114 protein-coding genes and 9 pseudogenes (2 of these 123 cut by a window edge) are annotated in these 110462 nt (G+C 70.1%); 57 read left to right on the top strand and 66 right to left on the bottom strand.

Annotated elements, in window-relative coordinates; translation table 11 throughout:
- The 3 genes from ACZ3ZD_RS28280 to ACZ3ZD_RS28270 all read right to left on the bottom strand — a co-directional run.
- Positions 1-124: the beginning of an MFS transporter gene (locus ACZ3ZD_RS28280; RefSeq protein ID WP_467402996.1), read on the bottom strand. 1238 nt of this gene lie to the left of the window's left edge; the window shows 124 of its 1362 coding nt (coding positions 1-124); the start codon lies at positions 122-124; its stop codon lies beyond the left edge, outside the window.
- A 184-nt stretch (positions 125-308) separates the two neighbouring features.
- Positions 309-995 (bottom strand): GntR family transcriptional regulator, encoded by a 687-nt coding sequence (locus ACZ3ZD_RS28275; RefSeq protein WP_467402993.1) that lies wholly within the window; start codon positions 993-995, stop codon positions 309-311.
- Between the two features lie 217 nt (positions 996-1212).
- The gene (locus ACZ3ZD_RS28270; RefSeq protein WP_467402991.1) at positions 1213-1635 is read right to left on the bottom strand and encodes a hypothetical protein; all 423 of its coding nucleotides are present in this window, start codon (positions 1633-1635) and stop codon (positions 1213-1215) included.
- Positions 1636-2179: 544 nt separating this feature from the next.
- Here ACZ3ZD_RS28270 and ACZ3ZD_RS28265 point away from each other — a divergent pair.
- Positions 2180-2401, top strand: coding sequence for a hypothetical protein (locus tag ACZ3ZD_RS28265; RefSeq protein ID WP_467402989.1), 222 nt, complete (start codon positions 2180-2182; stop codon positions 2399-2401).
- Between the two features lie 22 nt (positions 2402-2423).
- On the opposite strand, the gene ACZ3ZD_RS28260 is transcribed toward ACZ3ZD_RS28265, so the two are convergent.
- Together ACZ3ZD_RS28260 and ACZ3ZD_RS28255 are read right to left on the bottom strand one after the other, a co-directional pair.
- Complete coding sequence (locus tag ACZ3ZD_RS28260; protein WP_467402986.1) at positions 2424-2765, bottom strand: hypothetical protein; 342 nt, start codon at positions 2763-2765, stop codon at positions 2424-2426.
- Positions 2762-3016 carry a hypothetical protein gene (locus ACZ3ZD_RS28255; protein WP_467403158.1) on the bottom strand — a complete coding sequence of 85 codons (255 nt, stop codon included), beginning with the start codon at positions 3014-3016 and terminating at the stop codon, positions 2762-2764. Before ACZ3ZD_RS28255 ends, ACZ3ZD_RS28260 begins: the two co-directional genes overlap by 4 nt.
- Here ACZ3ZD_RS28255 and ACZ3ZD_RS28250 point away from each other — a divergent pair.
- Entirely contained in the window at positions 2920-3327 is a 408-nt protein-coding gene (locus tag ACZ3ZD_RS28250; RefSeq protein WP_467402984.1) for an FCD domain-containing protein, read from the top strand. The genes ACZ3ZD_RS28255 and ACZ3ZD_RS28250 overlap by 97 nt on opposite strands.
- Before the next feature lie 221 nt (positions 3328-3548).
- Here the strand turns inward: ACZ3ZD_RS28250 and ACZ3ZD_RS28245 are convergent, their stop codons facing one another.
- The 6 genes from ACZ3ZD_RS28245 to ACZ3ZD_RS28220 form a co-directional block, all read right to left on the bottom strand.
- Positions 3549-3755, bottom strand: coding sequence for a hypothetical protein (locus tag ACZ3ZD_RS28245; RefSeq protein ID WP_467403156.1), 207 nt, complete (start codon positions 3753-3755; stop codon positions 3549-3551).
- Positions 3661-3984, bottom strand: coding sequence for an NADPH-dependent FMN reductase (locus ACZ3ZD_RS28240; protein WP_467402981.1), 324 nt, complete (start codon positions 3982-3984; stop codon positions 3661-3663). Before ACZ3ZD_RS28240 ends, ACZ3ZD_RS28245 begins: the two co-directional genes overlap by 95 nt.
- 17 nt (positions 3985-4001) lie before the next feature.
- Positions 4002-4214 carry a hypothetical protein gene (locus ACZ3ZD_RS28235; protein WP_467402979.1) on the bottom strand — a complete coding sequence of 71 codons (213 nt, stop codon included), beginning with the start codon at positions 4212-4214 and terminating at the stop codon, positions 4002-4004.
- A gap of 222 nt (positions 4215-4436) precedes the next feature.
- The gene (locus ACZ3ZD_RS28230; protein ID WP_467402976.1) at positions 4437-5153 is read right to left on the bottom strand and encodes an alpha/beta fold hydrolase; all 717 of its coding nucleotides are present in this window, start codon (positions 5151-5153) and stop codon (positions 4437-4439) included.
- Between the two features lie 58 nt (positions 5154-5211).
- Positions 5212-6354 (bottom strand): FAD-dependent oxidoreductase, encoded by a 1143-nt coding sequence (locus ACZ3ZD_RS28225; protein WP_467402974.1) that lies wholly within the window; start codon positions 6352-6354, stop codon positions 5212-5214.
- A gap of 242 nt (positions 6355-6596) precedes the next feature.
- Entirely contained in the window at positions 6597-7292 is a 696-nt protein-coding gene (locus tag ACZ3ZD_RS28220) for a TetR/AcrR family transcriptional regulator (protein ID WP_467402972.1), read from the bottom strand.
- A 429-nt stretch (positions 7293-7721) separates the two neighbouring features.
- Between ACZ3ZD_RS28220 and ACZ3ZD_RS28215 the strand changes: the two genes are divergently transcribed.
- A complete protein-coding gene (locus ACZ3ZD_RS28215; protein WP_467402969.1) occupies positions 7722-8483 on the top strand; it encodes an 8-oxoguanine DNA glycosylase OGG fold protein in 762 nt (253 codons plus the stop codon).
- 159 nt (positions 8484-8642) lie between these two features.
- Entirely contained in the window at positions 8643-8972 is a 330-nt protein-coding gene (gene tpg / locus ACZ3ZD_RS28210; protein WP_467403143.1) for a telomere-protecting terminal protein Tpg, read from the top strand.
- 333 nt (positions 8973-9305) lie between these two features.
- On the opposite strand, the gene ACZ3ZD_RS28205 is transcribed toward tpg (ACZ3ZD_RS28210), so the two are convergent.
- From ACZ3ZD_RS28205 to ACZ3ZD_RS28195, 3 genes are all read right to left on the bottom strand, one after another.
- Positions 9306-10295, bottom strand: coding sequence for an aldo/keto reductase (locus tag ACZ3ZD_RS28205; protein WP_467402966.1), 990 nt, complete (start codon positions 10293-10295; stop codon positions 9306-9308).
- A gap of 156 nt (positions 10296-10451) precedes the next feature.
- The gene (locus ACZ3ZD_RS28200) at positions 10452-10886 is read right to left on the bottom strand and encodes a DUF4267 domain-containing protein (RefSeq protein WP_467402964.1); all 435 of its coding nucleotides are present in this window, start codon (positions 10884-10886) and stop codon (positions 10452-10454) included.
- A gap of 108 nt (positions 10887-10994) precedes the next feature.
- Positions 10995-11441 (bottom strand): anthrone oxygenase family protein, encoded by a 447-nt coding sequence (locus tag ACZ3ZD_RS28195; protein WP_467402961.1) that lies wholly within the window; start codon positions 11439-11441, stop codon positions 10995-10997.
- A gap of 90 nt (positions 11442-11531) precedes the next feature.
- Between ACZ3ZD_RS28195 and ACZ3ZD_RS28190 the strand changes: the two genes are divergently transcribed.
- A complete protein-coding gene (locus ACZ3ZD_RS28190) occupies positions 11532-12110 on the top strand; it encodes a TetR/AcrR family transcriptional regulator (RefSeq protein ID WP_467402958.1) in 579 nt (192 codons plus the stop codon).
- A 125-nt stretch (positions 12111-12235) separates the two neighbouring features.
- Here the strand turns inward: ACZ3ZD_RS28190 and ACZ3ZD_RS28185 are convergent.
- Positions 12236-12827, bottom strand: a pseudogene (locus ACZ3ZD_RS28185) (transposase).
- Positions 12828-12836: 9 nt separating this feature from the next.
- Here ACZ3ZD_RS28185 and ACZ3ZD_RS28180 point away from each other — a divergent pair.
- The gene (locus ACZ3ZD_RS28180; protein WP_467402956.1) at positions 12837-13625 is read left to right on the top strand and encodes a hypothetical protein; all 789 of its coding nucleotides are present in this window, start codon (positions 12837-12839) and stop codon (positions 13623-13625) included.
- Here ACZ3ZD_RS28180 and ACZ3ZD_RS28175 read toward each other — a convergent pair.
- The 3 genes from ACZ3ZD_RS28175 to ACZ3ZD_RS28165 all read right to left on the bottom strand — a co-directional run bounded on the left by ACZ3ZD_RS28175 (position 13576) and on the right by ACZ3ZD_RS28165 (position 15337).
- Complete coding sequence (locus tag ACZ3ZD_RS28175) at positions 13576-14142, bottom strand: hypothetical protein (RefSeq protein WP_467402953.1); 567 nt, start codon at positions 14140-14142, stop codon at positions 13576-13578. The genes ACZ3ZD_RS28180 and ACZ3ZD_RS28175 overlap by 50 nt on opposite strands.
- Complete coding sequence (locus ACZ3ZD_RS28170) at positions 14139-14309, bottom strand: hypothetical protein (protein ID WP_467402949.1); 171 nt, start codon at positions 14307-14309, stop codon at positions 14139-14141. The genes ACZ3ZD_RS28175 and ACZ3ZD_RS28170 overlap by 4 nt, the downstream gene beginning before the upstream one ends.
- A 440-nt stretch (positions 14310-14749) precedes the next feature.
- Positions 14750-15337: an isochorismatase family protein gene (locus ACZ3ZD_RS28165; protein ID WP_467402945.1), complete on the bottom strand. Its 588-nt coding sequence runs from the start codon at positions 15335-15337 to the stop codon at positions 14750-14752.
- 480 nt (positions 15338-15817) lie between these two features.
- Here ACZ3ZD_RS28165 and ureA point away from each other — a divergent pair.
- Positions 15818-16070: pseudogene (ureA, locus tag ACZ3ZD_RS28160) on the top strand (urease subunit gamma).
- Here the strand turns inward: ureA and ACZ3ZD_RS28155 are convergent.
- From ACZ3ZD_RS28155 to ACZ3ZD_RS28125, 7 genes are all read right to left on the bottom strand, one after another.
- Entirely contained in the window at positions 16009-16563 is a 555-nt protein-coding gene (locus ACZ3ZD_RS28155; RefSeq protein ID WP_467402942.1) for a trypsin-like serine protease, read from the bottom strand. The pseudogene ureA and the gene ACZ3ZD_RS28155 sit on opposite strands and share 62 nt — an antisense overlap.
- 157 nt (positions 16564-16720) lie before the next feature.
- Positions 16721-17305 (bottom strand): SRPBCC family protein, encoded by a 585-nt coding sequence (locus ACZ3ZD_RS28150; protein ID WP_467402938.1) that lies wholly within the window; start codon positions 17303-17305, stop codon positions 16721-16723.
- A gap of 96 nt (positions 17306-17401) precedes the next feature.
- Positions 17402-18763: a carotenoid oxygenase family protein gene (locus tag ACZ3ZD_RS28145; protein WP_467402934.1), complete on the bottom strand. Its 1362-nt coding sequence runs from the start codon at positions 18761-18763 to the stop codon at positions 17402-17404.
- A 45-nt stretch (positions 18764-18808) separates the two neighbouring features.
- A complete protein-coding gene (locus ACZ3ZD_RS28140; protein WP_467402931.1) occupies positions 18809-19249 on the bottom strand; it encodes an SRPBCC family protein in 441 nt (146 codons plus the stop codon).
- Positions 19198-20643 (bottom strand): MFS transporter, encoded by a 1446-nt coding sequence (locus tag ACZ3ZD_RS28135; RefSeq protein WP_467402928.1) that lies wholly within the window; start codon positions 20641-20643, stop codon positions 19198-19200. The genes ACZ3ZD_RS28140 and ACZ3ZD_RS28135 overlap by 52 nt, the downstream gene beginning before the upstream one ends.
- A 17-nt stretch (positions 20644-20660) precedes the next feature.
- A complete protein-coding gene (locus tag ACZ3ZD_RS28130; RefSeq protein WP_467402925.1) occupies positions 20661-21116 on the bottom strand; it encodes an SRPBCC family protein in 456 nt (151 codons plus the stop codon).
- Positions 21117-21178: 62 nt separating this feature from the next.
- Positions 21179-23884 (bottom strand): helix-turn-helix transcriptional regulator, encoded by a 2706-nt coding sequence (locus ACZ3ZD_RS28125; RefSeq protein ID WP_467402923.1) that lies wholly within the window; start codon positions 23882-23884, stop codon positions 21179-21181.
- A gap of 1155 nt (positions 23885-25039) precedes the next feature.
- Between ACZ3ZD_RS28125 and ACZ3ZD_RS28120 the strand changes: the two genes are divergently transcribed.
- Together ACZ3ZD_RS28120 and ACZ3ZD_RS28115 are read left to right on the top strand one after the other, a co-directional pair.
- A complete protein-coding gene (locus ACZ3ZD_RS28120; RefSeq protein WP_467402920.1) occupies positions 25040-26050 on the top strand; it encodes an aldo/keto reductase in 1011 nt (336 codons plus the stop codon).
- A 50-nt stretch (positions 26051-26100) separates the two neighbouring features.
- The gene (locus tag ACZ3ZD_RS28115; RefSeq protein WP_467402916.1) at positions 26101-26520 is read left to right on the top strand and encodes an SRPBCC family protein; all 420 of its coding nucleotides are present in this window, start codon (positions 26101-26103) and stop codon (positions 26518-26520) included.
- Between the two features lie 678 nt (positions 26521-27198).
- Here the strand turns inward: ACZ3ZD_RS28115 and ACZ3ZD_RS28110 are convergent.
- Entirely contained in the window at positions 27199-27534 is a 336-nt protein-coding gene (locus ACZ3ZD_RS28110; protein ID WP_467402913.1) for a hypothetical protein, read from the bottom strand.
- 70 nt (positions 27535-27604) lie between these two features.
- Between ACZ3ZD_RS28110 and ACZ3ZD_RS28105 the strand changes: the two genes are divergently transcribed.
- From ACZ3ZD_RS28105 to ACZ3ZD_RS28095, 3 genes are all read left to right on the top strand, one after another.
- Positions 27605-27976 carry a transposase gene (locus ACZ3ZD_RS28105; RefSeq protein ID WP_467402911.1) on the top strand — a complete coding sequence of 124 codons (372 nt, stop codon included), beginning with the start codon at positions 27605-27607 and terminating at the stop codon, positions 27974-27976.
- A gap of 45 nt (positions 27977-28021) precedes the next feature.
- A complete protein-coding gene (locus tag ACZ3ZD_RS28100) occupies positions 28022-28504 on the top strand; it encodes a DUF6924 domain-containing protein (RefSeq protein WP_467402908.1) in 483 nt (160 codons plus the stop codon).
- Between the two features lie 264 nt (positions 28505-28768).
- Positions 28769-29170 carry a hypothetical protein gene (locus ACZ3ZD_RS28095; RefSeq protein ID WP_467403139.1) on the top strand — a complete coding sequence of 134 codons (402 nt, stop codon included), beginning with the start codon at positions 28769-28771 and terminating at the stop codon, positions 29168-29170.
- A 304-nt stretch (positions 29171-29474) separates the two neighbouring features.
- Here ACZ3ZD_RS28095 and ACZ3ZD_RS28090 read toward each other — a convergent pair whose 3' ends face one another.
- Positions 29475-29873: a transposase gene (locus ACZ3ZD_RS28090; RefSeq protein WP_467402906.1), complete on the bottom strand. Its 399-nt coding sequence runs from the start codon at positions 29871-29873 to the stop codon at positions 29475-29477.
- A 185-nt stretch (positions 29874-30058) separates the two neighbouring features.
- Positions 30059-30493: an Rrf2 family transcriptional regulator gene (locus tag ACZ3ZD_RS28085; RefSeq protein ID WP_467402903.1), complete on the bottom strand. Its 435-nt coding sequence runs from the start codon at positions 30491-30493 to the stop codon at positions 30059-30061.
- 121 nt (positions 30494-30614) lie between these two features.
- Between ACZ3ZD_RS28085 and ACZ3ZD_RS28080 the strand changes: the two genes are divergently transcribed.
- From ACZ3ZD_RS28080 to ACZ3ZD_RS28065, 4 genes and pseudogenes are all read left to right on the top strand, one after another.
- Positions 30615-31364 carry an SDR family NAD(P)-dependent oxidoreductase gene (locus ACZ3ZD_RS28080; protein ID WP_467402900.1) on the top strand — a complete coding sequence of 250 codons (750 nt, stop codon included), beginning with the start codon at positions 30615-30617 and terminating at the stop codon, positions 31362-31364.
- 173 nt (positions 31365-31537) lie between these two features.
- Positions 31538-32411 (top strand): annotated as a pseudogene (locus ACZ3ZD_RS28075) (IS5 family transposase).
- Complete coding sequence (locus ACZ3ZD_RS28070) at positions 32408-32974, top strand: SMI1/KNR4 family protein (protein ID WP_467402897.1); 567 nt, start codon at positions 32408-32410, stop codon at positions 32972-32974. Before ACZ3ZD_RS28075 ends, ACZ3ZD_RS28070 begins: the two are co-directional and overlap by 4 nt.
- A gap of 657 nt (positions 32975-33631) precedes the next feature.
- Positions 33632-33928, top strand: coding sequence for a hypothetical protein (locus ACZ3ZD_RS28065; RefSeq protein WP_467402894.1), 297 nt, complete (start codon positions 33632-33634; stop codon positions 33926-33928).
- On the opposite strand, the gene ACZ3ZD_RS28060 is transcribed toward ACZ3ZD_RS28065, so the two are convergent.
- The gene (locus ACZ3ZD_RS28060) at positions 33893-34777 is read right to left on the bottom strand and encodes a helix-turn-helix transcriptional regulator (RefSeq protein WP_467402892.1); all 885 of its coding nucleotides are present in this window, start codon (positions 34775-34777) and stop codon (positions 33893-33895) included. The two genes, ACZ3ZD_RS28065 and ACZ3ZD_RS28060, sit on opposite strands and share 36 nt — an antisense overlap.
- 218 nt (positions 34778-34995) lie before the next feature.
- On the opposite strand from ACZ3ZD_RS28060, the gene ACZ3ZD_RS28055 reads away from it, so the two are divergent.
- Both ACZ3ZD_RS28055 and ACZ3ZD_RS28050 read left to right on the top strand, forming a co-directional pair.
- Positions 34996-35319, top strand: coding sequence for a carboxymuconolactone decarboxylase family protein (locus tag ACZ3ZD_RS28055; protein WP_467402889.1), 324 nt, complete (start codon positions 34996-34998; stop codon positions 35317-35319).
- Positions 35320-35364: 45 nt separating this feature from the next.
- Positions 35365-35787 (top strand): (R)-mandelonitrile lyase, encoded by a 423-nt coding sequence (locus tag ACZ3ZD_RS28050; RefSeq protein ID WP_467402887.1) that lies wholly within the window; start codon positions 35365-35367, stop codon positions 35785-35787.
- Positions 35788-36256: 469 nt separating this feature from the next.
- Here the strand turns inward: ACZ3ZD_RS28050 and ACZ3ZD_RS28045 are convergent, their stop codons facing one another.
- Positions 36257-37174, bottom strand: coding sequence for a quinone oxidoreductase family protein (locus ACZ3ZD_RS28045; protein WP_467402882.1), 918 nt, complete (start codon positions 37172-37174; stop codon positions 36257-36259).
- Positions 37175-37302: 128 nt separating this feature from the next.
- Between ACZ3ZD_RS28045 and ACZ3ZD_RS28040 the strand changes: the two genes are divergently transcribed.
- Both ACZ3ZD_RS28040 and ACZ3ZD_RS28035 read left to right on the top strand, forming a co-directional pair.
- A complete protein-coding gene (locus tag ACZ3ZD_RS28040; protein WP_467402879.1) occupies positions 37303-37740 on the top strand; it encodes a MarR family winged helix-turn-helix transcriptional regulator in 438 nt (145 codons plus the stop codon).
- 882 nt (positions 37741-38622) lie between these two features.
- On the top strand, positions 38623-38847 hold the full coding sequence (locus tag ACZ3ZD_RS28035; protein ID WP_467402877.1) for a DUF3761 domain-containing protein: 225 nt from the start codon (positions 38623-38625) through the stop codon (positions 38845-38847).
- Between the two features lie 336 nt (positions 38848-39183).
- Here ACZ3ZD_RS28035 and ACZ3ZD_RS28030 read toward each other — a convergent pair whose 3' ends face one another.
- The 4 genes and pseudogenes from ACZ3ZD_RS28030 to ACZ3ZD_RS28015 all read right to left on the bottom strand — a co-directional run bounded on the left by ACZ3ZD_RS28030 (position 39184) and on the right by ACZ3ZD_RS28015 (position 41694).
- Entirely contained in the window at positions 39184-39612 is a 429-nt protein-coding gene (locus tag ACZ3ZD_RS28030; protein WP_467402874.1) for a MarR family winged helix-turn-helix transcriptional regulator, read from the bottom strand.
- On the bottom strand, positions 39612-40028 hold the full coding sequence (locus ACZ3ZD_RS28025) for an SRPBCC family protein (protein WP_467402872.1): 417 nt from the start codon (positions 40026-40028) through the stop codon (positions 39612-39614). Before ACZ3ZD_RS28025 ends, ACZ3ZD_RS28030 begins: the two co-directional genes overlap by 1 nt.
- Positions 40029-40224: 196 nt before the next feature.
- Positions 40225-40545 carry a MafI family immunity protein gene (locus tag ACZ3ZD_RS28020; RefSeq protein ID WP_467402870.1) on the bottom strand — a complete coding sequence of 107 codons (321 nt, stop codon included), beginning with the start codon at positions 40543-40545 and terminating at the stop codon, positions 40225-40227.
- A gap of 31 nt (positions 40546-40576) precedes the next feature.
- Positions 40577-41694: pseudogene (locus ACZ3ZD_RS28015) on the bottom strand (IS630 family transposase).
- A gap of 334 nt (positions 41695-42028) precedes the next feature.
- Here ACZ3ZD_RS28015 and ACZ3ZD_RS28010 point away from each other — a divergent pair.
- A complete protein-coding gene (locus tag ACZ3ZD_RS28010) occupies positions 42029-42685 on the top strand; it encodes a class I SAM-dependent methyltransferase (protein ID WP_467402867.1) in 657 nt (218 codons plus the stop codon).
- A gap of 312 nt (positions 42686-42997) precedes the next feature.
- Here the strand turns inward: ACZ3ZD_RS28010 and ACZ3ZD_RS28005 are convergent.
- Positions 42998-43519 (bottom strand): annotated as a pseudogene (locus ACZ3ZD_RS28005) (xanthine dehydrogenase family protein molybdopterin-binding subunit); the annotation flags it as partial.
- A 36-nt stretch (positions 43520-43555) separates the two neighbouring features.
- Here ACZ3ZD_RS28005 and ACZ3ZD_RS28000 point away from each other — a divergent pair.
- Positions 43556-44205, top strand: a pseudogene (locus ACZ3ZD_RS28000) (transposase).
- A gap of 391 nt (positions 44206-44596) precedes the next feature.
- On the opposite strand, the pseudogene ACZ3ZD_RS27995 reads toward ACZ3ZD_RS28000, so the two are convergent.
- The 6 genes and pseudogenes from ACZ3ZD_RS27995 to ACZ3ZD_RS27970 form a co-directional block, all read right to left on the bottom strand.
- Positions 44597-44762: pseudogene (locus ACZ3ZD_RS27995) on the bottom strand (transposase); the annotation flags it as partial.
- Positions 44763-45120: 358 nt separating this feature from the next.
- Positions 45121-45522, bottom strand: a complete 402-nt coding sequence (locus ACZ3ZD_RS27990) for a hypothetical protein (protein ID WP_467403153.1) — start codon at positions 45520-45522, stop codon at positions 45121-45123.
- A gap of 55 nt (positions 45523-45577) precedes the next feature.
- Positions 45578-45781: pseudogene (locus ACZ3ZD_RS27985) on the bottom strand (hypothetical protein); the annotation flags it as partial.
- 131 nt (positions 45782-45912) lie between these two features.
- A protein-coding gene (locus tag ACZ3ZD_RS27980) for an IS5 family transposase (protein ID WP_467403137.1) occupies positions 45913-46742 on the bottom strand; the annotation gives its coding sequence in 2 pieces (ribosomal slippage) (positions 45913-46401 and positions 46404-46742; 828 coding nt in all).
- Between the two features lie 82 nt (positions 46743-46824).
- Positions 46825-47142 carry a hypothetical protein gene (locus ACZ3ZD_RS27975; RefSeq protein ID WP_467402865.1) on the bottom strand — a complete coding sequence of 106 codons (318 nt, stop codon included), beginning with the start codon at positions 47140-47142 and terminating at the stop codon, positions 46825-46827.
- A gap of 223 nt (positions 47143-47365) precedes the next feature.
- Positions 47366-48592 carry an IS701 family transposase gene (locus ACZ3ZD_RS27970; protein WP_467402863.1) on the bottom strand — a complete coding sequence of 409 codons (1227 nt, stop codon included), beginning with the start codon at positions 48590-48592 and terminating at the stop codon, positions 47366-47368.
- A 195-nt stretch (positions 48593-48787) separates the two neighbouring features.
- Here ACZ3ZD_RS27970 and ACZ3ZD_RS27965 point away from each other — a divergent pair, with 195 nt between their 5' ends.
- Together ACZ3ZD_RS27965 and ACZ3ZD_RS27960 are read left to right on the top strand one after the other, a co-directional pair.
- The gene (locus ACZ3ZD_RS27965) at positions 48788-49570 is read left to right on the top strand and encodes an SAM-dependent methyltransferase (RefSeq protein WP_467402860.1); all 783 of its coding nucleotides are present in this window, start codon (positions 48788-48790) and stop codon (positions 49568-49570) included.
- Between the two features lie 178 nt (positions 49571-49748).
- Entirely contained in the window at positions 49749-50282 is a 534-nt protein-coding gene (locus ACZ3ZD_RS27960; protein WP_467402856.1) for a GNAT family N-acetyltransferase, read from the top strand.
- A gap of 15 nt (positions 50283-50297) precedes the next feature.
- Here ACZ3ZD_RS27960 and ACZ3ZD_RS27955 read toward each other — a convergent pair.
- Together ACZ3ZD_RS27955 and ACZ3ZD_RS27950 are read right to left on the bottom strand one after the other, a co-directional pair.
- A pseudogene (locus ACZ3ZD_RS27955) lies at positions 50298-51157 on the bottom strand (IS5 family transposase).
- 22 nt (positions 51158-51179) lie between these two features.
- The gene (locus tag ACZ3ZD_RS27950; protein WP_467402854.1) at positions 51180-51323 is read right to left on the bottom strand and encodes a hypothetical protein; all 144 of its coding nucleotides are present in this window, start codon (positions 51321-51323) and stop codon (positions 51180-51182) included.
- Between the two features lie 257 nt (positions 51324-51580).
- Here ACZ3ZD_RS27950 and ACZ3ZD_RS27945 point away from each other — a divergent pair, with 257 nt between their 5' ends.
- A complete protein-coding gene (locus tag ACZ3ZD_RS27945; protein ID WP_467402851.1) occupies positions 51581-53812 on the top strand; it encodes an ATP/GTP-binding protein in 2232 nt (743 codons plus the stop codon).
- Positions 53813-54016: 204 nt separating this feature from the next.
- Positions 54017-54409, top strand: a complete 393-nt coding sequence (locus ACZ3ZD_RS27940) for a hypothetical protein (protein WP_467402849.1) — start codon at positions 54017-54019, stop codon at positions 54407-54409.
- A 195-nt stretch (positions 54410-54604) separates the two neighbouring features.
- On the opposite strand, the gene ACZ3ZD_RS27935 is transcribed toward ACZ3ZD_RS27940, so the two are convergent.
- Positions 54605-55390, bottom strand: coding sequence for a GNAT family N-acetyltransferase (locus tag ACZ3ZD_RS27935; protein ID WP_467402845.1), 786 nt, complete (start codon positions 55388-55390; stop codon positions 54605-54607).
- A gap of 1476 nt (positions 55391-56866) precedes the next feature.
- On the opposite strand from ACZ3ZD_RS27935, the gene ACZ3ZD_RS27930 reads away from it, so the two are divergent.
- The 9 genes from ACZ3ZD_RS27930 to ACZ3ZD_RS27890 all read left to right on the top strand — a co-directional run bounded on the left by ACZ3ZD_RS27930 (position 56867) and on the right by ACZ3ZD_RS27890 (position 64128).
- Positions 56867-56992, top strand: coding sequence for a hypothetical protein (locus ACZ3ZD_RS27930; protein WP_467402843.1), 126 nt, complete (start codon positions 56867-56869; stop codon positions 56990-56992).
- 25 nt (positions 56993-57017) lie between these two features.
- On the top strand, positions 57018-57344 hold the full coding sequence (locus ACZ3ZD_RS27925; RefSeq protein WP_467402840.1) for a universal stress protein: 327 nt from the start codon (positions 57018-57020) through the stop codon (positions 57342-57344).
- A 322-nt stretch (positions 57345-57666) separates the two neighbouring features.
- Positions 57667-57945, top strand: coding sequence for a hypothetical protein (locus ACZ3ZD_RS27920; protein ID WP_467402838.1), 279 nt, complete (start codon positions 57667-57669; stop codon positions 57943-57945).
- A 27-nt stretch (positions 57946-57972) separates the two neighbouring features.
- Complete coding sequence (locus ACZ3ZD_RS27915) at positions 57973-58581, top strand: ATP-binding cassette domain-containing protein (protein WP_467403134.1); 609 nt, start codon at positions 57973-57975, stop codon at positions 58579-58581.
- Positions 58578-59459 (top strand): ABC transporter permease, encoded by an 882-nt coding sequence (locus ACZ3ZD_RS27910; RefSeq protein WP_467402836.1) that lies wholly within the window; start codon positions 58578-58580, stop codon positions 59457-59459. The genes ACZ3ZD_RS27915 and ACZ3ZD_RS27910 overlap by 4 nt, the downstream gene beginning before the upstream one ends.
- 124 nt (positions 59460-59583) lie before the next feature.
- Positions 59584-60603, top strand: coding sequence for a terpene synthase family protein (locus tag ACZ3ZD_RS27905; protein WP_467402833.1), 1020 nt, complete (start codon positions 59584-59586; stop codon positions 60601-60603).
- Positions 60604-60976: 373 nt separating this feature from the next.
- Complete coding sequence (locus ACZ3ZD_RS27900; protein WP_467402831.1) at positions 60977-62242, top strand: phthiocerol/phthiodiolone dimycocerosyl transferase family protein; 1266 nt, start codon at positions 60977-60979, stop codon at positions 62240-62242.
- A gap of 63 nt (positions 62243-62305) precedes the next feature.
- The gene (locus ACZ3ZD_RS27895) at positions 62306-63688 is read left to right on the top strand and encodes a cytochrome P450 (protein ID WP_467402828.1); all 1383 of its coding nucleotides are present in this window, start codon (positions 62306-62308) and stop codon (positions 63686-63688) included.
- 263 nt (positions 63689-63951) lie between these two features.
- On the top strand, positions 63952-64128 hold the full coding sequence (locus tag ACZ3ZD_RS27890; RefSeq protein ID WP_467402826.1) for a hypothetical protein: 177 nt from the start codon (positions 63952-63954) through the stop codon (positions 64126-64128).
- 505 nt (positions 64129-64633) lie between these two features.
- On the opposite strand, the gene ACZ3ZD_RS27885 is transcribed toward ACZ3ZD_RS27890, so the two are convergent.
- On the bottom strand, positions 64634-65173 hold the full coding sequence (locus ACZ3ZD_RS27885) for a DUF6882 domain-containing protein (RefSeq protein ID WP_467402823.1): 540 nt from the start codon (positions 65171-65173) through the stop codon (positions 64634-64636).
- A gap of 452 nt (positions 65174-65625) precedes the next feature.
- On the opposite strand from ACZ3ZD_RS27885, the gene ACZ3ZD_RS27880 reads away from it, so the two are divergent.
- Entirely contained in the window at positions 65626-66438 is an 813-nt protein-coding gene (locus tag ACZ3ZD_RS27880; RefSeq protein WP_467402821.1) for a hypothetical protein, read from the top strand.
- 34 nt (positions 66439-66472) lie between these two features.
- Positions 66473-66763, top strand: coding sequence for a hypothetical protein (locus tag ACZ3ZD_RS27875; RefSeq protein ID WP_467402818.1), 291 nt, complete (start codon positions 66473-66475; stop codon positions 66761-66763).
- A gap of 184 nt (positions 66764-66947) precedes the next feature.
- Here ACZ3ZD_RS27875 and ACZ3ZD_RS27870 read toward each other — a convergent pair whose 3' ends face one another.
- The 3 genes from ACZ3ZD_RS27870 to tap all read right to left on the bottom strand — a co-directional run bounded on the left by ACZ3ZD_RS27870 (position 66948) and on the right by tap (position 70701).
- Entirely contained in the window at positions 66948-67538 is a 591-nt protein-coding gene (locus ACZ3ZD_RS27870) for a lytic transglycosylase domain-containing protein (RefSeq protein ID WP_467402816.1), read from the bottom strand.
- Between the two features lie 349 nt (positions 67539-67887).
- The gene (tpg, locus tag ACZ3ZD_RS27865; RefSeq protein ID WP_467402813.1) at positions 67888-68445 is read right to left on the bottom strand and encodes a telomere-protecting terminal protein Tpg; all 558 of its coding nucleotides are present in this window, start codon (positions 68443-68445) and stop codon (positions 67888-67890) included.
- Between the two features lie 12 nt (positions 68446-68457).
- Positions 68458-70701 carry a telomere-associated protein Tap gene (tap, locus tag ACZ3ZD_RS27860; RefSeq protein WP_467402811.1) on the bottom strand — a complete coding sequence of 748 codons (2244 nt, stop codon included), beginning with the start codon at positions 70699-70701 and terminating at the stop codon, positions 68458-68460.
- 396 nt (positions 70702-71097) lie between these two features.
- Between tap and ACZ3ZD_RS27855 the strand changes: the two genes are divergently transcribed.
- Together ACZ3ZD_RS27855 and ACZ3ZD_RS27850 are read left to right on the top strand one after the other, a co-directional pair.
- The gene (locus ACZ3ZD_RS27855) at positions 71098-71298 is read left to right on the top strand and encodes a hypothetical protein (RefSeq protein ID WP_467402809.1); all 201 of its coding nucleotides are present in this window, start codon (positions 71098-71100) and stop codon (positions 71296-71298) included.
- Positions 71299-71558: 260 nt separating this feature from the next.
- Complete coding sequence (locus ACZ3ZD_RS27850; protein WP_467403151.1) at positions 71559-71831, top strand: hypothetical protein; 273 nt, start codon at positions 71559-71561, stop codon at positions 71829-71831.
- Positions 71832-71835: 4 nt separating this feature from the next.
- Here ACZ3ZD_RS27850 and ACZ3ZD_RS27845 read toward each other — a convergent pair whose 3' ends face one another.
- Positions 71836-72831: an Lrp/AsnC family transcriptional regulator gene (locus ACZ3ZD_RS27845; protein ID WP_467402806.1), complete on the bottom strand. Its 996-nt coding sequence runs from the start codon at positions 72829-72831 to the stop codon at positions 71836-71838.
- Positions 72832-72958: 127 nt separating this feature from the next.
- Between ACZ3ZD_RS27845 and ACZ3ZD_RS27840 the strand changes: the two genes are divergently transcribed.
- Positions 72959-74437 carry an MFS transporter gene (locus ACZ3ZD_RS27840; RefSeq protein ID WP_467402802.1) on the top strand — a complete coding sequence of 493 codons (1479 nt, stop codon included), beginning with the start codon at positions 72959-72961 and terminating at the stop codon, positions 74435-74437.
- Between the two features lie 38 nt (positions 74438-74475).
- Here ACZ3ZD_RS27840 and ACZ3ZD_RS27835 read toward each other — a convergent pair whose 3' ends face one another.
- A complete protein-coding gene (locus ACZ3ZD_RS27835) occupies positions 74476-74700 on the bottom strand; it encodes a hypothetical protein (protein ID WP_467402798.1) in 225 nt (74 codons plus the stop codon).
- 414 nt (positions 74701-75114) lie between these two features.
- Between ACZ3ZD_RS27835 and ACZ3ZD_RS27830 the strand changes: the two genes are divergently transcribed.
- From ACZ3ZD_RS27830 to ACZ3ZD_RS27810, 5 genes are all read left to right on the top strand, one after another.
- Positions 75115-75645 (top strand): methanogen output domain 1-containing protein, encoded by a 531-nt coding sequence (locus ACZ3ZD_RS27830; protein ID WP_467402794.1) that lies wholly within the window; start codon positions 75115-75117, stop codon positions 75643-75645.
- Positions 75642-77222 (top strand): SpoIIE family protein phosphatase, encoded by a 1581-nt coding sequence (locus ACZ3ZD_RS27825; RefSeq protein ID WP_467402791.1) that lies wholly within the window; start codon positions 75642-75644, stop codon positions 77220-77222. Before ACZ3ZD_RS27830 ends, ACZ3ZD_RS27825 begins: the two co-directional genes overlap by 4 nt.
- A gap of 250 nt (positions 77223-77472) precedes the next feature.
- Positions 77473-79893, top strand: a complete 2421-nt coding sequence (locus tag ACZ3ZD_RS27820; protein ID WP_467402788.1) for an ATP-binding SpoIIE family protein phosphatase — start codon at positions 77473-77475, stop codon at positions 79891-79893.
- Between the two features lie 81 nt (positions 79894-79974).
- Entirely contained in the window at positions 79975-80397 is a 423-nt protein-coding gene (locus tag ACZ3ZD_RS27815) for an STAS domain-containing protein (RefSeq protein ID WP_467402786.1), read from the top strand.
- A 175-nt stretch (positions 80398-80572) separates the two neighbouring features.
- Positions 80573-81211 carry an HAD-IA family hydrolase gene (locus ACZ3ZD_RS27810; RefSeq protein WP_467402784.1) on the top strand — a complete coding sequence of 213 codons (639 nt, stop codon included), beginning with the start codon at positions 80573-80575 and terminating at the stop codon, positions 81209-81211.
- A gap of 205 nt (positions 81212-81416) precedes the next feature.
- Here the strand turns inward: ACZ3ZD_RS27810 and ACZ3ZD_RS27805 are convergent, their stop codons facing one another.
- Entirely contained in the window at positions 81417-83201 is a 1785-nt protein-coding gene (locus tag ACZ3ZD_RS27805; protein WP_467402780.1) for an FAD-binding dehydrogenase, read from the bottom strand.
- Between the two features lie 317 nt (positions 83202-83518).
- Here ACZ3ZD_RS27805 and ACZ3ZD_RS27800 point away from each other — a divergent pair, with 317 nt between their 5' ends.
- The 3 genes from ACZ3ZD_RS27800 (at position 83519) to ACZ3ZD_RS27790 (ending at position 86115) form a co-directional block, all read left to right on the top strand.
- Positions 83519-83818 (top strand): hypothetical protein, encoded by a 300-nt coding sequence (locus tag ACZ3ZD_RS27800; protein ID WP_467402776.1) that lies wholly within the window; start codon positions 83519-83521, stop codon positions 83816-83818.
- Between the two features lie 587 nt (positions 83819-84405).
- Positions 84406-84807 carry a hypothetical protein gene (locus tag ACZ3ZD_RS27795; protein ID WP_467402774.1) on the top strand — a complete coding sequence of 134 codons (402 nt, stop codon included), beginning with the start codon at positions 84406-84408 and terminating at the stop codon, positions 84805-84807.
- A gap of 330 nt (positions 84808-85137) precedes the next feature.
- A complete protein-coding gene (locus tag ACZ3ZD_RS27790) occupies positions 85138-86115 on the top strand; it encodes an L-threonylcarbamoyladenylate synthase (protein ID WP_467402771.1) in 978 nt (325 codons plus the stop codon).
- A 118-nt stretch (positions 86116-86233) separates the two neighbouring features.
- On the opposite strand, the gene ACZ3ZD_RS27785 is transcribed toward ACZ3ZD_RS27790, so the two are convergent.
- The 3 genes from ACZ3ZD_RS27785 to ACZ3ZD_RS27775 all read right to left on the bottom strand — a co-directional run bounded on the left by ACZ3ZD_RS27785 (position 86234) and on the right by ACZ3ZD_RS27775 (position 89072).
- On the bottom strand, positions 86234-86875 hold the full coding sequence (locus tag ACZ3ZD_RS27785) for a carbonic anhydrase (RefSeq protein ID WP_467402766.1): 642 nt from the start codon (positions 86873-86875) through the stop codon (positions 86234-86236).
- Between the two features lie 362 nt (positions 86876-87237).
- Positions 87238-87720: a DUF3618 domain-containing protein gene (locus ACZ3ZD_RS27780; protein WP_467402763.1), complete on the bottom strand. Its 483-nt coding sequence runs from the start codon at positions 87718-87720 to the stop codon at positions 87238-87240.
- Positions 87721-87998: 278 nt separating this feature from the next.
- Positions 87999-89072 (bottom strand): YihY/virulence factor BrkB family protein, encoded by a 1074-nt coding sequence (locus ACZ3ZD_RS27775; RefSeq protein ID WP_467402762.1) that lies wholly within the window; start codon positions 89070-89072, stop codon positions 87999-88001.
- A gap of 125 nt (positions 89073-89197) precedes the next feature.
- Between ACZ3ZD_RS27775 and ACZ3ZD_RS27770 the strand changes: the two genes are divergently transcribed.
- Together ACZ3ZD_RS27770 and ACZ3ZD_RS27765 are read left to right on the top strand one after the other, a co-directional pair.
- Complete coding sequence (locus tag ACZ3ZD_RS27770) at positions 89198-89677, top strand: ATP-binding protein (RefSeq protein WP_467402760.1); 480 nt, start codon at positions 89198-89200, stop codon at positions 89675-89677.
- Between the two features lie 127 nt (positions 89678-89804).
- Positions 89805-90794, top strand: a complete 990-nt coding sequence (locus tag ACZ3ZD_RS27765; protein WP_467402756.1) for a magnesium and cobalt transport protein CorA — start codon at positions 89805-89807, stop codon at positions 90792-90794.
- An 86-nt stretch (positions 90795-90880) separates the two neighbouring features.
- Here ACZ3ZD_RS27765 and ACZ3ZD_RS27760 read toward each other — a convergent pair whose 3' ends face one another.
- The 3 genes from ACZ3ZD_RS27760 to ACZ3ZD_RS27750 all read right to left on the bottom strand — a co-directional run bounded on the left by ACZ3ZD_RS27760 (position 90881) and on the right by ACZ3ZD_RS27750 (position 93399).
- Positions 90881-91084, bottom strand: a complete 204-nt coding sequence (locus tag ACZ3ZD_RS27760; protein WP_467402751.1) for a cold-shock protein — start codon at positions 91082-91084, stop codon at positions 90881-90883.
- A gap of 188 nt (positions 91085-91272) precedes the next feature.
- Entirely contained in the window at positions 91273-91818 is a 546-nt protein-coding gene (locus ACZ3ZD_RS27755) for a hypothetical protein (protein ID WP_467402749.1), read from the bottom strand.
- Between the two features lie 609 nt (positions 91819-92427).
- A complete protein-coding gene (locus ACZ3ZD_RS27750; RefSeq protein ID WP_467402746.1) occupies positions 92428-93399 on the bottom strand; it encodes a Clp protease N-terminal domain-containing protein in 972 nt (323 codons plus the stop codon).
- A 68-nt stretch (positions 93400-93467) separates the two neighbouring features.
- On the opposite strand from ACZ3ZD_RS27750, the gene ACZ3ZD_RS27745 reads away from it, so the two are divergent.
- From ACZ3ZD_RS27745 to ACZ3ZD_RS27735, 3 genes are all read left to right on the top strand, one after another.
- Positions 93468-93827 (top strand): excisionase, encoded by a 360-nt coding sequence (locus tag ACZ3ZD_RS27745; protein ID WP_467402744.1) that lies wholly within the window; start codon positions 93468-93470, stop codon positions 93825-93827.
- Positions 93828-93915: 88 nt separating this feature from the next.
- On the top strand, positions 93916-94605 hold the full coding sequence (locus tag ACZ3ZD_RS27740) for an SDR family NAD(P)-dependent oxidoreductase (protein WP_467402741.1): 690 nt from the start codon (positions 93916-93918) through the stop codon (positions 94603-94605).
- Positions 94606-94645: 40 nt separating this feature from the next.
- A complete protein-coding gene (locus ACZ3ZD_RS27735) occupies positions 94646-96670 on the top strand; it encodes an alpha/beta fold hydrolase (RefSeq protein ID WP_467402739.1) in 2025 nt (674 codons plus the stop codon).
- A 33-nt stretch (positions 96671-96703) separates the two neighbouring features.
- On the opposite strand, the gene ACZ3ZD_RS27730 is transcribed toward ACZ3ZD_RS27735, so the two are convergent.
- Both ACZ3ZD_RS27730 and ACZ3ZD_RS27725 read right to left on the bottom strand, forming a co-directional pair.
- Positions 96704-97018 (bottom strand): hypothetical protein, encoded by a 315-nt coding sequence (locus ACZ3ZD_RS27730; RefSeq protein WP_467402735.1) that lies wholly within the window; start codon positions 97016-97018, stop codon positions 96704-96706.
- On the bottom strand, positions 97015-97833 hold the full coding sequence (locus ACZ3ZD_RS27725) for a phytanoyl-CoA dioxygenase family protein (RefSeq protein ID WP_467402733.1): 819 nt from the start codon (positions 97831-97833) through the stop codon (positions 97015-97017). The genes ACZ3ZD_RS27730 and ACZ3ZD_RS27725 overlap by 4 nt, the downstream gene beginning before the upstream one ends.
- Before the next feature lie 70 nt (positions 97834-97903).
- Here ACZ3ZD_RS27725 and ACZ3ZD_RS27720 point away from each other — a divergent pair, with 70 nt between their 5' ends.
- Positions 97904-98677, top strand: coding sequence for an AraC family transcriptional regulator (locus tag ACZ3ZD_RS27720; protein WP_467402730.1), 774 nt, complete (start codon positions 97904-97906; stop codon positions 98675-98677).
- A 75-nt stretch (positions 98678-98752) separates the two neighbouring features.
- On the opposite strand, the gene ACZ3ZD_RS27715 is transcribed toward ACZ3ZD_RS27720, so the two are convergent.
- A complete protein-coding gene (locus ACZ3ZD_RS27715; protein WP_467402728.1) occupies positions 98753-100078 on the bottom strand; it encodes a phosphatase PAP2 family protein in 1326 nt (441 codons plus the stop codon).
- Positions 100079-100598: 520 nt separating this feature from the next.
- Here ACZ3ZD_RS27715 and ACZ3ZD_RS27710 point away from each other — a divergent pair.
- A complete protein-coding gene (locus ACZ3ZD_RS27710; RefSeq protein ID WP_467402725.1) occupies positions 100599-101915 on the top strand; it encodes a N,N-dimethylformamidase beta subunit family domain-containing protein in 1317 nt (438 codons plus the stop codon).
- A gap of 266 nt (positions 101916-102181) precedes the next feature.
- Here ACZ3ZD_RS27710 and ACZ3ZD_RS27705 read toward each other — a convergent pair whose 3' ends face one another.
- Together ACZ3ZD_RS27705 and ACZ3ZD_RS27700 are read right to left on the bottom strand one after the other, a co-directional pair.
- Entirely contained in the window at positions 102182-103432 is a 1251-nt protein-coding gene (locus ACZ3ZD_RS27705) for a cytochrome P450 family protein (protein WP_467402722.1), read from the bottom strand.
- 204 nt (positions 103433-103636) lie between these two features.
- The gene (locus tag ACZ3ZD_RS27700; protein WP_467402719.1) at positions 103637-104002 is read right to left on the bottom strand and encodes a peptidase inhibitor family I36 protein; all 366 of its coding nucleotides are present in this window, start codon (positions 104000-104002) and stop codon (positions 103637-103639) included.
- Positions 104003-104218: 216 nt separating this feature from the next.
- Here ACZ3ZD_RS27700 and ACZ3ZD_RS27695 point away from each other — a divergent pair, with 216 nt between their 5' ends.
- Positions 104219-105202, top strand: coding sequence for an AraC family transcriptional regulator (locus ACZ3ZD_RS27695; RefSeq protein ID WP_467402717.1), 984 nt, complete (start codon positions 104219-104221; stop codon positions 105200-105202).
- Positions 105203-105310: 108 nt separating this feature from the next.
- Here the strand turns inward: ACZ3ZD_RS27695 and ACZ3ZD_RS27690 are convergent, their stop codons facing one another.
- The 4 genes from ACZ3ZD_RS27690 to ACZ3ZD_RS27675 are packed head-to-tail and all read right to left on the bottom strand — an operon-like array spanning position 105311 to position 109742.
- Positions 105311-106690, bottom strand: a complete 1380-nt coding sequence (locus tag ACZ3ZD_RS27690) for a GH1 family beta-glucosidase (protein ID WP_467402715.1) — start codon at positions 106688-106690, stop codon at positions 105311-105313.
- A gap of 17 nt (positions 106691-106707) precedes the next feature.
- The gene (locus ACZ3ZD_RS27685) at positions 106708-107541 is read right to left on the bottom strand and encodes a carbohydrate ABC transporter permease (RefSeq protein ID WP_467402712.1); all 834 of its coding nucleotides are present in this window, start codon (positions 107539-107541) and stop codon (positions 106708-106710) included.
- Between the two features lie 6 nt (positions 107542-107547).
- Positions 107548-108492: a carbohydrate ABC transporter permease gene (locus ACZ3ZD_RS27680; protein ID WP_467402710.1), complete on the bottom strand. Its 945-nt coding sequence runs from the start codon at positions 108490-108492 to the stop codon at positions 107548-107550.
- 11 nt (positions 108493-108503) lie between these two features.
- Positions 108504-109742, bottom strand: coding sequence for an ABC transporter substrate-binding protein (locus ACZ3ZD_RS27675; RefSeq protein WP_467402707.1), 1239 nt, complete (start codon positions 109740-109742; stop codon positions 108504-108506).
- 281 nt (positions 109743-110023) lie between these two features.
- Between ACZ3ZD_RS27675 and yicI the strand changes: the two genes are divergently transcribed.
- Positions 110024-110462, top strand: partial view of an alpha-xylosidase gene (yicI, locus tag ACZ3ZD_RS27670; RefSeq protein WP_467402705.1) — the beginning only. Its footprint extends 1832 nt past the window's final position; only the first 439 of its 2271 coding nucleotides appear in the window; the start codon lies at positions 110024-110026; its stop codon lies off the right edge, out of view.

The following is a 110462-nucleotide window of genomic DNA, read 5'->3' as shown; positions in this document are numbered from 1 at the left end:
CGGCCGTTCCGAAGCCGATGAAATCGTACGTCTCGATGGTTGCGCCGACGCCGCAGCCGACGGCGACTCTCAGCCGCTCGGGTGAGCCCTGTACCGACTGCCCGGGAGGCGGGGAAGCAGCCATGCCGATCCTCCTTGATCGCTCGCAAAGCGGTTCGTCCCCGACCGTTACTGTTGGCCGTTGACTGTTAACAGTCGAGAGACGATGCTGAGGACTGCGTGAACGCGTGTCAACCCCCTTCGCTCGAAAGTCCAAAAACAAGTAGGCCCACCGGTCTCCCGGTGGGCCTACGAGAAGGATGGCTGTGTCAGTCGGCTGCTTGGTCACCGCCCCCGACGCCGAGTTGCTCGACGGCCGCAGCCATGTGGATATGCAGGACATTCAGCGCCCCCGCCGCGTCACCCCGCTCGATCGCCTCCACGACCGGCAGATGGGCGGACGCCGCCATGGCCACCTCCCGGCGGTCGGCCGCAGCGCTCATGATGACCACGCGGATGGGCCCTTCGAGTTGCCGCCAGGTCTTGAGCAGGACCGAGTTGCCTGACTGCTCACACAGCAGATGGTGGAAGGCAAGATCGGCCTCTACCTTGACGCTCAGATCGGCGCCCGACGTGACGGTCTCCCCCAACCGCGCCACTGCCTCCCGCAACGCCCGCGCCGCCTCCGGCCCCCGCGCCGACTCGATGATCTGCCGGATCGCAAGTCCCTCCAGGGCCTCGCGCACCTGAAAGAGCTCGCGGACCTCGACCGGCGACAACTGCGAGACCCTCAGCATTCCCCGCGCCCCGGCGGTGACCAGCCCTTCCTGCTGAAGATGGCGCAGAGCCTCCCGCACCGTCCCGCGGCTGACGGACAGCCGCTCCGCGATCTCCACCTCACCCAGATGATCACCGGGGCGGTACTGACCACTGGTGATCGCTGTTCGCAACGCCACGAGCGCCTGCTCCCGCAGGGTCGTCGAGCGGGCGAGACTGGAAAGCGTCGGACCAGTCACGGACCAGGCCTCCTTCAGGCTTCAGAGAAGGTCATCGTAACGGACCGCGTGTCATCTGTTGACAGTCGGCACTTCCTGAGCGCCCACCGCGACCCACCGTCGCCTTCGCACTGAGCACCCGAATCGAGTGGAGTGCGGCAGAAGGCGTTCGAGCGGTCAGGGCCCACGCGGCCGCGGGCAGTGGCTGTGCCGGGCTGTCCACGGCCGGGTTGGTGGTTCAGCGGACGTGGACCGTGGCCACGCCGGAGGCGTGCAGGCGCACCGGGTGCTGGTCGTGCTTGCTGGTCAGGCCGTACAGCACCGCGCGGAACTGCAGGTCGCCGCGGTGCGCAGCCGAGCCGGGTACGGTCAGCCGGGCGTCGTGCTTGGCGGGGGTGCTGCAGTTCTCCTGGTGCCACGGCTGCTCGCCGGTGCGCTCCTCCAGGCAGAGCTGGTGCAGGTAGCCGGCGCTGTCGTCGTCGCCGTGCGCCGTGATGGTGAAAGTCTTGCCTACGTGCGCCGTGCGGGGCGCGGTGATGCCGACGTCGCCCTTGGCGAAGGCCGGCACGGCGGCCAGCGCCACCGAGGCCAGACCCAGCGCACCGATCACGGCCGCACGACCGCCCCGCGCCTTCATCCCGCTCTTCTTCGTCCTGGTCATGGACTTTTCCCTCCCGTGGGTCTCCCCTGCCGGGTGAGACCCACCCCCTTGTGGCGAGGGCGCCCGGTTGGCGCCCTGGCTGCTCATTGAGAGGAACGGTTCTTCCGCCCGGTTGTGCGCCACCCGGCGCCGTTACGGATCCACGACAAAACCCGCCGGCCATACGGGTCCCACCAGCGGCAGCCGAACCGCTCCTCCGCAGTGGGCAGTTCACCGCATGCCCTGCCCGGGAGTGCGAGCGGACACCCGTACCGCGGGAAGGGTGTACCTGATCGGGCGGTAGCCCCCACAGCCGGTCTGCCGGGAGCACTGTCCAAGATCCGTCCGTGGCAGACGTCCCCGATGGATTGATCAAGCTGGACGATCCGCGATCTTCGGTCGCGCTCTGAACGTTGATCGGAACGGTGACTGGGCCAAAGCTGACGGTCCTGACCATATGGTTCGGGGCATCGGTAGACCTCCGTGACTGCCCCGAGCACCCTCAGACTACGGACGTCTCCGCGTCCCGCGTGCGCGTTCCCGGCACACGCCGCAGCCTGGCAGCATGACCGAGATGCCGCAGGTCGTCGTCCACCCACCGGCCGAGGACGGCGGCAGACGCGTCCGCGTCGGCAGCCGGTTCGTAGGCATGGCGTACACGCTGCTCGGCATCGTCGAGTTCCTACGCGGGGCCGGATCCGAAGATGTCGAGCCCGAGGACGTGGCAAGCGCGGCCTGGGTGGAGTGGCAGGGCGTCGGGCCGGACGTCTGGACGCCGCCCGGCTAGCGCCGCCCCATGGCTCTCATCATCACCAGAGCCACGCAGCGGAGTGGCGCACCCGCGACAGGGCGCGCGCATCGCGGCGCGCGGCCGCGTTGCCGATGCGGTTCTGCCCGGACCGGGGCCGGCGCGACTGGCCGGCGACGAAGCGGCGCCGTCCGGCGTCCTGGAGCCGCCGTCGTTGCTTGCGCAGCTCCGCCTTCTTCTCCCGGTCGTTCTTCGGCTTCCGGTGCCGCTTCCAGACCGGCTCCCACGCCAGGGGCTCACCGAGTTCCTGGGGCTCGGCGAGCGCGGCAGCCATCTTCTTGGAGGCGGCGCGGGCGCGGGCGAGAGCGTCCTCAAGACTGGGTTGTTCTTCCGGGGTGCTCACGCGACTCCTCCTGTGGTCCGGCCCGGCGTGTGCTGGGTGCTCGGCTGGTGGGTGTGCGGCGGCGGGGCCGTCGACGGGGCGGGCTGCGGTCGGGGCCCGTGGGCGACAGCGCGCTCCCCGATGCCGTCCTGGAGCTTGGCGGCGGCCTCAAGGGTTGGGCGGGTCTGCTTCACCGTGTCGACGCCGGTCTCCTGCTCCAGGACGCGGACGGCCTTGCGGCCGGTGTGGAACGGCCGCGGGCGCAACCTCAAGGCGGCGGGCACGGCGCTGGCGCGCGGCCGGGTCCGGGAGTTCAGTCCGCACCAGCTGGCAACCGCATGCCAGGATCGCCGGCATCTCCCCGAACACTCTCCTGCGCTCGCTGTACTCGGCCCTTCCGGAATTGGTCGAACAGCACGCACTTGCAATGCAGCCGGAACCCGGCGTCCCCCTTACGAAACACATTCACGACCGCTGGAGACTGCACGCCGCCCTGGTCGACGCCCTCGACAAACGGGACGCGGATGCACTGATGCAACTCGTCGCAGAGCACGACACGGCTGCCATCGACGCTACTGACTGACCGGCCATCAGAAACCCCTAACTGTACGCTTTATGAGTGCACCGTGGCCGCCAGCCACAGGGCGCCGGGCAGGGCTACATGCCCAGAGGCTGATCGTGTGCTGAAGATGCCGCGGCCGGAACGAGCCATGGAGGCAGGCCGAATGGATGCCAATCCGCCGGTCCGGTGGCTGTCCGGGATCACCGGACCGTCGGACGCTCTCACACCGTTCGCGTGGCGGGTTAGGGGACGTGCACCGGCGCAGCAGTGGCGCCCGGGATCTGCTGCCTGCTGATGCCGGGTGCCGTCTCGACCAGCACCAGACCGGATTCGGTTACGGCGAGGACACCAAGATCAGTGATGATCCGGTGGACGCGGCGTTCCCCAGTGAGGGGAAGCCCGCACTCGCGGACGATCTTGGGGGAGCCGTCCTTGGCGGTGTCTTCCATGTCCTTGCTCGCGCGTGAAGCGGGCTGGACACCGGCCGGTGTCCTCCCCGGGGGTGAACGTGGCGCCGAAGCCGGCGAAGTCGGTACGCAGGTTCCCGATGACGGTCGCGGAGACGTCCGCGAGCTGCAGGGCGCCCAGAACCGGGTGCAGGGCTTCGACCGCGCGCACGCCGCCGTCGAAGCCGTAGGAGACGAGGCCGACGGCCTTGTCGTTCCACTCGGCGTACACGCGGTCGAGAGCGTTCTTCAGGACGCCGGGGAAGGAGTGGTTGTACTCGGGGGTGACGAGTCGTAGCCGTCGTAGGCTGCGACGGTCGTGGCCCACTGCCGGGTGCGGGGGTGGGTGTAGCGGCCCACGGCGGGCGGGAACGGTTCGTCGATCTGCGGCAGGTCGACCTCGGCGAGGTCGATCAGGTCGTAGTCGGCTCGCCGCGCTCTCGAGTCTGCTCCAGGACCCACTGGGCGACGCGTTCGCCGGCGCGTCCGGTGCGGGTGCTGCCGAGAATGATCGCGATCTTCGTCATCGTGTCTCCGGTAGGTGGAAGAAGCCGCCTGCTCCCCGCCCCGGGTGCGGATCGGTCCGCGGCCACGCGTGATCAACCGTTTACCGAGGACGACGCCGACGCCGGCCCGCGGACGGGGACCCCTGATGGCAGGGGCTCAGTGGCCGGTGGCCGAGGGTCAGGGGGCCAGGAAGGAGTCGAGGTGGGTGAAGACCGTCTCGGGCTTCTCGCGGAGGGGCAGGTGTCCTGCGCCGGGGATGAGTTCGAATCGCGCGTGGGGGAATCCCGCGGCGTAGGCGCGGCCGAAATCGGGAGTGACGACCGTGTCGTCGGCGCCCCAGATCACCAGTACCGGGCAGGTGACGGTGGAAAGGCGGGGCAGCATGCCGGCGTCTCCCATGGCCGGCCCGGCGTAGGCGCGCATGGCGGCCATCGACTGCGCGGACGGTCCGCCCTGCGGCGCCGGAGCCGGTGGACCGGCGGGCACGGTGACCGGCTGGCCGGGTATGACGGGGCCGATGGCGTCCATGAGGACCAGCTGAGAAATCCGCCCCTCGCGGTCGTCCAGAACAGCCTGGGTGGCGACCCAGCCGCCGAAGGACGTGCCGATCACCGTCACGTCGTGCAGCCCGAGGTGGCCGAGCAGATCCAGGTAGGCAGTGGCGAGTGCGGGCACGGTGTCCAGATCGTCGGGCCGTACGGTGCCGTCCCAGCCCGGATGGGTGGGCGCCACCACCCTGTGGTCCGATGCGAGGTGGCAGGTCAGGGCCGCGATGCTGGACGGGCCGGGGCCGCCGTGCAGGACGAGGACCGGGCTGCTGCCCCTGCCGGCCTCGCGCACCTCGAGGTCCAGGCCGGGCCGTAGCGGGATGGTGCGCCCAGGGGGCATCGTCATAGGTTCCTCCCGGATGGGCTGAGGCGGGTGGGTTCGGTGCTGGCCGTCGGGGCGGCCCTCACCGGGCTGCCGGACCGGAGGTGAAGAACGCGGCCATCTGCGCCAGGCTCCGCTCGCCGAACATCGTGTCCAGGTTGGCGGCGGACTCGGCGGCGGACGCCTCGCTGCGCGGGAAGAGGGCCTCCTCGTACGCAGCCAGAGCGGCTTCGGTGTCGCCGGGATGTGCGGCGACGGCCAGTGCGAGTTCGGCGCCGTCGAACATGGCCAGGTTGGCGCCCTCCCCGGCGAAGGGGGACATCAGGTGGGCGGCGTCACCGAGCAGCGTCACGCCCGCAACACGGTCCCAGCGGTGCCCCACCGGCAGGGCGTGGATACGGCGCGGGATGATCGTCTCCGCGTCGGCGACCAGGCCGCGCAGGCTCTCGTCCCAGCCCTCGAAGTGGGTGAGGACGGCGGCCTTGGCGGCAGCGTGGTCGGTGAAGTCGACCGTGTCCAGCCAGCCCTCGTCGACCTTGAGCGCCGTGTAGACGTGCAGACTGCCGTCGCTCTCCCGGTGCGCGAGGACACCGCGTTCCTCCCCCAGGGCGATGAAGAACCCGCCGCCGATGACCGCGGCGCTGCGCGGGTGGCGGGTGTCGGCGTCGAACAGGTCGGTCTCGACGAAGGAGATGCCCGTGTAGGCGGGCCAGGCGTCCGAGACCAGGGGCCGGATCCGGGACCAGGCGCCGTCCGCGCCGATCAGGAGATCGGTGGTGATGGCCGAGCCGTCGGTGAACGTCACCTCATGACACCCGTCATCCAGCGCCCGGGCCCCGGTGACCTTGCGGCCCCAGTGGACCGTGCCGTCGGGCAGGGAGTTGAGCAGCAGGTCCCGCAGGTCGCCGCGGTCCACCTCCGGCCGGCCGCCGGTGCCGTCGTCCTCCTCGGCCACGTGCACGGTGCCGTCGGGGCCGAGTAGGCGCAGGGCCTGACCACCCTCGTGGACGATCTTGAGGAAGTCGTCGTGGAGGCCGGCGGCGTGCAGGGCGTTCTGCCCGTTGTTCTCGTGGATGTCGAGCATCCCGCCCTGGGTACGGGCCGCCGCCGACGCCTCCCGCTCGAAGATCGCCGACTCGATGCCGTTGACGTGCAGGACACGGGCCGCGGTCAGGCCTCCAAGGCCTGCGCCGATGATCGCGATCGGGAAATGGCTGATGCTCATGGGGCCTCCGCAAGCAGTAGGGGAACACCTCGGTGCGCCGAGTCATCACCGCCGACGCCGCAAGGCTCCTTGCAGGGGCGGCTGCGCGGCGAGGAGGCAAGGGATGCCTCGTTCACTCCCCCACCGTAACGAACATGTTCGCTACGAACAAGTTCGCCCCAGAGCGGGTGAGGAGAACTGCCGTCCCCCGGCCTTGTCCGTCGCGAGGGCGGCCCACCCGCCCGGTGATCAGTGCCCGGTGGTCAGTCCGCTGCGCCCGGGACAGATGTGCGCAGGATGCCGTTGACGAGGACGTCGAAGCTCCAGCGGATCCTGTCCGCCACCGATCCGCCGATCAGGGCGGGCATGTGTGCGGTGATCGCCGGATGCGTGGCTGCGTCCACGGCGTGCAGTGCAAGTACGGTGGCGTTCCAGTCGTCCTCGGAGGCGGGATCGAGCTCACGCGTCGAGTGCTCGGCGGCGGTGGCTGTCGCGTCCTGGAGCAGTTTGTCCACCCCCCAGGCGACCTGCTCGCGGCCGGCCCCGCTTTGCGAGAGGAGATCGAGGATGCGCTCCACCAGGCGCAGGTAGTTCTCGCCGCTCGGGCGGGCGACGAGCGCGGCCCGCGCGAGCTGCGGGTGCTCGAACAGCACCTGGGTGTACGACGTCATGACGGCACGGAGTTGCTCGCGCCAGTCCTCACCGCCGTCCCGCCCGGTCAGGTCGACCTCGCCGAGCAGGGAATCCAGAACGGCTGCGTGCAGCTCGGCGGTGTTGGCGATGTAGACGTACAGTGACGCCGGGCCGGTATCCAGCTCCTGCGCCAGCCGGCGCATCGTGACCTTCCCCAGCCCCTCCGCCCGCATGATCCGCACGGCGGTGTCCACAATCCAGCGCCGGGACAGAGCGGGCTTCGCCGGCCGCTCCCGACGGCTGATCGGCTCTCTTCTCGCAGTCATATCCCGATCGTAACGAACATGTTCGCAGAGCTGGATTGCCCGGTTCGCTCTCGATCTCCCCGGTCGGTGGTTCGCGGCAGGCGTGGTGCTGGCTGGCCGAGGCGGAAGAGATCCGCTCACCGGAGAAGCCCGAACGCAGGCGTTTCCGGATCACCGAACAGGCCATCGGCCCCCGGCCGGCCGCACCGCGTTCCACAGGGACATCGACGTGGCGCAACCGAGTCGGTGCCTTCGAACGCCGAACGCCCGGCGCCGCTTCCGTGGGGATCCGGCACACGGCGTTCAGGTGTTTGGGGCGCGGGGCGGCGAGGGGGCCCGTATCTTCTGGTCCTTGCCCCGCGCGAGCCGGTGCAGGGGGCGCGGGTGGGAGCAGGATCCATGGGACGGGCTGTGAGCAGACAGGATCGAGCGGATGCGGTGGACCGGGAGATGGCCAAGCGCCTGCTGCCCGGTGAGGCTCTGCGGGCGCTGGCCCGGTGGTGGAGCGAGAACACTGCAAGGCTCTCCGACATGACGCCTGGCGCTCACACGGTCCGCTACACGCCCAGCCGGTGGGTGCAGACCACGCCGTGGCCCTCGGCCCTGGTCTCGACTTCGTGCGACGGTGATGCCGTGGTGAGCCGGGCGCAGGTGACATCGATCGTCCAGGACACACTGCGCCGCGAAGCCTTCACAGAGGCCCTGGTGGCCACCTATGTGTGGGGGAAGGGCAAAGGCGGCTCCCCCGCAGGCAGCGGACCGGCCACGCTGCAAACGATCCTGGCCGCCGACGATCTGGAAACGGCACTGGCCGATGCGGTCACCGCACTGAGCGAGCACAGCGCAACAGCCGCCTACGCGGCGCTCCGCGGTCGCGTTCCCTGGCTGGGGCCGTCCTTCTTCAGCAAGTTGCTCTACTTCGCCGGCAAGACAGTCCCGCCGGCGAACGGGCCCGAGCCCCTCGTCCTCGACCGCGTGCTGGCCCGGCGCCTGCGGTCCCTGGCCGTGGCGGTCGGCCGGGAAACGGGCCACGACCCCGACGGCTCGATCGCCGCCTGGGTCTGGAGGGACCAGGACTGGTCACCCCACCGCTACCAGGTATACCTCTCGTTCATGCACGCCGCCGCCCACCAGGCGGCGTCCACCGACGGCTGGCCGTCCAACGCCTCACCCGACCTGCTCGAATACGCACTGTTCAACGCCGCGTGGTGAGCATCCGGGGCCGGCACACCTGCCGCACTGCCGAAACGGCAGAGGCGGAAGAAGCAGCCGCCCGGCACCCGGCGCGCAAGGACCGTACGCCGGCTGCCGACTGCCGGCTGCCGGCCGGCACTCCCCCACCACCGGCCTGAAGGCTGACAGAAGGAGGTTCTGGCTCGGTGGCAGCCTCGTGTACGGGCACGTCGGCGTGCCCAGGCCGAGGTAGAAGGTTTCGTCTTCCATACCAGGGCGCGATCCGGATTCGCCGGGCCGGCAGGGTCCTCGGACGATCCGCGGGTGCAGTGGATCGCTCAGTCCCTGCCGGGTGAGGTAGCCCGGGAGCTGTTTGCCGCTCGGGATGCCGGCGCGGGCGGGCAGCAACAGACGGTGATACTCGCCCGTGCGCTGGGGCACGCCTACCTTCGCGCATGGGGCCGCCGCGTCCACGGCCTGCACATCGCTTTCAGCGACGTCGAGTTCGCCGACTTCACGATCGGCTGAGCCTGCCCTTTCGGGCGAGCACTGCAGGGTGGTCAGCGTCGCGACGGCCTGGCTCAGTCGGTCGGAATTGCTTCGTACCTCTCGGCTTCCTGCCGCTCGCGCCAGTCCCTACTCCACCCGGCCGGCCGGGCCCTTGCGGCGGACCGCGGGCGGATGAGGCGGCCGCAGTCTGGCCGTCTCCGCCACGCGCAGGGGCGCCCCTTGGCACAGCGGCGGGCTGCTAAAAGACGAATGAAGATCTTGCTCCGGCCACCCGTTTCACCCTGGGCCAGCGAATGTCAATCGCTATAAACCGGTGTAAGTCGGGCGTAATTCAAGATCTTCATCGGTCGTCTAGCGGTTCACGGCCCGCATGCCGGCCTCGTCGTACCGCTCGCCGGCGACCTGCGGCAGCTCGGCGTCGATGCGGGCCAGGTCCTCCTTGGTCAGCTCGATGCCGACCGCGCCCGCGTTCTGCTCCAGGTAGCTGCGACGCTTGGTGCCGGGGATCGGGACCAGGTCCTCGCCCTGGGCCAGCACCCAGGCGATAGCCAGCTGGGCGGGGGTGACGTCCTTCTCCGCGGCGATCTCCTTCACCTTGGCCGCCAGCCGGAGGTTCGCCTCCAGGTTGTCGTCGGTGAACCGCGGGTTGTTGCGCCGGAAGTCGTTCTCGTCGAGCTCCTCCGGCGAGGAGAACCGGCCGGCGAGGAAGCCCCGGCCCAGCGGCGAGTACGGCACGAAGCCGATGCCGAGCTCCCGGCAGACGGGCAGCACGTCGGCTTCGGGGTCCCGCGTCCACAGCGAGTACTCGGTCTGTATGGCGGTGATCGGATGCACGGCGTGGGCCCGGCGGATGGTGTCCGCGCTCGCCTCGCTCAGCCCGATGTGCCGTACCTTGCCCTCGGCGACCAGCTCGCTCAGGGCGCCGACGGTCTCCTCGATCGGCACGTTCGGGTCGACCCGGTGCTGGTAGTACAGGTCGATGTAGTCCGTGCCCAGTCGCTGAAGCGAGCCGCGGACCGAGCTGCGCACATGCTGGGCCGAGCCGTCCTGCCGCCCGACGGTGCTCATGTCGCCCGGAACGGCGTCGTCCATGCGGTAGTTGAACTTCGTCGCGATGACGTACTCGTCCCGGTGCCCCCGGACCGCCTCGCCGACGAGCGTCTCGTTGGTGAGCGGTCCGTAGACCTGCGCGGTGTCGAGGAAGTTCACCCCCAGTTCGAGGGCGCGCCGGATGGTCCGGACACCCTCGTCCTGGTCGGCGGAGCCGTAGAAGGCCGACATCCCCATGCACCCGAGGCCGATGGCTGACACCTGGAGGTCTCGTAGCCTGCGCTGTTCCATGTGAGTCGCTGCCTTTCCTCACGGTGGTTTTCGTTCCCTGACAAGGACGCTAGGTGTTGGAGCGCGCTCGAAGTCAAGTACGGCCCGCGGTCCCGGGCCGGCCGCATCCGGGTACCCCGGCTCGGGCCTTGGACCGATGGGATCAGGCCGATGGGATCAGGCGGGCTGCGGGGCGGGCGTCGACGGGGCGGCCGCGACCTCGCGGGTCTCGCGCATGATCAGCAGGCCGGTGACCACCATCAGCGTCGCGGTCAGGCAGTGGACGCCGAGTGCGGTGGCCACGGAGCCGTGGTGGGCCAGCACGGTGGTCATGTCGCCGTACGCGGCGAGGGCCTCCACCAGCAGCACCCAGCCCAGCGCCCGGCGGTGGCCCGTCACCAGCAGGATGCCCAGGACCAGGGCCAGGACGACGTCGCGGATTCCCTTGACGATCAGGAAGCCGCCGCCGTCGCCGGCCGGCCAGGTCGGCAGGCCGAAGCCCGGCGCCGTCGTCTCCGGGCTCAGGATGAACTCGGTCCCGAACCAGAGGATGAAGAGGACCAAGACGGCGGTCAGGACGGTGTTGATCTTCTTCAGCGACTTCAGCGACATCCTTCTTCTCCTTGCGAGTCGTCGTGGGCTCGGTGGAGCCTGGTGAGTCCTGTGGGTCTGTCAGGCGGCGCGGACGCGGCGGACGAACCGGGCGGTGGGTCCGGGGGCTCAGGTGAGGGCGGTGACCAGCAGGGTGAAGGCGGCGATGATGACGGCGACGCGGACGTAGTGGTAGCGCTCCCAGCGGTTCAGCTGCTCTTTCCAGTCCTCGGGCCGGTTGTCGGGGGTCCACGTCTTGCCCCGGTTGTTGATCGGGACGAGCAGCAGCACCGACATGATCACGCTGAGGATCAGCAGTGCGGCGGCGGTGACGACGAGGCCGGTGCCGTGGTGGTGCCACCCGGCGGCCGCCCAGATGCCGACGAGGACGAGCGAGCCGATGTACCAGACCGGCATCACGGCGCCGAGCATCCGGCCCCCGTGGGCGTGGCCGAGTTGGCCGCTGTCCTCCGGAAGGGCGTTGAGTATGCGGTTCATGACGAAGGCGACGGAGAACTCCACCCCCACCATCACACCGACGACCACGGTGGTGACGACCTCGAGTGCGTTGAGCATGATGACCCCCTCGGGATCTAGTGTTGCTAGCCGATGTGGCAACGCTAGTACTGCTGCCGCTCTCATGTCTAGCAGTGCTAGGATTTCATCATGTCGGTACAGGAACGCAAGGAACGCGAGCGGGCGGAGCGCGAGCGCCTCATCGTGGCGACAGCCCGCGAACTCGCCGAGCAGCAGGGCTGGGAAGCGGTCACCACCCGCCGGCTCGCCGAGCGCATCGAATACAGCCAGCCCGTCCTCTACAGCCACTTCCGCGGCAAACGGGAGATCATCGGCGCGGTCGCCCTCCAGGGCGCCACCGAACTGGCTGTGGCGGTGCGGGCCGCGACCTCCGCCGTGAACGGCCGACGCGAGCGGGTGCACGCGCTGGCCCACGCCTACCTCGACTTCGCCGCCCGCAACCCGGCGGTCTACGACGCCATCTTCCAGCTCGACGGCGGCCTCGCCTACGCACAGGAGGACACCCCGGAACCTCTCAAGGACGCTTTCGCCGCCCTGCTGGAAAGCCTCGGCGAGGTCGCCGGGGAAGGCGTCGCCCCGGGGCTGTTCACCGAGGTGTTCTGGGCGGCCCTACACGGGGTGGCGACCCTGACTCGGTCGGGACGGCTGCCGCCGGAGGAAACCGAGCCGAGGGTGGAGCTACTGGTGGACCGCCTCGCCATGGTCTGACACGCATCCCGGCAGGCACGCGGCCCGCAAGCCGCAACGCTCATTGATCACGACCGATACGTGCCCTAAAGGGTGTTGCAGAAGGTCGGGGTCGGGCAGGCCGGAGTTGTGCTTGGCCTGCTGTTTCACCCAGTCAGGGCGAGGTTGTGCATGGTGGCGACGGCTTGGACGGCGTGGTGGAGGCCGTCGCCCCTTTGTCGGCAGTCGCGGAGGATCTTCCAGTTCTTCATGCGGGCGAAGGTGTGCTCGACGCGGGCCCGGACCCGGCGGTGTTCGGCGTTGTCCTCCTCCTGACCGCGTAGGAGGGGGCGTCCTGCTCGTCGGCGGTGCGGGACGATCAGGCCGGTGCCCAGGTAGGCGCCGTCCGCGATAACCGTCGTCCCGGCCGCCGCGACCGGCAGGTCCGACTCCCGCCAGACATGGGCGTCGGCCTTGTTTCCCGGCGCCGGCCGAGCCGAGGCGACGACCAGGCGGGTGTCAGCGTCGATGATGATTTGCACGTTCGCCGAGAAGCGATAGTTGCGGGAGGAGGCGCCGACGTGCCGGTCGCGGACCGGAATGAGGGTGCCGTCCACGATCCACAAGCGCTCGACACCCACCACCGGGCCCGTCCCCGCCCCGCTCCCGTACCACCTTCACCAGCCTCGCGAACCGGTCCATACGCAAGCCCGTGAACGTCTCCACCCACACCGGCTCAGTCCGCAACACCCCACCCATACAGGCAAAATGCCCGCCACCAAGCCTTCTGCAACACCCCTTAGCCGGTTCGCTGCGCAGGTCGTCGGCGTGGGCGACCCACAGCTGGTGGTGCCGCTGCCACAGTGCAGGTTCAGCGGGCCGCTCGTCTACGGCCCGACGGTGAGGCTGGTGGCACGGGCAGGCTCCATCAAGGCATGGGCGAAGCCTCGCCGCGCGGCCCGCGTCGGCACCATTCGGCCGCCCGAGGACCGGGCGCCGCCCAGTTCACGCAGTGCCGCGTTCCGGTCGGCGGCGCCGCCATATGATCGCAGGCGATGGCCAGTCGTCTACAACCCTAGGGGGCGCCTCGTGCCGCAGCTCGTCCGTGAGCAGCATGTTGATGTCTTCGTGGGCTACCACGCGTTCGCGCTGCAGGAATCCGACGACGCCTTCCTCGATCTGGAGTTCCCGGACGAATTCGACTTCGGCGCCTTCCTGAGCACTCATCCCGGACGCCTGGACGTCACGAGTGCCGGCCATACCCACACTGCTTCTCTTACGGTCGAGGTGTGGGACGGGCCGGCGCCTGTGCAGGACGCCGCAGCGTGGGAAGAGCAGGCGGAGGCGGACTTCGAGTCGCTCAGCGGCCAGGCCGCGGTGTGGTCGATGAGCCTGGGCCGACTCGATGACCTGATCAAGCTGGCGGATTCGGGCGGGTCGTGGCGCGGGCGAGTCAGTTCCGCTGGCCGGGCTGAAGTCAAGGCTTTGGCCGAGAGCGAGGAACGCATCAAGGGAGTCGAACGCTACCTCGTACAGTTCTGGCCTGCCGGTTCGTAGCAGCCGCCGTACCGTGTCGGGAGCGGAAGTCCACGCTGAGCGCGTGCAGTTCAGCGCGACGGACGAGCAAGAGTTCTTCCGGCTGCTGCAGGGCGGTGTCCAGGAGCCAGACCCCGCGGCGGAACCGCTGGAAGCCGATGCTCTCCCACAGCGCGGCGATCTTCTTCTTCGCCTGGCGGCGGTATGCCTCGGTGACCTGCTCGCGGTCCTTGGGGTATTCGCCCATGGCCGGATACGCCGCCACCGCACAACAGCCGCCGGACAGCCGGCGGATCACCTCGGCCGCCAAGATCGGTCCTAGCCCGAGACCCCTCCATGCCCTGTCGAGATGAACACGGTCGAGGATCAGCAGATCACCGACGGGATGGGTGACGGCCTTCTCGAACGCGGCACTGTAGCCCGCGCATCCGGACCGACCGAGAACGGCTGAGGCAATGACCTCGAGATCACCGGACTCGGCATCTGCCGCCTCCCACCCACTGTCACCGGTGTCATCACGCAGCCGCCACTGGATCACATGCCCGACCTCGGTCCCGCAGCCGGAGCACGGCTTCCCTCGCCCTCCTCGTCCTCTCGCTCCTCGTCAGCCGCCATCCCATAGGCGACCTTGACGTACCAGGACTCCAGAGTGTCCTCGAAGTCGTACGGCACAGCGGGATGCCCGTGACCGTAGTGCAGACGCAACCGGGCAGGATCGCCCAGGAGTTCACCGACCGGCCGGTCGCTTGGACCTCGCTGACGTCATGTCCACAGCCTAGGAGCGGGCACTGACATCCCACCGGGAAAGCGGTACGACGGGCACCTTGCCAGGTCCTCCTTCTGATCACAGATACGCAGAGAGCAACCTCCTTGCACGCGGCCAGCCAACCAGCTTGTCACCACCGACCACGCCCGCCCCGCGCTCGCGCCCCACCTCCCTCCCCACGCCACCACACCACCCCTGACCAACACAGACACGCTCCGCCTGATCCACCCGGTAACAGAAGTCTTTCAACGATCACTAGATCAGCAGCTCAATGCATCACTCATGCAGTGATCCTTCGTGGATTTGTCACCAGCAGGGCAGGGACCGATCCGGTCCCTCGCCTGTGAACGCACGGGTCGGGGAAACTGAACCGGCCTGTTCAGGCGACAACAGGTTCGCCGCTCAGCGCGACGCCGGCCCGGCGCAGCTCGTCGAGTGCGGTGCGCGTGGTGTCGGCGGCGACGCCGGCGGTGTAGTCGAGCAGGACCCGCACCGTGAAGCCCGCGCGCACTCCGTCCAGTGCGGTGGCCTTCACGCAGTGATCGGTCGCGATGCCGACGACGTCGAGGTCGGTGACATCGCGGGCCTTCAGCCAGGCGGAGAGTGTCGTGCCGTCCTTGGTGAAGCCCTCGAAACCGCTTTTTGAGGCGGAGTGCGCGCCCTTGAAGACGACTTCGTCGACGTGCCCGGCGTCCACGGCGGGGGCGAAGGCCGGATGGAACGCGCCCCCTTCGCTGCCGGCGACGCAGTGGACGGGGAACGAGTTCTGGAAGTCGGGGTTTTCGGAGAAGTGGTCGCCCGGGTCGATGTGGTGGTCACGGGTGGCTACGACGAAGGCGTACTGCCCGTCGGCGTGCTCGACCAGGTCGGCGATGGCGGCGGCCCGGCCCGCGCCGCCCTTCACCGGAATGCTGCCGCCCTCGCAGAAGTCCTTCTGGACATCGACGATGATCAGTGCACGATGCATGGAAAAGCCCCTTCCCTGGGATGAACCACTTCTGGATGGTTGCCCGTCCGCCGGCTGGAGGGCGCGCCGCTCACCGGTCGTTCACCCGAACGTGCGCGGGATCCACGCCAACGAGGTGCAGCGCCCCCTCCCCACGGGGAGCACAGGGTGCCGGCGACGGCCGAGTTCGACCGCCGCCGAGACAGGCGGTCGGTACGGAAGCCGGTGAGGAGGAGGGCTGATCGTCGAAGTCCCGGGCGGTTTCCGACTCGCGGCATTCGTCCACGGCTTCAGGGACGGGCTTCCTGTGCCCGGCGGGGCGGGGTGAAAACGGTGTACTCCACGGATTCACCGGATGGTGCAGGTAAGCCACCTTCCGGGCGTTTCACCGTTCCTCCTCGCTGATGATCGAAGAGCGCCCGATTGCCATCCGGCGAGCGTTGTCCGTGACCTTGGCATGCCCGGCCGTACGCACCATCCGACCGACAGAGGCGAGTCATCGTGCATTCGACTCCGCATGAGCCAGGAGCGCTTGCTCGTCCACGTCGCGGCCGACGTGGCACAGAAGCGCCGCGATAGGGGACTTCGCCTCAACTACCCAGAGGCTGTGGCCCTGTTACGTGCTCACCCCTTCGAGGCGGCGCGTGACGGCAGGGCCGTCAGCGACGTCATGGATTCAGGCCGGCAACTGCTCACCCGGGACGAGGTGATGGCTGGCGTCCCGGGGATGATCGACAGCGTCCAGGTGGAGTGACGTGCGACGACGCCAACGGGCGACGGCTCGACATCCCCGCGGCCACGCCAATGGCTGTGGCTCCCCACCCGGACACGGCGAGATTCGTGTTGCCCGCGGGCCACACACCCTCGCCGTTGATCGGGGTGATCCAGTGGTTGTTCTTCGCGGGCACCGCGAGTTCCATCAGAGCCACATCGGCGAAGGCATAGCCGGTGTATCCCCTCACACGGACGCGCTGACCGCCTGTGGCGCCGCCGAGGTCCCTTGAGCCAAGAACGACGCTGTATTTGCCGGTCGTGGGGTTGCCGTGGTTGGTGATGCAGTGTCTGGCCGTCATGATCCACGTCGGCGCGATCAGGCTGGCCGTGCACGTGTATCCACCACTGAGCTCGAGCTGGGCGGCTCCTCGCAGGGCCCCGGCGATCTGGCCATCGGAGATGGCGTAGGCCGGGGCAGCCGTCAACACCCCGGAAAGGATCACCGCCAGGGCCATCAACAGACCCATCATCATTCGACACGCTGTTGCTCCTCGACGTATTGCGTACCTCTTTCTCCGGTAGCGGGGAATGACCCACGGTCGGATCCTCCGGCGCCGGCCGCAGGACCAGCACCCGGCGCGGCTGCCGCGCCTTCGCCGGCAGGTCCCGAATCGACCGCACGGTGACGGGCTACGACGCGGCCTGGGCCTCGGCCTCGTGTCGGAGGTTGTCGACCCAGTTGTGGAGGGAGTTGTCGAGGGCGGCCTGGAGGACAGCCTGGTTGGCGACGACGGGCTCTCCGGTCCACGACTCCTCGGTGTGGACGAGGACGCCGTCGCGGGTCGGCGTGAACGTCCACACGTGGACGGCGGTGATGCCCTGGGCGGGGCCGCCCCAGGCGAGGCGCTTGCCGGGTCTGACCTGCTTGACGGTGGAGGTGATGTCTAGCCCGTCGGTGCTCCAGCGGAAAACCGAGCCGGGGCGCAGGCGTCCAGGGGTGTCCTTGACGACCCTCTCCACGCCGGGCTGCCAGGCGGGCCACTTCTCGACATCCGTCTGGATTTTCCAGATGGTGCGCAGGGGGGCGTGGATGAGGATGTTCTCCCGCGTGATGACCGGCGCGGTCTGATCGATCTGCACGTCAGCGGTGTGCGTGGCGAGGCTCTCGCCCGAGGCGGTGGGCCTGTCGTCGGTGAGGGCGTGGGCGGTGCCGGAGACGGCGAGGACGAGCACGGTGGAGGCGGCGGTGAACCTCGCCACGGTGAACGTACGCACGATGCTTGGCCTTTCGAGGAGTCTTCGGGGATTTCAGGGAACGGGTGGTGGGTGCGGCCCGGCCGGGAGGAGCGGCCCCCTGGCCGGGGGGCGATTTCAGCGGTCGAGGGCGTCGGTGTCGTTGTCCGGGATCCAGGAGCCGTGGATGCCGCCCGTGACCCGTCGTGGCAGGTGGACGGTGGCGATCCGGTCGAGGCCGGAGGCGTCCAGGACCAGGAGTTGGGAGGCGTCCTGCTTGAGGTCGGAGACGACGGTGAGCAGATAGCCGTCGTCCTCGCGGGTGGCTCCGGCGGCGGGCACGAACACGGCCTCGCTGGGCAGGCGGGCGTCCCCGGCCTGGTGGACGAGGCGGGCGCCGGTGGTGCGGTCGTACTTGACGATGCCGTAGCCGCCGTAGCCGTCCTGGTCGGGGAAGGAGACCGCGTACTGGTAGCGGTTCTCGGCGCCGAGGAAGTCCTCGTTGAGCGTGGGGAACTCGACGGCGAGGTCGTCGGTGATCCGCTCGTCGACGTGGCCGGCTGCCAGGTCGACGACCCAACGGCGGTTGTAGGAGCGCGTGTTGGGCTCCGTGCCGCGGCCGGGGGCGCCGACCCACCAGTTCCAGGAGAGCTGGAAGCCTTCCTTGTCCACCGTCGGGCCCTCCAGCACGATGCGGCCCTGGGCGTCCTCGTAGGCGTTGCCGGCGTGCAGCATGTTGCCCGGCTCGATGGGGAACCAGCGGACCTCTCCGGCGCCCTCCGGGCCGCGGGGCATGACGCCGATCCGGGCGGGCTGGTCGTCGTTCCAGGAGTACGGGATGCCGGAGTGCTCGGTCGGGTCGAAGGTGACCGTGCCTTCGACGAAGACCACGTGGTGACGTGTGAGCGCGAAGTCGTGCTTGAGGGAGGCGGTGGCGCCCGGCACCTCGAAGCTGTGCGTGACCCGGCCCTTGGCGTCGGCGACGTAGTACATCAGGTACGGCGGGAAGGGCGAGGAGCCGAAGAAGTGCAACTCCCCGGTGACCGGGTCGGTCTTGGGGTGCGCGGTCATCGCGCTGCGTAGCTTGCCGTCGAAGTCGTAGGCGCCGACGGTGTCCAGGTCCCGGGTGAGTTCGAAGGGGAGGTTCGCCTCGCACAGGGCGAGGAGGCGCCCGGCGTGTTCCACGACGTGGGTGCCGGCGGTGCTGGCGGTCAGGTCGGGGCCGTGCTCGGTGAGGTAGGGGGCGCCGTCCAGGGCGGGGGTGCGGACCCAGCGGTTGCGGTACCACTCGGCGCGGCCCTCGCGCAGGCGGATGCCGTGGACCATGCCGCTGCCCTTGAACCAGTGGGTGGGGGTGACGCCGGGCTTGGGGTTGTGGCTGTTGCGGATCAGCCGGCCGGTCAGCTCCGGGGGCAGGCTGCCCTCGACGGTCAGACCGGTGGCGGTGATCTCGTCGACGGCCGGGGTGTAGTGGCCGATCAGGTAGGGCTTGGTGGACATGTGTGAACCTCGTCGCTCGGTGGGGTCGGTGATGGTGATGGTCAGTCAGGAGAGGCGTTCGGCTCGGGACTTGAGGGCCACGAGCCAGGACTGGAGGGACTGTTCGAGGGCTTGGCCGAGTTCTTCGACGGCGGCCTCGACGGGGGCACCGGCCCAGGACTCCTCGGTGCGGACGGTCACCTGGCCGCCGTCGGCTTCGAAGGTCCACACATGGACGCCGTCGATGCCGTTCGCGGGGCCGCCCCAGACGATCCGGGCGCCGGGGACGATCTCGTGGAGGGTGGAGGTGATGTCCAGTCCGTGGGTCTTCCAGCGGAAGGAGCTGCCGGGCTGGAGCGGGCCGTCGAGCTTGGCCTCGTCGACGTGCGTGTTCCACTCGGCCCAGGCGTCGATGCCGGTGTGCAGGTTCCACACCGTCTCCAGCGGAGCGTCGATCACGGTCGAGAGCCGGACGACGACGGGAGCGGATTCGTCGATGGTGTGCATGGTGCTTTCCCTGCTTTCGTGGGCGAACGGGTCAGAAGAGAGGCGAGAAGGGCGGTTGCCACAAGGACTGCGGCGGAGATGGCGAACGCGGTGCGGTATCCCTCGGTCAGCGCCTCCAGGTGTGGCCGGTGGGCGGCCGAGGTGACGGTTCCGGCGACGGTGGTCAGCACCGCGAGGCCGATCGCACCGCCGACCTGGCGTGTGGTGTTCACCAGTCCCCCGGCCACCCCGGAGTCGTCCTTGGCCACGCCTTCGATGGAGAGGGCGGTGAGCTGGACGAACGCGACGCTCAGGCCGAGGCCGACCAGGACGCTCGGGCCCAGGACGTCGGTGACGAAGCTTCCGTGCACGCCGATGCGCGAGAGCCACAGCATTCCGGCGGCCTCGGTGAGCAGTGCTCCGATCACCGTGGCCGTGGTGCCGATCCGGCGGGCGATCCGCGGTGCGAGGGTCGCGCCGACCATGTTCGCGGCGGCGAGGGGGAGTTGTCCGAGACCGGTGACCAGCGGGCCGGCACCGAGGACCTGCTGCTGGTAGAGCGGCAGGAAGAAGAACAGCGCGATCCATACCGAACCGAACAGGCCCATCAGGACGTTTCCTGCGGTCACCCGGCCACCGGCGAACAGCCTGGGCGGCACCAGCGGGTGGCGGCTGCCCCGTTCGATCAGGACGAACGCCGCCCCGAGGACGGCCGCCAGCACGAAGGCGCCGAGTACGGGGCCGTCCGTCCACCCGTCGCTGCGGGCGGTGGTCAGCCCCCACACCAGACCGGTCAGCGCGAGGCCGATCGTGGCGGTGCCGGGGAGATCGAACCGAGCCGCCGCCGCTGCCGCGGTCTGTGGGACGAGGACGGCTGAGGCGCCCAGGACCAGGAAGGTTCCGACAGCGACCGCGTGGAAGATCCATGGCCAGCCCCACGCCTGGTTCAGCACGCCGCCGAGGACGACCCCCGCCGCGCCTCCGGCGCCGGACACCGCGCCCCAGATACCCAGCGCCCTGCCCCGCCCCGGGCCCGGCGGGTAGAGGTCCATCACCAGCGCGAGGGCCGCGGGGGCGACGACCGCGGCGCCGGTCCCCTGCACCGCGCGGGCACCGATGAGCACGGCGGGCGACGTCGCCAGTCCCGCTGCCGCCGAGGCCGCCCCGAAGAGCGCGAGGCCCGCGAACAGCACCCGGCGGCGTCCCAGCAGGTCTGCCGCGCGCCCGCCGGCGAGCAGCAGGGCTCCGAACGCCAGGCCGTAGGCGTTGACCACCCAGGTGGTGCCGCCGTCCGACAGACCGACGCCGTCGCGGATCTGGGGCAGCGCGACGTTCACGATCGACGTCGCGAGCATGACGGTGAACTGCGCGGCGGCCAGAGCGGTGAGGGCGGCGCCGCGGGATCGCTCGCGCATGGCGGACTCCACAGCGGTCATCGCGGTTTCTCCGCGGCGGTCTTGAGGTGGCCGAGCCATTGGGCGAGGGAGTCGTCGAGCGCCTGCCGGATGTTGGCGGCGTCGGCCCGCACCGGGGCGCCGTCCCACGATTCCTCGGTCGTGACGAGGGTCGCGGTGGGTCCGGACGAGATGAGCGTCCACTGATGTACGGCGACGATGCCCTGGGCCGGGCCGCCCCAGAGGATGCGGCGGGGCGCCTCCATCGCGTAGACGGTGGAGGCGATGTCGAGGGCCGCGGTGCGCCAGTGGAACGTCGCGCCCGGCGTCAACGGCGTGCGGGCGCGTGCGGAGACGATGTCGGGCTGCCAGGACGGCCAGGCGGGCACGTCGGTCAGTAACCCCCAGACCGCGGCTGCGGGAGCTCTGATCGTCAGTTCGCGGCGGGCGACGACGGGGGCGGCACGGTCGATGCCGGCGGGCGGGTTGTCCATGCGGCCGAGTCTGCTGTGGCGAGACCCGGCCGCTCTTCGGTGAAAGTCGCCTAGACCGTCACCTAGATCGCCTGGGTGACGAGGTCGGTGAGCTGGCGGCGCGAGGTGATGTCGAGCTTCCTGAAGATGTTGCGCAGGTGGGCGTCGATCGTCCGGGGGCTGAGGAAGAGCCGGTCCGCGACCTCGCGGGAGGTGGCGCCGGTCGCGACGAGCCGGGCTATGTTGAGTTCCTGGCCGGTGAGCGCCTCCAGCACCCCTCTCGTCACCGATCTGGCCTGCTCGCCCGCGGCGGCCAGTTCGGCCCGGGCCCGTTCGGCGAATCCCTCCGCGCCCGTCGTGGTGAACAGGTCGTGGGCCGCGCGCAGGGCCTCCAGCGCCTCACGGCGGCGGCCGTCGCGGCGCAGCCACGCCCCTTGGTGCAGCAGGGCCCGACCGTGCCAGATCCGCATGCCGCCGGCGCCCAGCCTGGCCACCGCCTCGGTATGCAGGGCTTCCGGCTGGTCCGACAGCAGGGCGCCGAGAGCCGCGCGCACCCCGAGCGCCCAGTCGGTGCCCGCGGCCCGCGTGTGCTCGTCGAGCCGGGCGAACGCCTCGCGGGCGACGGCGTCCTGGCCGCACCGCACCGCCGCCTCGACCAGTTCGGGCAGTGCCATGCTGCTCGTCGACAGGTCGCCGTCGGTGAGTGCCAGCGTCGCCGATTCGAGCGCCGCACGGTGGTCGGCGACGCCGTTGGCATAGAACGCGGCGGCGCTGTGGGCCATCGCCGTCAGCATCCCCTTGCGACGGGCCCGCGACTCGGCCAGCACCCGGTCGATCAGCGGCCTGGCTTCGGCGGGCCGGCCGCGCACGGCCGCGACCTGCAGGTGGCCGTACCAGTGGACCGGGACCCCGGTCACCTCGGCGATGGCGTCGGCCTCGCCGAGCAGGGCGGAGGCGTCGAGCAGCGCGCCGCGCTGGGCGGCGGCCATGGCCCGCATCCAGAGGCCGACCGGCAGGATCATCAGCGCTCCGCAGCTCCGGGCCGCCGTGACGGCCTGGGTGGCGAATCGTTCCTCCAGGGCGAAGTCCCACAGTTCCACGGCGAGCAGCGCCGCCAGCGACAGGCGTCGTGACCACAGCGGGTCGGTCGTGTCCGACAGCATGCGGGACAGTACGGACACCGTGGCGAGATCACCGTCGAGGTAGGCGACCAGCGTGTCCAGCAGGTCGTCGCCGCCGGTGCGGTGCCCGGGGGGAACGGGTGCCTGCCGGGCCGCCTGAAGGGCGGTACGGCAGGCGGGCGAGGACCGGCCGACGACGAGCCCCGCCTGCAGCGCGTCCAGCAGGTACAGCCGGGCCCGGCCGGGGTCGAGTCCGGCGGCCCGGATCAGATGGCCGACGGCGTCGGCCGCGCCGTCGCGGAAGAACGCCGCCTGTCCGCGGGCGAGTTCGGCCTCGACCCGCCCGGCGTCGTCGATGGGGCCGTGCTCGGCCGCGTCGATCAGGGTGATCGCGGTCTCGAAGGCGCCGGCCTCCAGCGCCGCCCGTGCCGCGGCGAGGCTGCGCTTGGCCCGGAACCGGGGATCGGGAGTGAGGGACGCGGCCTGCTGGAGGAACGCGGCCTCGGCCGCCGCCCCGCCCCGCCGCCGGGCCCGCTCCGCGCTGCGCAGCAGATCGGCCGCGACGTCCTCATCGGGCCGGGGTGCGGCCTGAGACCGGTGCCAGGAGCGCCGGTCGGGATCGGTCTGCGGGTCGGTGACGTCGGCGAGCGCTCCGTGGACGAGCCGCCGGTCGGCCGGTGACGCGGCGGCGTACACGGCCGACCGCACCAGCGGGTGCCGGAACCGGGACCGGCCTCCCAACTCGATCAGCTCCTCCGCCTCGGCCTCGGTTCCGGCCTCCGGTTTCACGTCGAGCAGATCCGCGGCCCGCCACAGCAGTCCCGGGTCGCCGAGCGGCTCGGAGGCCGCGATCAGCAGCAACATCCGGGCTCCGGGGGACAGTCGGGAGACCCGCTCCCGGTAACTCTGCTCGATCCGGTTCGCCGGCGAGGCGGGAGTGGGCAGCCCGAATCCGCCCGCAAGTCCGGCGGGACCGAGCCTGCGCGGCAGTTCCAGCAGCGCGAGCGGATTGCCGCGCGCCTCGGCGAGAATCCGCTCACGCACCCGGTCGTCCAGCGGCACCGGAACCCCGGACGCCAGCAGGTCGCGTGCCGCCTGATCGGACAAGCCCGACAGCTTCAGCTCCGGCAGCCCGTCCAGCTCGCCGACACCGTGCGGATCGCGCAACGCGAACACGAGCGCGATCGGCTCCGCGCCGATCCTGCGCGCCGCGAACGCCAGAACCTGCGCCGACGCCCGGTCGAGCCACTGCGCGTCATCCACGACGCAGACCACGGGCGACTCCCCCGCCGCCTCCGACAGCAGCCCCAACACACCGAGTGCGACCGCGAACTGACTGGGCGCGCTGCCCTCCGCGAGCCCGAACGCCACCGACAGATCGTTCCCCTGCCGGGCCGGCAGCCGCCCGATCCGGTCGTGCAACGGCCGGGTGAGCTGATGCACCGCCGCGTAGGCGAAGTCCGCCTCGAACTCGGCCCCGTTCACCCACAGCACCCGCAACCCGTCCTGCGCGTCCAGGACATGCCGCAGGAGGGTGGTCTTGCCGATGCCCGCCTCACCGCGGACCACCACCGCACCACCACGACCGGACCTGGCCGCCGCGATCAGATCGGTTATGGCAGCGCGCCCACGTGGTGGGAAATAGCTCGAAATCGGAAGCAAATCCACAACGGGATCATGTCACGCGCACCACGGAACGGACAGGGTCGGTCCCCGTCGGCGCCCCTCCCCCTTCCCCGACCGGCGGTGCGGCCGGGACGCTTGATCCGGCCGACGCCGAGCTCGTCCGGCGGTTCATCGACCGAGGCCGGCGCGGGCAGTCGGCGGTACATCGACCGCGGCCGGCGCGGGCAGCCGGCGGTACATCGACCGCGGCCGGCGCGGGCAGGGGGCTCAGCCCGTCGGCGCATGCTCGGGTGCGGACGACGGCGCGCCGGCCCATCGGCGCAGAGAGAGGAGCGCATGCATCCGTTCCACGCGAAGCTTGCCCTGGTCACCGCGGCGGTCGCCGCGCTCCGCCGCTGAAGACGCGGGCTTTCGCGGAGTCGACGACCGTACGAACAACCGCGTGACAGCCCGCCGCACCCTCGGCGCCGGCCCCCAGGCCGCGCACAGTATCCGCGCCGCCCAGGCCGACCTACTCGACGTCCTTCCCGGCATCCGCCTCAACCTGGACGCAATGCCAACCCGGGGAGTTCTCGGCGCCCGCCCCGGCCGCGGCCCCCGCACCGCGGCGCACCCTCGGCGCCGGCGGCCGCGCCGACGACACCCCCTGCGCTAACAGCCTGGCCCGAGGCCCTGCCCTGTGGATACTGGCCCCTGCCAGCGGCTGACCGGCGCAGGTGCATCTGGAATTTAGCGGCTGACCAGCGAAGGCCGATCTGGAAGAAGGCAGCCAGCGTATGGGCGGCCGAGCCGCATGGGGGGTGGGCCAGCAGGCCGTCGCCACGGTGGACGGCGTGCAGTTTGCCCTTGTAGGCGGCGACGGCGGGTGCCCGGACGGTAGCGCAACAGCCATCTCGGAACAGGCCCGCGATGGCGGTTGCGGTTGTTCGGCATCGAGCATCACGGGGCCTTCCCGGGCGCTGCGGCACCACCGCTTGCATTACCCAGCGTCTGCAACTATCGTCGTACACAACAACGCGCGTCTGCAACTATCCTGCGGAGTGCGTCCCGGCCCTGCCGGCGCGGTGAGCACCGAGTGCCACGACTGTGCCCGACAGAGCCGGCAGACCGCCGAGGCATCGGTCCGCCGACGCCTCACCCCGACCGCGCCAAAGTCCCCTCGGCGCGGACATACCGATCGATCGAAAAGGCACCGCCATGTCTCTCAAGAACATCCTTCCCGGCCGGCTCGGCTTCGGCACCGCCCCGCTGGGCAACATGTTCCGCGCGATCCCCGACGAGGAGGCCCGCGCCACCGTCGAGGCCGCCTGGGAGCAGGGCATCCGCTACTACGACACCGCTCCCTTCTACGGCGCGGGCCTGGCCGAGGAACGCCTGGGCCAGGTCATCTCCGCCAAGCCGCGCGATGCCTACGTGCTGTCGAGCAAGGTCGGCCGGGTCGTCCTGGACGAGCCGGAGACCGATGTCCCCGACTTCGGCGAGAAGGGCGGTCTGTTCGAGCACGGCAACCCCCACAGGATCGTGCACGAGTGGACCGCCGAGGCCACCGAGCGCTCCATCGAGGGCAGCCTCAAGCGCCTGGGCGTCGACCGGCTCGACATCGTCTGGGTCCACGACATCGCCCAGGACTTCCACGGTGACGCCTGGCTGCAGAAGTTCGAGGAGGCCCGCACCGGAGCCTTCCGCGTCCTGTCCCGCCTGCGCGACGAGGGCGTCATCAAGGCCTGGGGCCTGGGGGTCAACAGGACCGAGCCCGTCGAGCTGACCCTCGCCCTCGACGAGCCCAGTCCCGACGGCTTCCTCCTCGCCGGCCGCTACACCCTCCTCGACCACACGCACGCCCTGCAGCGGCTGCTGCCCATGGCCCAGGACCAGAATGTCGACATGGTCGTCGGCGGCCCCTACAGCTCCGGCATCCTCGCCGGCGGCAGCCATTTCGAGTACCAGCAGGCCCCGCCGGAGATCGTCGAGCGCGTCGGCAGGCTCAAGGCCCTCGCCAGCGAGCACGGCATCAGCATCAAGGCCGCCGCCCTGCAGTTCTCCCTCGCCCACCCCGTGGCCACCGCCGTCATCCCCGGCGCCACCCGCCCCGGCCGCATCGCCGAGGACATCGCCGCCCTGAACGAGGACATCCCGGCCGCGTTCTGGCACGACCTGCGCGCGAGCGGTCTGGTCAGCCCGGCCGCCCCGCTCCCCTACGGCGCCTGACCCCCACCCCCGACACCCTTCCCCCCGCACCGCGTTCCAGGAGAACGACCATGGCCACCACTTCCGTCAGCCGTATCGTGCCCGCCCCGCCCGACAAGGTCTGGAGCCTCATCGGCGGCTTCGACGCCCTGCCCGACTGGCTGCCCTTCATCCCAGAGAGCACCGCGCTCGAAGGCGGCCGGGTGCGCCGGCTGAAGAACCCCGAGGGCGAGGCCATCATCGAGCGTCTCGTCGACTTCAACGAGGCCGAGCGCCATTACAGTTACGCCATCCTCCAGGCCCCGTTCCCCGTCGACGGCTACGTGTCCACCATCCGGGTCCATGCGATCCCGGGCGAGGAGAACGCGGCCGAGGTCCAGTGGTCCGGCCGCTTCAACCCGAACGGCGCCACCGAGGCGGAGGTCGTCGACCTGTTCACAGGCATCTACCGCGACGGCCTCGACGCCCTCCACAAGACCCTCGCCGCCTGACACCGCGGCCCTCACGGGAGCCGGCCGAGCAGCCCGGACACGCCCGACACGTGCCCGGGTTGCGACGCGCCGGCACAGCGGCCCCGTTCACCGGGCACGTTGCGGCCGTGGATCACACCAGGGGCCGGGGCAAGGCCGTCGCGCCCGATCAAGAGGCCCTGGCTCGGCTGGCCGAGTCGCATCGCGGACTCCGGAGGAGATTGGATGCCGGGGTGACGGACTGGACGCGGGTAGCCGACACCCACGGAGCGGCCGGACGAGTGCCGGTGCTCTCTCGGAGCGGGCCGAGCGCGAGGAAGCGCCCGCAGGCGCCCGGAGCCCGTCATCGCCGTCTCGGCCGACGAGCACGGTGGGGAGCACGCGGGCCGGATGGTGCCGCGCTCCAGGCGCGGTACCGAGATGCTTCCGGCGTTTCCGGAGATCGGGGCTGGACCCGCGCAGACGCCGGACGCGACCGCTCTGGACGGGGTTATGTGACCTGCACGGCTATCTCAGACCCAAGGTGTCTCAGGCGGTGCACCTCCGTAGACGAGACGCGTTCGCTGCCGGTGGAACGGGGAGCCGAGGAAGGCAATCGGGCCGTTGATGAGGATTCGTGAAAATGGCTCTGCCCGCAGTTCCGTGCATCCCCAAATCAGGAGGAGACGGTGACTGAGGCGCCCGAGGGGCCCCGATGTCTTACCGCCCACGGAACCGCCCCGCGCGCAGATCATCAAGCCAACCCGCCACCGCTACGAGGACATCCACCGCCTGCTGTAGAAGCGCTGGACCATCAGCGCGATCGCCCGACGCCTGAACCTCGACCGCAAGACCGTCCGCCGCTTCCGCGACACCGACCTGGACCAGCTGCTCGCCTCCGCCCGCGAACGCCGTCCCAACGGCGTGCTGGAGCCGTTCAAGGCACACCTGAACACCCGCTTCAGCGAAGCGCAGGGCCAGGTCAGCGGCACCCGGCTGTTCCTGGAGATCCAGGCCCGCGGCTACCGGGGCAGCCGCCAGGTCGTCCGCAAACACCTCGCCGCCTTGCGCGCGGGCACCGCCGAACCGGTCCGGGCCGACATCCCAGCCCCCGCAAGATCACCTCTTGGATCATGCGGCCCCGCGAGATCCTCACCGAGAGCCAGAACGAGCGCCTCCTTCAGTCCGGCTCGCCTGCCCGGACATCATCCGGGCCTGCGACCTCGCCCGCGCCTTCGCCGACCTGGTCCGCCGCCAGCGCGGATACCTCCTGCTGGAGTGGATCCGGCAGGCCGAACAGGTCGCGCCCAAGCCCATGAAGAGCTTCGCCGGTTTCCTCCGCCAGGACCTCGACGCCGTCACCGCCGGACTCACCCTCCCCTGGAGCTCCGGCGTCGCCCAAGGACACGTGAATTGGGTCAAAACGCTCAAGAGAGCAATGTACGGCCGAGCCTCGTTCGAACTGCTACGGACCCGCATCCTCGGAAACGGCCCGTGAGACAGTCGGACACGGCTCACTGATCGTCACCGAGGAGAAGGATCCATGAGAGCGTTGCCCGCCGTCACCGACCGTGATGAGTTCGACGTCCTGGTCGTCAGGACCGACTACCACGACGACCAGGCGTGGCAGGACGTGACGGCGGCGCTGATGGAGCCATGGGGGGACAGGCGGTACGAGGCACACGTCCACTTCATAGACGACCCGGCCTGCGCAGGAGCGACCGTTGACGAGGCGCTGAATGCGGTCTGCGCCGACGAGAACCTGGCCGTTGTCTTCCTCGCCGACCGGACAACCATGGAGTCCGAGAGCCACGAATTGCTGGCGGTCACCACGCTGACGCGGGAGGAGTGCGTGGACGACGAGGACTACGAGCAGCTGACCGAGTTCGGCCGTGAGTTCCGCACCGTCGCCGCAAGGGTCCACAACGTCCACGCAAACCTGAGCATCGGAAACCTGGGCTGCACCTGGCCGTCGGCGGGGGCGCCGACTTCCACATCGGCGGCGATCGCCATCACACCCCGGTGAGAGCCGTCCTGTCCTTGGCGCAGTGCAGGTCACGCCCCGGGGTTCCACCGCATGCCAGGCGAACCCGCCACGCCACCCGGTAGATCCACTTCATCGCTCGCGGAGACCAACTGGCGCACAAATTGACCAAGTTGTCCGTCAACATCGTCGCTGTGGGATCCGCATAGGCTGATGCGCGTGGATGTGACGGGGTGTCTTGGGTGTGACCTTCTGACCGGGCGCCGGGAGTTGCCCGGGGGTGTTCTGCACGAGACCGCTGCGTGGGTGGTGAACCACGTCGTCGGTCCGATGAATCTCGGCACCTTGATCGTCGGTCCGCGAGAGCACGTCGTGGCCATCGCCGAACTCGACGACACGGCGGCGGCGGAACTCGGCCCCTTGCTGCGCGATACCGCTCGTGTCGTGGAGACGTTGTGCCAGCCCGAGCAGACCTACGTCTACATGTGGTCACACGGCCGCGACGCGCGCAAGCACTTGCACATCGCGGTCCAGCCGGTGACCGCTCAGGTGCGGGCCCGCTACGGCGGGCTGCGCTCCGAGCAACTCCAGGCCCGGATGCTGGCCGACGGTAACGAGCCGGACATCACGGAGGTCGAGCAGTTCTGCGAGCGGGCTCGCGAGCTGTTCCGGGCGATCACCGACAGCAGCGCCGAACACCGAAGCTGATCACGCGCGCCCTCAACGTGAGGTGGGAAAAGGCTCACTGACCGCCAGGGGACTTTAGCGGCGTTCAGAGCTCGTAACACGATCACGGGTGGGCCTTCTTGAGGCGTCGCCAGCAGATGAGGCTGCAGGCCAACGAGACGAAGGCGTCGTGGAGTTCCAAGGAGCGAGTCGGGGCGGCGGCGTGGCCGGCCGGGCCGTCCGGCCACGGGCGGGATGCCATCGACCAGGACGAGGGTCTGGGTGACGTCGTTGACGTTGGCCGCGGTGGTGATGACCTTGAGCGGGATGCCGCGTCCGTCGCAGATCAGGTGGTGATTGCTGCCCGTCTTGTGGCGGTCGACCGGCGACGGACCGGTGTCGGCGCCCCCTTTTTCGCGCGGATGCGGGAGCCGTCCACGCGCGCGGGCCAGTCGAGTTTGCCGGCCGCGTTCGGCTCGGCGAGCAGGATGCGGTGCAGTTGGTCGAAGACTCCGGCCTGCTGCCAGCGGTCCAGGCGCCGCCACCGGGTCTGTCCCGAGCCGAATCCCAGTTTCAGCGGCAGGAGTTGCCAGGCTATGTCGTTGTAGAGCACGTACAGGATGCCCTGCAGACACAGCCGGTCCGGTACTGGCCGTGGGCCCGGCGACTTCTCTGGCCAGGGCGGCAGCAGCGGCTCGATCAGCGCCCGCAGGTCGTCGTACACGATCCATGGCCGGGTGCTCACATCCGCCCGGACGGCGGAGTCGTCACATCGGTCACGCCGGACCAGGGCACTACAACAAGATCAAGTCACGAGCTCGTAGGACACGGTCTGATACCGCAACGGTCTTCGGCGTGACTGGTTGCCAGGCTGTTCGCCGGCCTGGGCATGGATGGGGGTCTTGGTGATGTCAGGGCGTAACGGGGAGGCTAGCGAGGTGTCGCGAGTACGTCCCGGAGTACGTTCGCGAGCGTGACGCGGGCCAGCTCGTGTCGCAGGGTCTCCTCGATGCCCTCGTAGATCCTCTGCATCGCCGGCTGGATGCCGTGACCCACCACGCATCCCTGGTCCGGGGTGGTGCGGTGCATTGCGAACAGCGGGCCGGGTTCCACTGCCTCGTACACGTCGAGAAGGGTCATCGACTCCAGCTCGCGTGCCAGCGACCAGCCCGCGCCCACGCCCCGCCGGGACTCCACGAGCCCGGCCCTGCGCAGCTCGCCGAGCAGCCGTCTGATCACCACTGGGTTGGTGTTCGCGCTGGTCGCGATCTGCTCGGAGGTGGCTACCTCATGGCCCTGGCGCTGGTAGAGGCCGATCCAGGCCAGCGCGTGGGCGGCGATGGTCAGCCTGCTGTTGGCGCTCATGAACTCCACCTCTCGGTCGCAACGCTTCATGGTACGGCAGTGGTAACAGCGAAGGTTGCAACAGCCTGTCGTAACAATTAATGTTGCGACTGCCGGGAGGGTCAATCAACGAGGTAGAAGAATGAGCAAGCCACTCACGGGCAAAGTCGCCCTGGTCACCGGGGGGTCGCGCGGACTGGGAGCCGCGACCGTACGACTGCTGGCCGAGCAGGGCGCCGACGTCGCCTTCACCTACGTCAGCTCCGAGAAACAGGCGCAGGCCGTCGTCGACGAGGTGCACGGCAAGGGAGCCAAGGCCGTCGCCTTCCAGTCCAACCAGGCGGACACGAGCCGGGCGCCGGCGCTGATCGACGACGTGGTCGCGCACTTCGGCGGCCTGGACATCCTCGTCAACAACGCGGCGATCTCCGTGACCGGCACGGTGGACGACCCGGACGCCGACACCGCCGCACTGGACCGGATGCACGCCACCAACTACCTCGGCGTGATCGCCGTCATCCGGGCCGCCTCCCGAGTGCTGCGCGCGGGCGGCCGCATCATCACAGTGAGTTCCGGACTGGGCTCCCGGGTCGGCGCCCGCGGCCTTGCCGACTACTCGGCGACCAAGTCCGGGATCGAGAGGTACACCATGGGCGTCGCACGCGACCTCGGGCCCCGGAACATCACGGCCAACGTCGTGCAGGCCGGACTGATGGAGGGCGGCATGCAACCGCCGGACCCCGAGACCCTCAAGGCTCTGGTCAGCTCGCTGTCCCTGCAACGCATGGGGCACCCCGACGAAATCGCCGCGGTGATCGCCTTCCTGGCGAGCCCCGCCGCGTCGTACGTCACGGGCGCAGTGCTGGACGCCCACGGCGGCTACAACGCCTGAACCCGCACCCCTGCCGCGCGCCCCGAAGGACATCGCGCCTTCGGGGCGCGCACCGCCAACGACCCGCGTGTGCGTGGACGCCTCAAGAAGCCCGGATCGTGATCGTGTTACGAGCTCTCAGACCGTGTTTGAGATCTGCCGAGTCTCGTGATGGCGGGGCCGTTGAGCCCGGCGTGAGTGGTTCCGGGGGCGGGTATCCGTCGGATTTGACGGGTGATCAGTGGGCGTTGGTGGAGGCGTTGCTGCCGCCGGCGCGGGTGGGTCCCAAGGGCGGCGACGTGAGAAGCACCCGCGTCGGCGGATCGTGGATGCGATCTTCTACGTGGTCCGCACCGGGTGTGCCTGGCGGCAGTTGCCCAAGGACTTCCCGCCATGGCCGACGGTGTACTGGTACTTCACCTGGTGGCACGACGACGGCACCGTCGAGCGGATCCACGACGCCCTGCGCGGCCAGTCCGGGCCGCCGACGGCCGCAGTGTGGAGCCGAGCGCGGGGCTGATCGACTCGCAGTCCGTGCGCACCGCCGACACCGTCCCCGCCGGCACCAGGGGCTTCGACGCGGGCAAGTAGGTGAAGGGCCGCTAGCGGTTCATCGTCACCGACACCCTCGGCCTGCTCCTGGCCGTCCACGTTGTCGCCGCGAACACCCAGAACCGCGACGGCGCGAAGCACCCGCTGCTCTGGACTCGGCTGGACCGTCCGAGGGGTCAGAAGATCTGGGCCTACCAGGGCTTCGCCGGCCGCCTCGTGGACTGGGCCCGGGCGATCCTCGGCCGCGAGCTGGAGATCGTGCGCAAGGCCCCGGACCAGCGCGGATTCCAGGTCCAGCCCAAGCGCTGGGCCGTCGAGCGCACCTTCTCGTGGATCACCGCGCACCGGCGCCTCGGCCTCGACTACGAGCAACACCCCACCCGCTCCGAGACCATGATCCGCTGGGCAATGATCGGCATCATGGTCCGCCGACTCACCCGCGGCCATTCCGCCACACGGCCGGGCCCCAGGCCATTGATCCGGGTGGGGCCGGACGAGGATACGGTTCGGGCGTGACCGCTGATGCTGCCGCCCCGAGCGGGACCTGGAACGGCGCCTCGGTGCGCTCTCGCGTTGCCGCGATGGCACTGGAGGATCCTGAGCGTCGCCGCTTCGGTGCCTCGCACCACGGATACCGGCTTCAACCGCTCCTTTCGGAGGAGGCGATCCGCTCCTTCGAGCAACTGCACGGCGTCACCCTTCCCGCGTCCTACCGGGACTTCCTGGGCACGGTCGCCGGTGGCGGAGCGGGACCTCATTACGGACTGCTGGGCCTGGCAGAGGAAGTGGATGACGAAGAGGCCCTGCACGACCTTCGGACCGAGTGCCTGCGAGCCGGCTTCCTGGCCACCCCGTTCCCGCACATCACGGACCGGCCGGGACCGGGCAGGGGAGCCGACGCCGACTACTCGGTCGCGGGGACTCTGGTCCTCAGCGAGATCGGCTGCGGCACCTTCTCCCGCCTCGTCATCACGGGCACAAACGCCGGACAAGTCTGGCTCGACGACCGCTCCTGGGGCGGCCTGACCCCAGGACCGGACTTCCACGACTGGTACACCGCATGGCTGGCATCTCAGTAGATCTCAAACACGGTCTGAGTCGCCAGTGCAGCGGGCGTCTGCTGCCGGCGGCCCTTCGCATGGCCAGCCTGAGTGAGGGAGGAAACCTCTATGGGGGTGTCAATCCCTGGTCCGGCGCGCTTCAAGACCCGCATCGTTCGCGAGCGTCCGCAGCTTCGCTGGCGGCAGCTGCGAGGCCGCAAGGTTGATCCATAGACTACTGGTGGTCACGAATACGTCTTGTCTTCCTCCTTGACCTGGTCACTAGCGATTTCCTCATATGCGCCTTCACGCGCCTGCCGCGATGTCAGGACAAGCACCGCATGCAAGCCGGTGGAGCCTCGGGGAACCTGCCCGCTCACGAAGCCTCCCTCGGATGCGTCTTCGAGTTCCTTGCTGTTCGACTCCCGGAATCCACGAACCTGCTCGCTTTCGCGTTCGATCTGCTGAGGCCGTCCGGAACCGAGACGACCAGCTGGCGGTACCAGCGGCGCAGGAAGCCGCGCTCGAGTCCGTGTTCGTCGTCCGTCGGCTGTCCGCCCCCTGCCCCTCTACCACCGACCCGGACACCGTGCGCGGTTGGCTGACGTGGGCGTCGGTCGGAATGGAGGGCCTGCTTCCCAAGCGGCTGGACAGTGCGTACGAGCCTGCGGTGCGCGGGGGGGCGGAAGTAACACGGTGTGCGAGACCACCGAGGCGATCGTCGGCGCAGCAACCGGCCCCCTGTCCGCGCCCAGCAGTCTGCTGCTCGGCGGGTACGACGACGCCGGCCACCTTCAGTACGTCGGCCGCACCATTCCCCTCACCCGGACGGCAGATGCTGCGGTCGCCGACCTGCTCGCTGCGGGGCGGCGCGGGCACCCGTGGACGGGCTGGTCGTTCTCCGCAGGGTGGGACAGCCAGGAGAGGGGAACGTCAGGCTGGTGGGTGGCGCCGGGTTCACCGGTCGACGGGGCCGGAACCGCCGGCGGGTGAGGTGTTCTCGGTGGCGGCCCAGCTGACAAGGTGCCGTAGAGCGTCGTGCTCGGGGGTGTCGGGCGTGGCGCTGTAGGCGGTGAGGGTCAGGCCGGGCTGCGCGGGTAGTTCCATCGCGTCGAAGTCGAGGGTGAGGACGCCGACGGCGGGGTGGCGGAAGGACTTGCGGCCGGCGTGGTGCAGGCGCACGTTGTGCTTGGCCCACGCGGCGCGGAACTCCTCGCTGCGGGTGACGAGCTCGCCGACCAGTCCGGTGAGGTCGCTGTCGTGGGGGGTGCGTCCCGCTTCGGTGCGCAGCAGGGAGACGGTGGTGTTCAGGGACTCGTCCCAGTCGGGGAAGAAGTCGGGGCCGCCGGGGTGCAGGAACTGGTAGCGGGCGATGTTGACCGGCCGCGGGGCGTCATCCGCGTACAGGGGCGCGTAGAGGGCGCGGCCGAGCCGGTTGGCGGCCAGAATGTCCAGGCGGCCGTTGCGAATGAAGGCCGGTGAGTCGGTCATGGACTCCAGCACGCGCAGGACGCTGTCCGGGAGGGGTCCGCGGGCGCGCTTGCGGCGGGCGGGGCGTTTGGCGGCGGCGCGGGCCAGGTCGTAGAGGTGGGCGCGCTCGGCGTCATCCAGTTGCAGGGCGTTCGCGACGGCGTCGAGGACTGCCTCCGACGCGCCTGCGATGTGGCCGCGCTCCAGGCGGACGTAGTAGTCGATGCTGACGCCGGCGAGCAGAGCGACCTCTTCGCGGCGCAGGCCCGGCACGCGCCGGTTGCCGCCGTAGGCGGGCAGCCCGGCTTGCTGCGGGGTGATCTTCGCGCGGCGGGAGGCCAGGAACTCGCGGATGTCGCTCTCGGTGCTCACGCATTCCAGGCTAGGCCGGACGATGGGCAGGTGGGGGGCCCTGTCGGTACCTGTAATGGCAGACCCATCTCCACCCCCTTGATCTGCGGTTTCCTCGATATCGGCAGCGGTTGGGGACCCGGGAGCCACCCGGTCCCGGGCTGTGGCGGCCCGGGAGGCCGCCTGCGCCACACAGTGGTTCCTGACCGGGCCACCCGTTTTGATCAAGGAGTCATCACATGCCGAAGCAGTCCGCACCCCAGGAGCTCGCCGGAATCGCTCCGAAGCTCGTCGAGGTCACCAACGAGGTCCTGTTCGCCGACGTCTGGGAGCGCGCCGGGCTGTCCCCGCGCGATCGCAGCCTGGTCACGGTGAGCGTGCTGGCCGCCCTGTACCGCTCCGAGCAGCTCGGCTACCACGTTGGCGTTGCCCTGGACAACGGCCTGAGCGTCGAGGAGCTGTCCGAGGCCATCACCCACCTCGCCTTCTACGCGGGCTGGCCCAACGCCATGACCGCGATCAACCAGCTCAAGAAGATCGCGGACGACCGCGCCGCCGCCTGAACCGCACTGCCACGCCTGTCCCTCTACGGATCAAGGAAAAGAGTCATGGAACACATCACCTCCACCCCGACCATGAAGGCCCCCGCGGAGCGGTTCACGGGCGACGTCTACCTCAACATGATCGAGGCTCCCGCTGAACCCGCCCGCCTGGCGGCCGGACTGGTGCGCTTCACTCCCGGTGCCCGCACCAACTGGCACTCCCATGCGCTCGGCCAGGTTCTCCATGTCACCGACGGCGTTGGCCTGGTCGGCACCCGCGACGGCAGTGTCGTACGCATCAGCGCCGGTGAGACCCTCAAGTGCCCGGCCGGCGAGGAGCACTGGCACGGCGCCACCGACACGACTCTCATGGCGCACATCGCCTTCGTGGTCGGCGACGGGAACGGTGACGGCACGACCTGGCTGGAGCCCGTCACCGACGAGCAGTACCACGCTGCCCTCCCCGCCGATATAGCCGATATAGGCTGACGGCCTCCAGCCCTCTCGCCGCCGTCTTACTACCCCTCCTGCCCTCGTCGTCCTCGGCGGCGCCAGGGTCCCGGAAGGGGCGCGGACCCCGGCCGGGGCCGCCGGCCTTGGTGTTGAACAGGTGGCGGCCCAGGAAGTCGATGTGCCGGTCCTTGAGCGGGGAGAGCCGGGCGGCGTCCTCGCACCGCGCCCGCGGGCACGTGACACGGCGGACCGCCGCCGGCCGGACGAACAAAGAGAGAGGGGCCAGTACCACCTCACTCTCACTGCCGCCACCCAGCACCTCGGGGTCCGGCTGGCCATCCCCTCTCCGAACGCGGGGTTCGGTCATCGCCGAGCGCCGCGCCCACGACCTGCCGGACGCCGGCACCGGCACCGGCGCCGACGGGTCAGCCACTCTCGCGGCCGAGGGACGGCCGGACGACCGCGTCCTTCGGTGACCGGTGCCTCGACGTGACTCGGGGGCTGCTCAGGGGCACAGGACGACCTTGCCGAGGTTCGCCCTCGACTCGATCACCGCGTGCGCCCGCGCCGCCTCCTCCAGGGCGAACCGCGCGTGGACGACGGGCCGTACGGTGCCCTCGTGGAACCACCGCCACAGTTCCCTGCGCCATTGCTCGTACAGCTCGGGCCGGCCGCGGGCGATCAGCGCCATCTGGAAGCCGATCACCGACTTGGCGCCCACCAGCAGGTCGTAGGCCCGGACCGTGCCGCCGCCCGAGCTGTAGGCGACCAGCCGGCCGTGCGGGGCGAGGGCGGCGACGGCGGGGGTGAGCAGGTCACCGCCGACCGCGTCCACCACGCAGTCGACAGGCTCCCCCCAGCTGTCGTCGGAGTACCGTACGCAGTCGTCCGCCCCCAAGGAGCGCACGAACTGTGCCTTCGCGGCGTCCGACACGGCCCCCACCACCCGCGTCGCGCCCAGGGCCCGCGCCAACTGCACCGCCAGGTGCCCCACTCCGCTCGCCGCCGCCGTCACCAGGACCGACTCGCCCGGTGCCGTTCGAGCCGCCGTCAAGGCACCGAGCGCCACCAGACCGCTGCGCACCAGGGCCACCGCCTCCACGGCGTCGGCGCCCTCCGGCACCGGTGAGGCCATGGCCTCCTGGAGCACCGCGTAGTCGGCGTACCCATGACCGAAGCACAGCCCGGTCACCCTGTCCCCGGTCCGGAAGCGGCGCACCCCCGCGCCGGTCGCCACCACTTCGCCCGCCAGCTCGCCGCCCAGCGCAATCGGCTCGGCGGCCTCGCGGACCTTGCGGACGACCGGCAGGGTGACTCCGATCGCCGCGCAGCGCACCAGCAGCTGCCCTGGGCCGGGCTCCGGGACGCCGGTCTCCTCCAGGAACAGCGGGCCACCGCGGGACTCGTACCGGACGCGACGCATCGCCACCCCACTGCCGGGCCGGCCCGGCGGGATCGGTCGTGGGAGACACCCACGAAGTCATTGGGAGTCCCTACGATAAGCGGAGATTCATGGGGAAGCCCAATGATTTTTCGGCTAGGGTGCCTGCTATGGCCGAAGCACCCCTGACCGAGATCCGTTCCCTGCCCAGCTGGCTCCTCGGCCGGGCCGCCGCCCGGGGCCGCGCCCTGGTCGCCGACGCCCTCGCCGCGGAGGGCCTGAAGATGTGGCACCACGTGGCGCTCTCCGCCGTCCGCGACCTCGCGCCCGTCGCCCAGGCCGACCTCGCCCGGGGCATCGCCCTCGACCCCAAGGACCTCGTCGGCATCCTCAACGAGCTCCAGGACGCCGGTCTCGTCGTCCGCGCTCCCGACCCCGGCGACCGCCGCAAGAACGCCGTCTCCCTCACCGACCGGGGCGAGCGGCTGCTGGTGCGCTGCGAACACGCCGCCCGCGCCGCCAACGACGAACTGCTCGCCCCGCTGACCGCCGCCGAACGCGACCGGTTCATGGACCTGTTGACCCGGATCTCCGGCACGGACCGGTGACCGGGTGGGGCCGGTGACCGGGTGGGACCGGTGACCCGGTGGGACCGGTGACCGGGTGGAGCCGGTGGACCGGTTGGGACCGACCGGCCCTCGGGCCGGCGTTCCGCGCCCTGTCCACGACCATCACCGAGCCGGTGCCGTACCGCCGCGCAGCAGGACCGGATACGCCTTCGCCGCATCCGCAGCTCGCCCACCCGCACCGTCGCCGGCGACGCGGCTGAGGCACGGAACCGTGCCTCGCGTTCCACCTCCGGCAGGTCCCTCCGCAACTCGGTCCCACGACGCCCTTACAGCCGCAGCACGCCGGTAACAGCGGAACGTTCGGGCCATTCCGAGGGGCCGAGACGGGCAAAAACCGCGCCGGCTGCAGGCAACGCCCGTAGCCAAACCCTGAAATGGCCATTGCGCTCGGGATGAACGAGCTGGTCGACCCCGCAGTGGACATGCCCGAGCTGTACGAGCCGCGGCTGGCGCTGCTCACCCTCACCGAGGCACACGGCTTGATTGGGTGCTGCAGCACTTCGGCACGACGGACCACGGCTGGGGCGCGCAGGCCCGCCGCTTCGCGGCCGAGCTCGCCGCCCGTGTCCCCTCACGCGACGCATAGCACTTGGAGACCGGACCGAGGGTGTAGGCGGTGAAGTCACCGCGCGGGCGCCGGACTGGTGGATGGCATGGCCGCCATGGCGCCCTGGTGGGCAGCCCTCAGCGGCGGACTCCGCCCCCTGCCGCCCGTCTGAGGCCACCTCGGCAGATCTGGCATCTCGCCACCCAGGTGGTTGAACCCCGTATAGAGTCCCTCTGCTCTTGTTCGATTACAAAAGGGGGGTCCCTTTGCGCTCTCGTCTTGCCGTCTCAGCCCTGACAGTCGCGTTGGCCGGCGTGCTCTTCAGCGCGCAGACCGCGTCCGCTTCGACGCCACTGCCGTCCAAGAACACCGCCCACCACTGCGTCCGGCACACCACCGGAGCGTGCGGCTGGACGCACCACCAAAAGCCCAAGGACATATACGAGACCGCCAAGTGCAAGGACGCCTCGCTGTCCTACTCCCGGCACTCCCAGGGCACCTGCTCACACCACCACGGCGTCCGCTACTGGTTCAAGTAACCCACACACGCCGTAGGTCGCTACCTCCGGATGCGGAGGTAGCGACCTGCCCGACCGCCGGTCGGGCCAACCGTGTGCAGGCCGGTATCCGGGGGAACCGGACGTTGGAGCGGCCGCGGGCTGCCGCGATCACCACCTCGGCCCGGCAGCGGGCTCTTGTGGCCGACAGCCATCTTCCTCAGTTGATGGCACTCGCGGGACCGCAGCGAAACCGGCACGGCGGAGCGGACGGTCACCAGGGAGTCGCCGCTCCTCGGCATCGGGGAGGGCTGTCACGTGGACGCCGCTGGTCGGCGGGTTCGGGGGCTGACAGTGCCTGCTTGGGGGCTTCAGGATTCAGGATTCAGGGTTGGCCAGGCGGTTGAGCAAGGTCACGGCGTCGTCGTGCGCCACCGGTTGGAAGAAGCGTGCGTCGACGTCTTCGACGGCGGCGATCGCGCGCGGGGCCAGCTCGGCACCGACGGTGGTGACACGCAGCCGTTTGGCCCGGGTATCGGCGGGGTCGACCTCGCGCTCGATCAACCCCTTGGCCTCCAAGGCGCGCAGTACCTGTGAGGTCATCTTCACATCGGTGCCGGCCTGGCGGGCCAGAGTCTGCTGGTTGGGGTGTTCGCCCTGCGTGTTCAGCCACCAGGTGCAGGCAAGTAGGACGAACTGGACGTGGGTGAGGCCCAGGGGTCCGAGGGCCGCGGCGATATCGCGCTGCCAGCGCAGCGTGGCATGCCAGAGCAGGAATCCGGGGCTGTCTCCGGGGGTGAGGGCCATCAGTTCTGTGCCAGCTTGACCAGGGCGGCCATGGTCTCGGGCCAGTCCGCGGTGACGGCCGGACCGATCTGCGGGCCGAGCTGATCGGCGCCGGTGCCGGTGATCTCCATCCGGTATGTCACTCGAATGCGGCCCAACTCGCCCTGGTCGAGCCGATGAGTGGTGCGCAGGAGCAGACCGTCGAACCGGGCCTCGTCCACGAACAGTTCGTTGGCTGTCGCCTCAGCGACGATCAGGTGCACCGGGTCCTGGCCGGCCGACGTCATCACGATCTCAGCGTCCGCCGCGAACGGGCCGTTGATCCGGATGCTCGCGATGTCGGCGTTCCAGACTCCCCAGTTCTCCACGTCGGCCCACAGGCGCCAGATCGCCTCGGGTGCGGCGTCGGTCTCGATGCTGTGCTCGTAGGTCCACATGAGCGGCCTCCCGGTCAGAAATATTGTCTGCGGGAAGATTATCTGTGCAGCGAGTATCTGTCTACCCGCCCCTGAACGCCTCTCCTTCAGTCCGAGGGCAGCCCTCACGCAGCGCCGCTTCCACGTCGACGCCCCGATACCGGCACGGAGGCATCCAGCTAGTGCTCTGACCGGGAAGGTTCGCCCGGTTGGCGGGTCACTCCTGCTCGGTTGCGGCGGCGAGGTGACGGCGGCAGAGGTCGGCGGCCGTGAGGTGGGGCTTGTGCAGCGCTTCGCTGTAGAGGCGCATCTCACGAGCCGCCCGGTCCAGGTGCTGCCAGAAGGAGAGCGGCAGGTCGAGGTCGTCTCCGAGATCGATCAGGCAGTCGAAGGCAAGTCCCAGCTCGTTGTGCTGCAGGAACTCCAGCGTCGCTGAGAGGTCGATGCCCGGCAGGCCCGTCAGGTGTTCCCTGGCGGCGTCGAGGTGGCCACGGGTGCGGTTCCAGCTGGTCTGAAGCGCCTCACGATCAACGGTCATGGCGTCAGTGTCGTTGTTGCCGCTCGGAGGGTCACGCGACTTTCGCCAGCCGTCCTCCCCAGCGGATGCCCTTCTCACTGCGGATACGGGCGCGTTCACGTCGATGGGCGTTAAGGACGTCGGGGTGTCGTGCATTCTTGTTGCGCCAGCGTAGGTAGGCGTGAAGGGCCCTGGTCTGGACGGTGTGGTTGCGGTGGTTCGAGTTGGCGACGGTGCACTGTCGCAGTGGTCCGAAGTGGGCCTCGATCGGGTTGGCTCAGGACGCGTAGGTCGGGGTGAAGCACAGCTCCAGGCGGTTCTTCCTGGCCCAGCGCCGGCTTGTCTCGCCTTTGTGCGCGGAGAGGTTGTCCAGGATCACGTAGATCGGGGCGCCGTCCGGGCGGGCCGCGCGGATCGACCTGAGTGCGGCCAGGGTGTTCGCGGCCCCCTTCTTGCGGCGGTTGACGCCCCACAGGGTGTCGTCGCCGATCGAGTAGCGGCCGTGGAAGTACCTCAGCCGTGGGTGCGGTGGTAGGTCGCGGGGTGCCGCTCGGGGTGACCGGCAGGGGCCCAGGACGAGCCGCCAGAGGGGCGGATGCCGAGCGGGCCGAACTCGTCGAACGCGAACACACGGTCCGGGAAGCGCTCCAGGAGGTGCTCGATGCGGTCGAGCTGGGTGTCGCGGTCGGGGTCCGGGGACTCCTTCCAGGTCTTGGTGCGTTGGAAGGTGGTGCCGCGGCGGGCGAGCAGGCAACGTAATGCCTCGCGTCCGATGCGGATGGCGCGGCCGTGGACTTTGCGCAGGTAGGCGGCGAGTTTGCGGATTGACCAGCGGGTGAAGGGCTGGCCGAGCTTGGTCGCTCGTGTGGTGGCCGTCAGCACAACGAAGTCTTCGTCGTCAGGATCGAGTAGGCGGGGGCGGCCTCCCGCCCACTGAGGGTCAAGGCAGGCCAACCCGATGTCGTTGAACCGGTGGATCACGTCACGGACGGTGTCTTCGTCGGCCTGTACCAGCTGGGCGATCACCGGCACCCGGTTCCCGCCGGCCGAGGCCAGCAGCATCATGGCGCGCCGGTAGCGCACCGAACTGGTGCTGCCCCGGCGGACGATCTGCTGCAGCTTCTGCCCCTCCTGGTCGGTCAACCTGCGCACACGGGCAGGCTCTTCCACCGCACCCCCAGCAGTCGGATCAGCGGACGTCACCGCACATCCAACCGCCGGAACAGCTGAGCCGGCGAACCTTCCCGGTCACAGCACTAGCAATGTGCAAGCTGCGTGACACCCGCTGGCGTCGCTGGGTCCCCGCCCGGGGCCCCACACCTGCGCTCGGTGACCGTCACCGGCGCCGGCCCGCCGCTCTCGCAGGAGCGGCGGCCGTGCCGAGGCAGCGGTTCGCAGGTGTTCTTCAACTCGCTTCCTTGGACTGTGTCCGGCAGGCCGGGAGCGAGTAATGTTTGTTCCGGGACAGGGTGTGCATGCCGCAGGTACTTGATGGACTGGGACGATGAAGATCTTGTCGCCTCGTGTCCTGCGGGTGCTTGAACGGTTCAACGCCGCGTATCCCTGGGATCACAACGCCCATTACCATCGCTGGATCCTGCGGCAGTTGCCGAGGCGTTTCGGTCTCGCCCTGGACGTGGGTTCCGGCAGCGGTGATCTTGCAAGACTCTTGGCCGAACGAGCCCACACTGTGCAGGCCGTCGATTCCGACCCGGTGATCGCAGCCCAGGCCCAGAAGCTGACTCCTTCCGGGCTCCCCGTCACTTTCACCGTCGCGGATGCAATAGCCGAGCTTCCTGTCGGCCCTTACGACGTCATCACGTGCGTCGCCACGATCCATCACCTTCCGTTCACCCGGGCGCTCACCCGTTTCCGCCGTCATCTGGCGCCGGGAGGGACCCTGGTGATCGTCGGCCTGTCTCGGGCTCAGACACCTGTGGACCGCTTGCTCGGTGTGGTCGCCATTCCGGCCAACGCTGCCATGGGCTGGTTGAAGAACAAGGGGCGCCCCTCGCAGCGGCCCGTCTCGATGACGGCCCCTACTCGCCCAGCGGATATGACCTTTGGCGAGATCGTCCGCGAAGCCAGAGACGTCCTCCCTGGCGCACGGCTGCGACGACGTTTGTTCTGGCGCTATACGCTTGTATGGAATCAGCCCTGAGTGGCCCGATCACCTCAACGCCGCGGTGGAGCAAGCGGTTCGAGCCGCAGACGCAGGCGGCGGTGGCCAGGGCGAAGGGACGAGCTTCGCGGCAACGGTTCCGCGTCTCCGCGATGTTCAGCATGGGTGGATCTTCTCCGTGTGGGTCGAGGGGATCGGAGAGACGGGCGGCCCGCGGCCGCGCCCGACGAGGCGGGTACGGGACGGCAGCCTCCCGAGGAGGTCCGGCAGCCGGACGGGGGACCGCCTGCCGGACGAGCATGGAGCGCCCGGGCTCCTGGGCCGCTCCTCAGCGGTGAGGGGCGCCGCGGTTCAGAGCAACGCCTCTGCGGTGATGGGTAATTCGCGGATCCGCCCTCCGGTGGCGTTGAAGACCGCGTTGGCGATGGCGGCCGCCACCCCGACCTGGACGATCTCTCCGACTCCCTTCACGCCGAGCGGGTCGGCCTGGATGTCCTCGCCCTCCAGGTAGATCGCCTTGATCTCGGGGATGTCGGCGTTGACCGGGACCAGGTAGCCGGCGAGGTCGGCGTTGACGATGCGGCCGTCACGGTGGTCGGTGACCGTGTGCTCCAGGAGGGCTTGGCCGATGCCGCCGACCGTGCCGCCCAGGGCCTGGCTGTCGGCGAGCTTGGGGCTGACGATGCGACCGCACTCGTACACGCCGAGCATTCGCCGCACCCGCACCAGGCCCAGCTTCGCGTCCACCGCGACCTCGGTGAAGACCGCGCCGTAGGAGTAGTACGAGTGCCGCTCGGGATCCTGTGGCCCGGACCACGAGCCGTCGGCTTCGAGGTGGGTTAGGTGGTTGCGGGCCAGCAGCCGTTGGTAGGTGAGTGATGCGACGCGTTGCTGTGCACGGGCAGGCCGGTGCGGACGCTGGTTGACCTGGCGCTCGCGCCGGAACACCGCCGGGGGCACGGGGCCCTCTATGAAGGCCTCAGCCAGGGGTTGATCGACGTGGCCCGACTGCGTCGCACCCTGGCCTCTCTGCCGTTGCGAAGGCGGCAGACGGTCGGATGGTGCTGGCCGCGGACATCTCGACGTGGCCGCGGCCGGACGCCAACACCTTCCCTGACCGGGCCATCTGCCGTACGGTCGGCCGCGGCGGGGCAATGCACCAGATGGTCCCGGGCTGGCCGTACTCAATCGTGGCTGCTCTGGAGGGCGGCCGCACCTCGTGGACGGCGGCACTGGACGCGGTCCGCCTGGACACCAGAGCCGACGTCGCCGCGGTGACCACGGGCCAACTCCGCGAGGTCGTTGAACGTCTCGTTGCCGCCGGCCAGTGGCAGCCCGGCGACCCAAACGTCCTGGTCGTACAGGACGCCGGCTACGGCGCGTCTCCCATCGCCCACCTGCCGGGCGACCTGCCCGTCGAGGCCCTGGGCCGACCGCGGTCGGACCGGGTGATGCGCCGGCCGACGCCGTCGCTCAAGGAGTACCAGCCGTGCTTCGGCGGTCGTAGGACAGGGCTCGGGTGGAGCCGGTCCCATGCCTGGGCTGTCGCCTTCCCGTAGCGGCGGGTGTCGGTGACGGTCATGGCCTGCTCGGCGCTCCAGGAGACTGACCCGGCGGGCGGCCTGGCTCGACCACGAAGGGCCGCTGCCCATCATCGAGGGCACCGTCATCCGCCTCGCCGTGGAGAAGTTGCCCTGCGGCGGGGTGAACAAGCCGCTCTGGCTGTGATGGGCGGGCACCGCCGCCACCACGGCGGACCTTGACCGCTGCTGGCAGTCCTTCCTGCGCCGCTTCGACATCGAGCACAATGTTTCGCCTGTTCAAGTAGACGCTCGGACGGACCAAGCCCCGGCTGCGCAGCCCCCAGGCGGCAGACCGGTGGACGTGGCTTGTGATCGCCGCCTACACCCAGCTCCGGCTCGCCCGCCCGCTGGCCGTCGATCTGCGGCGTCGCTCGGGCAGATCGCGCCGCGGAGTCCCGATCCGCAGCCGCCGCAGCGCGCCGTTGACCACCTGCCGATGATCACGCCACGGACGGCCACGCCCATCCACCCCGGGGCAACAGGGGCTCTATTCGCTCCCACGCCGCATCCGTCAACTCACCTCGACCTGCCACAAGATCAGTGATCAGACTGCTCGTGCCCGGACTCCCACGCGGTGTCCGTCACGAACCGGCTCAGCCGGAAGGCGGTCGGGAGCGCCAGGCGCCCGCACAGCGTTTCGATCCGGATCATCGACCCGTCGGCTCCTGCCTCCCGAAGCTGGAGCAACTGCCTTCGCATCTCCGCCTGGTTCCGAGTCTCAACGATCACTTCCCACTGTCCCGCGTCCGGCGCGGTGTGAGCAGCGAGCCGCCGCCTCTCGGTCACGTGTCGCCGCCTTCTTTTCCTCTGTCCTGGCACCTGCCCAGAATCACTGGCCAGCGTCGGGACGGCAAGGCGATTGGACCGAGCACGCACATCCCCGCTCGGTGATCATTTTTCAGACAGGACCTGGCTGTGCTGTTCGGACAGGTTGGTGACGCGGCTGGCTGGTGGGTGTCCGTCGATGTCGGTGTGGGATCGGTGGTAGTTGTACCGGTCCAGCCAGTCGGGAAAGGCTGCCTGGCACATCGACGTCAAGAAGCTCGGCCGCATCCCCGACGGCGGCTGGCATCGCACCCAGGGCTTGCCGAAGGCCGACGCAACCGGGCCGTGGATGAGGTCGCCCGGCCGGGCACGCTCGTATCGGCGTACGAGTTCGCCGGTGGCCCGGTCGCAGAGGGCCAGGGCGGCCAGGTCGTGCCGGACGAGGATGCGGAGGGCGGTGGACGCGGCGATGCCCGTGCGGGCCGCCAGCCGCACCGGACCGATCCGGTGTTCGCTCCGCAGCCGCACCACATGCTGTTCGACCGCGGTCGGGATCTGGCGCGGGCTGTGGTGCGGGCGGCTAACGGTCCCGCATGCCGGCCTCGCCCAGCTGTCGGTAGCGGACGGCGGTGGTGTGGCTGACCTGGCCGGCGATGCCCGTGGCGTACACCAGCGGGCTGGCCTGGAAGCGCTCCGCGGCCCGCCGCAGCGGCCATCCGTCCTCCACGACACACCGGGTCAGACGCAGCCTGCCGGTCGGGGTGGGCGGGGCGTTGCGGCGAGACACGGGGGCCTCCTGGCGGTCGGCGGTAGATGTCGCACATCCACACCGAACCCAGAAGGCCCTCACCTGTTCCAGCACCCAGCACGCGTGGCACCAACGTCCCGGGACAGCACACCTAGGTTCTGTCTCTTTGGTCAGCGTCGGGTCCAGATGAGGATGCCGGCGAGGTGGAGTGCAGCCTGGTAGGCGATGGCGAGTTTGTCGGTCCGTGTGGCCAGGCCGCGCCACTGCTTGAGACGGTTGATGCACCGCTCGACGGTGTTCCGCTGTTTGTATGCCTCGCGGTCGAAGCCTGGTGGGCGGCCGCCTCGGCGGCCCCGCCGCAGGCGGTGGCCGATCTGGTCCGACGGCTGCGGGATGACCGCCCGGATGCCCCGGCGTCGTAGGTGCTTGCGGATGGCGCGGGATGAGTAGGCGCGGTCGGCGAGCACGGCGAGGGGACGCGTTCGCGGCCGGCCCGGTCCGTTGCGGGGCACGCGGATGCGGGACATTACCGTCTCGAAGGCGGGTGCGTCACCGGCCTGGCCTGCGGTGACGGTGAAGGCGAGCGGCCGGGCTCCACCATCCGCGGCGAGGTGGACTTTGGTGGTCAGCCCTCCGCGTGAGCGTCCGAGTGCGTGATCGGCGGGCTCGCCGGGGCGGGTCGCCCCCTTTTGCGTGCGCCGGCGGCGTGCTGGTGGGCCCGGACAACCGTGGAGTCCACTGACACGGTCCAGTCGATGTCGTCGTCGGCATCCGCCGCCGACAGGACGGCGGCGAGGATCTTCTCCCAGGTGCCGTCGACGGCCCATCTGATCAGGCGTTTGTGGGCGGTCTGGAACGGGCCGAGCTCGTTCGGCAGGTCCCGCCAGGGCGAGTTGGTGCGGTACTTCCAGGCGATGGCCTCAAGGGTGCGGCGGTGGTCGGCCCACCGCCGGCCGCGGACCGGATCGGCCGGCATCAGCGGCTCGATCCGGTCCCACATCGCATCAGTGATCACTAATCGGACGGACACATCCGATCAACTGATCAACTCATCAAAGAGACACGCTGCAGCTAGCACCGGCTCATGAGCCGGTGAGGCCGAAAATGGGCAAGCCTTCCCCGCTGGAACCGTTCAAGGGATCAGCGTCCGCACCACCGCAGTGGTTGCTGGCAACGTTTGCGGGAAGTCCGGCGGTGTTCCCCCCGACGAGACCAGTTCCGGCCACGGTGTTGCCGACGGCTCGGGCCGCGTTGTCAAAATTGCCGCAGGTGTTGCCGAACGAGGGGCTCAGGGCACCGCCGATGCCCCCGGCGTAGGCAGGCACTGTAACGACAAAGCCGCTCCCGAGAGCCGCCGTCGCGAGGCTGACAGCCGTAATCGACTTGCTGAAGAGTTTCATGCCCGTTGAACGACGCTTCCCCGGTGTAGGCAACGAGCGTGCGTATGTGGTCGACTCACCATCGGCAGAGGACCGGTCGGTCAAGGAGACACGCGCTAGTAGTGCTTCGTTAGGTTTGTTCTGGGTCTGGTTCTGCTGGTGGTGAGGGGTCGGCCGCAGGTGGTGCAGGTGCCGGTCCAGCACCTCAGCAGGTCCTGGAGGGCATCGAGGACCTGGTAGAGGGTCAGGCCGGCGGCTGGGCTTTTGGGTCGAGCCGCCGGAGGGTGAGGAAGGCCTGGGCGGCGGTGACGAGGGTGACGTGGTGGTGCCAGCCGCGCCAGGTGCGGCCTTCGAAGTGGTCCAGGCCCAGGCCGTGTTTGAGCTCGCGGTAGTCGTGCTCGATCCGCCAGCGCATCTTCGCCCACCGCACCAGGCCGGTGACCGGGGTGTCGGCGGGGAGGTTGGTCATCCAGTAACCGGTCGGCTCATCGGCTTCTTCGGGCCGTTCGACCAGCAGCGTCCGTACGGGCAGCACGCCGTCCCAGCGACTGCGTCCGCCTGCTTGTTCCTGGGCGGCGCGGCTGGCTTCCTTCCCCGAGGGGCGCACGTGGATCACGGCGAAGTGCGAGGTCATCCTGCCTTTGCTGCCCTGCCGCCAGGTGACCTGTTCGAACACAGCCTCCTCCAGGAGGCCCGGCAGCGGCCGGGGCGCCTCGCGGTATCGGGCCAGGGTCGGCGGCCCCAGCCCGCCGTATGCGGGTTGATACGGCTCGGCGCCGGCAGGTCGTGCGACCTCCTTCGGGTCGACGGCCACGACATAGGACCAGCCGCGCTCTTCCAACGCGAGCCGGAAGGAGACACTGCGGCCATAGCCGGCATCCGCGACGATCACCGGCACCGCCAGGCCCTGCGCGGCCAGCCGGTCCAGCAGTCCGAGCGCCAGTCGGGTCTTGGAGGCATGCCCGACCTCGTCAGGGATCCCGGCCCGCTGCCGCCGCCTGTCGTCGTGCACCCATTCCTCGGGCAGGAACAGCTCCCACTCCAGCGGGCACGACGCGGTGTCGGTGGCCGCGTGGACGCTGACCGCGACCTGGCAGTTCGCCCGCTTGCCCAACGCTCCGCAGTACTGCCGGGCCACCCCGACCGAAGCGGTGCCGCACTTGGGAAACGACACATCATCGACGACCCACACATCGGGGCGGATCACCTCGCACAACCGCTCGGCGATCCGCCGCCGCACCGGAAGCGGATCCCACGGCGACTGGTTCACGAACTGCTGCAGAGCCTGCATGTTGCCGTCCGGCAGCCGCTCGGCCATCGGCTGGATCGACTTGCGCCGGCCGTCCAGCATCAGCCCCCGCAGATAACAAGCGCCCCACCGCCGCTGATCCCGCCGCGGCACCGAAGCGAACACATCGGCAACGAACTCCGCTAACTCACCCCGGAGCCGTTCCACCTCCCCCAACCTCATACCGGAGACTATGCCCACCACCAGGCGAGATCACCCGACGTAACGAAGCACTACTAGGCCGTTTCGTTTGGATCATCTCGCTGACCAGACGACCTGGGGATCGGGATTCGCGTGATGGCTGGGGCTTGACGGTTGCGCACGGCCGCGTGCTGTGCGGAGGGGGGTGGACGATTTTTGGTTGTGCGTCCGTGTGTCATGGGCTTGGGTGTGTCCGTGACTGCATTGGATGATCTTGCACGGCCTGGCCGCTACCCGCGTTCCTCTGGTTATGACCCTGCCTGGCTCGTGGGCCTCGACATGGGGCCGAACCCGCTGTGGCTCCTGGAGGACCTGGCCGCAGATCTTGATCTGCGGCCCGGGATGAGGGTGCTGGACCTTGGCTCGGGCAAGGGAGCCACGTCGGTATTCCTCGCCCGTGAGTACGGCGTTGAGGTGGTCGCGGCCGACTGGTGGATACCGGCCGAGGACGCTGCCGCGGTCTTCGCCCAGGCAGGAGTCGCCGACCGGGTGACCGCTGTGAGGGCCGAGGCGCACGTCCTGCCGTTCGAGCCGGAGAGCTTCGACGCGATCGTCAGCATCGACGCGTTCGAATACTTCGGCACCGCGGACGGCTACCTCCCCTACCTGGTGCGGTTCCTACGGCCGGGCGGCCAGCTGGGCGTGGCGACACCGGGGATGACCAGGGAAGTGCGCGAGCTCGGGGCGATCCCGGACCACATCGAGGCGGTGGTGGGCTGGGAGGCCATCGCCTGGCACACGCCCCAGTGGTGGCGGTTCCAGTGGGAGGTCACCGAACTGGTGGACGTCACATCCGCGCGCCTCCAGGAAGATGCCTGGCGGGACTGGCTGCTGTGGGCGCGTGCCTGCGCCGAGCAGGGGCCGGACGCCGCGAAGGCGAACCAGCCGGTGATCGACATGTTGACGCAGGACGGCGGCGAATACCTCTCGTTCGCCCTGGTAACCGCCCGCCGCAGATGAAACGGCGCGTACTGAGGCATCTGTTACCGTCGCACGAGCGCGGCAGCCGCGTGAACGCGGACACGAACTGGGGAGGTTGATGAATATGGCCGTCAACGGCCTTTTTCGGCATGCCCTTTTCCGGTCCGTCAGCTGACAGAGCGCGGACCGGGTCACACACTCTGACCAGGAGAGATCCGTGCACCCCACTACCTTTGACGGCCCGAACGAGCTGACCACGCAGCGGCTCGTGCTCCGCACCTGGACGGCGGCCGAGGCCGCCGCCGTCGTCACCGGCACCAGCCGGCCCGCCAGCTGGGCCCCGGACTTCCCCGCGGAAGGCGACCGCGTCATTGCGGCCCTGTTCGACGACAACCCCGGCTGGCTGAGCGTCTGGGGCCACCGCCTCATCATCGAACGCGCCAGCGGACTCGTCATCGGCTCGATCGGCCTCTTCTGGCCCCCCGCCGACGGCATCCTGGAGATCGGCTACGGCGTGGTCGCCTCCAGGCGCGCCCGGGGCTACGCCACCGAAGCCACCCGTGCTCTTTGCGTGTTCGCCCTCAGCGCTCCTGGTGTCCACACCATCACTGCCAGCACGGAGGCTTCCAACGCGGCTTCCGCCCGTGTCCTGGAGAAGGCAGGCTTCGAACGACAAGACAGCTCCGCCGGCCTCGTCGACGGCACGGCTCGCTTCAAGCTGACCACCTCGTCGGACCGTCTCGCCCGCTAGGCGATCCCGGTCGGATCACCGGGCCGACCAGGAGAAGATGCCTGCGACGTGGAGTCCGGCCAGGTACATGGTTGCCGTCTTCTCGTAGCGTGTGGCAATGCCGCGCCATTGCTTGAGGCGGTTGATGCACCGTTCGACAGCGTTGCGCTGTTTGTAGGTCTCACGGTCGAAGGCCGGCGGTCTGCCGCCGTGACTGCCGCGCCGCAGCCGGTGGCCGTGCTGGTCAGCCGGAACGGGGATCACCGTCCGGATGCCGCGTTTGCGCAGGTGGTCGCGGATGGCACGTGAGGAGTACGCCTTGTCCGCCAGGACCACGTCCGGCCGGGTCCGTGGTCTTCCGCGGCGGCGGGGGACGCGTAAGCGGGCCATCACGTCCGTGAAAGCGGGTGCGTCGCCGGCCTGGCCGGCGGTGAGAACGAACGCGAGGGGCCTACAGCGAGCGTCGGCTGCCAGGTGAATCTTCGTGCTCAGCCCGCCGCGGGACCGGCCGATGGCATGGTCGGCCGGTTCTGCGGCCGGGGCCCCTTTTTGCGGGCTCCGGCCGCGTGCTGGTGGACGCGCACGATCGTGGAGTCCACCGATACGGCCCAGACCAGGTCATCGTCTGTGTCGGCCTGGGCCATCAGTGCGGTAAATACCCGCTCCCAGGTGCCGTCCAGGGCCCACATCCGCAGCCGGTTGTAGACACCTCTCCAGTTGCCGTATTTCTCCGGCAGGTGGACCCACTGCGTTCCGGTTTGGAACTTGAAGGCGATCGCGTCGATCACCTCCCGGTGGTCACGCCAGCGTCCACCCCGCTTCGGCGTCCGGCCCGGGAGCAACGGCTCGATTCGCGCCCACTGCACATCTGTTAACGGCACACCCAGACCAACGATCGGATGATCCAAACGAAACTGCCTAGCCCCCGCGCAGCCACCACACCAGCAGGCTCACGACGCCCGAACCGGCGGCCCCAGCGGCGCCGAGGGCCGCCTGACGGGCGAGGCGGCGCCAGAAGGCGCGGGTGGCCCGGGCCCGCCCGGCCTCGTCGATGATGCTCATGCTTTTTCCTCTCGCTCACGCCGGTTTCCGCTCCCATCGTGGCCGCGGTGAGACGAGCGAGAGGCGTTGCGGGTGTTGCCGCCCGAAGTGGCAGCGTCCGGAGGTGTTGCCACTCCGGGTGGCAACAGCTTTGTTCCCTGGCGGGGTTGGAAGCCAGTGATACTGGCGGAATGTACGAAGGACACGTACGCAACCCTGGCGAGCCGACCGGGGCCGCCCCGGGCCGGCCGGTTACGTTGGCCGCTCTGAAGGAGGACTTGCCCCCGGAGAAGCGGGCGCTGGCAGAGGATCTGCGTCAGGTCTTCCTGCTTCTCGAGGTCAGCGTGCGGCGCTATGCGGCCCGCCGGTTTCTCGACCCGGGCTCGGTGAGCCGCTACCTCAACGGTGGGCGGGTCCCGCCGTGGGACTTCGTCGCCGGGGTCATCGCGGACGTCCAGGAGAAACAGGCCCCCCTCACCCTCGAGGCCGAGGCGGCGCTGCGGGACCTGCACCGGGCGGCGCTCAGGAGCAACCGCCACAGCAGCGAGGCGCAGGCCCTCCAGGACCAGCTGGCCGAGGCAGACGAGGAGACCCGTCGTATTACCACGCGGCAGCGTGCGCTGGAGGAGGCGCTGCTCGCCCGGGAGGCCCGCCTCGCCCAGGTACGGAGCCGGTGCCGGAAACTGGAGACACAGCTGGAGGCGCGCCGGGGCGAGGTGCAGCTGTGGCGGGGGGAGTACGCCCGGCTCCAGGAGGAGAGTGGCGACCTCCAGGAGCAGGTCGTCTACCTCCAGGAGGCACTGGCCGTCACCCGTGCCGAGCTGATCGCCGCCGAGGACCGCTGCCACCGGCTGGAGGTCCGGCTCGAAGCCGTCCAGGAGGTGTCCGGGCCCGGGCGGGAGGACGATGAGCCGCCCTCGCTCATGGTGATGCTGGAGGAGGCCGACCGCAGGTCCTCGGTGCCGGAGCTGGTGCGCGCCGTGGGTGATCTGGAGCTGCGCACTCGTAAGGCCCTGGCGAGTGAGCTGGTGCGGTCGGCCAGCCAGTCCCGCACCATCGAGGAGGTGGCCGGGTTCCTGTGCGCGCTGCGGCAGGCGGGGTTCGATGCGTATGCGCGGACCGCGCTGCCCGCCATGGTGATGGTGCGCTCGGTCGATGACACCAGCACCCTGGCCCGGGAACTGTTCCGGGATGGCCTGGAGGACTACGTGGTGACCCTCGTTCAGGCATCGGTCGAGTTCCACCAGCCGGAGGACTTGGCCGACTTCGCCCTGTCACTGCACCGGGCCGGCCTGCCCGGGCACGCCGAGAGTTTGCTGGGGGCAGCGGCCGTGGTCCGTCCGGTCCCCGACCTGGTGTCGGTGGCTCTCACCCTGGCCGGCGGCGAACTCGACGACGCGGTGGACGCCGCCATGTCCGCCGCCGCCGCTCAGCGCACCATTGCCGATCTGGTGACATTGAGCATCACGTTGCGCGACAGGAACCTGGTCCAGCAGGCCGATGCCCTGCAGCGGGCGGCGGCGGCCGGGCGGTCCGCAGCGGACATCGCCGAGTTCATACGGTCCCTGACCGACCACGGCCTCGGGCCGGACGCCGAGGCCGTCTTCGCCGAGACGCAAGCCCGCAGCATCGGCCATCTGATGCCCCTCGTCCAGGCACTCGGGGACGGCCGCGACTGGTCAGTGCTGTCCCAGGCCGCGCGGTACCGCCCCGTCGACGACGTCGCCATCCTGATCAGTGAGCTGTACCTGGCAGGCCGTGACCAGTTCGCGGCGGACCTGCTGGTCCTGGTCGTGCAGACGAGAACGGCGGACCAGATCGCCCAGCTGCTGCACCACCTGGACGGTACGGCGATGGGTGCGGGGTCGCTGCTGCGGACCGTGGCCCACGTCCTCGCACCGGCGAAGGCCGCGGCGCTGCTCACCCAACTGGAGCGCCACGGCCTGACCGAGCCCGCCGAGACCGTTTTCCGGTGCATGCTGCACGGTGAACTCGTCGGCCAGGCTGCCCTGTTCCTCAGGGCCCTCACCAAGTCAGAGTCACAGTACGCCGACCAGGATCTCCTGTGCCGACTGGCCAACGACATGGACCTCGCGCCGCTGACGTCCCTGCTCCTGGCCCTCGAGACGGCCGGGCTCACCGGCCCCCTCGACGGGGTCATCCGCACCAGGTACATCTACTGCCCGGTCCTCGACATCGCGCTGCTGGCCAAACAGCTCCAGACGGGCGGCAGCGTGTGCGGGGAACAGGTACTGGAACGTGTCCTGAACCGCGCGATCCACACGCGCTCGCTCGCCGATCAGGCAGCCCTGGTCAGCGCCCTGCAGTCCGCGGATCTCTGCGTGATCGCGGAACGGTTCACCACTCAGGCCCTACGGACGCACGGGCGGCCCTTCAAGGACGAACTGACCCGGGAACGGACCAAACACGAGCAGAAGGTCCTGTCCCGCACGTTCTGGCTTCCCGCCCACCCCCGCCCCCGCTCTCACCGCCGAGGCAAGCGCGGGTAGGGCTGGCTGCGGCCGACCCGGTACACCGCCAAGGCCCGCGCCCGTAGTCGACGGCGGTGGGCGTCGCGGCGAGGACGGCGGCCGCACGGTCGTGCCTCTTCCTGCCGGTGTCGGGCGGTGCCAGTGCGGCGGGAATGCGTCGGTAGCCCCGCCCAGGTGGGGAAAGCCGCCCTTCGTAGACGCCTCACGCCCGGGCGAGGAGCGTTGGCAGGGGCGATCCCGGGCTTCGGTGCCGCCCCGCAGCGGCTGCGTCCTGCCGAGGGGGTCGCGGTCGTCCTGGACCACACAACGGCGCCGACGCTGTACGCGTCGGTGCTGTCGCCGGCGGCCGGCGACGCCGTCCCGCCCGGCCTGCTCTTCCTCCGGGTCGAGGCGTTCGATACCGACACCGCGGTCACCGCCACCGAGCTGATGCGGTACGGGCGCTGCTGGGCCGCCGCCCCTCCCCCACCCCCCACATCACCGGCCGGTTCCTGCTCGGCCTGCCCTCGGCCGAATGAGCGGTGCGTTTCAGATATCGGCCAACGGCGCCCGCTGTCGGTGTCGTTGACCCATTTGTACTGGGCCACACCACTGTCCGTGACGGTCATCCCGTAGTCGTACAGGGAGGTGCTGCTCACCGTGGGATTCGCTGCGAGCTCGTGGGCGCCCATCCCTGGTTTCCGTCGCCGACCTGCACGTCCACCGCGGCGCCGGCTGCGGCCAGTGCCCGGCTCGCGGTTCCGGCCAGGGGGTCTGCCTCGACACTGGCGACGTGCCCCGGGCCTGCCCGCCAGTTCAGGCCGGCTGAGCTCACGGCGACCAGACGTACGGTGTCGTCGTGGTGACCGCGTGCAGGCCAAGCCGGGTGAGGATCGGGGCGCTGTCGGCTGAGGCGTCGACGTAAACGTAGGGGACGGCGCGGGCAGCGGCGAGCTGGGCACGATGGGCGACCAGGGCCCGGTAGATGCCCTGTCCGCGCCACTCCTTACGAGTTGAGCCGCCCCAGAGGCCGCCGAAGTCGACGCCGTCCTTGAACACCAGCCAGGCGGCGCAGACGACTTCGGTGCGTGCCTCGGCGACGAGGACGATGGTGTTCTCCGGGGCGCTCTCGATCCGGGCGGCCAGGTCGTCGGCCAGCCAGCTCCAGTCTTCGCCCCAGACGGTGCTCTCCAAAGCGGCGACGCGCTGGAGGTCTGATCTGGCGGTGACACGGCGGAGGGTCACACCGTCGGGAAGGACGGGATCGGCAGCAACGTCCGCGGACCGCCCGATGAGCACGGTCTCGCTGTCCTCAGCGACGAAGCCGGCCGCAGCGAGTCGATCGGTGAGGTCGGCGGGGAGATCGTGAACGCGAGTCTTCCATTCGACCGCCTCACCGCGAGCAGCGTAGAAGTCACGCTGCCGCGCTATGAGCGTGTCGAGTTCTTCCCCGTACACACCGAGGTCGCGTGGGCCCGTGACGAAGCCTCGGTGCCAACCGACGACACGGGTCAATGGGCCGTCCTTCTCGATGCGAACGCTGCCGCCAGGCGGGGTGACACCACGGAGTTGGGCGTCATACGCGGCGCGGAGTTCGTCTATCAGAGTGTCCTTCACTCGAACACCGTACGGACCGGGTCAAGTGATTACGCCGGTCGAAACCGCGAGCATCAAGGGGTGCACTCTCTCAGTCGGCCACGGGAGTTCGGAAACAGGTGCTGCCCGCTGCCGCTTCCTGCCTCGATGGCCAGCCAGCCACCCTCCGGGCGGATGACCGTCTCGACGTTCGCATCCACGCAGCGCCGTCATTTCTCATCCACATCTCAGAGCCGGTTGATCACCAACTTCCTCCGGAAACCGACGACAGACGCTGCCCTTGGAGATCAACGAAGCCACTTGCGGCCCGAACACAGCTTCCCCACCACCAGCTTGCCTGGGCGAATGGCTGTACAACCAGTGCACCGGCTACGACGATCTGCATCCCGCACAGCAGCGTCCATCTACCACCGGCGAGCCCACAGCGGACTGCGCACTCTCGGCATCACCCTCAGCCATCCTGTATGGATGACCGCATAGCAGCACTCAACGAACCTGATCGCCTCAGAGCCCCATCGCCCCCAACGCCAAACTGATCAGCCCAGGCCGGCCCACCACCAACCGATCGGAAAACCGCCCCTGGACATGGGCGCACGGCGAGATTTGGGCTTGGAGTGGCCGTAGGAGGCGTAGAGCCGACTACCAGCGGAACCCTTCGGCCGGCATCCAAGCCGGCGCATTGCTCCGGGGCGGTGCGTGAGCACGATTGCCCGCGTGCGGCGCCTTCTGCCCTCTGTGCACTGGCCCAATCGACAGTGCACAGAGGGCAGAAGACATGAATGACGACGCGGAACCGATCGAGCCGCTCGCGAGGTCAGTGGTTCAGGTACGGCCAACCAGTCGACGTGCCCGTCCTCTGGCTGGGTACCCGGCGAGCCCTCCTGAGGTGCTGGCTGTTCGAACGACCTGATGGCACCTCACCTGTCGGCTGACGACGGCGCGCACCACCATGTTCACCCCAGTACAGGACACTGCCGGCGGCCAGGGCAAAACCGATCCCCGCGCCCACCAACGCCCCGAACACACCTCCCGAGGCGAAGCCGAACACAGCTCCGATCAGCAACCCCATCAACGAGGCACGGATGAAGTACCGGCGAATCCTCTCGTCCACAACAATCACCGCCTTTCACAGGGCCCTCTGCCCCGCCCTCCAGCGACTAACCGGCAATTCGTCACATAGGGTGAAGAACGAGTGCGTCCGCCACGCCGTCATGGCAGCGCCCGGCACCACGCCGCCGAGCGCGACGGCGCAGCGCATCGTCCAAGGACAGTGCCCCGAGCACGGCACCCGCACCAGCACTTCCGGGCGCTGCGCGGCATGCGAGCTGGACGACGAGTGGAGCCCGAATCCTGGGGGAGCACCAAGCCACCGTCGCGCGACTGTGCGCATCCCGAACGTCTCTTCGGCCACGACCGCGACGTGGCCGACCTCGCCCCCGACGGCACGGCGCGCGCTATCCAGAGGCGCTGTCGCCCCTGACGGGACGCGTACGCGCGGTGCACACGGTGGGCGACGGCGAACTGCTGCTCGACGTGGACGACGTGGTTCTGCGGCGGCCCGCGGCCCCTCTCGTCTTCCTGCACTCCCGGTTCCACACCGGCCCGATGCCACCGCTCGCATGAGCACCGCGCGGGCGGTGTCGTGCACGTGGTGCACATCGCCGTCACCGACGTCGAGCACCTCACCGCGGTCCCCCTGGAGAAGACCTGCGCTGCGCAGCAGGTTCTCGAGGCCGCGCTCAAGTCGCTCGCCGACGCCGGAGTCCGGGGTGCCGGTCATCTCGCCGAGGCACGGTCGCCGAGGTGCCGGGCGTCATCGCCCGGACGGCCCAGGAGGCCGAGGCGGATCTTGCTGGTTCTCGCCCCGCACAAGCGGAACATATTCACCGCCTGGTTCACGCCGCGGGTGAGCGACGCCGTGGCCCACGTCAGCGGCGCCCCTGTGCTCCTCGTGCCGGAAGGCGTCACCGCTTAACTACCAGGCCCCCACGCGGCCCCCGCAACGCGCGGAGCCCCCGTGTCGGCGGGTACGGTGTTCGACGCGGCTCACCCTCTGCAACCGGTCGCCCCGGCGATCCGGAAGGAAACGGCCGAAGCGGTGTTCGCCTGTGCCGCGCGGGACTCTGGTCGCACGAGATCGCCGGGCCGAGCGTGCGGGCAAACGGCCTCGGTCGCTCAGGAGGTTGCCCGCGTGCGAGGCGTCGTCGTTATCACCCTGCTTGGCGTCCAGCAGGGCGTGGCGCAGCACGTCCGGGGCGAGGACGGCGCGGGAGCGGTTTCGGCTTCCTGCTCCTGGCATGCTGCTCCCCCCGCACGCACTCGGCTACGGAATCCGCGGCGAGCTCGCCCCGAACGACGACGTCGGCCTCCGGGTCGTAGACGCCGCCGGTGCGGGCGCGCAGCCAGGCGATGCGCTCCCCCTCGCCGGCTTCGGCGGCGCCGCGTTCGTCGTCGGCCAGGTCAGCCGGTCGACTTGGGCCGAAGGCCGGCCGCCGGGGACGCCCGTGCGGGCCGTCGGCGGTCGCGTCATCAGTGCGAGCGCCGGTGCCGTTGCCGATGATCGACCGGCTCGTTGAGAAAGCGTGTCGGGAGAACGCGCTGTGCTGAGAGCCGCAGGGCTCCACCATGCCTACGGTTCCTGCGTCGTGCTACGTGGCATCGACCTGACCCTGGAGCCCGGGCGGATCGCCGGGGTCGTGGGAGAGAACGGGGTCGGCAAGTCCACTCTGCTCAAGATCCTTTACGGTGAACTCAAGTCGGACCGTGGCTGCGTGGACCACCAGGGCCGGATCGGCTACTGCCCGCAGCAGGCGGTACTCAACGACGCGTTCACCGTGCGTCAGCACCTGGAGCTCTTCCAGACCGCCTACGGGCTGAGCGACGTACGGCGGGCCGAAGAGATCGCTGACTTGTTGAACCTCACGGCGTTCATGCACAAGCGCGCCGGAACTCTCAGCGGCGGAACCCGGCAGAAGCTGAACCTCGTTCTGTCCGTGATGCACGACCCTCACGTGCTCCTGCTCGACGAGCCCTACCAGGGTTTCGACTGGGACACCTATCTGCGCTTCTGGGAGCTGGCCACGCACCTGTGCTCGGCAGGCCGCTCGATCCTGGTGGTCTCGCACCTCGCTCCCGACACCGACCGCGTGGACCCGCTGTGGCGACTCGACCGTGGTCTTCTGCGCAGCCCGTCCGGCGAGGCCGCCGCATGAGCGCCGGCCATCAGCTGCGGACGTTCCGGATCACGGTCCGCCATGCGCTCGTCGAACAGGCCCAGAACAGATTCGCCATGCTCCTGGTGTTGGGATTCGTGCCGTCCTGGATCACCCTCGCTCACCTGACAGTCCCGGCCACGCCCGTCCCGATCCGGGTGCACGGCGTCGCCGCCGTCCTCACGGCGGGCAGCGACCAGATCAGCCAGGTCGTCGGCGCGCTCAGCGCGATCACCACGATCAGCGGCTTTCTGATGTTCGCCGCCACCTTCTCCTCAGGCACATTCGACCGCCGTCTGACGATGGCCGGCTACCCCCGTACGCACCTGGTGCTCGCCAAGTTCACCATCATGGTCCTGGCCTCGGCGGCACTCTCCGTCTACGCCGTGGCCAGCCTTGCCTTGTTCTGGGAAGCGCGCCATACCCTGGCTCTGACTGCGGCCCTGTTCTTCGACTCGCTGACCTACGGCGCCGTCGGAGTGGCACTGGGCGCGGTGTTGCGCCGCGAGGTCGAGGGCATGTTCGCCATCGCGATGATCAGTACGGCGGACCTGTTCGTGCAGAATCCCCTCTACAGCCTGAACACCCACCGGACGACCGCGCCCTACCTTCCGTCCTTCGGTGCGGTGCAGGCAGCAACGGCGGCAAGCTTCTCCTCCACCGTCCAGCCCGGGCACCTCGCCCGCCAACTGCTGTGGTTCACCCTGACCGCACTCGTCGGCCTGGTCACGTTCCACCGGTGCACGCGTAGCGCTCGCGGCCGCCGCTCGCGACTCACATGGTCCCTCCGGCCTCGGGTACCGCACCTCGCGGAGGACGATCAAGCCCCGGTCGCCCCGTCACGGCCGGCCGGCGATGCCCCGTCTTTCCGACAGTGACGCCGCCGACCGCACGATCTCCCGTGCCGACGGCAGCGTTGCCGGCCGCCCCGAAACCAGTCCGGCACATCGCACTCCACGTCCTTCTCCGGTTCGCCGTCTCATCCGAAGGGAGCGGTTCTCCATGCCGCGTGACGCCGCGTTCTTCATGCCCTTTCCGCGTCGTACACATCCGGGTCGGGCGGCCGCGCTCGAGCGCAACATCGAATGGGGCCGGCGTATCGGCCTGCTGCCCAATGATCGCGCCGCGACGCTGTTCGCGTTCAGCGGAGTCGCGGAATTCGGCACCTACTTCTGCACGGAAGCCGGCGACGACATCGATCTGGTCACCAACTGCATGACGTACTTCTTCATCTTCGACGACTTCTTCGATACGCCGTTCGGAGAGCCCGCTGACGCAGCGGTGTCCGCAGCGTTGGAGATGGTGGAGCTGCTCGGGCGGCCCGTTCCCGCACCCCGTTCCGATGCTGCGCGGATCGTCGCGGCCTTCGCGGAGCTATGGGCTCGCATGGCCAAGGGCCGATCGGAAACCTGGCGCCGCCGCGCGGCCGGAAGCTGGCTGGAGTACATCCATTCGAACATCGCCGAGGAAGCCGACCGGCGAAGTGGTGACGAGATGACCCTGGAGGATTACCTGGCGGTGCGCCGGCATTCGATCGGCGTCGTGCCGACATTGCATCTGCTGGAGGCGGCCGGCGACTTCGAGGTACCACCCCTTGCCTGGCACAGCAGCCGAATGAGGGCCATGCGCAGGCTCGCAACCGAACACATGATCTTCACCAACGACACCATGGGGCTGGAGAAGGACGATGCCCGAGGGGAGATCAACCTGGTTCACCTGATCATGAAAGAGCAGGGGTGTTCTCGTGAGGCGGCCGCCCATCACGCGATCGCCAGCGCTAACGACCGGGTGCGGAGGTTCATGGTCTTGTATGGCGGTACCGCAGCCTTCTGTGATCGCATGGGGCTGTCCGGCAGCGAACGCGTCGCGGTACATCGCCATGCCGACAACACTCGAGACATGATCGTCGGTGACTTCTATGCGCATTGCGACATCGACCGTTACAGCGATGCAGGAGTGGCCCGCCTGAGCCCTGATCGACCGGGGCTGCTCGGTCAGGGCACCGGCGTCGCACCCGTGTAGCACCACACCGTTGCGCATCGTCCTCGGCGGGAACCTCGATCGAGTGAACGGACCCCGGGCGCATTGCACCGCCATCGGCAGCGCAAGAGCATCAGTGCCGTCACTGCCGTCAGTGCGGTCAGTGCGGTCAGTGCCGGAACGAGGACCCCCACAAGGCGACCCGTCGCCCCGGTGCGGCTGCTGTCCTGCCCGCCTCACCCGGCGATGTCGCGCGCACCCGCAGGGGGCACCGTACGTCAGTGTGCTCCGCCCGCCGCCTGGGTGCCGTAGGTCCCTGCCACCGACGCGAGCGGTTCCGCTGCGGCGAAGCAACGACTTCTACCAGGGCTCAGGGCCGATGCCCGGCCGCTGCCGCCATCCAAAGGAGACCATCGTGACCATCGCCGCCGCTGTCGAGGAACGCCCCCTCGCGACGAGCGAGGCGGCCCTCGCCGCCCTGGGCATGCCCATCGTCCTCACCCAGCCGGTCTACGGCCCCCTCGACCTGCACGCTCTCCGGGCCGCTGTCGACGACCTGGTCGATCTCCATCCGGTCCTGTCGAGCCGCATCGTGCTGTCGGACGAGCACTACGTGCTGCAACTGGACCGTTCACTGCCTCGCCCGCGGCTGAGCCTTGACTGCGACGTCAACCGCATCGCTGCGCCCCACCCGCTGGGAGCCCCCGTGTTCCGTATCGCAGCAATCAGGGAGGACCAGGACCGCCACACACTCGCCTTCGCAGTGCACCATGCCATCTGTGACGCCATCAGCGTGTTCACCCTGGGCGACACGCTGTGGCGAAGCTATACAGCACGCGTCACCCAGTGCACTCCGAAGCTTCCTGCCCCAACCACCGGGCTGCCGAGCTCCGTCGAGGAACACTTCCGCGCCCGATTTTCCGACGCCGAGCTGGCCGACTTCCTCAGCCACCGCGCCGCGAGGGTCCGCGGGCTCTCCCCGGCCTGCATGACCACTCGTTCCGCGTCGCAGGACCCGGAAGCGGAGACAACCGCTCACACCCGTCAGCTTCGGCTGACCGCCGACCAGACCGCCCAGCTCATGCGCGTCACTGATGCCGCACAGGTCAATCTGCATGCCATGGCCTGCGGTATCGCCCTGCGCGCCGTGCACTCGCAAACCGACACCCCGAACACGACCCGCACCATGACGTGCTACTCCACCATCGATCTGCGCCGCCGGGTCAAGCCGCCGCTGCCCCGGCATCAACTGGTCATGGCGGTCAGCGCGCAGGAGTCCGTTCTCGAGGTGGGCCCAGACGACCAGCCGGCAGACATCGGACGTCGGGTCTGGGAGCAGCTCAGGGCCGCCGCCACGAACGGCACCGTCGAAAAGTCCATCGCCGGGCTCTCCCAGATGACGCATGAACTGGCCACTGTTCCGATGAGCGTATCCGTCAGCAACCTCGTGGCGCGGACTCCGCTGGTCCGCCTGCCGCCGGGCCTCGTCGCGGGCCCGGTGGAGGGCTGGGCGATCACATCGGCCCCCTTCCCCATCGTGACCTTCACGGGCAGCGAGAACGACAGCGCAGGCGGCCTCTGCATCACGCTGAACCTGGGCCGGAGGTGGTTCACCGTCGAGCAGGCCGACGGCCTGTCCGAGGCGTTCGAGCGGATCGTGCACACCACGCTGCGCCCATAACCCAATTCGAGTGGATCACCGCCGATCACGGTCGGCCCCCCGAATCGATACCACGGAGAGACCATGGACACCCACGCCTCATCCCTCACCGATCCTGAGACGCCTCCGATGCCCTCGCAGACGGACATCCCCGTCGCCGGCCGTGCGTGGCCCGTGTTCGGCCACGCCTTCGGGTTGGCGCGCGACCCGTTCGCCTTCCTCGAATCACTGCCTCGACAGGGCGACTTGGTGCGCGTGCGGATCGGGCCGATGTCCGCAGTGGTGGTCTGCGACCCGGGGCTGCTACGGAAAGTCATGCTGGATGACCGCACCTTCGACAAGGGCGGCATGATTTACACGCGCTTGCGGGAGGTGCTCGGAAACGGGCTGGCGAACTGCCCGAAAGCCGAGCACCGCCGACAGCGTCGTCTGGCACAGCCTGTCTTTCATCCCTCCCGACTCCCCGCATACACACAGATCGTCACGAAGCAGGTCGCCGAGCGGGCAGAAACGTGGCAAGAGGGGCAGACACTGGACGTCCGTCGTGAGATGTACAAGATCACCGTGGCGATCGTCATCGAGGCGATGCTTTCCAGCGCGCTCACCCCTGCGCAAACCCAGGAGGCGCTGGACACCTTCACGGACGTCATCAACGGGTTCTACCGACGGATGCTGATGCCCCCAGGCATCGACCGCCTTCCCACACCCGGGAACCGCCGGTACTTCAGCGCGCGCTCCCGCCTGCGGAGGATCATCGTCAGTGCTGTCCGCGAACACCAGGCCACAGGAACCGATCACGAGGACCTGCTGTCCGTGCTGCTGGCCGCACGGGACGACCAGGGCACCCACGACAGGCTGACGGACGAGGAGTTGTACGACCAAGTCGTCACCTTCTTCGTGGCAGGTTCAGACACCAGCGCAAACCTGCTGGCATGGGTTCTTCACCTCATGGCCCGGCACCCGGAAGTCGAACAGCAGGTGCACACGGAAGTCGACCAGGTCCTGAAGGGCCGTCGGGCGACGTACACCGATCTGCCCTCACTGACACACACGGCCCGCGTCGTGACCGAAGCGCTCCGGGCCTGGCCGCCCGGCTGGCTCATCACCCGCACCGTCACTGCCGACACCACGCTCGGCGGCCACACACTGACCGCCGGCACCACCCTCATCTGCAGCCCCTACCTGATCCACCGCCGACCCGACCTCTACGCGGACCCCGCACGCTTCGACCCCCGACGGTGGGAGGACGGCTTGCCCGCACCCTCCGATCCCGCATTCGTCCCGTTCGGCGCCGGAGCCCGGAAATGTATCGGCGAGTCCTTCGCCATGGCCCAAGCAGTGCTCGCCGTCGCCACCATCGCCGCCCGCTGGAGGTTGCAGCCCCTCTCTCCGGCTGAGGCCCGCCCCACACGTGCCGCCTCACTCGGACCACGTAACCTGCGCATGCGGGCCGTCTCCCGCGCTTGAGCACGCGCGGCGCACACCGGCTGACCCGGGCGGCGAGCAGCGGCCTGCGGGAAACCGGTAACAGCCGACCGCAGGCAGCACGTAGCGGCAACCGTCGGCGGACCAGCCGCCGGCCACGGGCCGATCGCCGCCCCGTCGCACGGGCAGGCGGACAGGCGGACAGGCGGACGGAACGCGGCTACACGGCGTCGCCGACGAGGGGGTGTCCTTTCGGGACATCGCGGAGCCCGTCGGCCGTCGTGCGGGGCGTACCGGTGACCGGCGTGTCCCACGAGGAGGCCGACGCCCACTTCCGCTTCCTCGGCGCGATGGCCGCGCCGGCCACCCCGACCTCCAGCAGCCGGACCCGGGAACTCCTCCAGTGGCGGCCGGAGCGGGCGGATCTGCTCACGGACGTCGAGGCGGGCCACTCCTTCGACACGGCCGGCCGCGCATCCTGAAGATCAGACTGTCATGCGAGAGCTCAGGACATGTTTGACGTGATGTTCTCGGCACACCCTTGATAGTTTCTGATTGTGCTTCAGATGCTTCGGTTGTGACTCAGGAGGCGGAGGGCCAGCAGCAGGGCGACTGGTTGGTCGAGCAGAGGTACCGGCGGTGCTGGAGGTGCTCAGCGGCTCGCCGATCACGGAGGTCGCCCAGCGGTACGGGCCGTCGACCGCGTGGGCAACCTCCCGGCCGGCCAGGCCCTGGAGGTCGAACGCACCGCGGACCAGGACGGCTGGAGCACGTTGGCCGCCCATCGCGTGAAGATCGGGCCAGAGCTCGCCAACCGACGGATCACCGTCCGCCTCGACTCTACGTCGAGGACACCCACTTCCGCGTCACCTACGAAGGCGCCGAGATCTCCCTCCACGCCCGCCAGGACCAACACCCCGTGATCCGTTGGAAGGCCAAGATCCATGCACCCAAGATCTGACCGACATCCCCGGCTTCCTGGGCCTGTCAATCGATATTGATCTCGAAGGTTGACGTGCCGCCGTCCTGGGTGGTCAGGGTGACCGGTCCGAACGTGATGATCGCGATCGACCTCGCGCCGGGCCCGCGATAGAAGCCTGTTGCCTTGGTGATCCGAACGGCCAGAGCCGCGAGATTACCCACCGTCTGCTCGTCAGCCTCGAGCTCCGGCGCTGCGAGAGCACCGTGGTCGTGAGTCTCGGCCCAGTCGCGAACGGCGCGGGCGTCGCGGCTCATCTCGGGCAGGATGCTCTCGTTGGCCCATGCCCACCGCCATGAGGACGCCGAGGGGCTCCAGCTGCCGAGGATCTGCGCTGGGGCTGTAGCGGTCTTGTCCGGGAACGTCCAGGTGATGAGGCCAGTTCGCTGGTCGAGCCCCCACTGATCCGCCGAGCCGAGTCCCCACGACATGTGCGCGCGGGCCAGTTGGTCGATCACCTCCTCGCCCTGCATGAGCAGCGTGCTCAACTCCAGGTCGGGGCCCTGCGGGGCGGTATCCGGCTTGCCGGCTCGCTTGAACAATCCCATGCGGCGAAGTCTGCCAGGACGGCCCCGGCCCGACCGAACCGGCCTGTGGATCGTGCGAGCCAAGGAACTGGGGTCCCGTGCTCGATGACCCATAGCTCCACGAATCCAAGATCCGGCCGATTCTGTCCAAGATGTCCTGAGTCCGTCAAGAATCTCATGAACCGAAAGTGTCAATGAGGTCCCGAGACCTCACACCACAGTCAGACCGCCGTACGACGGGGGTTCAGCCTCTGGTCTGACCCCCCGCTCCTCCCCTTGCGCCCGCGGGCTGACCCTCGCCGATCCCGCAGCCGGATGTGGCCGCGGACGGCGCGTGGGAGCCTCCAGAAGCCCCAATTCGACTACCTCGGAGGTCACTTGTGCCCACACACTCAGCGCCGCCCGCCGCTCCCGCGCGACCGGCGACCGCCTCCCCCGTCCCCCCGTGGGCGCGGCGCGCGGCGGCCGCGGCCTTGTGGACGTCACTGCCGTCGGCGCTGTGGCGGTTCGCGGTGGTGGCCGGGATTCCGGTGGGTCTCGCCCGGTCGGAGTACGACGCGATGCTGATTCCCGGCTGGGGCTGTCTCGTCGTACCGGCGCTGTCCGTGCTGCAGGAGTCCCTGGCCTTCCTCACCCTGGGGCTGGTGCGGCCGTGGGGTGAGGTGTGGCCGCGGTGGGTTCCGCGCCTGCGCGGCCGGCCCGTTCCGGTACCGGCCGCCGTCGTGCCCGCCGCGCTCGGCGCGCTCTGCTGCACGGTCTACGGCGTGCTGTTCGTCTGGACCACGCTGCACGCCGACATGGGGATCACCCGGTGGGGAGCGTGGGTGATGAACGCCTGCTACGTGCCGCTGGTGGTGTGGGGACCGCTGCTGGCCGTCGTCACCGTGCACTACTACCGGCGCCGCGTGAACGGCACTCCCGGCCCCGCCCCGGCCCCCGCCCAACGGGAGCCGGGGTATCCCCCGCTCCCCCGCTCCAGGCCCGAGGCCCGCGGCGTGGTCGGTGTACTCGGGTCGGCCGGGGGCCGCCGGTTCGGGGCGGTGGTCGGCGGGCGCCGGGGGGGCGAGGTCGGCCGGCGACCAGCGTGCGGTGGGGAGGCAGTAGGCCCGGACCGGTGCGACGGACGGCCGGCGGAACCGAGGCGCCCCTGCAACCGACGCCGGTCCCCTACCGACCGGAGGCCGGAACCGCACCGGGCAAAAGCTCCCCCGCTTGTTGTCCGGTTTGGGCGGTGGGACATGGCCTTCGGCCGGGTAGCCGCTGCTGTGAGCGACGCAGGGCCCTGACGGCGCCCGCTTCGCGGGAAGGAGATCAGAACGCATGGCAACCGGCGCGGACTCGGCGAGGATCACGGCGAAGGTCCAAGGCAGGGACATCACACTCCACGGCCCCCTGACCAAGGACGAGATCCGGAGCACGATCTGGTGGTGGCAGAGTGTCGACCCCAGGACTTCCGAGGAACGGGAAGGACGTCAGCACGATTACGACGACTCCCACAAGGACGTGATCACGACCTTGGGCGGGTACTACGAGGTCTCCCCCGACCCCCGTACGCCCGAGGCTGAAAGGCTCGTGGATCTGGTGTACGACGAGCTCAACCCGAACGAGTGACACAACGCAGCACGGACACAGCCGGTGATGAACACGGTGACCAGGTCGGGGCGGCCTAGTCGCTGGGGTACGCGTCCACCGCTCCCGGCCGTCGGAGTCGGCCGGGAGCGGTGGACGCGATGGCTACCAGGCGACCGCGCCAAGAGCGCTTCCCCGCAGCATTACCGTTGTGTCGCCGTAGACGCTAGGACGACCGGCGTCCGCCACGGTCCGTCAGGACCTGCGCGGCCCGGTTCCTGGACGCACGGAAGCGGCGGAGGTACGACCGTGCCATGGGTCCCGGTGGAACACCCCTGGCAAAGGCCCGCATGTTGCGTTCGCCCGTGTTGTAGCCCAGGGCGAGGAGTTCGTCGCGGGTGTAGCGGCGTACGTGCCGTTGCGGCAGGCTCCGGTCGAGATCCTTCAGGTGCAAGGCCGCCGCGCGGATGGCGAAAGCGGGATCGTCGCGCAGGTCCTGCCACCTCTCCGACATGCCGTGCGTCCGCCGTACCTGCTCGAAGGTCGCACGGTGCATGTTGGCGACCCCGAAGGACGCCCCAGGCTTCCACCACTGCCACAGTCGCTCCAGCAGCGGGTGGTGCGGCTTGTACGCCTCGACGTGGAGCACCGTCATCACCAACAGGGGTGACACGTCGGCCTCCTCCGCGCTGCGCACCACGCAGCCGGTGTACTCGGCAGGGTCGTAGCCGCCGGGACGCAGCGGTGGCCTGCGACCGCCACCGCGGCCCGTCACCCGAAGCCGCAGCCCCGACATCGCCGTTGATCTGCCGGCCATCCTCACTCACCTTTCTCCTGCCGCCCGGCCACCGCGCGAGCGGCACACGCATCCGCCGTCCTGCAGTGCACGTGCCCGTGACGCCTGACCTCAACCAGGGCGTCCGGTGTGCTGGTGCGGGCGGCGTCAAGAGGTGCACACCGTACGCCCCGTTCTCGTCCTCGAACTCGTCGACATCGACGCGCCACCCCTGCGGTTCTTCCTCGGCACCTGCTCCTATCCGGTTGTCGAGGCGGCATGAACCGGTACTGCGCCGTGCAGATCGGTACCAGCAAGTCTGCCTGCCTGTGTGGCGACTACCGCGCTTCGGCTCAGGTCCGGGGCTCGCGGGCTGTTCGGGGCGCGGCCTTCACAGCTCGAACTCGAGGTGCTCGATGTCCGTGAACCGCACCTCTTCCAGGCTGCCGGCGCGGCGGCCGCCGTCCTGGAAGTACACCTCCTTGAGCGCTTCGGCGGCGATCTCCTGGAGGCGGGCGTCGCTGGCACCCTGCTCCTGGGCGTCGAAGAGGCGGGCGGCGTAGACGGGCGGCAGGGCGACGGTCAGGTGCCGGATGCGGTCCTGGTCCGTCGACCCGATCGGCGCGGTGTAGCCCATGCGGGCGCGGGTGTCGATGACGATGCCACCGGTGTTCGCCGCCCTGGCCTTTGCCTTGGCCCGGATCTGCGGCTGCCACCGCTGCTTCACCTCGCGCTCCAGGCGCGCGGCGAGGTCCGGGCGGGGCTTCTTGATCTGGTCCTTCACGTACCGCTCCACGGTGCGCTGGGAGACCCGCAGTAGCTGGGCGACCGCCTTCGTGCCCTTGAGCTGCCTGACCAGATACCGCATCTGCGCGGGCGCGCTCTTGGGCGCCGGGCGGGTGAACGCCTTCTGCACCGCGGCCTCCAGGCCGTCCCCGAACAGGCTCATCGTGGCCTACTCCTACTCTCCGTGGTCGACGTCGGTGACGGTGCCGTCCTTGATGTACCGGGCGAGGTTGAGCGCTGGGGCGTTGAACCGCTCGCGGACCTCCTCGCCCCACAGCACGGACTGGGTCCCCTCGTGCTTGACCAGGCCGGGGTTGATGCCGAGCTTGAAGCCGCCGGGCAGCGGCTTGCCCTCGCGGTAGGGCAGGAAGTCCAGCGGCGAGGGCCCGTTGGAGGCGTAGACGACGCAGTCGGACAGGATCGCGATGGGGTACTGCCCGGTGAACGCCGCGTGCTTGACGATCTTGCGGTGCAGGTTGACCCGGGTGCGGGAGATGACCGCAGCGCGGATGTCCGGCCGCCACGTCGGGCGGGACAGTGCCCGCCACGGCTCACCCGGCCGCCAGCCCTCACCACGCGGGCGCTCGCGCAGCTTGCCCAGACCACCCTTCACCGTGGCCTTGATCGCCGAGACGACGATCGCCAGCTCCGGGTCGCGGCTCTTGTAGCCGTCCATCGCGGCGAGGAAGTCGGCCGGGGCGAGGTCGGCGTCGACGCCGAGGTCGGCCATCGTGGCGAGGTAGGCGTCGCGCAGCCGCTGGTACCAGCCGTCCAGGTAGCGGCCGTTGTCGTAGCGCACCCACGCCTCCAGCGGGCGCACCTCGTAGCCGAGCTCCGCCGCGTAGGCGACGGTCGGCGTCGCGTACCAGGCCGGCCCCGTCGGGCGGTCGCCCTTCGGCGTGAACGGGGAGGGCAGCAGGCTGCCGTCCAGCTCCACCCACTCCTTGCCGACCTTCACCTTCGACAGGTCGACGTGAGAGAGGTCGACCAGCCACGAGCCGGGCAGCTTCGGATCGAACACGGGGGCCTGGACGTGCGTCGCCTCACCGAGGCCGACGTTCAGCCCGTTCGCACCGGCGGCGAAGGCCATGTTGACGTCGATGCCGACCAAGTGCCGCAGGGTGCACTCGGCATCGGTCATCGGCCGCGCCCAGTCGTACGCCTCCTCGAACAGCTTCTCGCCGGGGCCGCGCACGTGGAACCGGGGCACGTCCTTCAGAACCGGGTGGCCGTCGGGGACCTCGCACGGCGGCCAGTTCATCGGGGCGATGGCGTCCTTGCCGAGCGAGCCGGGGTTGTGCTCGGAGTGCCGCTTGCCGTCGGCGTCGGGCTCGGAGGCGCGGGTCGGCGGGTGCAGCGCGGTCATCAGCTCCAGGCCGGTGACGGCGGTGGAGCCGCGCGGCGTCATCACGCGCGAGGCGTACACGCCCAGGACGCGCGCGAGTTCGGCAGGCGGGAGCTGCCCGGCCTCGCCCCAGTGCCGGGTGTCCAGCGCGTTCCAGGAGGGGATGCACAACTGCACGCAGGCCCGCTCCGATCCAGTGGCGGGGCGGTAGATCCGCGCCCACGGGCCGAAGCCGCGCTTGGTCAGCTTCCACTCCGCGCGCGCGAGCTGCTTGATGACCTTGTGGCCCTCCGGGATCCGCCCGGCGTGCCTCTCCTCCCCCGTGAGCGTGACGGGGAGGCCGTAGCGCTCCAGCGCGGCCTCGGTGAGCACGAGCAGCGGGTCGGCGTCCTTGCCCGGCCCGGCGAGCTTCGGCTGACCGAGTTTCGCCTCGCGCAGCGTCCAGTCGACCAGCGCCGGGATGCTCTTGGCGGGCACGTCCAGGACCAGGCCGCCGGTGCAGTACGCCAGCACCTGCCCGTCCTCGACGTCGACGACCGCGAGCGGTCCGTTCTCGAACCGCGGGTCGGTGCCGCCCGCCGGGGTGCCGGCCGGGGGCGTCTTCTTCGCACCCGGGCGGCGCGACGTCGACGACGTCCTGGTGGTGCGCGCCGGACGGGGAACGGCCGCCGGAGCAGCGGCGACGGGAGCAGGCACAGGGGCCCGGGTGTTCCCGGGTGCGGTCATGCCCGCAGCGTCGGGCGCCTGGCCTGTGGCCAGAGTCTGCGCCTTCGTCGGGGCGGCGGTGAGCGTGGCCGGCGCTGCGGCGTCCTGGACCGGCGCGGCGGTGGCGTCGGCGGGGTAGAGCTCCGCGAGCTTGTCCAGCAGCCGGGCGTAGGCATCGCGCTCGGGCGGGCGCGGCTCGGTCTTGCCGGACTCCCAGCCGGACACCGTGGCCCGGCGCACCTTCAACGCGGTGGCCACTTCGTCGATCGTCAGACCGTGCGCGGCACGCAGCCGCTTGCGCTCGGCCGGCGGCGGCAGCTTGGCGCGGGACGCGAGCAGTGCGTCGACCGCGTCGAACAACTCGGACATGCAGCACCTCCTGAGCTGCACTCTACTCCGCGACGCACAAACTGCGTACATTTTCCGTACGAAGTGCGTACGAATGGCGTTCGAGGGTGGAAGCGACGTGCCGTACCCCTGTTGAGCAAGGGCGTCGCGATGAGGGGCGGATGGCTGGTCAGTCCGGCGGAGGAGACGGTGCGTTTCCGTGTTGGGCCGCCAGCGGCCGTGGACGGAGGGGAAGGCACGTGACGCGCCGGACGTAGGGCCTGGGCGGAACATGGTTTGCCGATCGCGGTGATCGTGTGGAGATGCATCGCACTGCGCCGGAATCCCTGGCTCTGGGTGGCGCGCACGTTGAGACTGGCTGCCGGCGTGGTCTGGCGCGCCCACACCCGAACCTCACCGGTCGATCAAGGAGTTCAGATGCGTCTGCGCAAGCGTACGGTTGCCGCCGTGTTCGTGGCCACCGCAGCCTTCACCGGCCTCGCCCCCCAGGCCCTCGCCGCCCCCATGCCCTGGGAGACCAGCAAGACCCCCGCGACCACCACCCCCGATACCGCCTCTGCGACGGCCGGCGAGAGGGGCACCGTCACCGTGCTGTGCGGTCCTCCCTGCTACCAGTAGGCAACCGCACGCTGGCACAGCTTCGGTGACGCGGCCACGATGAGCAATCGGTTTGGGGTGACAGTCCCGGCTGGTTAGGTTCCGGGCCATGAGCGGACCGGTGTTGGTGATCGAGTTGGCGAAGGCCGTCCCCCGCGTGGCGATCCAACGGCTCCGCGACTTTCCGGCTCCTGAAGTAGCCGGAACTCAGCCAGCTGGCTCACGCGAGTAGTACCCGCTTGCGAGGCAGTTTGAAGCCCGCTCGGCCGAACATCTGGCGCTTGAGCATCTTGATCCGGTTGACGTGCCCCTTCGACGGCACCCGAGTTCCAGGCCAGGGTCAGTCCCGCGATGACGGCGTCGAGGTCGCGGGCGATGCCGACGGCGAGGGTGTGGCGGGGCAGGTCATCCTGCCGGACGGCGTCGAGCCAGTCAGGCAGGCGCTCGCCCTGGCGCTCGGTGAGCATGGTCGCGAAGGCGCGGACGTGCCGGGTGAGGGCGTCGATTTCGCCGGACGTTCGTGCCTGCGGCGGGCAAAGAAACCGGAGGCGTAATGAGTCAGGGTGTCCGCAGAGCCACCGCTGCCTTGTATGTGCGCAGTACCGGGGCCGTTTCAATGCGTGCCACTGACTCCCATGCCACGCGCCGCGTGAGGTACGCGTGGAGCTCCTCTGCGTCCCGGCACAGCGCCTGCGCGACCAGATTCGTCGGCCCGGTCGTCGCCGCGACCAGCGCCAGTTCGTCGTGGGCCGCCAGGGCGGTGGCCACCGTCTCCAGGTGCGCCGGCGCGACCTGCATCCACAACAGCGCCGACACCGTGATGCCCACCAGCGCCGGGTCCACGTCCACGTCGAAGAACAAAGCGCCGCGCGCCCGCAGTTCGGCAAGCCTACGCGCCACTGTCGACGCCGTCGTGCCGGTCACCGCCGCCAGTTCTGCGTAGCTGGCCCTTGCGTCCTCGCGCAACGCGTCCAGCAACACCCGGTCCGCGCCTGTGAGCAGGTACGGCTCTTCCCCAAGGTACGCGGCTCGCCGGCTGACGCTGCTTGGGTCCTGTTCAGCGCGTAGCCGGGCCTGCTGCTCTTCGTCCAGCACGTTCACCCGCCCCCGCCATGCGGTCGGCCCGCCGAGGTACGTGTGCAGCAGGTAGTGCGCGGAGACCGAGGTGATCCCGGCGGTGCGTGGGATGTCGCGCAGCAGCAGCGCGTGCGCGTCCGGACCGGAGGGCGCCGTGTGGATGATCGCCACGATCTCCGTACCGCCGGACGTCAGCCGCACCCACGAGGTGTCCGGCCGGCGCGCGAGCGCCACCGCAATGTCGTGCGCGCTGCGCGTCGCGGCCGTCAGCCGCACGAACCACTGGTGTGCGCCCGCGCTGCGCGGTGTCGGCAGCGTCACTACCCGCAGCCCGGCCTGCGCGTACAGGCGGCGGTAGCGGCGGACGACGGTCTGCGTCGAGGAGCCGAGGATCTCGGCAATAAGCGTGAACGGCGCCCGCGCGTCCACCTGCAGGGCATGGATCAGGCCTCGATCCAGATCGTCCAGTACGAGCACATTCAGCAATCTAGCTGATCCGAGTGGAAGTAATCACACATCGACTGCGAAGAAATGGAAGCCGCCGCAGGTGGACGGGCACGGTGGTCACCGGTCCGTCACTACCCCGTATCCCTAGGGAGACCGCATGTCTCGCACGACCGGCACACCCGCCACCGCGCCTGCCGCACCGGGCACTCTCGCCGAAGCGCCCACGCCGTACCGGTGGCGCTGGATAGCGCTTGCCGCACTCCTTGCCGCCGAGGCCATGAACCTGCTCGACGCCACCATCGTCCAGGTCGCCGCGCCTGTCATCCACACCGATCTCGGCGGAGCAGGCGCTACCATCCCGTGGTTCAGCGCCTCCTACACCCTCACCTTCGCCCTCGGCCTGCTCACCGGCGCCCGCCTTGGCGACATGCACGGCCGCAAGCGCGTCTTTCGTACCGGGGTCATCGCATTCGCCGCGACCTCCCTGACGTGCGCGCTCGCTCCGACCGCCACCGTTCTCATCATCCTGCGCGCGCTGCAAGGGGCCGCTGCGGCCGCGATCATCCCGCAGACATTCGGGCTGATCCGCGCCATGTTCACCGGCCCCGAACTGTCCAAGGCTCTCGGCACGATCGGTCCCGTCATGGGGCTGTCCGCCGTCGCCGGCCCCGCGCTCGGCGGCGTCCTCACCCACGCCGACCTGCTCGGCGCCTCCTGGCGCGCCGTCTTCCTCGTCAACCTCCCCCTCGCCGCCGCCGTTCTGGCCGCCACACCCCGGCTGCGCGAGGACCGTGCCCCCGTCCGCCCCCGCCTCGACCCGGCCGGCACCGCGCTGGCCATGCTCGGCACCGCCCTGCTGGTGTGCCCGCTCGCCACCGGCCGCCCCGGGCCCGCAGCATGGGCGACTGCCGCAGCCGGTGCCGTCGTACTCACGGTGTTCGTCGCCCAGCAACGCCGCACCGCCCGTCGCGGCAAAGCCCCGTTGATCGAACCCGCCCTGCTGCGCGGCCGCTCCTTTCCTGCAGCACTGGCCACCTCCATGCTGTTCTTCGCCGTGATGAACGGCGTCATGATCACCGTCGTGCTACACCTCGAACTCGGCCTCCACGACGGGCCGCTCACCGCCGGACTCAGCCTGCTGCCCTGGTCCACGGGACTGGCCGTCGCCTCCTGGCTGGCCGGAAGCCACCTCGTCCCCCGGTACGGCGGGCGCGTCATGCACGCCGGCGTCGCAACGTTCGCCGGCGGCCTGGCCGCAGCCGTGCTCTCGTACCGCGCCACCGCCCCCGACGCCTACCCGACGGCCCTCCCGTTCGCCCTCGCGTTGGCCGGGCTGGGCTCCGGGCTGTTCACGCCACCGTTCTTCACCACTGCGCTGGGAGCCGTCGGACCGCAGGAGACCGGCTCCGCAGCGGGACTACTCAACGCCGTCCAACAACTCGGCGGGACCCTTGGCGTCGCTCTCATCGGCGGGATCTACCTCGACACGACCAGCGGCCCCCGCACCGCGGCCCAACACGCGCTCGGCACAGCCGCCGTGCTCCTGGCCGCCACCGCCGCGGCCGCCGGTGTGATGACGGCGCGCCATACCCGACCGGACGGCCCCACCGACAAGGCCGGGGGCGAGGCGGGCTGACCGTCGCACCCGCTGTGACATCCACGGGCCTGCGCCCGTCACACGGTTACAGCGCCGAACGGGCTCGCGGGAGCGGTTCGTGATCGCGTCGCGAGCCCGCTCTGGGGGACAGCGGTTGGTGCAGAGAGGTCCAGCACGGTGCCGCCGGCGGCCGGGACGTCCCAGGCACGGTCGGTGATCAGGCCCTGGAGGCCGACGGCGAATCCGGCCGGCTCCCGGCCGTCCGCAGCGGCGGCGCACATGAAGGCGCGATCCTCCTCCATGGGCGGTCTGCTCCTGCCGGGTTCCTCCTCCGCGCGCCGGCTGACGGAGTCAAGGCCGTCCGCGTGCGCCGGCATCACCCCGTCCAAGCCCGCCAGGGCCGCCTTGGCGCCAGCTGGTGCCCCGGCGGACGACGATCGCTACGAGGTCGTCGGCTTGGCGATGCTCGACGACGACTCCGACGTCGTCACCTTTACGCTGCGGGCGCACGAGAACCACCTCCACGCGGGTGCGCCCCGAGGCGGACTTCCGGTCACCGTTCGGCGCGGCACTGGCCGACGGCACGGCCCGGGGGATCCAGCCCTACGAGTCTGGTGGTGGCGGGCCGGAGGGCGCTGGCAGAATCAGCTCCCGTCACAGGAAATGAGGCCACGCCGGTCCCGTTGCGGTCGTGGTCCGAGGGCGAGGGAGCCGGCATGGGGCAGGTACCGGATGTGGAGATCCCGCTGGACCGTGATGTGTTCCTGCGGACTCTGGTGCGGGAGTTGGCGACGTCGCTGGAGTCGGTGATCGGTCTGGAGGAGGCGTCCGGTTACGTCAGCCTCGTGGGGCAGGCCGTCGGCACGCAGATCGACGAGATGTACCTCAAGGCGCTGGGCGTCGACCGGCTCACGGGTGAGCAGGTCGCCGAGGCACTCGTGGATCTCAAGCGCCGCATCAACGGTGACTTCTACGTCATCGAGCACGACGAGACCAAGATCGTGCTGGGCAACCGGGTGTGCCCGTTCGCCGAGAAGGTGCTGGGCCGGGAGTCGATGTGCATGATGACGTCCAACGTCTTCGGTACCGTCGCCGCCCGCAACCTGGGCTACGCGCGCGTCGAGTTGGAGCAGACCATCGCGCGCGGTGACGCCGGGTGCCGCGTGGTGGTGCACCTGGTCCCCGACGTGGACATCGAGACGGTCAGTGGCCGTGAGTACTTCGGTGACCAGGCTGTGGCTCCATGACCCTTGGCCTCTTCCGGGCCATCACCAAACCGCTGCCCCATCCGGTGCTGCTCTGCGGTGCCGACGGCCGCGTGCTGGCCGCCAACCCGGCGGCCTGCCGTTGTGACGACCGGCTGCGTCCGGGCGCCAGCGTGTTCGATCTACGGCCCGAGGACACGCCGTGGCTGCGTCGGCAGCTGGCGGTATGGCTGAGCAGCGGCAGCCCCGTGCCGGGTGCGCTGGTCGTCAAGGACGCCGACGGCCGCATGCGGCGTTTCCGCTGTCACGGGGCACGGGCCACGTGGTGGGACGGCCCGCTGCCGGTCCTGCAGCTGCACCTCGTCGAGGCGGGGACGTCCGACCAGTTCGTCGTGCTCAGCCAGCAGGTGGAGGCGTTGAACCGGGAGGTCGCCTTCCGCCGGGCCACGGAAGTGGACCGGGCGCGGTTGCTGGCCGCCGAGCAGGCCGCCCGTGCCCAGTTGCAGCACCTGTACGACCTGACCGCCGCCCTGGCCGGCGCGATCACCCTCGCGGAGGTCTCCCGCGTGGTCAGCGAGGTGGCGCCTGCCGCCCTGGGGGCCACCGGCGCGGAGCTCTACCTGCATTCGGAGCGGCTGGTGCCGCCGCTGCAGCCGGGCGACAACGGTGTGCCGGCCGACGCGGGGGGCTGGACCGACCTGGACCGGCCGTCTCCCGCGAACGGCTCGCTCCCCGGTGAGCCCGCGGAAGCGGTTCCGCTCGCGCTGTCGCTGGAGGCGGACGGTGTGCGGCTGGGCATGCTGATCGTGTACGGCTCGCACAGTTCCACGGCTCCCGAACACGTGACGGCTGTGGCCCAGCAGATCGCCCAGGCCCTGCGCCGGGCGGGGCTGCACGAGCACGAGCACCGGGTGGCCGAGCGTCTGCAGCTCAGCCTGCTGCCCCAGCTGCCGCACCTGCCCGGTCTGCAGACGGCCACCTGCTACGCCCCGGGCAGTGACCTGCTCTCGGTCGGCGGCGACTGGTACGACGTGTACGACGTGGACGCCGATCACATCGGGCTGAGCATCGGTGACGTCGCCGGCCACGGTCTGCCCGAAGCGACCGTCATGGCTCAGATCACCGCCGCCCTGCGCAACATCGTGCCGCGCTGCGGCACCGACCCGGCCGCCGTCCTGGGCGAGCTCAACACCTTCCTGGGCCGCTACCATCCGAACCGTATGGCCACCGCCTGCTACCTGGTCTTCGATCGCCGGACCCGCGCCCTGACCTACGCCGGCGCCGGGCATCCGCCACCGCTGCTCATCCACGCCGACGGCACCAGCGTCTACCTCGACAACGCCATCTCACCGCCTCTCGGGCCCGTCCGGAACATCTGCTACCGGCAGGCCGGCACCACCGTCGCCGAGCACGACACGCTGCTGCTGTACACCGACGGGCTGATCGAACGCCGCCGCGAGGATCTCGCCATAGGAATGGAACGGCTGACCGAGTTCGCCCGCACCACCAGCGGCCTGGACATCGCCGAGCTGTGCGACCGGTTCCTGCACCATCAGCCGGAGGCGGCGTTCCCCGACGACCGGGCCCTGCTCGCCGTCCGCTTCCCCCCGCCGGACTGACCGGACCGCCGGATCCGGATGCCTCGGCTGCGTTCGGTCCGCCCCACCGCCGCCGGCGCTTTCTCAGTCGAGGCCGGCCTCGCCGTCCTGCGCTGCCGTGCGGCCCGTACGGCATCCGGGTGAGGCGGCGGGCAGGGGATGGCCGGACCGGTGGGACGTACCAGAATCGGCCAGGGGTTAATCTGTGGTGTCCATGGCCCTGCTGCCTGTCCATGGTCCTCCCCTCTTCCGTTATCGAGGTGTGCACAGCGTGCAGGACGTCCGGTTCGATCTGTCGGCCTTTGGTCTCAGTGAGACAGCCCGATGTACTGCGCACCTACGCAAGGCCGTCAGCGGTGCGCCGTCTCCGGACGCGGCGGCACAGACGATCGCCGACTTCTTCTACGACAGTCTGATCAACGGGCGTGACGGACGGGCGTGCGCCGCGGTGGGGGTCTTCCTCGGCGGACCCTGTGACGCCGTCCCCGCGGCGCTCGGACACCCCCGGCGCCTGTCCCTGGCCGGTTTTCGTGGCCCGGACGCCCACCCGCCCGGCGCGGAGGGCTCCGGTCCGCCGGGCGTGGGCGTGCTGTCGTCCGACGCCGTCGACGAGGCACCGTCGGTGCACCGGCTGCTGGCCCGTCTGGGAGTGACGGCCGAGCCCGCGGACGGCGCCGCGTCCCCCGGGAGCGGCGCCGAGGTCGTGCACCTGTCCGGCGACCGGCTGGACGGGCTGGAGGGCTTGCTCCCCGGGCAGGGCATCGGTTCCGCACTCGCCTTCGGGGGGCTCCTGTCGCCGGGTGCGCGATTCGCCGTAGTGCTGTTCTGCCGTGCCCCGCTGTCCGCCGAGGTCGCCGCGCTGTTCCGGACCGTCGCCGGCAGCACGCGCCTGGCGCTGCTGTCCGCCGGGCGGCCGTCGCCCGCCGTGGAGGCGCGCGCGGCTCGCACCCTCCTGGAGAGCATGGAGGGCCTGGTCGAACAGCGGGCGGCGCACCTGCAGACGGTGGTGGACCAGCTGCGCTCCGCCACGACGGAGTTGCGACGGTCCCAGAAGGAGCTGGAGCAGCGGGAGCGGGAACTGCGCGAGGAGGCGGCGATCGTCGAGCTGCTCCAGGGGGTCGGCAGCGTCCTGGCCGCGGAACTCGACCTCGACACGCTGGTCCAGCACGCGGTCGACGCCGCCACCCATCTGGCCGGGGCGGCGTTCGGCGCCTTCTTTTACAACGTCCTCGGTGAGACCGGGGAGTCGTACCTGCTCTATGTGATCTCCGGCGTGGACCGGTCGGCCTTCGCCAAGTTCCCCATGCCGCGCAACACCCAGGTGTTCGAACAGACCTTCCGGGGTCTGGGCGTGGTGCGGTCCGACGACATCACCCAGGACGCACGGTACGGGCACAACGCCCCGCACCACGGCATGCCGGAAGGACACCTGCCGGTGCGCAGCTATCTGGCCGTTCCGGTGATGTCCCGGGGGAAGGTGCTCGGCGGGTTCTTCTTCGGCCATCCCGAGCGGGGGATCTTCACGGAGCGGCACGAGCGCCTGGTCACCGGTGTCGCCGCGCAGACCGCCGTAGCGCTGCAGAACGCCCAGACGTACCGCCAGGAGCAGGAAGCGGCCGCAGAGCTGCAACGCCACCTGCTGCCGGCGCTGCCCCACGTCGACGGGGTGGCCAGCACATGGCGGTACCTGCCCGCCGCACGCGATCGCGGTGCCGGCGGTGACTGGGTGGACCTCATACCGCTCGCGGACGGCGAAGTGGCGCTGGTCGTCGGTGACGTGATGGGCAAGGGCGTCAGGGCGGCTGCGGTGATGGGCCAGATCCGCACCGCCTGCCGCGCCTACGCGCAGCTCGGTCTCGCCCCCGCCGACGTGCTGGAGCAGCTGAGTGTCCTGGTGGACGACATCGCCCCCGGCTCCGTCGCCACCTGTGTGTACGCGGTGCTCGACACACGCCACGACCGGCTGCGTACGGCCGTGGCCGGGCACCTGCCGCCGGCGCAGCGCGACCCCGAAGGCGGCGTGAGGTTCCTGGACGAGCAGGTGGGGCCGCCGTTGGGAGTGGGCAGGCGCCGTTACGCGGAGCAGGAGGTCGCTCTGCCGCCCGGGTCGCGGCTGCTGCTGTACACGGACGGGCTGGTGGAACGCCGCGGGCGTTCCATCGACGACGGGCTACGGCAGCTGCGGGAGCTGTTGGCCGGGCCCGTGGGCGAGATCGAGGCGGACTGCGACTCCTGGCTGGACGCCCTGGCCGGGGGGCAGCACGACGACGACATCGCCATGTTGTACCTGCACCGGCCGGAGGACGCGTCGCACCAGGTGGTGGCGGTGGCCCGGGACTACGCTCCGGTCTCGAGCGCGGTCCCCGACGCCCGCGACCTGGTGTCCGAGGTCATGCGCGAGTGGGGCCTGCGGCATCTGGCGAACGACATGATGCTGATCGCCGACGAGATGGTCGCCAACGCGGTCCGCCACGCCAGGACGCCGCTGCGCGTCGAGCTGCGGCGGGCCGGTGAGCGTGTCGTGCTGGAGGTCACGGACAGCAGTCCCGAGGAGCCGCGTCTCATCGTCTCCCATCCCGGCGAGTTCGGGCATCGGGGCATATTCCTGGTCGACGCCATCGCGACGCGATGGGGCACCCGCTGGATCGACGGAGGAAAAGTGGTGTGGGCGGAGATCAAGACCTCCTCGTGACGACGTACCCCGGTCGGCTCCCGGCCGGGACAAGGACAACCAGCCCACTCGTTCGCCCCGGACTCAGGAGAGACGCCCCCGATGACCCCCTCCCCCGGCCCCGAGGCTGACAAGCCCGCCGACATCTCGCCGCCGGTCGGCTCCGCGAGTCTGGTCCCGTCCGGCCCGACGCTTTCCCTCGCGTCGCACCGGGGCCCTCGGCACGCGGTCGTCGCCGTGGACGGCGCCATCGACTACCACACCGCGCCCCAGTTGCTGGGACACCTCACCACCGCGGAGATACAGACCGTCCCGCTGCTGGTCCTGGACCTGACCCACGTGGACTTCTGCGACTCCAGCGCGCTGGGGGCCTTCGTCGCGATCCACCGTCGGCGTACGGACGCGGGACTCCGGTTCGCGTTGACCGGTATCCAGCCGGAGGTGCGACGCATCCTCGAACTCACCCGCCTCGCGACCGTCCTGCCGCTGCACGAGTCGGTCGAGGATGCGCTTTCCGCTGATTGAGGGGGGTCGGTCCGGTCAGGTACCGGTGCCCGGCTCCTTGGCCCAGCGGCTCGCGACAGGTGTGTCACAGGGTTGCGGGACTGCTTGACCCTGCCCCCAGGGGGAGGGCAACAGTGTCTCCTCAGATCACAGGAGTGTGCCCGTCGGCCAGGCGGGGTGATGAGGGGGAGTTCGCGTGACCGAGGTTTGCGTCATCTTCGACATCGGCGGCGTACTGGAGATCACGCCGGAAACGGGATGGGCGCAACGGTGGCAAGAGCGGCTGGAGTTGCCACTGGGCACCGTGCACGAGCGGATGCGCGACGTGTGGCGTGCCGGAAGCGTCGGGAAAATCAGCGAACGAGACGTGGAGTGGGAAGTGGCATCACGTCTGGGTCTCGGCGTTCACCAGGTCCAAGCCTTCATGGCTGATCTCTGGGCGGAGTACCTGGGAGCCCCGAACGAGGAACTCGTTGCCTACGTGCAGGGGCTGCGGGGGCGATGCAGGCTGGGCATCCTCAGCAACAGCTTCGTCGGAGCCCGCGAGCGGGAGACGGCGCTGTACCACTTCGATGAACTGGTTGAGCGGATCGTCTACTCGCACGAGATCGGCATCGAAAAGCCTGACCTGCGTGCCTTCGAAGCTGCTTGCGCCAGCCTGGGGGTGCAGGCGGAGAGCTGCCTCTTCGTGGACGACGTGGCGGCCAACGTGCAAGCCGCCCAGGCGGCGGGCATGCAGGCGCATCTGTTCGAGGACAACGCCGGCACTGTCACGCGCATCGCAGCTCATCTGGACGCTGGGTCCTTGGCTCCGGCACACGTCCTGTTCGGGTGACGCGTCCGGCCAGACCGAATCCATGCGAGTCCGAGAAGCGCTTGCGGGCGTTCTCCTTCGATGACTGCGGTTTGAGGGAGACGGCGGCGGGGCTGATCGCGTGGTGGCTCGAAGAGTTCTCCGGCAGGGTGGCCTGCCTGGGGCGCGCCCCTTCAGGTCGGCGAGCCCCAGGGTACTGGGCGCAACAGTCGCGGCGTCCTGGGACTCAGGTCGCCGTCGCGGCTGCCGCCGCCCGGCCCGCCTGGCGGCCGGAGAACAGGCAGCCGCCGAGGAAGGTGCCCTCCAGAGAGCGGTATCCGTGGACGCCGCCTCCGCCGAAGCCCGCGACCTCGCCGGCCGCGTACAGCCCTGGGATCGGGTCGCCCGCGGCGTTCAGGACGCGGCCGGTGAGGTCGGTCTGCAGGCCACCGAGGGTCTTCCGGGTGAGAATGTTGAGGCGGACGGCGATGAGCGGGCCGGCACCGGAGTCCATGATCTTGTGGACCGGGGCCGTACGGCTGAGGGTGTCTCCGGGATAGGCCAGTGCGTTGCGGATACCCATGACCTGGACGTCCTTGGTGTAGGGGTTGTCGATCTCCCGGTCCCGGGCGTCGATCTGGCGCTGGAGGTCGTCCAGCTTGATCAGGTTGTCGCCGGTGAGTTTGTTCATGCCTCTGACGAGTTCGGAGAGGGTCGTAGCGACGACGAAGTCCACTCCGTTCTTCTTGAACTTCTCGATCGGCTCCGGGCTCTGCCAGATGCGGGAGAGCAGCTTCCAGACGTTCTTCTCGGTCAGGTCCGGATTCTGTTCGGATCCGGAGAGCGCGAACTCCTTGGCGAGGATCTTCTGGGTGGTAACGAACCAGGAGTAGTCGTAACCGGTGTCGGTGATCGACTTCAGGGTGTGGAGGGTGTCGTAGCCGGGGATGTCGGGCGAGTTGAAGCGTTTGCCGGTGGCGTCGAACCACATGGATGACGGTCCGGGCAGGATGCGGATGCCGTGGTTCGGCCAGATCGGGTCGTAGTTGCGCAGGCCCTCGGTGTAGTGCCACATCCGGTCGGGATTGACGATACGGCCGCCCGCCTTCTCCGTGATCGCGAGCATCCGTCCGTCCACGTGCGCCGGGACGCCGGTGACCATGAACTTCGGTGGTGTACCGAGGCGGGCGGGCCAGTTCTGCCGCACGAGGTCGTGGTTGGCGCCGATGCCACCGGAGGTGACGATCACGACCGGGGCGCGGAGCTCGAACTCGCCCACGACCGTGCGCGAGCTGGGCTTGCCGCGCTGGGCATCGCTCGGTTCCAGGATCGCGCCGCGTACGCCGGTGACGGTGCCGCCCGAGGTCATGATGTCGTCCACGCGGTGCCGGAACCTGAAGGTGACCTTGCCGTCGGCCTCCGCGGCCTGCACCTTCTTCTCGAACGGCTCGACGACGGCCGGCCCGGTGCCCCAGGTGACATGAAAGCGAGGCACCGAGTTGCCGTGCCCGTCCGCGAGCCCACCACCGCGCTCGGCCCAGCCGACGACCGGGAACCACTGCACACCGAGCCCCGCGAGCCAGGACCGCTTCTCACCTGCCGCGAAGTTCACATACGCCTCGGCCCACTTGTAGGCCCAGTAGTCCTGGCCGGAGGGGTCGTCGACACCGCGGTCGAAGCCGGCCGTGCCCAACCAGTCCTGCCAGGCGAGGTCATGGGAGTCCTTGATGCCCATGAGGCGCTGTTCCTCGGAGTCCACGAGGAAGAGACCGCCGAAGGACCAGAACGCCTGACCGCCCAGGGAGGCCTCCGGTTCCTGGTCCAGGAGCAGCACCTTCCGTCCTGCCGCGACCAGTTCGGACGTGGCGGTCAACCCGGCGAGTCCGTGTCCGACCACGATCGCGTCCGCGTCCTGCGACTCGGCGGCGAAGGCGGGCATCGTCTGGGCGAGGGTCGCCGCGGCGAGAACTCCGCCGGTCACTGTCAGGGCGTGGCGGCGGGTGATGCCGGCCGGGGCTGAGGTGTTCTGCATGACTGCCTTCCGGGGGCGTGCGGAGGGACGGGGACGCGCCGGGGACTCCTGCGGCGGCGGGGTGTTACCGACGGTAGCCCAGCGGTGTCTTCTGCGACCAGAGTGCTGCGCGATGAACTCCACCTGGCCATGGGAGAGTTACTCGCACGCGGTGCGGGAGGCGCACCGCTTCCTGGGAGCGGGCATGGGAGAACGCGCCGGCCGCGCCGGTCGCGTTCGTTGCCCGACAGGCATACCGGTGCGCGACGGGCCCACCATCGCCCGACGCCGGTGACTTCCGCCCCGGACAGCTCGGCCCGTCGGCGTATCTGTGGTGAGTGGAACGGCAGTTACCCCAGGGCGGGCATGAAAGTGCCCCCGGTCAGCGGTTTCCCGTTGGGCGGGGGCTACTTACCGCACGCAGCGATCACGCTGAGGGCTTCATCGTCGTGGTGGGCGACGGCGTCTGGGTCGTGGCGGTGGGGGATGGCGACGGCGACTTGGTCGTCCTCACCGTCTCCGTCGGTTTGGTCGTCTCGGTCACCGAAGTGGTCGGCGAGGGCGACTTCTTCGGCTTGCTCGTTCCTGTCGACTTGCAGACCGTGTGGCCGTTGACCCAGACGCGCTTCTTGTGCTGACCCTGTCCCCTGACTTCCCAGTGCCCCTTCTCCTGGTGGCACTTCGGTTTGGCTGGAGTGGCGTGCGTGCTCACGTCAGCGGAGTGTTGAGCGGTAGCGATTCCGGCTGCTCCGCCGAGTGCCAGGACCGGCACCGTTACAGCCGCAACTACAGCCCCTCTCACATGAGTTCGCATGACGGCTCCCTCTCACTGTCGGATTCCAGTCCATGCTTGCCCCTCGTTTCAAGGCTGTCATGACGCCATAAAGATGGCAAATTCGGACAAATGTCTCCACGGTCTGGAATGTTCTTGCAGCGAGAAGGAGGGCCCCCGGTCACCCACCAGGTCCACCCCTACGCCCTGCGGCGCGTGTTCGACTACCAGGGGGCGAGGTTCTCATGCGACCGGCAATCACCTCGGCGCCCACCGGCGAAGAGACTGGCAGCCGGGCCTGCAATCGCCCCAACGGGCCCGTGACCAGAAACAGGCAAGGCGCAGGATATCACCACATATAGTGCGAAGTGTCGCCAAGTGAGCCAAGTGGCGAGAGCCGCAGACCGGCGCCAGCCTGGGAGGGTCCATCGAGCGACAGGACGGGAGACACCCATGACGTCCGTACTCCGTCACCACTGCCTTCGTACGCTCGGCGCCGGAGTCCTCTCCGTGGCGCTGCTCTCCGGCGGTACGGCCGGAGCGCTGGCCGCGAGCCCGAGCCCGTCGACCATGGCCTCGATCACCGTGAAGGCCGACAAGCGTGACGTGAAAGCCGGGGACAAGGTGGTCTTCACCGGCCGCACCAAGGGCCTGAAGATCGGCTCCCCGCTCGTGCTCCAGCACGAGAAGTCCGGCAAGTGGACCTCGCTCAGGGCGACCGCCAAGGTCAAGAAGGGCAGCTCGTACGCCCTGGTCGCCAAGCTCAACACCAAGGGCACCGAGCACCTGCGGATCGCGGGCGTGAACGCGTCGGGGAAGGTCTTCTCGCCCACCGTGACAGTCAAGGTGAAGTGAGCCCGCGCACCAACAGGCCCAGGGCAGCCTCTCATCCGTGACGGAGGCGGCCCGTGGGCTGGAAAAGGGCCGGCCCCGGCCGCGGTGATCGGTCGGTCGGGTCCGGTGTGCGGCAGACGTCCGCGTTGCACCACGGCAGCATGGTGCACGTGGCGAACAGCTTCGGCAGCACGGTGCACGTGGCCGACAGCTTCGGATCGTCGCCCCCTGTGCCACTTGTCGCGGGCGACCCGGCGCGCCGGCCCTGGGATGAGGGGGAACCCCGTCGGGCGCGGTGGTGATCATGAGGCCCGCCGGTCCCTGTCGTGTCGTCCACCTAGGATTGTGCGGGTGACGACGAGAACCAGTGACATCGAGAAGGCGGCCGATACGCTCCGCGCCGGAGGACTCGTGGCGTTTCCGACCGAGACCGTCTACGGTCTGGGCGCCAACGCCGAGGACCCTGCCGCTGTCTCACGCATCTTCCAGGTCAAGGGGCGTCCGCCCTCCCACCCGCTGATCGTGCACATCGGTGGCGCGGACCAGCTGGACGAGTGGGTCGAGGATGTGCCGGCGACGGCGCGCGTGCTGGCCGAGCACTTCTGGCCGGGGCCGCTCACGCTGGTTCTGCGGCGCGGTCGCCGGGTGCCCCTGGAGGCGACGGGGGGCCTGGAGACCGTGGCCGTGCGTGTGCCCGACCACCCCGTCGCCCTCTCGCTGCTGTCGGCCTTCGGTGGTGGTGTCACGGCCCCGTCCGCCAATCGCTTCGGGCAGGTCAGCCCCACCACCGCGCACCACGTCCGTGCCGAGCTCGGTGAAGCCGTCGACTTCGTGCTGGACGGCGGGTCCTGCGAGGTCGGCGTCGAGTCGACGATCGTGGACGCCACGGGCGAGGTGCCGAGCATCCTGCGCCCAGGCGGGGTGACGCGCGAGGACCTCGAAGCGGTGCTGGGGCGCCCGCTCGCGGTCCACTCGACGAGCCACGTCCGGGTGCCGGGCCAGCATCCGTCGCACTACGCGCCGCGTGCGCGGGTCGTCCTCGTGGAGCCCGAGAAGGTCGTCGCCGAAGCGGAGCTCGCGCAGGAGCTGGGGCACCGGGTGGGCGTCTTTCTTCCGCCCACGCTTTCCGATGCCGAGGTGAAGGCGCACGCCGTGGCGGCGGTCCCCGCTTCGTTGGCCGCCTACGCGCGCGGGCTGTACGGGTTCCTGCGCGAACTCGACCAGCAGGGGTGCGACCTCATCATCGCGTCCCTGCCGGCGGAGGAAGGGCTGGGCCTGGCGATCGCCAACCGGCTCCGCCGCGCTGCCGGGCCCCGCCCCTCCATGTGACCACCTCGGCCCGCCGCGACCAGCCTCGGGCCGTCGTGACCAGCCTCGGCTCGATGTAACAGCCTCGGCTCGGCGGCGTGCCCGGGCGGCCACGGCCGTGCAGTCACCTCCGTCGCGGTCAGGGCGCGGCGGGCACCGGCACATCGAGGCCGCGGGCCGCGACGACCTGCGCGCTGCCGTCGGCCAGGCGGTAGCACAGGCCCACTACGGCGGCCTGCCCGGCGGCGACCTTGTCGGCGAGCACCCGGGAGCGGTCCAGCAGCAGGTCGACGGTGTGCCTTATGTGCTCGGCGAGGATCTCCTGCGGCTCGACGCGGCCGGCGGCCCGCGCCGCCAGCACGCTGGGCGTCACCCGCTCCACGACGTCCCGGATGTAGCCGGCCGGCGTCCTGCCGTCCTCCAGCGCGGCGCACGCCGCGCCGACGGCACCGCAGGAGTCGTGACCGAGCACCACGACCAGCGGACAGCCCAGCACGTCGACGCCGTATTCGATGCTGCCCAGCACCTCCGAGCCCGTCACGTGGCCCGCGGTGCGCACCACGAACAGGTCGCCCAGGCCGCGGTCGAAGATGATCTCGGCGGCCAGGCGGGAGTCGGAACAGCCGAACAGCACGGCGAAGGGCTGCTGGGACGGCGCGATCTCGGCGCGGCGGGTGGCGTCCTGGTTCGGATGCTCGGGGCTGCCCGCGACGAAGCGCTGGTTTCCGGCCAGCAGCAGTTCGAAGGCATCGTGGGGCGTCGGAGTCTTGATCTCGGTCATGTCGGCAGCTTAGGCCCCGCCGTCCGGCGCCGCACCGCCTGGTCACGCGTAAGCCCCCGCCCGCGACTCCGTCACACACCGTCCTGGACACCACCGCGGGCGGCGCCGTCGTACGGCACCACCGCGGGCCCCCACCGCCGCGCCCGCCGCGTCCCACGACACCCCCCGGCAGCCCCGAGGTGGCCGGGGAACGGTATCGTCACGGTGGGTGACGTGCTCGGCCACGGGGCGCGGGAAGCCGGCCGCCAACTACCCATGCGGGTACCACCCGCCTGCGCCGGCTGACCGAGTTCCGGCCGCTCGACGTCGTTCATACCGTCGACGCACCGTGCGCGCACCGACCGGTTCGTCGGCGACCCCGCTCACCGCTTCGAGCGGCGGCCGGCGAACCACGCCACAGCGGCCACGCCCGCCGCGGCCAGCAGGGCCTTCCGGTTGTTCCGCGCCAGCAGCGCTCCTTGGGCCGCCGTCTGCCGGACGGGCTCGGGTGCCTTCTCTTCCCACAGCTGACCGGCCTGAGCCGCCTTCGCACGGGCCTGCTCGGCCGCTTGGACGGCACTGCCCCTGACCTGCTCGGGCAACCGCTCCTGCGCCTGACGACCCAGGGTGGCGGCCTTCGCCTTCAGTTCCCCGGCCCTGAGGGCGGCCTGCTCCTTCAACTCGCCGGCCTTCGCGGCGGCCTGCTCCTTCACCTCGGCGGCCTTCTCCTGGACGCTCGCCTTCACGTCGGCCTTGGCCGCCAGCTCCTCGATCGACTCCCCGAGCTCGGTCTGCGTCCGGACGACCTGCTCGTGCAGTTCCTCGGGGCTGGTGGCGATGGGCTCGTCATGCGGAGGCTGGGTCATCGGTACGTACTCTCCTTCATCTCGACCACGTCGGCACCGTCTCGATCGTCTGCTCGGGTGTGGGCGGCGCGGTCCGGTCGGCCTGCTTCTCTCCGCTTATGGCCACCATCACGGCGATCACACCCCGCACCGGGACGCAAGCAGGGCCGGCCCTCGGGCCGGACAGCTCCTGCCGAGCGTCGAAACCGCGGCCGTCCATCACCTCGCTGCCCGACCGTCCGCCCCACGGAGGAGTCCGCGAGTACCGTCCGCCCCACGGAGGGGTCCGCGCGTACCTGTCACACCTCCCCGAGGCGGCGCCGGTCCTCCTCGTCCCAGGTTCGGGTGTCGCGGGGCTGGGTGTACGGCTCGGTGTCCGGCGGCAGGCCGCCCGCGATGGCCCGCTGCCGTACCGTCTCGGCGTCGAACTCCAACCCGAGCAGGATGGCCAGGTTGGTGATCCACAGCCAGACCAGGAAGACGATGACGCCGGCCATGGTGCCGTAGGTCTTGTTGTACGAGGCGAAGTTGGCGACGTAGAACGCGAAGCCCGCCGAGGCGGCCATCCAGATCAGCAGGGCCAGGACGCTGCCCGGGGTGATCCAACGGAAGCCCTTCACCTTCGCGTTGGGGCTCGCCCAGTACAGGATGGCGATCATGATCGTGACCAGGACCACGAGGACCGGCCACTTGGCGATCGACCACGCCGTCAGCGCCGTGTCCCCGATCCCCAGCGCGGTACCGGCCCGGCGGGCCACGCCGCCGGTGAACACCACGATCAGCGCACTGACCACGGCCAGGACCATCAGGACGATCGTCACCCCGACCCGGACCGGAAGGATCTTCCACATCGGGCGGCCCTCCGGCATGTCGTAGACGGCGTTCGCCGCGCGGATGAACGCCGCCACATAGCCGGAGGCCGACCACACGGCCAGGATGATGCCGACGATCGCCATGACCGAGCCGACGCCGGCCTTGCTCTGCAACTGCTCCACGGCCCGGGTGATGATGTCCCTGGCCGAGCCGGGAGCGAGTTTCCTGATGTTGGCCAGCACCGTGTCGGTCGCCGACCTGCCCGTGATGCCCAGCAGTGACACGAGCACCAACAGTGCCGGAAACAGCGACAGCACCCCGTAGTACGTCAGGGCCGCCGCCCGGTCGGTCAGCTCATCGTCCTGGAACTCGTGCAGCGCTCCCTTGAACACGGCGCCCCAGGCCCGCTTGGGCAGCTTGGCCGGCGTGTCCGGTGCCTGTCGCTCCACTTCCGGCCCGGGCCCGGCCTCCTCGGGGGCCGGCTCCTCGCGTGTCTGTGCCTTCTCGCCACCTCGGTGCGCTTTCCACCCTGTCCGCCCTGGAAGATGCAGCCTCGCCATAGGCGTCGGTTAACCCCTCTTGGCCCCGCCTACGCCTGCGCGGAGAGCGGCTACAAAAGGTCGGCATGATCGCTTCGACCGGGGGTATGCGCGGAGCTATGAACGGGGTGGCGAAGGCGGTGGGGATGCAAACAGTCCTTTTCGGCGAGCAGGGCACCACGGCTCCGGACCCGGAGCCGTGGCGGATCTCGGCCGCGCTGGACGGCGACGGCGCGTGCATCGCCGAGGCGCGTGATCTCGCCGTCGGCTTTCTCACGCGGCTCCAGGCCGACCACGGCGTGCCCGTCCCGTCCCGTGCGATGGACCTCACGCAGCTGGTGGTCAGCGAACTGGTCACGAACGCCCGCAAGTACGCGCCCGGTCCGGTCCTGCTCGATCTGCGGGTCACCGACGCGGTGGTCGAGGTGGCGGTCTGGGACAGCGATCCGGTGCTGCCGGTGGCCCGCGCCGCCGACCCCGGCCGGGTCGGCCAGCACGGACTGGAGATCGTCATGGCGGTCGTTCAGGGCTTCGAGGCGCGGCGGGAGGCGGTCGGCAAACGCATCACCGCCCGTATCGCCCTCGTGGACGACCCCTACGAGAGCACGGCCCGCCGCCGGCCCTGAGGGGAGACGCCGGGCCCGGCTCACCGCACCGCACGTGGCGGCCGACCGGGCAGCGGTAGCCGTACCGCGACCAGGCCTTTGCACTCCCGCGCGCATGGAACGCGGTGACGGAAGCATCCGATAGGACATGGAGTGCGTGATCTATCAGGAGCGGACGGGTGAGTGCGAGCGGATCGACTGCCGGGAGGCGGACGCGGGATGCCAGGCCACCCTGGACCGCCTGGCGGTGCTGAAACCGGATGAATTCGCCTGGATCCGCATGGACGAGCCCCGCCAGGAGGAGTTGCAGCGGCTGGGCGAGTATCTCGATCTGCATCCTCTGGCGATCGAGGACGCGGTCCAGGCCCATCAGCGGCCCAAGCAGGAACGCTACGGCGATGTCCTCGCGGTCGCGGTGAAGACGCTCTGGTTCGTCGAGCGGAGCGCGGACGTGGAAACCGGGGAAGTGATGATCTTCCTCGGGCCGTCCTTCGCGCTGACCGTACGGCACGGAGCGAACGATCCGACGGTGGAGGCCGCGCGCCGGCTCGCTGAGCAGCCGGAGATGCTGCGGCTCGGGCCGGCCGGCGTCCTGCACACGGTGACGGACGTGATAGTCGACGCGTACGCCGAAGCCGCATCCCAAGTGCGCACGGATCTCACCGAGTTGGAGCGGTGCGTCTTCTCACCCTCCCGCGACGACCTCACCGAGCGGATCTACTCCCTCAAACGTGAGGTCGTGGAGTTCCGCGACGCCATCCAGCCCCTCGTCCCCGTCATGCAACCCTTCACCACGGCCCGGGACGACTGGCCGCGGCAGCTCCTGCCGTATTTCCGCGACGTGACGGACCACCTCACCCGCACCGACACCGAAGTCCGCGCCCTGGACGACCTGCTCGCCTCCGTCCTCGACGCCCACCTCGCCAAGGTGGGCACCTGGCAGAACGACGACATGCGCCGCATCAGCGCCTGGGCGGCCATCTTCGCCATCCCCACCATGGTCGCCGGCATCTACGGCATGAACTTCTCCCACATGCCCGAACTGGACTGGCGCTACGGCTACCCTTGCGCCCTCGCCGTGATGGCCCTCGGCGCGGGACTGCTGTACCGGGCCTTCCGCCGCAACGGCTGGCTGTGACCGCGAACCGCGTACGGCCCGCCCTCTGATACGCCGAGGCGGCTGCCCCCGAGGGGCAGCCGCCCCGTCATGCCCTGTCCGTCCGCTCAGCCACGGACGATGTTCTGGGCCTGCGGTCCCTTCTGTCCCTGCCCGATCTCGAAGGTGACGTGTTCGCCCTCGGTGAGTTCGCGGAATCCGCCGCCCTGGATCTCGGAGTAATGCGCGAAGACGTCGGGGCCTCCGCCATCCGGCGAGATGAAGCCGAAGCCCTTCTCCGCGTTGAACCACTTCACAGTGCCGCTGGCCATCAGATGATCCTTCGTCCATGCCCGGGAACAGCCCCTGGTCCGGGTCTGCTCCGGCTCTTCACCAACAGGAGCCGCACACGATCTACCCGAAGACACCGGGCTTTACCCGTCCGGACACGGTCCCGCACCGCCGTCCGGGTGACATCTTCCGCCACAACGTACGACGTTCCCCTCGGCGTGGAGTGGGCTCATCCGGACGTCCTGTGCAGCACTTCCTCCGCCTGGCGGATCCGCCACTCCTCGACCGTGTCCTGCTGTCGCCGGGCTCGTTCGAGCAGGGTGCCGAGCCGGGCGGGGTCCAGGCGCTCCTCCGTCGCGCTGAGCCGGCGCAGGGTCTGCCAGACGGCCGCCTTGCCCTCGATCCCCAGCCGTAGCGCTTCGAGGTCCACCAGGAGGCCGAGCGGGGAGCGGCGTACCAGGCGACCGTTCGGCTTCAGCCGTCCGGCCTTCTCCCCCGCCCACCCCGCGTACACCTTGTAGCGGCGAACGGGAAGGCCGAGATCCCGCATGATGGTGATCAGCGTCGTCCGGTCCTCGGCGATCTCCGCTGCGACGGGCTCCAGTGCGCGCCCGAGCGCGGAGCCGCGGGAGGCGCGGGCCAGACGGGTGGCGCGTTCGGTGCCGGCGGTGGCGCCGGCGAGGTGGTCGTTGAGGTAGATGCCGAGCAACTTCACGTTGACGCCTTGTCCGGTGGGGCGGCGGTGGGGCGCGTCGGACTTCGCGGGGGCGTTCATCTTCGGGCTCCTTCGGTTGCCGGGCTGGTGGGTCGTCCGCGTGCCGGAGCTTGGATCCGGGCCGCGGGGAGGTGGCGGGTCTGCCTCAGGAGGGCGGCCATGTCCTGGGGGGTGGCGTGACAAGGTGCCGAAGGCGAGCTGGTCGTCGGTCTGCGGCACCGTCTTCCTCCTCAGGTCGGTCTCCCGGGTCCCGGGTACCGCGGTTTCGCCCCTGCGATGCCCGGGTGCGGCACGGTCGCGTCCGGGCGTCGTCCCGGCCGTCGGCACGGTCCGGCCGAGCCGGCATCTCGACGGGCTCAGCCGGCGGAACGACGTGCACCGGGGGGCGTCCACCGGTGGCCGGATCGCGTCGGTGCCGGCCAGACGCGAGGGGGACCTGTGCTCGTCGTCCTCGATGGGGTACCCCCGTAGGCATACGACTCGCCTCGTATCAGGAGGAACCCGCGGCCGCCGTGGGCCACTCGGCGTGGGCGGCCGGGGCTCCTGTTCCGTCCCGTGTTCAGTCCTGCGTGACGCGGTTGATCGTCCTGCCGTGAACAGGCCGATCAGTCCCAGCCGGGCGGCGGCCGGGTCGCCGAGGGGGATCCCGCTGGTGGCGAACGGTCCCGTTCACCGGCGGAGGCGAGGCGCGAGCACCGTGCGTACGGCCTTGGTCACCCTGCTCTCGGCGGATCCGTCCTCCTGCCCCGGTTCCGGGTCCAGCAGGCGCTGGATCTGCAGCAGCAGTTGGTTGGTCGACCGCCAGAGCGGGACGAACATGCCGGCGACCGGGCCGACACCCTGGATCGGACCGCCGGACAGCTCGGTGGCCTTCCTGGCGGCCGCGACCGTCGTCGGGTCCCGCAGGATCAGGTGCACCTCGTCGTCGACCAGCCGCATTTCCATCCTGCGTGCGGCGGCTTCCTCCGGGTTCGCGTCCGCGGTCGTCTCCGGATCCAGTTCGTCGATCTTGGCGGCGACCGCGTCCGGGTCGACCCCGAGTTCGCGCAACACCCTGGCCGCCATGCTGTTCTCCGCCCGGAGCATCGCCTCCAGCAGATGATGGCTGCCGACCGGTGCGCCACCGGCCAGCGCGCTGGCGGTGGACACGGCCTCCTCGGTGGCAGGCGTGCCGGCGGGCCATGGGCCGGCCGCCACGTCCTGCGGTCCCTCCAGCGCCGCCAGCACCGCGGCACGGATTCTGCTGACCGGACTGATCCGTTCGGCGAGCAGCTTGGCGCCGACGCCCTCACCTTCGCTGACCAGGGCGAGCAGGATGTGTTCCGTACCGACGTCGTGGTGGTGCAGCTGCTGCGCCTCGTGCAGGGCCAGTTGCAGTGCCTTCTTGGCACGCGGCGCGAACGGGATGTGGCCGCTCAGCTGCCGTGTGCCGGGCTTGACCAGCGCGGCGACATCGGCCTGCGCGGTCTCCTTGTCGTACCCGAGCTGGTGCAGGACCTTCGCCGCCGTGCTGTCCGGTACGTCGAGCAGGGCCAACAGGATGTGCTCCGTGCCGATGTGGTCGTGCTTCAGCAGTCGGGCGTGCTCCTGGGCGGTGACGACCACCCGGCGGGCCTTCACGGTGAACCTCTCGAATGTCATGCTTCTATGGTCACAGCCCTGTCAATACACTGCTTTTGACAGGGTGACCATGGCGAAGGGAGGGTGCGATGGAGACGCCGTCGGACTGGGAGGACCGGCTCGCGCGCTGGCAGAACGAGCTGGAGCTGTTCGAGCAGTTGGACGGGACGCCCTGGGTGACGCTGGCCAAGGCGGAAGCGGAGACCGGGGTTTCCCGCTCGGCGCTGCGGTCCTGGTACCGCAACGGCGAGATCCAGTCCCGGCTGGTGGACGGCCCGAACGGGCCGCAGCGGCTGGTCCGGCTGGACGCGGTGACCGAGCGAGCCGCAGCGTCACCGCGCATCCAGCGCAGGGCGGAACGCGAAGTCAGCCTTGAGGCTCAGGTCGCCCTGCTACGACACCGGGTTGACCAGCTCGAGCTACGGCTGGCCGCGCTGGAACGGCAGTGACCGGCACGGGGCGGGGCGGAGTGCCCTGGGCCGGCGGGCGTCGTAAACCGTTGGTCGATCGCATCGACCCGGAGGAAGACTGTTCCCCATGACAACAATCTTGATCACCGGGGCCAACAAGGGCCTCGGCCACGAGACGGCCCGCCGTCTGATCGCCGCGGGGCACACCGTCTACGTGGGAGCGCGCAGCATCGAGCGGGGCTCGGCCGCCGCGGCCGAGCTCGGGGCGCGGTTCGTGCAGCTCGATGTCACCGATGACGCGTCGGTCGCCGCCGCCGTGGCCACCGTCGAGGCCGGCGGCGGGTTGGACGTCCTGGTCAACAACGCCGGAATCGAGGTGCGTTCACCGCAGGGCGACATCATCGGCGCCGCGGAACTGACCGCCGACGTGATGCGGGAGGTGTTCGAGACCAACGTCTTCGGTCTGGTCCGGGTGACCCACGCCTTTCTGCCCCTGCTGGAACGCTCCACCGCCCCGGTCGTGGTCAATGTCAGCAGCGGCCTGGCCTCGCTGGCCCAGGCCGGCAAGGGCTATCCGGGTGCTGCCTATCCGACGTCCAAGACCGCCGTCAACATGCTCACCGTGCAGTACGCCAAGGCGTTCCCGCGCATGAGGATCAACGCCGTGGAGCCCGGCTACACCGCGACGGACCTGAACCGGCACGAGGGCGCACAGACCGTCGAGGAGGGCGCCGAAGTCATCGTCCGGATGGCCCAGTTGGGTCCGGACGGCCCGACCGGCGGGTACTTCGACAAGGTCGGCCGAGTGCCCTGGTAGTCGCTTCCCCTGAACCCCTTCGGCGGGCAGGATGATCGTCATGACCTGCGACCGAGACGACACCGCCGCGTTCCACGACCTGTTGGCCGCACACTCCCGGCTGACCGACCTGGCGTTGGCGCCTGATGGGGCGCGTCTGATCGCGTCCGTGCAGTCGGTCGACGAGGAGGGGACCGGGCGCGTGATGACGCTGTGGGAGGTCGATCCCTCGGGCGGGGGTGAGGCCCGTCTCCTGGCTCGTTCCGTCGAGGGTGACTCCGATCCCGCGTTCGCCGCTGACGGGACGCTGCTGTTCCTGTCCGGCGGCGAGCGGCGGGACACCGCCGGTGAGGAGTCCGGCGGTGACTCGTTGTGGGCCCTGTCCGAGAGCGGCGAGGCCCGCCGGATCGCCCACCACCCCGGAGGCGTGTACGCCTTCACCGCCGCGGCGGATGCCGACGTGGTCGCTTACACCGGTGAACTGCTGCCGGACGCGGCGGACATCGCGGCGTACGCAGAGTTCCGCCGTGTGCGGGAGAAGGCCATGGTCACCGCTGCCTTGTACGACGAGACCGCGACCGGTGCCTGGAGCGCGGCCCTCGGGCCCGAGGAACCGCACACGTTCGTCCTGCGCGCCGACGGGTCCTCGGTGAACGCCGGCAGCCAGGGGCTTGTGGGCTCCGCGGACATGGCCCTGTCTCCGGACGGTTCCCTGGTGGCCTACATACGGGCCGCCACCGGCCGTACCCCGGACACGAACACCGTGGTGATCGCCGACGCGGCCACCGGTGTGCAGCGCCACGCGCTCTCCCGCCCCGGCCGGCAGTACTACCGCCCGGTGTTCACGGCCGACGGCTCGACGCTGATCTGCCAACGCCAGCAGGAGGAGACGTACGACACCGAGTGGCGCGTCACCCTCGTGGCGTTCGACCTGAGTACCGGCGGGGAGGGCGACGAGGTCGAAGAGACCGATCTGCTCGCGGAGTTCGACAACTGGCCGTGGCCGGGACGCCCGGTTCCGTCGCCGATTCCCGGAGACGGCACGGTGTGGTTCACCGGGGACGAGCAGGGGCACTGCCCGGTCTTCCGTCGTGACGCGGACGGCACGATCACCCGCCTGACCGCCTCCGGCGCCCACACCTCGCTCTGTGTGACATCCGATGGGACCACCCTGTACGCGCTGCGCAGCGCGATCGACAGTCCGCCCCGCGTGGTGCGCCTGGACGCCGCCGCACCCGACCAGCAACCCGCCTTCCTCAAGGCCCCCGGCGACCTCGGCCCGCTGCCCGGCACCCTGACCGAGGTGCACGCACAGGGGGACGACGGTTTCGCCCTGCGCGGCTGGCTCGTCCTGCCCGAGGGCGCGTCGTCCGAGCGTCCCGCGCCCTTGCTCGTCGTACCGCACGGTGGACCGCAGGCGTCCTGGAGCGCCTGGACGTGGTCCTGGAACCCCTGGCCGTTCGTGGCCCGCGGCTACGCGGTGCTGCTCCCGGACCCGGCCCTGTCCACCGGCTACGGCCAACGGATGCAGGAGCGCGGCCGGGGGCAGTACGGCGGTCGGCCCTACCGTGACGTCATCGCGCTGACGGACGCGGCACTGGCACGCGCCGACCTCGACACGACCCGGACGGCCCTCGCCGGCTGGTCCTACGGAGGCTATCTGGCCAACGTGGCAGCGACACTCACCGACCGCTTCAAGGCGATCGTGTCGGCCGCCGGGATGTGGAACCTGGAGGCGTTGCAGACCGACACGGACATGCACGCCTACTTCCACAAGATCTTCGGCGACCCGCGGACGCAGCGGGAGCGGTACGAGGCCAACTCACCGCACCTGCACGCGGCGGGGTTGACGACGCCGATGCTGCTCGTGCACGGCGGGAGGGACTACCGCGTGCCGATGGGCCAAGCGCTCAGCCTGCACAGCGATCTCCAGCGGCTGGGCGTGCCGGTCACCTTCCTGCACTTCCCCACCGAGGGGCACACCATCGGGGCGCCGAACCACATCCGGGTGATGTACGAGACGGTGCTGAACTTCCTCGACCACCATGTGCTCGGGAAGGAGTGGCGGCGCCCGGCGATGCTCTGACCTCGCCCAGGGCCGGTGAAGCGCGTGCCGCGGTCACCGGCCGGTACCGGGCGGTTCCACCAACTGCTCGAAGAGGAACTCGTGCTTCAGGAACGAGACGTCGTACTCGTGCCCGGGATACGGCGGGATCAGCTGGGCCGCCTGGATCAGACGCCAGCCGTCGCACAGGGCGGCCACGCCGGTCTCGTAGGGGGGTTCGTCGCCGTCACCCGTGGTGGGGGACGTGCGGCCGGTGCCGTCGTAGAGCGACCAGCCGACGACCGCGGAGTCCAGTGCCGACGTGCTCAGGTACAGCACCAGCAACCGCTGCCGGAGTGCGGGGGTGACGGGTGGGACGTCCGCGGTCATGCCGGCAGCTCCTGCGGTCGGTTGGAGACACGGGTGACCCAGTACTCCAGGTCGAAGTCCTCGTCGCCGGTCAACTCCCGCCACCACAGGACGCGGTTGTAGACCTCCAGACGCGCGGTCGCGCCCTCGTACCAGGGGAAGACGGTGTTCAGCTCGGCGGCCACCCGCGGGTCCGAGAGGTCCGTGGTGTCCCACAGCCGCCGTTGCCGTACGGTCGGGTTGAAGCGGATCTTGAACATGTAGCGCGGGACGCCGCTGTCGTTGCGCCGGCCGCCGTGCCAGAGTCCGTGGTGCAGAAACACCACGGTGCCCGCCGGGCAGACCAGGCGGTCCTGGCCGCGCAGGTTCTGGTACCGGCCGGTGTCGCTCTCGTTCGTGCGCCGTAGATGGCTGCCGGGCACGCTGAGGGTGCCGCCCATCTCCAGGGTCACTTCCTGGGGGTAGTACATGAGCTGGACGTCGAACGCGTCGTTCCGCACGTCGATGATCGCGTCGGCGTGCAGCGGCTGTGCCTGGCCCTCGTACGGCCCCCGGACGTGCACGAAGTGGTGGTCGATGTGCGGGTCGGGCCCGACCAGGCTGCGCAACGCGCCCGCGATCTCGGGCAGTTCGACCAGTCGCCGCGCGAAGCTTCCCTCGGGGTAGGCCTCGGCGACCGGTGTGCCGTACGGCACGGGCGGGACGCCGGCCCGGAAGACCTCCATGGCCTCGGCGTTCAGCTCCGCCGGTACCACGGCGTCCAGGCGCAGTGAGCCGTGTGCGACGAAGTGCGCCATCCGCACCGAGCTGAGCAGGTGCTCCCTGGTTGTCGTCATGCCCCCACGGTAGGGAGCGCATCGCGTCGGGCGCGTGGGCCCGGCTCACCATCACTGGTAGGTTTTCACCGTGTTCGAGGTCGTGGTCCGCCTGGACGAGCCGCCCGTCGTGGCGAGCGTCGGCGTCGGGGTCCACGGGCCGGCCGGGCACACGGACGTGTTCCGGCTGCCGGACCTGTGGCAGCTGCACCTGTACCGTTACGAGGCCGAACTCACCGTCGACGGCACACCCCACGCCGTCCGCCCGGGCCGGGTCAGCCTGGTCCCGCCCGGCACGACCGTCCGGTACCGCTACCGTGGCCGCTCCGAGCATCTGTACGCCCACCTGCGGCTGCCCGCCACCGGTGAGTCCCGGACGGTGCCCGTGATGCAGGACGCGGGGCCTGAACTGCCCACGGTGTCGGCCCTGATGCTGCAAGCCGTCGCCGCGTGGCCGAGCGTCCCGCTCCGGGCCTCGGCCGAGGTCTGGGCCGCCCTGTGGCGTGTCTGTCACCTCACCCCGGCCGCCCCGCAGGGCCCCGGGGACGGGCCCCACCCGGCCGTCACCGCCGCGATCTCCTACATCGAGGCGCGGCTCGCCGACCGGCTCACCGTCCCGGGTGTGGCCCGCGCCGCCGGGGTCTCCCACAACCACCTCACCCGGCTCTTTCGCGCGGCGACCGGCGACACGGTCGTCGCCTACATCCGTCGCCGCCGCCTGGAACGCGCGCGCCACCTGCTGCGCGAGTCCACGCTGTCCATCTCCGCGGTCGCCGCCACGGTCGGCATTCCCGACCTCCAGGCGTTCAACAAGGCCTGCCGCCGGGAACTGGGCGCCTCGCCCCGGGCCGTGCGCGCGCTCTGAAACCACCCGGTCATTCACCTACTGCACCGAGCAGTCCTTCGCCAAGGGCGGTCCGGACGCCTGCACAGGGCGAGCTCAGACGAGTTCGGGTTGCGGGTCCGTCAGGGGTGCGGGGGCGGCGGCCGGTTCCCATGCTCTGGTGGTGCGTAGGTAGCCGTAGACCACCGAGGCCATCGCCAGAAGGAGAAGCGGCCCGAAGGCCGCTCGGTATTCGGCCAACTGCATCGGCAGGTAGCGGTACGACACCAAGAGCGCGGCGAATACCGTGATGCCGTAGCCGACGAACAAAATTGCTCGTCTGTCCCAGCCGCGGTCGAACGCGCGCAGCGCCGTTTCTATGGTGAGCGCGAACACGACACCGGCGACGAGATCGGCACCGTAGTGGTAACCGAAGCCCAGCGTGGCGACGAGCGTGGCTGTCAGCCAGAACAGTCCTGCTGCGCGCAGAAGACGTGGGCCTTTGCGGGTGTGGATGAATATCGCGGTGGCCCACGCCGTGTGCAGGCTGGGCATGCAGTTGCGGGGGGTTATCTCGTCGTACGACATCGGGTGCGGGGTGGTGATCGACGGAGGCGTGTCCGGCCACAGGTTGGCCAGCGCCCACTGGACGCCGCCGGTGCCGGAGGCACCCGGGCCGTAGGCGAAGACCGGCCCGACCACCGGGAAGATCATGTAGATGGCCGGTCCGATGAGGCCGATCACCAGGAAGGTGCGCACCAGGTGGTGGCTCGGGAAGCGGCGCTCGACCGCCACGTTCCGCAGCTGGTAGAGCGCGACGACGACCGCGGCGACCGCGAGCTGCCCGTAGACCAGGTGGAGAAGGTGGGGGCCGACCGGGTCGGTGGCCCTGACGATCCGGCCTGCCAGCCATGACGGGTTGCCCAGCGCGTGGTCGGCGGTTGCCACGTACGGGTCGAGCACCGTCGGGCGGGTCTTGGACGTGATGAACAGCCAGGTGTCGCCGGTCTTGCGGCCGGCCACCAGCAGCAGGCCCAGCCCGACGCCCTTGAGCAGGAGGACGCGTTCCTCACCGGTGCGGCGGGTCACGGCGATGACCCCGTATCCGAGCATCACCCACAACGCGCCGTTGCCGAAACAGCGGCCGTCGGTCATCTCGGCGTCGACCGCCCACCGTACGAGCACGAAGCCGACGTCGATCGCGATCGCGATCCCGGCCGCGATGAACCGTTGCCGCCAGGTGAGCACGACCATCATCAGCGCCAGGCCGCCGTACAGCGGCCCCGGTTTGGGAGCGAATATCAGCTCCCCCACCTGGCTGGTGACCGGTCCCGGTTGACCGTAGCGGCGTGCGACGATCTCCAGCGCGACGAGGAATCCCAGAGCCGCCACACCCGCTGCGGCCCACACCTTCGCTCGCTGTCGAGGCCATGCGGCCCACACGGTTCTGCCGATTTCCTGCGGGATGACCCGTGACGCTCTGGATTTCAATCTTCTGGCCGTCTTGTTCGAATGGGTTCGATAGAGGAAAAACAATGCCGCTTACCATCGAGAGTTCGAACATGTTATCGGAGTGATGTGCCGTGGTTTGAGCGGGTCCCGGTAGGAGCGCGCTGCCCGCGTCGCTGTGTCACCTTGGCCGGAGAGCAGGACAAGCGAGAGCCCAGGTGCGGGAGGCGTGATGGGCGTGGATTCAGCCGGGCGAGAGGGGCCGGAGCACGGAGCGGCGCCCGGAGCGGCACACGGACGGCGACTGGGGCGCAGGCGCTTCGTCGGAGCGTGCGCCGGGCTCGGGCTCGCCTCGGTGACGGCCGCCGCCTGCGACGCGACCGCTCCCCCGCGTACGCCCGGCCGGGCGGCCGGCTCCCACCGGCCCGAAGCGGAACGGGACCGGCCGGGGACACCCGATTGGCGTATCACGTCCCGGGGTCCCGCTCCGGCCGTCGCCGGCTACACGGACCGGGTGAGCGTGACCCCGGGCGAGGAGTGCGGCCTGTACGTCTCGACGACCGCGGCCTCCTTCCGGGTCTCGGCCTTCCGCGTCGGCTGGTACGGCGGGGCGCAGGCCCGGCTCGTGTGGTCGTCGGAGCGGATACGGGGCCGTGTCCAGCCGGAACCCCGCTTCCTGTCCGGCACCCGCACCGTGCGCGCGGACTGGCCGCGCACCCTCACGTTCGGCACGGCCGGCTGGCCGGAGGGCGCGTATCTGCTGCGGCTGGAGGCGGACAGCGGCCACCAGCGCTACATCCCACTGATCGTGCGCTCCACGCGGGGCGCGGGCCGTACGGTCCTGATCCACGCCCCGGCGACCTGGCAGGCGTACAACCGGTGGGGCGGCTACAGCCTCTACGCCGGCGGCTCCGGCGCGTACGCCACCCGCTCCCTGGCCGTCAGCTTCGACCGGCCCTACGACGCCGACGGCGCGGAGAAGTTCATGGTGTACGAACGGGCGGCCGTGGTGCTGGCGGAGCGGCTCGGCATATCCCTCGCCTACACGACCGGGACGGATGTGCACCGCGACCCGGGGATCCTGCGCGGCGCGGCCGCGGTCGTCTGTCTGGGGCACGACGAGTACTGGACCGCACAGCAGCGCCGGCACGTCACCGAGGCCCGCGACGCCGGCACCAATGTGCTGTTCCTCGGTGCCAACACCTGTTTCCGCCGGGTCCGTCTGGAGGAGGGGGAGACGCGGCCGGACCGCACGCTCGTCTGCTACAAGTCCTCCGTGCGGGCCGATCCCCTCTACGCCACCCGGCCCGCCCTGGCGACCACCGACTTCCGCCAGGCTCCGGCGCCGGATCCCGAGTCGTCGCTCACGGGAGTGCTCTACGAGGGCTATCCGACGGACGCGCCGTACGTCGTCCACGCGGCGGACCACTGGCTGTACGAGGGGACGGGCGCCCGGCCCGGCGACGGCTTCGACCACCTGGTCGGCGTCGAGTACGACCGGGTCACCCCCACGGCACCGGTCCCCGAGCCGCTGGAGATAACGGCCCACTCCCCCCTGGTGTGCGGTGGCCGCCGTAGCCACAGCGACTCGGCCTACTACACGGCCCCGAGCGGCGCGGGCGTGTTCGCCACCGGCACCATGCGCTGGGTGGAGGCCCTCATGGCCGGCACCCGGGACGGCGGCCGTGACCACGGGATGGACGCCCGCACCCGCGCCTTCGTGACCCGCACGACGGAGAACGTCATGCGCGCCTTCGCGGAGGGCCCGGCCGGCCGGCACCGCCCGGCAGCGCGCCCGAACGTCGGCGAGGTGTACAAGGCCGGGACGTGAGGAGGCCTCCGCGGAGCCCGCCGCCTCCGCCCCCTGCCGGCTTACGCCCTCACCGGCCGGCGCCGGCCGTCCCGGCGCGGGCGGCGTGGAGGGCCACCCTGTACGGGTCGGCTCGATCCGGACGGGGACGGTTCGCTCGGGCCAGGGTGGACACCGGCCGCGCGCGTCACCGTGCGTCGGCGTACTCGGTTTCCGGCTGAGTGGCCGCACGCGTGAAGTCGCCGGTCGCCGCGGTCCGGGCCTCCGGTACGGCATGGGGCTGCCGCTCAGGCGACCTGACGCGGGGATGCCTCCGTCCGGTCGGCCGGGGTGAAGGTGACCGGGAGGTGCGCCGGGCCGCGTAGGCCGCCGGGGCGCCAGGTCAGCTCGGCCGGTGGTACGGCCAGGGTGAGGTTCGGCAGGCGGCGCAGGGCGGTTCCGATGGCGATCTCGCCCTCCAGCCGGGCGAGTGGTGCGCCCAGGCAGTAGTGGATGCCGTGTCCGAAGGCCAGGTGGCCGTTGTCGCGCCGGGTGACGTCCAGCCGGTCGGGGGCGGGGAACCGGTCCGGATCCCGGTCGGCGATCGCGGACGCGACGAGTACGGTCGCGCCGCGTGGCACGGTCACGCCCGCTATCTCGACGTCCTCGCGGGCGAAGCGGATGATGCCGGGACTGACCGGGCCGTCGTAGCGGAGGAACTCCTCGATCGCGTCAGGGAGCAGTTCCGGATGATCGCGCAGCAGGGTCAGCTGGTCGGGGTGGGCGAGGAGTGCGGCGATACCGCCGCCGATCAGGTTGACCGTGGTGATGTACCCGGCCACCAGCAGCAGGAAGGCCATGGCGATCAGCTCGTCCCGGCTGAGCCGCTGCTCCTCGTCATGGGCGCTGATCAGCGCGCTGAGCAGGTCGTCTCCCGGCCGGGCGCGCTTGGCTTCGAGGTGCGCGGTCAGATAGGCGCGCATCCGCTGCCACGCCTCGTTGACGACGGCCGGGTCGGGCATCCGTTCGCCTCGGACGAGCATGGCGTCGGTCCACCGCTGGAAGTCGTGCCGGTCGTCCACGGGTACGCCGAGCATCTCGCTGATGACGGTGACCGGCAGCGGCAGGGCGAAGTCGGCCACGAGTTCGGCCCGGCCGGCCGGCACCACCGCGTCGAGCAGCCGGTCGGTGATCTCCTGGATCCGGGGCCGCAGCTCGGCGACCCGGCGGGCGGTGAACGCCTTCGAGACCAGGCGGCGCAGACGGGTGTGGTCGGGCGGGTCGGAGCGGAGCATGGTGCTCATCAGCGATTCCCGCTCGAAGTCGGGCAGCTGTGCGGTGAAGCGGGGGTCCGAGGCGTCCCGCACATCGCTGCTCAGCCTCGGATCGGACAGCGCGGCCAGCCCGTCCTCGTAGCGTGTGACCAGCCAGGCGTCCAGGCCCCCGGCGATGACCGCCCGCCGGACCGGGCCGTCCTCACGCAGCCGCCGGTAGAGCGGGAAGGGGTCCGCCACGAAGGCCGGGTCGGCGTAGGGAAGAAGCATGGGCTGCTCACTCATCGCACCTCCCGGAGGTGTGTCCCTTATGTGGGCGTATACCCATATTTCCGACCCGGCAGAGCCCGACGGTACGGTTCCGGCTGCGGGAGGCTCGGGCCTGCCGGTCGCCGGCCCGCTGGGCCTTCGACGACGCGGGACTGTTCCGGCTGACGAGGCGAGGCGGCCGGGGCCCCGTGGGGTGCCCCGGCCGGGAGTCGCGTGGGGTCAGCAGGCGTCGACGTACCAGACGGGGCCCCAGTCCGCGTGGGCGTCCGAGGAGGGGGCGCCCGGGGTGGTGTAGATGAGCTTCTTGTTCTTGTCGTACATGCGGGCCTTCGTCCCTGCCGACTGGTTGTTGTACCAGGACCCGCCGCTGTTCAGGCCGTCGGGGATCTCCTGCAGGTAACAGTCCTTGAACCTGAAGGACAGGCCCTCGAAGTTCGCCTGCTTGTAGCCGCAGAAGTAGTACTTCGGGCAGTCGGACGGTGCCGCCGCCGCCCGGGGCTGGGCAGAGGCGGCGGGGGCGAGCATGCCGGCCGCGCCGAGCAGCGCGGCGGCCGCGGCGAGGCCGACCTTGTGTGACGTCCGCACGAAAGATCCTCCCATCTCATGGACGCACCACCCGGAGTGCGGCGGTGCGATCCGAGCCTGCCCGCTCGCCCCACCCCGCGTCGTGAGCACACGGCGCACACTGCTTGGCACGCGGCGCACATGCCGATTGACGAAGAAGCGTCTTTCGTCGGCGGCCCGCGGTGACGGACAGTGCTGGTTGACCGAGCGACACCGGTGACGCCACGGGGAAACGTCATGATGACCGTCCTGGACACGTCCTGTTTACCGACCTCCGAGCGAACTGCCGCCTGGGTGGAGGCCACCGCGCAGGCCCTGGTGACGACCCGCCTCCGGTTCACCGACCCCCCGAACTTCGAAGCGCGCATACGGGCCATGGCGCTCGGGCCGGTGCAGCTGTCGGCGATCTCGTACACGCAGCTGGTCAGCTACCGCTCCCCCCGCCTGATCCGCGAGTCGGATCCCGAGCAGTACCAGATCGCCGTCATCACCTCGGGACGGCAGGGCATCGAGCAGGCGCGGCACCACAGCGTCCTCGGTCCCGGTGAGATCGTCCTGTACGACAGCTCCCGGCCCTTCGAGGCGTCGGCCCGCGGTCCGGGCAGCTGCGGTGCCCTGGTCGTGCAGTTCCCCCGGCGGATGATGCCGTTGCCCGACCGTGTGGTCGCCCCGCTGTGCGGGACGGACCTCGGCGCGGCCGACGGCGTCGGGCACGTCTTCCACCAGACCCTGGCCGGCCTGGCGCAGGCGGAGCCCGACCTGACCGCCGCCGACCGGCACAGGCTCGGCGCGACCGTCGTCGACCTGGCCGCGGCGGTCATCGCCCGGCGCGCCGACCGGACGTCCGCGCTGCCGCCGGAGAGCCGCACGGCGACGCTGTACCGGCAGATCACGGCGTTCATCACCGAGCACCTGCACGACACCGCCCTGGGACCGGCCACGGTCGCGGCGGCGCACAACATCTCGCCGCGCTACCTGCACCGTGTCTTCCAGGCGCACGGCACGACCGTGAACGGGTTCATCCGCCGGGAACGGATCGCCCGTTGCCGCCGGGACCTCGCGGACCCCCTGCTCCAGGCCACACCCGTCAGCGCGATCGGGGCCCGCTGGGGCTATCCGAGGGCGTCCGACTTCACCCGCGCCTTCCGCACCGCGACGGGCACGACCCCCACGGCGTACCGGAGTTCGCGCGGGCAGGCCGAGGACGGGTCGCGGCTCTGAAGGCCGCCTTCTCCGTGCGCCAGGACGCGCGCGGTCCGCAGTCCCTGAGCACCAGTCGGTGCGGTGGGCCGGTGGCCGGCCGCGAGGACGGGCGGGCGCCGGTGCCCGTCAGGCCCGCTGGGCGGCGATCAGTGCCCGGTACCAGTGGTAGCTGTCCTTCGGGGTGCGCCGCTGGGTGGCGTAGTCGACGCGGACGATGCCGAACCGCTTGCCGTAGCCGAGGGCCCACTCGAAGTTGTCCAGCAGGGACCAGACGTAGTACCCGCGTACGTCCACACCCGCGTCCAGGGCCGCCCGCAGCGCGGTGAGGTGGTCGCGCAGGTAGGCGACCCGGTCGCTGTCGTGCACCGTGCCGTCCGCGCCGGCCTCGTCGTGTTCGGCGGAGCCGTTCTCCGTGATGAGGATCGGCGGCAGCGCGTCGCCGTACCGTTCCTTCAGGTGCACCAGCAGGTCGGTGAAGCTGTCCGGGACGACCGGCCACCGCATCGCCGTGTGCCGTACCCCCTCCAGCCGTACCTCCGTGTACCGGTTGTCCGTCGCGGTGCGCCGTGCCGGGTCGGTCTCCCGGTGCGGGGCGTCGGCGACGACGATCGGGCGGTAGTAGTTGATGCCGAGGAAGTCCAGCGGCTGCCCGATGACTGCCAGGTCGCCGGCGCGCCGGAAGTCCTGGCCGCCGATCAGCTCGCCCCAGGTCTCCTCCTCGGTCCGCGGGTAGCGGCCCGCGAGCAGCGGCTCGGTCCACACGAGGTTGTGCTGGGTGTCGGCGCGGAGGGCGGCGGCCCGGTCGGCGGCGGAGTCGGTCGCGGGCAGGTTGCGGTCGAGGTTGAGGGTGATGCCCACCTCGCGCACCCCGGCCGCCCGCAGTGCCCGGACCGCGAGTCCGTGCCCGACCAGCAGGTGGTGTGCGGCGGCGAGCGCGCCCCGGCCCTCCCGGGCGCCGGGGGCGTGGCGGCCGACGGAGTAGCCGAGGAAGGCGCTGCACCACGGCTCGTTCAGGGTGATCCAGCGCGGCACCCGGTCGCCCAGGTGCGCGGCGACGGCGGCCGTGTACGCGGCGAACCGCTCGGCGGTCTCCCGCACCCGCCAGCCGCCGCGGTCCTCGAGGGCCTGGGGCAGGTCCCAGTGGTAGAGGGTGGCGGCCGGCTCGATGCCCGCTTCGAGGAGTTCGTCGACGAGGCGGGAGTAGAAGTCCAGGCCCTTGGGGTTCACCGGGCCCGAGCCGTCGGGCACGATGCGCGGCCAGGCGATCGAGAACCGGTAGGAGTCGACGCCGAGTTCGCGCAGCAGCGCCACGTCCTCGCGGTAGCGGTGGTAGTGGTCGCAGGCGACGTCACCGGTGTCGCCGTTGGCCACCCGGCCCGGGGTGTGGCTGTAGGTGTCCCAGATCGACGGGCCGCGGCCGTCCTCGTCCGCCGCGCCCTCGATCTGGTAGGAGGCGGTGGCGGCGCCGAGGACGAAGCCCGGGGGGAATCGCGGGAAGTCGGTCATGTGCGCTGCTCCGGGGGTCACTTGACGGATCCGCCGGTGAGGCCGGCGGCGATGTACTTCTGCGCGAGGACGAGGAGGACCGCGGCGGGGATCGCGGACAGCACGGACGCGGCCATCACCGAGCCCCAGTCGCCGACGTGCGCGCCGATGTACTGGTAGATGCCGAGCGTGATCGGCTTGACGTCGTCGGTGGTGTTGAGGGTGAGCGCGAACATGAAGTCGCTCCACGCGAAGAGGAACGCGAACAGGCCCGAGGTGATGAGGGAGTTGCGGCTCATCGGGAGCACCACCTGGACGAAGGTGCGCAGCCGGCCCGCCCCGTCCAGCTGCGCCGCCTCGATCACCTCGCCGGGTATGGACACCATGAACGAGCGCATCAGCACGATCGAGAAGGGGATGCCCAGCGAGGCGTCCGCGAGCATCAGGCCGGGGTAGGAGTTGACCAGGCCCAGATCGACGTACGACGTGTACAGCGCGTTGGCGACGACGATCCCCGGCACCATCTGCGTGATCAGCGTGCCGAACACGAGGGTTCGGGTGCCGGGCAACCGGAACCGGGCCAGCCCGTACGCCGCCGGAGCGGCGATCGCCAGGCAGACGACGACCGCGCCGAGCGAGACCACCAGCGACGTCAGCAGGTGGCCGCCCTGGTCGTCGAGCGCCCTGGAGAAACCGGACAGGTCGAGGCGGTGCGGCACGGGGTCGACCTCCAGCAGCCCCGACTCGGGCTGGAGCGCGGTGTCGAGCATCCAGTACAGCGGGAACAGCATCACGCACAGGACGAGCACACCGGCCGCGGTGGAGCCCCAACGGCGCCTGCTCGCGTGCTGCTTCACGTGTTCGGCGGACATCGTCGGTCACTTCCCCTCGGTGCGGTTGGCCCGCAGGTACAACACCGCGAACACCGCGGAGATCAGGATCAGTACGTTGCCGACGACGGCACCCGCCCCGAAGTCCAGCCGGACGAAGGAGTTCTGGTAGGTGAGCGTGCCCAGGGTCTGGGTGGCGTCGGCGGGGCCGCCGTCGGTGAGGGCCAGGATCAGGTCGAGGATCTTGACCGTCGACATGAAGCCGAGGACGAGGACGACCGTGACGACGGGCCGGAGCACCGGCAGGGTGATCGAGCGGAACGTCCGCCAGGCGGAGGCGCCGTCCAGGGCGGCCGCCTCGTACAGCTCGCGGGGGACCTCCTGGAGGCCGCCGTACAGGATGACCATGTTGAACGGGATGCCGATCCAGATGTTGACCAGGATGACGGACAGCAGGGCCATGTGTGGACTGGTCAACCATGGTGTGTGGCCGTCCAGTCCGAGGATGTCGAGAAAGGAGTTCAGTACACCCGTGTCCTGGTCGAGGATGCGCCGCCAGACGATGCCGGAGACCACCATGGGCACCAGCCAGGGCAGCAGGATCAGCGAGCGCAGGGCCCCGTTGAGGGGGAACTTCCGGCTGAAGAAGACGGCGAGGGCGAGGCCGACGCAGAACTGGCCGAGCAGCGACCCCGCCGTGAAGAGGAGGGTGTGCCACAGCGCCTTGCCGAACAGGGCGTCTTTGAGGACCGTCGACCAGTTGTCCAGGCCGTTGAGGGGCGCCTCGCCGGTGAAGAAGGTCTTCGGCGTGTAGTGCTGGAAGCTCATCAGGAGGTTACGGACGAGCGGGTAGCCGAAGAACAGCAGCATGAACAGGGCCGCGGGGGCGACGAACCCCCACTGGGCCAGCCTGCGCCGGCGCCGCAGCCGGGCGGGGGCCGGCCGGCGCGCCTCGGGCAGGGCGGTGGGTGCGGTGGCGGTGGACGTGGTCATCTGCGCGTACCTCAGTTCCCGCTCGTGGCCCGCTGCTGGGCGCGCTGGAGAGCGGCCCGGCTGGACTCGCCGGTCAGGGCGGCCTGGAAGGCGCTCTGCAGGGCGAGCGACACGCCCGACCAGCGGGCGCCGAGCTCGGCCGTCCGGGACCGTGCCGCGGCCACTTGGCCGGCCAGCGCGTCCAGTTCGGGCACCTGCTTGCGCCACGCGGCGGCGGCCTTCTCGTTGGCCGGGACCATCCAGCTGTTGCGCGCGTACGTCAGCTGCTCCCGCTCGCTCGACAGGCAGGCGACGATCCTCGCCGCCATCCGCTCCCGCCGTGCGTCGCCGGTCTTCGGGACGGTGAGCACGGCGCCGCCGAGCGGGCCCACGGACTTCTCCCCCGCCTTCGGCACCGGGATCGGCGCGATGCCCCAGTGCAGCGACTTCTTGGTGTTCAGGGTCTCGACCTGCCACGGGCCGTTGATCATCATCGCGGCGTTGCCCGCCATGAACTGGTCGTTGACGTCGGCCTGCGTCCAGCCCACCGTCGACTTCGACAGCGAGCCGTCCCGGAGCAGGCTCTTCCAGTAGTCCAGCGCCTCCACCACCCTCGGCCCGTCGAGCCGTCTCTCGTCCCCGCCGTTGGACCACATGAACGGGGTGAACTGGAAGACGCCGTCCTCGGCGCCGCCCGCGCTGAGCGCCAGGCCGTACCGCTTGCCGCGCGTCAGCTCCTTCGCGGTCCGCCGCAGTTCGGCCCAGGTGGCGGGCACCTTCAGGCCGGCCTGGTCGAGGATGTCCTTGTTGTAGAAGAGGACGAGCGTGTTCACCGACCGGGCGGCCCCGTAGTACGTGCCCCGGTAGGAGCCGAAGTCGACGATGCCCTTCGGGACGTCCTCGGTGCCCAGTCCGAGTGTGCGCAGGTCGAGCAGCCCGCCGGCCTCGGCGAACGTCGGCATCTCCGAGGCGTCGAACTGCACGACGTCGGGCAGCGACCTGGAGGACGCCATGCGCAGGGCCTTCGTCATCACCTGCGCGGCCGGGACGCTCTGCTGCTCGACGGTCACGCCCAGCCTCGTGCCGCAGCGCGCCATCGCCTCCGCGTCCCAGCGGTGGTACGTCTCGTCGGTGGACGAGTTCAGCACGGTGTAGACGGAGCTGTCGCGCTGCTGGCCGCAGCCGGTCAGGGCGGCCCCGGCGACCAGGGCGGAGACGGCTGCGAGTGGTATCGCTGCACTGCGGGAGCGTTTATTGAAGCGCTTCGACATGCACGGCCCTTGCTGTCCTACCGTCCGGCGGCACTGCCGGACGCGTTTGTTCAATGGCATGACTAATACGCCATACCCGGGCCGGGCGCCAGACCCGGGCAGATCTCCGTTAGCGCGCGGCCCATCGGGGCGGCGACCGGGAAAATCGTGATCATGGCAGCTCAGAGTGACTTTCTCGACGCCCGAACCGGTCCGCCGAAGACGTGTTCTGTGTACGATCAAACGCCGGGCGACGCCTCCGCGCCCCACTCCCACCCGTCCAGCTCCCCCGAGGGAAGAACATGAAGTTCACCAACGGCTTCTGGCGCGTCCGCGACGGCGTGCAGATCGCGTACGCCACCGAGGTCCGCGACATACGCAGTGAATCGAAGCGCTTCACTGCCTATGCCGCCCTGCGGAAGGTGGCCCGGAGAGGGGACACGCTCAACGCGCCGCTCCTCACGGTCGACTGCTTCTCACCGGCCGAGGGCGTGATCGGCGTCCGGGTCACGCACCACGCCGGAAGACGCCGTCCGGGCCCGGACTTCGGCCTCACGTACGAGGCGGACGGTGCGGGCGCCGTGCGCCGCGAAGGCACCGTCACGGAGCTGACCAGCGGCCCGCTGACCCTCCGTCTGGACGAGGCGGCCCCCTGGACCCTGGCCTTCCAGGGCGCGGACGGGCGGGAGCTGACCCGGGCCGGCACCAAGGGCACCGCCTTCGCCACCACCGAGGACGGCG

Source organism: Streptomyces sp. NPDC023481, assembly GCF_055560195.1.
This window is presented reverse-complemented; position numbering and strand designations above follow the sequence as displayed.

Coding starts and splice junctions, on each gene's coding strand:
- ACZ3ZD_RS28270 (WP_467402991.1), bottom strand. CDS start 1,635: ATGACCAGGACGAAGAAGAGCGGGATGAAGGCGCGGGGCGGTCGTGCG.
- ACZ3ZD_RS28265 (WP_467402989.1), top strand. CDS start 2,180: ATGACCGAGATGCCGCAGGTCGTCGTCCACCCACCGGCCGAGGACGGC.
- ACZ3ZD_RS28245 (WP_467403156.1), bottom strand. CDS start 3,755: ATGGAAGACACCGCCAAGGACGGCTCCCCCAAGATCGTCCGCGAGTGC.
- ACZ3ZD_RS28230 (WP_467402976.1), bottom strand. CDS start 5,153: ATGACGATGCCCCCTGGGCGCACCATCCCGCTACGGCCCGGCCTGGAC.
- ACZ3ZD_RS28225 (WP_467402974.1), bottom strand. CDS start 6,354: ATGAGCATCAGCCATTTCCCGATCGCGATCATCGGCGCAGGCCTTGGA.
- ACZ3ZD_RS28220 (WP_467402972.1), bottom strand. CDS start 7,292: ATGACTGCGAGAAGAGAGCCGATCAGCCGTCGGGAGCGGCCGGCGAAG.
- ACZ3ZD_RS28215 (WP_467402969.1), top strand. CDS start 7,722: ATGGCCAAGCGCCTGCTGCCCGGTGAGGCTCTGCGGGCGCTGGCCCGG.
- ACZ3ZD_RS28205 (WP_467402966.1), bottom strand. CDS start 10,295: ATGGAACAGCGCAGGCTACGAGACCTCCAGGTGTCAGCCATCGGCCTC.
- ACZ3ZD_RS28200 (WP_467402964.1), bottom strand. CDS start 10,886: ATGTCGCTGAAGTCGCTGAAGAAGATCAACACCGTCCTGACCGCCGTC.
- ACZ3ZD_RS28195 (WP_467402961.1), bottom strand. CDS start 11,441: ATGCTCAACGCACTCGAGGTCGTCACCACCGTGGTCGTCGGTGTGATG.
- ACZ3ZD_RS28190 (WP_467402958.1), top strand. CDS start 11,532: ATGTCGGTACAGGAACGCAAGGAACGCGAGCGGGCGGAGCGCGAGCGC.
- ACZ3ZD_RS28180 (WP_467402956.1), top strand. CDS start 12,837: ATGCCCGCCACCAAGCCTTCTGCAACACCCCTTAGCCGGTTCGCTGCG.
- ACZ3ZD_RS28165 (WP_467402945.1), bottom strand. CDS start 15,337: ATGCATCGTGCACTGATCATCGTCGATGTCCAGAAGGACTTCTGCGAG.
- ACZ3ZD_RS28155 (WP_467402942.1), bottom strand. CDS start 16,563: ATGATGATGGGTCTGTTGATGGCCCTGGCGGTGATCCTTTCCGGGGTG.
- ACZ3ZD_RS28145 (WP_467402934.1), bottom strand. CDS start 18,763: ATGTCCACCAAGCCCTACCTGATCGGCCACTACACCCCGGCCGTCGAC.
- ACZ3ZD_RS28140 (WP_467402931.1), bottom strand. CDS start 19,249: ATGCACACCATCGACGAATCCGCTCCCGTCGTCGTCCGGCTCTCGACC.
- ACZ3ZD_RS28135 (WP_467402928.1), bottom strand. CDS start 20,643: ATGCGCGAGCGATCCCGCGGCGCCGCCCTCACCGCTCTGGCCGCCGCG.
- ACZ3ZD_RS28130 (WP_467402925.1), bottom strand. CDS start 21,116: ATGGACAACCCGCCCGCCGGCATCGACCGTGCCGCCCCCGTCGTCGCC.
- ACZ3ZD_RS28120 (WP_467402920.1), top strand. CDS start 25,040: ATGTCTCTCAAGAACATCCTTCCCGGCCGGCTCGGCTTCGGCACCGCC.
- ACZ3ZD_RS28115 (WP_467402916.1), top strand. CDS start 26,101: ATGGCCACCACTTCCGTCAGCCGTATCGTGCCCGCCCCGCCCGACAAG.
- ACZ3ZD_RS28100 (WP_467402908.1), top strand. CDS start 28,022: ATGAGAGCGTTGCCCGCCGTCACCGACCGTGATGAGTTCGACGTCCTG.
- ACZ3ZD_RS28085 (WP_467402903.1), bottom strand. CDS start 30,493: ATGAGCGCCAACAGCAGGCTGACCATCGCCGCCCACGCGCTGGCCTGG.
- ACZ3ZD_RS28080 (WP_467402900.1), top strand. CDS start 30,615: ATGAGCAAGCCACTCACGGGCAAAGTCGCCCTGGTCACCGGGGGGTCG.
- ACZ3ZD_RS28055 (WP_467402889.1), top strand. CDS start 34,996: ATGCCGAAGCAGTCCGCACCCCAGGAGCTCGCCGGAATCGCTCCGAAG.
- ACZ3ZD_RS28050 (WP_467402887.1), top strand. CDS start 35,365: ATGGAACACATCACCTCCACCCCGACCATGAAGGCCCCCGCGGAGCGG.
- ACZ3ZD_RS28045 (WP_467402882.1), bottom strand. CDS start 37,174: ATGCGTCGCGTCCGGTACGAGTCCCGCGGTGGCCCGCTGTTCCTGGAG.
- ACZ3ZD_RS28040 (WP_467402879.1), top strand. CDS start 37,303: ATGGCCGAAGCACCCCTGACCGAGATCCGTTCCCTGCCCAGCTGGCTC.
- ACZ3ZD_RS28030 (WP_467402874.1), bottom strand. CDS start 39,612: ATGGCCCTCACCCCCGGAGACAGCCCCGGATTCCTGCTCTGGCATGCC.
- ACZ3ZD_RS28025 (WP_467402872.1), bottom strand. CDS start 40,028: ATGTGGACCTACGAGCACAGCATCGAGACCGACGCCGCACCCGAGGCG.
- ACZ3ZD_RS28020 (WP_467402870.1), bottom strand. CDS start 40,545: ATGACCGTTGATCGTGAGGCGCTTCAGACCAGCTGGAACCGCACCCGT.
- ACZ3ZD_RS28010 (WP_467402867.1), top strand. CDS start 42,029: ATGAAGATCTTGTCGCCTCGTGTCCTGCGGGTGCTTGAACGGTTCAAC.
- ACZ3ZD_RS27975 (WP_467402865.1), bottom strand. CDS start 47,142: ATGAAACTCTTCAGCAAGTCGATTACGGCTGTCAGCCTCGCGACGGCG.
- ACZ3ZD_RS27970 (WP_467402863.1), bottom strand. CDS start 48,592: ATGAGGTTGGGGGAGGTGGAACGGCTCCGGGGTGAGTTAGCGGAGTTC.
- ACZ3ZD_RS27965 (WP_467402860.1), top strand. CDS start 48,788: ATGGGCTTGGGTGTGTCCGTGACTGCATTGGATGATCTTGCACGGCCT.
- ACZ3ZD_RS27950 (WP_467402854.1), bottom strand. CDS start 51,323: ATGAGCATCATCGACGAGGCCGGGCGGGCCCGGGCCACCCGCGCCTTC.
- ACZ3ZD_RS27920 (WP_467402838.1), top strand. CDS start 57,667: ATGCTGCTCCCCCCGCACGCACTCGGCTACGGAATCCGCGGCGAGCTC.
- ACZ3ZD_RS27910 (WP_467402836.1), top strand. CDS start 58,578: ATGAGCGCCGGCCATCAGCTGCGGACGTTCCGGATCACGGTCCGCCAT.
- ACZ3ZD_RS27905 (WP_467402833.1), top strand. CDS start 59,584: ATGCCGCGTGACGCCGCGTTCTTCATGCCCTTTCCGCGTCGTACACAT.
- ACZ3ZD_RS27895 (WP_467402828.1), top strand. CDS start 62,306: ATGGACACCCACGCCTCATCCCTCACCGATCCTGAGACGCCTCCGATG.
- ACZ3ZD_RS27885 (WP_467402823.1), bottom strand. CDS start 65,173: ATGGGATTGTTCAAGCGAGCCGGCAAGCCGGATACCGCCCCGCAGGGC.
- ACZ3ZD_RS27875 (WP_467402818.1), top strand. CDS start 66,473: ATGGCAACCGGCGCGGACTCGGCGAGGATCACGGCGAAGGTCCAAGGC.
- ACZ3ZD_RS27870 (WP_467402816.1), bottom strand. CDS start 67,538: ATGGCCGGCAGATCAACGGCGATGTCGGGGCTGCGGCTTCGGGTGACG.
- tpg (WP_467402813.1), bottom strand. CDS start 68,445: ATGAGCCTGTTCGGGGACGGCCTGGAGGCCGCGGTGCAGAAGGCGTTC.
- tap (WP_467402811.1), bottom strand. CDS start 70,701: ATGTCCGAGTTGTTCGACGCGGTCGACGCACTGCTCGCGTCCCGCGCC.
- ACZ3ZD_RS27855 (WP_467402809.1), top strand. CDS start 71,098: ATGCGTCTGCGCAAGCGTACGGTTGCCGCCGTGTTCGTGGCCACCGCA.
- ACZ3ZD_RS27840 (WP_467402802.1), top strand. CDS start 72,959: ATGTCTCGCACGACCGGCACACCCGCCACCGCGCCTGCCGCACCGGGC.
- ACZ3ZD_RS27835 (WP_467402798.1), bottom strand. CDS start 74,700: ATGGAGGAGGATCGCGCCTTCATGTGCGCCGCCGCTGCGGACGGCCGG.
- ACZ3ZD_RS27830 (WP_467402794.1), top strand. CDS start 75,115: ATGGGGCAGGTACCGGATGTGGAGATCCCGCTGGACCGTGATGTGTTC.
- ACZ3ZD_RS27825 (WP_467402791.1), top strand. CDS start 75,642: ATGACCCTTGGCCTCTTCCGGGCCATCACCAAACCGCTGCCCCATCCG.
- ACZ3ZD_RS27815 (WP_467402786.1), top strand. CDS start 79,975: ATGACCCCCTCCCCCGGCCCCGAGGCTGACAAGCCCGCCGACATCTCG.
- ACZ3ZD_RS27805 (WP_467402780.1), bottom strand. CDS start 83,201: ATGCAGAACACCTCAGCCCCGGCCGGCATCACCCGCCGCCACGCCCTG.
- ACZ3ZD_RS27795 (WP_467402774.1), top strand. CDS start 84,406: ATGACGTCCGTACTCCGTCACCACTGCCTTCGTACGCTCGGCGCCGGA.
- ACZ3ZD_RS27785 (WP_467402766.1), bottom strand. CDS start 86,875: ATGACCGAGATCAAGACTCCGACGCCCCACGATGCCTTCGAACTGCTG.
- ACZ3ZD_RS27780 (WP_467402763.1), bottom strand. CDS start 87,720: ATGACCCAGCCTCCGCATGACGAGCCCATCGCCACCAGCCCCGAGGAA.
- ACZ3ZD_RS27775 (WP_467402762.1), bottom strand. CDS start 89,072: ATGGCGAGGCTGCATCTTCCAGGGCGGACAGGGTGGAAAGCGCACCGA.
- ACZ3ZD_RS27770 (WP_467402760.1), top strand. CDS start 89,198: ATGCAAACAGTCCTTTTCGGCGAGCAGGGCACCACGGCTCCGGACCCG.
- ACZ3ZD_RS27765 (WP_467402756.1), top strand. CDS start 89,805: ATGGAGTGCGTGATCTATCAGGAGCGGACGGGTGAGTGCGAGCGGATC.
- ACZ3ZD_RS27760 (WP_467402751.1), bottom strand. CDS start 91,084: ATGGCCAGCGGCACTGTGAAGTGGTTCAACGCGGAGAAGGGCTTCGGC.
- ACZ3ZD_RS27755 (WP_467402749.1), bottom strand. CDS start 91,818: ATGAACGCCCCCGCGAAGTCCGACGCGCCCCACCGCCGCCCCACCGGA.
- ACZ3ZD_RS27750 (WP_467402746.1), bottom strand. CDS start 93,399: ATGACATTCGAGAGGTTCACCGTGAAGGCCCGCCGGGTGGTCGTCACC.
- ACZ3ZD_RS27745 (WP_467402744.1), top strand. CDS start 93,468: ATGGAGACGCCGTCGGACTGGGAGGACCGGCTCGCGCGCTGGCAGAAC.
- ACZ3ZD_RS27740 (WP_467402741.1), top strand. CDS start 93,916: ATGACAACAATCTTGATCACCGGGGCCAACAAGGGCCTCGGCCACGAG.
- ACZ3ZD_RS27735 (WP_467402739.1), top strand. CDS start 94,646: ATGACCTGCGACCGAGACGACACCGCCGCGTTCCACGACCTGTTGGCC.
- ACZ3ZD_RS27730 (WP_467402735.1), bottom strand. CDS start 97,018: ATGACCGCGGACGTCCCACCCGTCACCCCCGCACTCCGGCAGCGGTTG.
- ACZ3ZD_RS27725 (WP_467402733.1), bottom strand. CDS start 97,833: ATGACGACAACCAGGGAGCACCTGCTCAGCTCGGTGCGGATGGCGCAC.
- ACZ3ZD_RS27705 (WP_467402722.1), bottom strand. CDS start 103,432: ATGAGTGAGCAGCCCATGCTTCTTCCCTACGCCGACCCGGCCTTCGTG.
- ACZ3ZD_RS27695 (WP_467402717.1), top strand. CDS start 104,219: ATGATGACCGTCCTGGACACGTCCTGTTTACCGACCTCCGAGCGAACT.
- ACZ3ZD_RS27690 (WP_467402715.1), bottom strand. CDS start 106,690: ATGACCGACTTCCCGCGATTCCCCCCGGGCTTCGTCCTCGGCGCCGCC.
- ACZ3ZD_RS27685 (WP_467402712.1), bottom strand. CDS start 107,541: ATGTCCGCCGAACACGTGAAGCAGCACGCGAGCAGGCGCCGTTGGGGC.
- ACZ3ZD_RS27680 (WP_467402710.1), bottom strand. CDS start 108,492: ATGACCACGTCCACCGCCACCGCACCCACCGCCCTGCCCGAGGCGCGC.
- ACZ3ZD_RS27675 (WP_467402707.1), bottom strand. CDS start 109,742: ATGTCGAAGCGCTTCAATAAACGCTCCCGCAGTGCAGCGATACCACTC.